The 109,232-nt window shown below is 71.7% G+C and carries 117 protein-coding genes and 3 tRNA genes (2 of these 120 only partly in view); 68 read left to right on the top strand and 52 right to left on the bottom strand.

All coding sequences use genetic code 11. The features are described from left to right. From U5911_RS06310 to phnD, 3 genes are all read right to left on the bottom strand, one after another. Positions 1–360 carry the start of a PhnE/PtxC family ABC transporter permease gene (locus tag U5911_RS06310; RefSeq protein WP_336036106.1) on the bottom strand. The gene continues 660 nt to the left of window position 1, outside the view, so 360 of the gene's 1,020 nt are visible here — the first part of the coding sequence; the start codon lies at positions 358–360; the stop codon falls past the left edge of the window. Beyond that, the gene (gene phnC, locus U5911_RS06305; RefSeq protein WP_336036105.1) at positions 357–1,178 is read right to left on the bottom strand and encodes a phosphonate ABC transporter ATP-binding protein; all 822 of its coding nucleotides are present in this window, start codon (positions 1,176–1,178) and stop codon (positions 357–359) included. The genes U5911_RS06310 and phnC overlap by 4 nt, the downstream gene beginning before the upstream one ends. A 78-nt stretch (positions 1,179–1,256) precedes the next feature. Beyond that, a complete protein-coding gene (phnD, locus tag U5911_RS06300) occupies positions 1,257–2,321 on the bottom strand; it encodes a phosphate/phosphite/phosphonate ABC transporter substrate-binding protein (RefSeq protein ID WP_336036104.1) in 1,065 nt (354 codons plus the stop codon). Between the two features lie 128 nt (positions 2,322–2,449). On the opposite strand from phnD, the gene hisH reads away from it, so the two are divergent. The 3 genes from hisH (at position 2,450) to U5911_RS06285 (ending at position 4,223) form a co-directional block, all read left to right on the top strand. Further along, entirely contained in the window at positions 2,450–3,106 is a 657-nt protein-coding gene (gene hisH / locus U5911_RS06295; RefSeq protein ID WP_336036103.1) for an imidazole glycerol phosphate synthase subunit HisH, read from the top strand. 69 nt (positions 3,107–3,175) lie between these two features. Beyond that, positions 3,176–3,607, top strand: coding sequence for a GNAT family N-acetyltransferase (locus U5911_RS06290; RefSeq protein ID WP_336036102.1), 432 nt, complete (start codon positions 3,176–3,178; stop codon positions 3,605–3,607). A gap of 268 nt (positions 3,608–3,875) precedes the next feature. Then, positions 3,876–4,223, top strand: coding sequence for a hypothetical protein (locus U5911_RS06285; RefSeq protein WP_336036101.1), 348 nt, complete (start codon positions 3,876–3,878; stop codon positions 4,221–4,223). 58 nt (positions 4,224–4,281) lie between these two features. Here U5911_RS06285 and U5911_RS06280 read toward each other — a convergent pair whose 3' ends face one another. Then, complete coding sequence (locus U5911_RS06280) at positions 4,282–4,620, bottom strand: hypothetical protein (protein WP_336036100.1); 339 nt, start codon at positions 4,618–4,620, stop codon at positions 4,282–4,284. A 229-nt stretch (positions 4,621–4,849) separates the two neighbouring features. On the opposite strand from U5911_RS06280, the gene U5911_RS06275 reads away from it, so the two are divergent. The 6 genes from U5911_RS06275 (at position 4,850) to U5911_RS06250 (ending at position 10,790) form a co-directional block, all read left to right on the top strand. Beyond that, positions 4,850–5,035 (top strand): hypothetical protein, encoded by a 186-nt coding sequence (locus U5911_RS06275; RefSeq protein WP_336036099.1) that lies wholly within the window; start codon positions 4,850–4,852, stop codon positions 5,033–5,035. Beyond that, positions 5,028–6,083: an isocitrate lyase/PEP mutase family protein gene (locus tag U5911_RS06270; protein WP_336036098.1), complete on the top strand. Its 1,056-nt coding sequence runs from the start codon at positions 5,028–5,030 to the stop codon at positions 6,081–6,083. The genes U5911_RS06275 and U5911_RS06270 overlap by 8 nt, the downstream gene beginning before the upstream one ends. Beyond that, a complete protein-coding gene (aceB, locus tag U5911_RS06265; RefSeq protein ID WP_336036097.1) occupies positions 6,073–7,386 on the top strand; it encodes a malate synthase AceB in 1,314 nt (437 codons plus the stop codon). The genes U5911_RS06270 and aceB overlap by 11 nt, the downstream gene beginning before the upstream one ends. 203 nt (positions 7,387–7,589) lie before the next feature. Beyond that, positions 7,590–8,708 carry a tRNA (guanine(26)-N(2))-dimethyltransferase gene (locus tag U5911_RS06260; RefSeq protein WP_336036096.1) on the top strand — a complete coding sequence of 373 codons (1,119 nt, stop codon included), beginning with the start codon at positions 7,590–7,592 and terminating at the stop codon, positions 8,706–8,708. Positions 8,709–8,763: 55 nt separating this feature from the next. Continuing rightward, positions 8,764–9,939 carry a YihY/virulence factor BrkB family protein gene (locus U5911_RS06255; protein ID WP_336036095.1) on the top strand — a complete coding sequence of 392 codons (1,176 nt, stop codon included), beginning with the start codon at positions 8,764–8,766 and terminating at the stop codon, positions 9,937–9,939. Beyond that, on the top strand, positions 9,936–10,790 hold the full coding sequence (locus U5911_RS06250; protein ID WP_336036094.1) for a phosphatase PAP2 family protein: 855 nt from the start codon (positions 9,936–9,938) through the stop codon (positions 10,788–10,790). The genes U5911_RS06255 and U5911_RS06250 overlap by 4 nt, the downstream gene beginning before the upstream one ends. Here the strand turns inward: U5911_RS06250 and glnA are convergent. Then, positions 10,772–12,133, bottom strand: a complete 1,362-nt coding sequence (gene glnA / locus U5911_RS06245; RefSeq protein ID WP_336036712.1) for a type I glutamate--ammonia ligase — start codon at positions 12,131–12,133, stop codon at positions 10,772–10,774. The two genes, U5911_RS06250 and glnA, sit on opposite strands and share 19 nt — an antisense overlap. A 124-nt stretch (positions 12,134–12,257) precedes the next feature. Here glnA and lrp point away from each other — a divergent pair, with 124 nt between their 5' ends. Both lrp and U5911_RS06235 read left to right on the top strand, forming a co-directional pair. Beyond that, positions 12,258–12,719, top strand: coding sequence for an HTH-type transcriptional regulator Lrp (gene lrp / locus U5911_RS06240; protein WP_336036093.1), 462 nt, complete (start codon positions 12,258–12,260; stop codon positions 12,717–12,719). A 47-nt stretch (positions 12,720–12,766) separates the two neighbouring features. Beyond that, positions 12,767–12,952 carry a hypothetical protein gene (locus tag U5911_RS06235; protein WP_336036092.1) on the top strand — a complete coding sequence of 62 codons (186 nt, stop codon included), beginning with the start codon at positions 12,767–12,769 and terminating at the stop codon, positions 12,950–12,952. A gap of 96 nt (positions 12,953–13,048) precedes the next feature. Here the strand turns inward: U5911_RS06235 and thsB are convergent, their stop codons facing one another. The 6 genes from thsB to ilvA form a co-directional block, all read right to left on the bottom strand. Next, on the bottom strand, positions 13,049–14,719 hold the full coding sequence (thsB, locus tag U5911_RS06230; RefSeq protein ID WP_336036091.1) for a thermosome subunit beta: 1,671 nt from the start codon (positions 14,717–14,719) through the stop codon (positions 13,049–13,051). 276 nt (positions 14,720–14,995) lie between these two features. After that, the gene (locus tag U5911_RS06225; protein ID WP_336036090.1) at positions 14,996–15,289 is read right to left on the bottom strand and encodes a hypothetical protein; all 294 of its coding nucleotides are present in this window, start codon (positions 15,287–15,289) and stop codon (positions 14,996–14,998) included. 332 nt (positions 15,290–15,621) lie between these two features. Continuing rightward, positions 15,622–15,703, bottom strand: a tRNA-Ser gene (locus tag U5911_RS06220). Between the two features lie 46 nt (positions 15,704–15,749). Beyond that, a complete protein-coding gene (locus U5911_RS06215; RefSeq protein ID WP_336036089.1) occupies positions 15,750–15,938 on the bottom strand; it encodes a DUF7981 family protein in 189 nt (62 codons plus the stop codon). Further along, the gene (locus U5911_RS06210; protein WP_336036088.1) at positions 15,939–16,322 is read right to left on the bottom strand and encodes a RidA family protein; all 384 of its coding nucleotides are present in this window, start codon (positions 16,320–16,322) and stop codon (positions 15,939–15,941) included. It lies immediately after the preceding gene. A gap of 53 nt (positions 16,323–16,375) precedes the next feature. Further along, positions 16,376–17,611 (bottom strand): threonine ammonia-lyase, encoded by a 1,236-nt coding sequence (ilvA, locus tag U5911_RS06205; RefSeq protein WP_336036087.1) that lies wholly within the window; start codon positions 17,609–17,611, stop codon positions 16,376–16,378. A gap of 295 nt (positions 17,612–17,906) precedes the next feature. On the opposite strand from ilvA, the gene U5911_RS06200 reads away from it, so the two are divergent. Then, complete coding sequence (locus U5911_RS06200; RefSeq protein WP_418771526.1) at positions 17,907–19,208, top strand: MATE family efflux transporter; 1,302 nt, start codon at positions 17,907–17,909, stop codon at positions 19,206–19,208. Positions 19,209–19,256: 48 nt separating this feature from the next. On the opposite strand, the gene citZ is transcribed toward U5911_RS06200, so the two are convergent. Further along, on the bottom strand, positions 19,257–20,393 hold the full coding sequence (gene citZ / locus U5911_RS06195) for a citrate synthase (RefSeq protein WP_336036085.1): 1,137 nt from the start codon (positions 20,391–20,393) through the stop codon (positions 19,257–19,259). A 161-nt stretch (positions 20,394–20,554) separates the two neighbouring features. Between citZ and U5911_RS06190 the strand changes: the two genes are divergently transcribed. After that, positions 20,555–21,748 carry a potassium channel family protein gene (locus tag U5911_RS06190; RefSeq protein ID WP_336036084.1) on the top strand — a complete coding sequence of 398 codons (1,194 nt, stop codon included), beginning with the start codon at positions 20,555–20,557 and terminating at the stop codon, positions 21,746–21,748. Between the two features lie 91 nt (positions 21,749–21,839). Here the strand turns inward: U5911_RS06190 and U5911_RS06185 are convergent, their stop codons facing one another. Beyond that, on the bottom strand, positions 21,840–22,436 hold the full coding sequence (locus U5911_RS06185) for a hypothetical protein (protein ID WP_336036083.1): 597 nt from the start codon (positions 22,434–22,436) through the stop codon (positions 21,840–21,842). 50 nt (positions 22,437–22,486) lie between these two features. Further along, the gene (locus U5911_RS06180) at positions 22,487–22,786 is read right to left on the bottom strand and encodes a DUF7536 family protein (RefSeq protein WP_336036082.1); all 300 of its coding nucleotides are present in this window, start codon (positions 22,784–22,786) and stop codon (positions 22,487–22,489) included. 171 nt (positions 22,787–22,957) lie between these two features. Between U5911_RS06180 and U5911_RS06175 the strand changes: the two genes are divergently transcribed. Genes U5911_RS06175 through U5911_RS06165 form a run of 3 tightly spaced genes read left to right on the top strand, consistent with a single transcriptional unit; the run spans position 22,958 to position 25,508 of the window. Beyond that, positions 22,958–23,914 carry a succinylglutamate desuccinylase/aspartoacylase family protein gene (locus tag U5911_RS06175; protein WP_336036081.1) on the top strand — a complete coding sequence of 319 codons (957 nt, stop codon included), beginning with the start codon at positions 22,958–22,960 and terminating at the stop codon, positions 23,912–23,914. Then, positions 23,914–24,996, top strand: coding sequence for a pyridoxal-phosphate dependent enzyme (locus tag U5911_RS06170; RefSeq protein ID WP_336036080.1), 1,083 nt, complete (start codon positions 23,914–23,916; stop codon positions 24,994–24,996). Before U5911_RS06175 ends, U5911_RS06170 begins: the two co-directional genes overlap by 1 nt. Then, positions 24,993–25,508: an NUDIX hydrolase gene (locus U5911_RS06165; protein WP_336036079.1), complete on the top strand. Its 516-nt coding sequence runs from the start codon at positions 24,993–24,995 to the stop codon at positions 25,506–25,508. Before U5911_RS06170 ends, U5911_RS06165 begins: the two co-directional genes overlap by 4 nt. On the opposite strand, the gene U5911_RS06160 is transcribed toward U5911_RS06165, so the two are convergent. After that, entirely contained in the window at positions 25,505–25,714 is a 210-nt protein-coding gene (locus U5911_RS06160) for a DUF7511 domain-containing protein (protein WP_336036078.1), read from the bottom strand. The genes U5911_RS06165 and U5911_RS06160 overlap by 4 nt on opposite strands. A 76-nt stretch (positions 25,715–25,790) precedes the next feature. Next, on the bottom strand, positions 25,791–27,053 hold the full coding sequence (locus U5911_RS06155) for a tRNA(Ile)(2)-agmatinylcytidine synthase (RefSeq protein ID WP_336036077.1): 1,263 nt from the start codon (positions 27,051–27,053) through the stop codon (positions 25,791–25,793). A 206-nt stretch (positions 27,054–27,259) separates the two neighbouring features. On the opposite strand from U5911_RS06155, the gene U5911_RS06150 reads away from it, so the two are divergent. Further along, the gene (locus U5911_RS06150) at positions 27,260–28,222 is read left to right on the top strand and encodes a transcriptional regulator (RefSeq protein ID WP_336036076.1); all 963 of its coding nucleotides are present in this window, start codon (positions 27,260–27,262) and stop codon (positions 28,220–28,222) included. Between the two features lie 16 nt (positions 28,223–28,238). Here the strand turns inward: U5911_RS06150 and U5911_RS06145 are convergent, their stop codons facing one another. The 7 genes from U5911_RS06145 to U5911_RS06115 all read right to left on the bottom strand — a co-directional run bounded on the left by U5911_RS06145 (position 28,239) and on the right by U5911_RS06115 (position 33,630). Next, positions 28,239–28,829: a GNAT family N-acetyltransferase gene (locus tag U5911_RS06145; protein ID WP_336036075.1), complete on the bottom strand. Its 591-nt coding sequence runs from the start codon at positions 28,827–28,829 to the stop codon at positions 28,239–28,241. A gap of 53 nt (positions 28,830–28,882) precedes the next feature. Beyond that, complete coding sequence (locus tag U5911_RS06140) at positions 28,883–29,128, bottom strand: glutaredoxin family protein (RefSeq protein WP_336036074.1); 246 nt, start codon at positions 29,126–29,128, stop codon at positions 28,883–28,885. A 75-nt stretch (positions 29,129–29,203) separates the two neighbouring features. After that, on the bottom strand, positions 29,204–30,640 hold the full coding sequence (locus tag U5911_RS06135) for an NCS2 family permease (protein WP_336036073.1): 1,437 nt from the start codon (positions 30,638–30,640) through the stop codon (positions 29,204–29,206). Positions 30,641–30,799: 159 nt separating this feature from the next. Further along, a complete protein-coding gene (locus tag U5911_RS06130; RefSeq protein ID WP_336036072.1) occupies positions 30,800–31,513 on the bottom strand; it encodes a phosphoribosyltransferase family protein in 714 nt (237 codons plus the stop codon). Between the two features lie 180 nt (positions 31,514–31,693). After that, the gene (pyrE, locus tag U5911_RS06125; protein WP_336036071.1) at positions 31,694–32,218 is read right to left on the bottom strand and encodes an orotate phosphoribosyltransferase; all 525 of its coding nucleotides are present in this window, start codon (positions 32,216–32,218) and stop codon (positions 31,694–31,696) included. 77 nt (positions 32,219–32,295) lie between these two features. Then, positions 32,296–32,991, bottom strand: a complete 696-nt coding sequence (locus U5911_RS06120; RefSeq protein WP_336036070.1) for a GIDE domain-containing protein — start codon at positions 32,989–32,991, stop codon at positions 32,296–32,298. Between the two features lie 93 nt (positions 32,992–33,084). Beyond that, positions 33,085–33,630: a CDP-2,3-bis-(O-geranylgeranyl)-sn-glycerol synthase gene (locus U5911_RS06115; RefSeq protein ID WP_336036069.1), complete on the bottom strand. Its 546-nt coding sequence runs from the start codon at positions 33,628–33,630 to the stop codon at positions 33,085–33,087. A 111-nt stretch (positions 33,631–33,741) separates the two neighbouring features. Between U5911_RS06115 and U5911_RS06110 the strand changes: the two genes are divergently transcribed. After that, on the top strand, positions 33,742–34,581 hold the full coding sequence (locus U5911_RS06110; RefSeq protein WP_336036068.1) for a proline dehydrogenase family protein: 840 nt from the start codon (positions 33,742–33,744) through the stop codon (positions 34,579–34,581). Between the two features lie 172 nt (positions 34,582–34,753). Beyond that, positions 34,754–35,476, top strand: coding sequence for a DUF502 domain-containing protein (locus tag U5911_RS06105; protein ID WP_336036067.1), 723 nt, complete (start codon positions 34,754–34,756; stop codon positions 35,474–35,476). A gap of 18 nt (positions 35,477–35,494) precedes the next feature. On the opposite strand, the gene U5911_RS06100 is transcribed toward U5911_RS06105, so the two are convergent. Continuing rightward, positions 35,495–36,421: a branched-chain amino acid transaminase gene (locus U5911_RS06100; RefSeq protein WP_336036066.1), complete on the bottom strand. Its 927-nt coding sequence runs from the start codon at positions 36,419–36,421 to the stop codon at positions 35,495–35,497. Positions 36,422–36,516: 95 nt separating this feature from the next. On the opposite strand from U5911_RS06100, the gene U5911_RS06095 reads away from it, so the two are divergent. Continuing rightward, a complete protein-coding gene (locus tag U5911_RS06095; protein WP_336036065.1) occupies positions 36,517–36,942 on the top strand; it encodes an OsmC family protein in 426 nt (141 codons plus the stop codon). A 249-nt stretch (positions 36,943–37,191) separates the two neighbouring features. After that, positions 37,192–38,646 (top strand): arginine/ornithine antiporter ArcD, encoded by a 1,455-nt coding sequence (arcD, locus tag U5911_RS06090; RefSeq protein WP_336036064.1) that lies wholly within the window; start codon positions 37,192–37,194, stop codon positions 38,644–38,646. A gap of 43 nt (positions 38,647–38,689) precedes the next feature. Here the strand turns inward: arcD and ribB are convergent, their stop codons facing one another. From ribB to twy1, 3 genes are all read right to left on the bottom strand, one after another. Further along, positions 38,690–39,352 carry a 3,4-dihydroxy-2-butanone-4-phosphate synthase gene (ribB, locus tag U5911_RS06085; RefSeq protein ID WP_336036063.1) on the bottom strand — a complete coding sequence of 221 codons (663 nt, stop codon included), beginning with the start codon at positions 39,350–39,352 and terminating at the stop codon, positions 38,690–38,692. Then, a complete protein-coding gene (locus U5911_RS06080) occupies positions 39,336–40,040 on the bottom strand; it encodes a DUF120 domain-containing protein (protein ID WP_336036062.1) in 705 nt (234 codons plus the stop codon). Before U5911_RS06080 ends, ribB begins: the two co-directional genes overlap by 17 nt. Positions 40,041–40,176: 136 nt before the next feature. Next, positions 40,177–41,139 (bottom strand): 4-demethylwyosine synthase TYW1, encoded by a 963-nt coding sequence (twy1, locus tag U5911_RS06075; protein WP_336036061.1) that lies wholly within the window; start codon positions 41,137–41,139, stop codon positions 40,177–40,179. Between the two features lie 152 nt (positions 41,140–41,291). Between twy1 and U5911_RS06070 the strand changes: the two genes are divergently transcribed. The 8 genes from U5911_RS06070 (at position 41,292) to argS (ending at position 50,532) form a co-directional block, all read left to right on the top strand. Beyond that, a complete protein-coding gene (locus U5911_RS06070; protein ID WP_336036060.1) occupies positions 41,292–42,761 on the top strand; it encodes an aldehyde dehydrogenase family protein in 1,470 nt (489 codons plus the stop codon). A gap of 212 nt (positions 42,762–42,973) precedes the next feature. Further along, positions 42,974–43,723 (top strand): SDR family NAD(P)-dependent oxidoreductase, encoded by a 750-nt coding sequence (locus tag U5911_RS06065; RefSeq protein ID WP_336036059.1) that lies wholly within the window; start codon positions 42,974–42,976, stop codon positions 43,721–43,723. 117 nt (positions 43,724–43,840) lie between these two features. Then, positions 43,841–45,193 (top strand): ABC transporter substrate-binding protein, encoded by a 1,353-nt coding sequence (locus U5911_RS06060; protein WP_336036058.1) that lies wholly within the window; start codon positions 43,841–43,843, stop codon positions 45,191–45,193. A gap of 19 nt (positions 45,194–45,212) precedes the next feature. Then, a complete protein-coding gene (locus tag U5911_RS06055) occupies positions 45,213–46,094 on the top strand; it encodes a branched-chain amino acid ABC transporter permease (RefSeq protein ID WP_336036057.1) in 882 nt (293 codons plus the stop codon). Further along, entirely contained in the window at positions 46,094–47,146 is a 1,053-nt protein-coding gene (locus tag U5911_RS06050) for a branched-chain amino acid ABC transporter permease (RefSeq protein WP_336036056.1), read from the top strand. Before U5911_RS06055 ends, U5911_RS06050 begins: the two co-directional genes overlap by 1 nt. Then, positions 47,146–47,961, top strand: coding sequence for an ABC transporter ATP-binding protein (locus U5911_RS06045; protein ID WP_336036055.1), 816 nt, complete (start codon positions 47,146–47,148; stop codon positions 47,959–47,961). Before U5911_RS06050 ends, U5911_RS06045 begins: the two co-directional genes overlap by 1 nt. Then, on the top strand, positions 47,958–48,704 hold the full coding sequence (locus U5911_RS06040) for an ABC transporter ATP-binding protein (RefSeq protein ID WP_336036054.1): 747 nt from the start codon (positions 47,958–47,960) through the stop codon (positions 48,702–48,704). The genes U5911_RS06045 and U5911_RS06040 overlap by 4 nt, the downstream gene beginning before the upstream one ends. A 73-nt stretch (positions 48,705–48,777) precedes the next feature. After that, positions 48,778–50,532, top strand: coding sequence for an arginine--tRNA ligase (gene argS / locus U5911_RS06035; protein WP_336036053.1), 1,755 nt, complete (start codon positions 48,778–48,780; stop codon positions 50,530–50,532). 205 nt (positions 50,533–50,737) lie between these two features. On the opposite strand, the gene U5911_RS06030 is transcribed toward argS, so the two are convergent. Next, positions 50,738–51,580, bottom strand: a complete 843-nt coding sequence (locus U5911_RS06030) for a MinD/ParA family protein (RefSeq protein ID WP_336036052.1) — start codon at positions 51,578–51,580, stop codon at positions 50,738–50,740. A gap of 232 nt (positions 51,581–51,812) precedes the next feature. Here U5911_RS06030 and prf1 point away from each other — a divergent pair, with 232 nt between their 5' ends. Continuing rightward, the gene (prf1, locus tag U5911_RS06025; RefSeq protein WP_336036051.1) at positions 51,813–53,063 is read left to right on the top strand and encodes a peptide chain release factor aRF-1; all 1,251 of its coding nucleotides are present in this window, start codon (positions 51,813–51,815) and stop codon (positions 53,061–53,063) included. A 120-nt stretch (positions 53,064–53,183) separates the two neighbouring features. After that, positions 53,184–53,483, top strand: coding sequence for a HalOD1 output domain-containing protein (locus U5911_RS06020; RefSeq protein ID WP_336036050.1), 300 nt, complete (start codon positions 53,184–53,186; stop codon positions 53,481–53,483). A 97-nt stretch (positions 53,484–53,580) separates the two neighbouring features. Here U5911_RS06020 and U5911_RS06015 read toward each other — a convergent pair whose 3' ends face one another. Next, the gene (locus U5911_RS06015) at positions 53,581–54,300 is read right to left on the bottom strand and encodes a helix-turn-helix domain-containing protein (RefSeq protein ID WP_336036049.1); all 720 of its coding nucleotides are present in this window, start codon (positions 54,298–54,300) and stop codon (positions 53,581–53,583) included. Positions 54,301–54,367: 67 nt separating this feature from the next. Continuing rightward, a complete protein-coding gene (locus U5911_RS06010; protein WP_336036048.1) occupies positions 54,368–55,363 on the bottom strand; it encodes a radical SAM protein in 996 nt (331 codons plus the stop codon). Between the two features lie 99 nt (positions 55,364–55,462). On the opposite strand from U5911_RS06010, the gene U5911_RS06005 reads away from it, so the two are divergent. Together U5911_RS06005 and U5911_RS06000 are read left to right on the top strand one after the other, a co-directional pair. After that, a complete protein-coding gene (locus U5911_RS06005) occupies positions 55,463–56,773 on the top strand; it encodes an MFS transporter (RefSeq protein ID WP_336036047.1) in 1,311 nt (436 codons plus the stop codon). 59 nt (positions 56,774–56,832) lie between these two features. Then, the gene (locus U5911_RS06000) at positions 56,833–57,930 is read left to right on the top strand and encodes a DUF373 family protein (protein WP_336036046.1); all 1,098 of its coding nucleotides are present in this window, start codon (positions 56,833–56,835) and stop codon (positions 57,928–57,930) included. An 18-nt stretch (positions 57,931–57,948) separates the two neighbouring features. Here the strand turns inward: U5911_RS06000 and U5911_RS05995 are convergent, their stop codons facing one another. Continuing rightward, on the bottom strand, positions 57,949–58,791 hold the full coding sequence (locus U5911_RS05995; RefSeq protein WP_336036045.1) for a polyprenyl synthetase family protein: 843 nt from the start codon (positions 58,789–58,791) through the stop codon (positions 57,949–57,951). Between the two features lie 375 nt (positions 58,792–59,166). On the opposite strand from U5911_RS05995, the gene U5911_RS05990 reads away from it, so the two are divergent. Continuing rightward, positions 59,167–60,387: an acyl-CoA thioester hydrolase/BAAT C-terminal domain-containing protein gene (locus U5911_RS05990; RefSeq protein ID WP_336036044.1), complete on the top strand. Its 1,221-nt coding sequence runs from the start codon at positions 59,167–59,169 to the stop codon at positions 60,385–60,387. 204 nt (positions 60,388–60,591) lie between these two features. Here the strand turns inward: U5911_RS05990 and U5911_RS05985 are convergent, their stop codons facing one another. From U5911_RS05985 to U5911_RS05975, 3 genes are all read right to left on the bottom strand, one after another. Then, positions 60,592–61,563, bottom strand: coding sequence for an electron transfer flavoprotein subunit alpha/FixB family protein (locus tag U5911_RS05985; protein ID WP_336036043.1), 972 nt, complete (start codon positions 61,561–61,563; stop codon positions 60,592–60,594). Next, on the bottom strand, positions 61,560–62,360 hold the full coding sequence (locus tag U5911_RS05980) for an electron transfer flavoprotein subunit beta/FixA family protein (protein WP_336036042.1): 801 nt from the start codon (positions 62,358–62,360) through the stop codon (positions 61,560–61,562). The genes U5911_RS05985 and U5911_RS05980 overlap by 4 nt, the downstream gene beginning before the upstream one ends. Before the next feature lie 182 nt (positions 62,361–62,542). After that, complete coding sequence (locus U5911_RS05975; RefSeq protein ID WP_336036041.1) at positions 62,543–63,730, bottom strand: helix-turn-helix transcriptional regulator; 1,188 nt, start codon at positions 63,728–63,730, stop codon at positions 62,543–62,545. A gap of 188 nt (positions 63,731–63,918) precedes the next feature. Here U5911_RS05975 and U5911_RS05970 point away from each other — a divergent pair, with 188 nt between their 5' ends. Together U5911_RS05970 and U5911_RS05965 are read left to right on the top strand one after the other, a co-directional pair. Then, on the top strand, positions 63,919–65,130 hold the full coding sequence (locus U5911_RS05970) for a DUF7096 domain-containing protein (RefSeq protein WP_336036040.1): 1,212 nt from the start codon (positions 63,919–63,921) through the stop codon (positions 65,128–65,130). 139 nt (positions 65,131–65,269) lie between these two features. After that, on the top strand, positions 65,270–65,734 hold the full coding sequence (locus tag U5911_RS05965) for a type IV pilin domain-containing protein (RefSeq protein ID WP_336036039.1): 465 nt from the start codon (positions 65,270–65,272) through the stop codon (positions 65,732–65,734). Positions 65,735–65,810: 76 nt separating this feature from the next. On the opposite strand, the gene U5911_RS05960 is transcribed toward U5911_RS05965, so the two are convergent. After that, positions 65,811–66,431 carry a methyltransferase domain-containing protein gene (locus U5911_RS05960; protein ID WP_336036038.1) on the bottom strand — a complete coding sequence of 207 codons (621 nt, stop codon included), beginning with the start codon at positions 66,429–66,431 and terminating at the stop codon, positions 65,811–65,813. Positions 66,432–66,534: 103 nt separating this feature from the next. Between U5911_RS05960 and ahaH the strand changes: the two genes are divergently transcribed. From ahaH to U5911_RS05905, 11 genes are all read left to right on the top strand, one after another. Beyond that, positions 66,535–66,867, top strand: a complete 333-nt coding sequence (ahaH, locus tag U5911_RS05955; RefSeq protein ID WP_336036037.1) for an ATP synthase archaeal subunit H — start codon at positions 66,535–66,537, stop codon at positions 66,865–66,867. Continuing rightward, entirely contained in the window at positions 66,854–69,028 is a 2,175-nt protein-coding gene (locus U5911_RS05950) for a V-type ATP synthase subunit I (RefSeq protein WP_336036036.1), read from the top strand. Before ahaH ends, U5911_RS05950 begins: the two co-directional genes overlap by 14 nt. A gap of 5 nt (positions 69,029–69,033) precedes the next feature. Then, positions 69,034–69,276 (top strand): F0F1 ATP synthase subunit C, encoded by a 243-nt coding sequence (locus tag U5911_RS05945; protein WP_336036035.1) that lies wholly within the window; start codon positions 69,034–69,036, stop codon positions 69,274–69,276. A gap of 21 nt (positions 69,277–69,297) precedes the next feature. After that, positions 69,298–69,885 (top strand): V-type ATP synthase subunit E, encoded by a 588-nt coding sequence (locus U5911_RS05940; RefSeq protein ID WP_336036034.1) that lies wholly within the window; start codon positions 69,298–69,300, stop codon positions 69,883–69,885. Beyond that, on the top strand, positions 69,882–70,931 hold the full coding sequence (locus U5911_RS05935; protein ID WP_336036033.1) for a V-type ATP synthase subunit C: 1,050 nt from the start codon (positions 69,882–69,884) through the stop codon (positions 70,929–70,931). The genes U5911_RS05940 and U5911_RS05935 overlap by 4 nt, the downstream gene beginning before the upstream one ends. Continuing rightward, positions 70,928–71,275: a V-type ATP synthase subunit F gene (locus tag U5911_RS05930; RefSeq protein ID WP_336036032.1), complete on the top strand. Its 348-nt coding sequence runs from the start codon at positions 70,928–70,930 to the stop codon at positions 71,273–71,275. Before U5911_RS05935 ends, U5911_RS05930 begins: the two co-directional genes overlap by 4 nt. Further along, positions 71,272–73,023: an ATP synthase subunit A gene (locus tag U5911_RS05925; protein WP_336036031.1), complete on the top strand. Its 1,752-nt coding sequence runs from the start codon at positions 71,272–71,274 to the stop codon at positions 73,021–73,023. The genes U5911_RS05930 and U5911_RS05925 overlap by 4 nt, the downstream gene beginning before the upstream one ends. Next, positions 73,023–74,441 carry an ATP synthase subunit B gene (locus U5911_RS05920; protein ID WP_336036030.1) on the top strand — a complete coding sequence of 473 codons (1,419 nt, stop codon included), beginning with the start codon at positions 73,023–73,025 and terminating at the stop codon, positions 74,439–74,441. Before U5911_RS05925 ends, U5911_RS05920 begins: the two co-directional genes overlap by 1 nt. A 188-nt stretch (positions 74,442–74,629) precedes the next feature. Beyond that, a complete protein-coding gene (locus U5911_RS05915) occupies positions 74,630–75,316 on the top strand; it encodes a V-type ATP synthase subunit D (protein ID WP_336036029.1) in 687 nt (228 codons plus the stop codon). 189 nt (positions 75,317–75,505) lie between these two features. Beyond that, entirely contained in the window at positions 75,506–75,898 is a 393-nt protein-coding gene (locus U5911_RS05910) for a DUF6276 family protein (RefSeq protein ID WP_336036028.1), read from the top strand. Between the two features lie 78 nt (positions 75,899–75,976). Continuing rightward, on the top strand, positions 75,977–76,435 hold the full coding sequence (locus U5911_RS05905; RefSeq protein ID WP_336036027.1) for a TRAM domain-containing protein: 459 nt from the start codon (positions 75,977–75,979) through the stop codon (positions 76,433–76,435). Here U5911_RS05905 and U5911_RS05900 read toward each other — a convergent pair. Together U5911_RS05900 and U5911_RS05895 are read right to left on the bottom strand one after the other, a co-directional pair. Beyond that, positions 76,432–78,501, bottom strand: a complete 2,070-nt coding sequence (locus U5911_RS05900) for a hypothetical protein (RefSeq protein ID WP_336036026.1) — start codon at positions 78,499–78,501, stop codon at positions 76,432–76,434. The genes U5911_RS05905 and U5911_RS05900 overlap by 4 nt on opposite strands. 81 nt (positions 78,502–78,582) lie before the next feature. Continuing rightward, entirely contained in the window at positions 78,583–80,625 is a 2,043-nt protein-coding gene (locus tag U5911_RS05895; RefSeq protein WP_336036025.1) for a hypothetical protein, read from the bottom strand. Positions 80,626–80,745: 120 nt separating this feature from the next. Here U5911_RS05895 and U5911_RS05890 point away from each other — a divergent pair, with 120 nt between their 5' ends. After that, positions 80,746–81,231: a Tfx family DNA-binding protein gene (locus U5911_RS05890; RefSeq protein ID WP_336036024.1), complete on the top strand. Its 486-nt coding sequence runs from the start codon at positions 80,746–80,748 to the stop codon at positions 81,229–81,231. 52 nt (positions 81,232–81,283) lie between these two features. On the opposite strand, the gene U5911_RS05885 is transcribed toward U5911_RS05890, so the two are convergent. Then, positions 81,284–82,285: a mannose-1-phosphate guanylyltransferase gene (locus U5911_RS05885; RefSeq protein ID WP_336036023.1), complete on the bottom strand. Its 1,002-nt coding sequence runs from the start codon at positions 82,283–82,285 to the stop codon at positions 81,284–81,286. Between the two features lie 133 nt (positions 82,286–82,418). On the opposite strand from U5911_RS05885, the gene U5911_RS05880 reads away from it, so the two are divergent. From U5911_RS05880 to U5911_RS05865, 4 genes are all read left to right on the top strand, one after another. Then, a complete protein-coding gene (locus U5911_RS05880) occupies positions 82,419–83,078 on the top strand; it encodes a LysE family translocator (protein ID WP_336036022.1) in 660 nt (219 codons plus the stop codon). A gap of 64 nt (positions 83,079–83,142) precedes the next feature. Next, positions 83,143–84,072 carry a replication factor A gene (locus U5911_RS05875; RefSeq protein WP_336036021.1) on the top strand — a complete coding sequence of 310 codons (930 nt, stop codon included), beginning with the start codon at positions 83,143–83,145 and terminating at the stop codon, positions 84,070–84,072. 1 nt (position 84,073) lies between these two features. Next, positions 84,074–84,664: an RPA family protein gene (locus U5911_RS05870; RefSeq protein ID WP_336036020.1), complete on the top strand. Its 591-nt coding sequence runs from the start codon at positions 84,074–84,076 to the stop codon at positions 84,662–84,664. Positions 84,665–84,764: 100 nt separating this feature from the next. Further along, complete coding sequence (locus U5911_RS05865; RefSeq protein ID WP_336036019.1) at positions 84,765–85,169, top strand: DUF8146 domain-containing protein; 405 nt, start codon at positions 84,765–84,767, stop codon at positions 85,167–85,169. Between the two features lie 30 nt (positions 85,170–85,199). Here U5911_RS05865 and U5911_RS05860 read toward each other — a convergent pair whose 3' ends face one another. The 5 genes from U5911_RS05860 to U5911_RS05840 all read right to left on the bottom strand — a co-directional run bounded on the left by U5911_RS05860 (position 85,200) and on the right by U5911_RS05840 (position 87,955). Further along, a complete protein-coding gene (locus U5911_RS05860) occupies positions 85,200–85,652 on the bottom strand; it encodes a DUF5814 domain-containing protein (protein ID WP_336036018.1) in 453 nt (150 codons plus the stop codon). Positions 85,653–85,719: 67 nt separating this feature from the next. Beyond that, complete coding sequence (locus U5911_RS05855; RefSeq protein WP_336036017.1) at positions 85,720–85,959, bottom strand: MarR family transcriptional regulator; 240 nt, start codon at positions 85,957–85,959, stop codon at positions 85,720–85,722. 3 nt (positions 85,960–85,962) lie between these two features. Then, positions 85,963–86,418, bottom strand: coding sequence for an arsenate-mycothiol transferase ArsC (locus U5911_RS05850; protein WP_336036016.1), 456 nt, complete (start codon positions 86,416–86,418; stop codon positions 85,963–85,965). A gap of 3 nt (positions 86,419–86,421) precedes the next feature. Further along, positions 86,422–87,576: an ACR3 family arsenite efflux transporter gene (gene arsB, locus U5911_RS05845; RefSeq protein WP_336036015.1), complete on the bottom strand. Its 1,155-nt coding sequence runs from the start codon at positions 87,574–87,576 to the stop codon at positions 86,422–86,424. Beyond that, positions 87,569–87,955 carry an ArsR/SmtB family transcription factor gene (locus U5911_RS05840; protein WP_336036014.1) on the bottom strand — a complete coding sequence of 129 codons (387 nt, stop codon included), beginning with the start codon at positions 87,953–87,955 and terminating at the stop codon, positions 87,569–87,571. The genes arsB and U5911_RS05840 overlap by 8 nt, the downstream gene beginning before the upstream one ends. A gap of 130 nt (positions 87,956–88,085) precedes the next feature. Between U5911_RS05840 and U5911_RS05835 the strand changes: the two genes are divergently transcribed. Together U5911_RS05835 and U5911_RS05830 are read left to right on the top strand one after the other, a co-directional pair. Then, positions 88,086–88,158: transfer RNA gene (locus tag U5911_RS05835), tRNA-His, on the top strand. A 149-nt stretch (positions 88,159–88,307) separates the two neighbouring features. Further along, a complete protein-coding gene (locus tag U5911_RS05830) occupies positions 88,308–89,054 on the top strand; it encodes a DUF4097 family beta strand repeat-containing protein (protein ID WP_336036013.1) in 747 nt (248 codons plus the stop codon). A gap of 18 nt (positions 89,055–89,072) precedes the next feature. On the opposite strand, the gene U5911_RS05825 is transcribed toward U5911_RS05830, so the two are convergent. The 3 genes from U5911_RS05825 to U5911_RS05815 all read right to left on the bottom strand — a co-directional run bounded on the left by U5911_RS05825 (position 89,073) and on the right by U5911_RS05815 (position 92,692). Further along, complete coding sequence (locus U5911_RS05825) at positions 89,073–90,245, bottom strand: M50 family metallopeptidase (protein ID WP_336036012.1); 1,173 nt, start codon at positions 90,243–90,245, stop codon at positions 89,073–89,075. Positions 90,246–90,394: 149 nt separating this feature from the next. Beyond that, positions 90,395–91,615, bottom strand: a complete 1,221-nt coding sequence (locus tag U5911_RS05820) for an iron-containing alcohol dehydrogenase family protein (RefSeq protein ID WP_336036011.1) — start codon at positions 91,613–91,615, stop codon at positions 90,395–90,397. Positions 91,616–91,672: 57 nt separating this feature from the next. After that, complete coding sequence (locus U5911_RS05815; protein WP_336036010.1) at positions 91,673–92,692, bottom strand: ring-cleaving dioxygenase; 1,020 nt, start codon at positions 92,690–92,692, stop codon at positions 91,673–91,675. A 125-nt stretch (positions 92,693–92,817) separates the two neighbouring features. On the opposite strand from U5911_RS05815, the gene U5911_RS05810 reads away from it, so the two are divergent. The 3 genes from U5911_RS05810 to U5911_RS05800 all read left to right on the top strand — a co-directional run bounded on the left by U5911_RS05810 (position 92,818) and on the right by U5911_RS05800 (position 94,367). Beyond that, positions 92,818–93,036 carry a hypothetical protein gene (locus U5911_RS05810; RefSeq protein ID WP_336036009.1) on the top strand — a complete coding sequence of 73 codons (219 nt, stop codon included), beginning with the start codon at positions 92,818–92,820 and terminating at the stop codon, positions 93,034–93,036. Then, positions 93,033–93,875 carry a beta-keto acid cleavage family enzyme gene (locus U5911_RS05805; RefSeq protein WP_336036008.1) on the top strand — a complete coding sequence of 281 codons (843 nt, stop codon included), beginning with the start codon at positions 93,033–93,035 and terminating at the stop codon, positions 93,873–93,875. The genes U5911_RS05810 and U5911_RS05805 overlap by 4 nt, the downstream gene beginning before the upstream one ends. Positions 93,876–93,986: 111 nt before the next feature. Continuing rightward, positions 93,987–94,367, top strand: a complete 381-nt coding sequence (locus U5911_RS05800) for a cupin domain-containing protein (protein WP_336036007.1) — start codon at positions 93,987–93,989, stop codon at positions 94,365–94,367. A 3-nt stretch (positions 94,368–94,370) separates the two neighbouring features. Here U5911_RS05800 and U5911_RS05795 read toward each other — a convergent pair whose 3' ends face one another. Continuing rightward, positions 94,371–95,633 (bottom strand): erythromycin esterase family protein, encoded by a 1,263-nt coding sequence (locus U5911_RS05795; RefSeq protein ID WP_336036006.1) that lies wholly within the window; start codon positions 95,631–95,633, stop codon positions 94,371–94,373. A 179-nt stretch (positions 95,634–95,812) separates the two neighbouring features. On the opposite strand from U5911_RS05795, the gene U5911_RS05790 reads away from it, so the two are divergent. Continuing rightward, on the top strand, positions 95,813–97,864 hold the full coding sequence (locus tag U5911_RS05790; RefSeq protein ID WP_336036005.1) for a DEAD/DEAH box helicase: 2,052 nt from the start codon (positions 95,813–95,815) through the stop codon (positions 97,862–97,864). A gap of 84 nt (positions 97,865–97,948) precedes the next feature. Then, positions 97,949–99,817 carry a cbb3-type cytochrome c oxidase subunit I gene (locus U5911_RS05785; protein WP_336036004.1) on the top strand — a complete coding sequence of 623 codons (1,869 nt, stop codon included), beginning with the start codon at positions 97,949–97,951 and terminating at the stop codon, positions 99,815–99,817. On the opposite strand, the gene U5911_RS05780 is transcribed toward U5911_RS05785, so the two are convergent. Next, a complete protein-coding gene (locus U5911_RS05780; RefSeq protein WP_336036003.1) occupies positions 99,818–100,240 on the bottom strand; it encodes a DUF6789 family protein in 423 nt (140 codons plus the stop codon). A 13-nt stretch (positions 100,241–100,253) separates the two neighbouring features. After that, positions 100,254–100,529, bottom strand: a complete 276-nt coding sequence (locus U5911_RS05775; protein ID WP_336036002.1) for a pro-sigmaK processing inhibitor BofA family protein — start codon at positions 100,527–100,529, stop codon at positions 100,254–100,256. A 198-nt stretch (positions 100,530–100,727) separates the two neighbouring features. Between U5911_RS05775 and U5911_RS05770 the strand changes: the two genes are divergently transcribed. Beyond that, positions 100,728–100,800 (top strand) — tRNA-Pro (locus tag U5911_RS05770). Between the two features lie 101 nt (positions 100,801–100,901). Here U5911_RS05770 and U5911_RS05765 read toward each other — a convergent pair. Then, positions 100,902–101,330, bottom strand: a complete 429-nt coding sequence (locus tag U5911_RS05765; protein ID WP_336036001.1) for a type IV pilin domain-containing protein — start codon at positions 101,328–101,330, stop codon at positions 100,902–100,904. A 193-nt stretch (positions 101,331–101,523) separates the two neighbouring features. Between U5911_RS05765 and U5911_RS05760 the strand changes: the two genes are divergently transcribed. Then, the gene (locus U5911_RS05760; RefSeq protein WP_336036000.1) at positions 101,524–101,817 is read left to right on the top strand and encodes a hypothetical protein; all 294 of its coding nucleotides are present in this window, start codon (positions 101,524–101,526) and stop codon (positions 101,815–101,817) included. Positions 101,818–101,820: 3 nt separating this feature from the next. Here U5911_RS05760 and U5911_RS05755 read toward each other — a convergent pair whose 3' ends face one another. Continuing rightward, positions 101,821–102,111: a DUF7526 family protein gene (locus U5911_RS05755; protein ID WP_336035999.1), complete on the bottom strand. Its 291-nt coding sequence runs from the start codon at positions 102,109–102,111 to the stop codon at positions 101,821–101,823. Between the two features lie 78 nt (positions 102,112–102,189). Here U5911_RS05755 and U5911_RS05750 point away from each other — a divergent pair, with 78 nt between their 5' ends. Beyond that, entirely contained in the window at positions 102,190–102,603 is a 414-nt protein-coding gene (locus U5911_RS05750; protein WP_336035998.1) for an EamA family transporter, read from the top strand. Between the two features lie 39 nt (positions 102,604–102,642). Here the strand turns inward: U5911_RS05750 and U5911_RS05745 are convergent, their stop codons facing one another. Next, positions 102,643–104,286 (bottom strand): sensor histidine kinase, encoded by a 1,644-nt coding sequence (locus U5911_RS05745; protein WP_336035997.1) that lies wholly within the window; start codon positions 104,284–104,286, stop codon positions 102,643–102,645. Positions 104,287–104,485: 199 nt separating this feature from the next. Between U5911_RS05745 and U5911_RS05740 the strand changes: the two genes are divergently transcribed. The 6 genes in view from U5911_RS05740 to U5911_RS05715 are tightly spaced (at most 48 nt apart) and all read left to right on the top strand, a layout consistent with a single transcriptional unit that may run on beyond the window. Next, entirely contained in the window at positions 104,486–106,579 is a 2,094-nt protein-coding gene (locus U5911_RS05740) for a minichromosome maintenance protein MCM (RefSeq protein WP_336035996.1), read from the top strand. Beyond that, the gene (locus U5911_RS05735) at positions 106,579–106,860 is read left to right on the top strand and encodes a DUF7854 family protein (RefSeq protein WP_336035995.1); all 282 of its coding nucleotides are present in this window, start codon (positions 106,579–106,581) and stop codon (positions 106,858–106,860) included. The genes U5911_RS05740 and U5911_RS05735 overlap by 1 nt, the downstream gene beginning before the upstream one ends. A 48-nt stretch (positions 106,861–106,908) precedes the next feature. After that, positions 106,909–107,247 (top strand): DUF7855 family protein, encoded by a 339-nt coding sequence (locus U5911_RS05730; RefSeq protein ID WP_336035994.1) that lies wholly within the window; start codon positions 106,909–106,911, stop codon positions 107,245–107,247. After that, a complete protein-coding gene (locus U5911_RS05725) occupies positions 107,244–108,128 on the top strand; it encodes a DUF7856 family protein (protein WP_336035993.1) in 885 nt (294 codons plus the stop codon). Before U5911_RS05730 ends, U5911_RS05725 begins: the two co-directional genes overlap by 4 nt. Positions 108,129–108,154: 26 nt before the next feature. Then, entirely contained in the window at positions 108,155–108,655 is a 501-nt protein-coding gene (locus tag U5911_RS05720) for a DUF7857 domain-containing protein (protein WP_336035992.1), read from the top strand. After that, positions 108,652–109,232: the 5' portion of an AAA family ATPase gene (locus U5911_RS05715; RefSeq protein ID WP_336035991.1), read on the top strand. It continues 76 nt past the right edge of the window; only the first 581 of its 657 coding nucleotides appear in the window; its start codon is at positions 108,652–108,654; its stop codon lies off the right edge, out of view. The genes U5911_RS05720 and U5911_RS05715 overlap by 4 nt, the downstream gene beginning before the upstream one ends.

The raw sequence follows: 109,232 nt of genomic DNA, 5'->3' as shown, positions 1-109,232 counted from the left end.
CGTCACGAGGCTGGCCTTCACGAGGGACTGCCGGGAGGACTGGAAGCTGTCGAGGATGTGGGCGCCGCCGTCCCGGAAGCTCGCCGGGAGGGCTTGCAGCCCGGAGATGCCCTCGTCTTTCGTGTAGATGGTGAAGTTCTGGAAGTCCGGCGGGAAGAAGCCGGTCGAGATGAACTTGTACATCTCGGACGCCCGGTCGGCGACGACGTAGGCCTGGAAGCCGACAAAGCCCAGCCCCCAGTACGTGACGCCGACGACGGCGCCGACCACCGTCAGGTACAGCAGGTACCGGAGGCGGCGGAGCCGGTCGAGGGCCGCGAGCTTCTGGCGGACCGCGGAGTCGGCGGACTCGGAGCTCACGCGTCGTCACCCCCGTCGGCGGTGGCGTTCGGTTCGCCGGCCTCGGACGGCACGGCGTCCGTGCCGGTCGGGTCGGTGGACAGCGATTCGTCGCCGCTCCCGTCGCCGTAGTAGATGCGGTCCATCTCGTCCATCGTGAGGTCGTCGGCGTCGCCGTCGAAGATGACGTTCCCGTCGCGGATGCCGAGGAAGCGGTCGCCGAACTCGCGGGCGATGTTCACCTGGTGGAGGCTGGTGACCGTGGTGAGGTCCTGTTCGGTCGCGGCCTTCTTCAGGTAGCGCATCACGTCGCGGGCGGCCTTCGGGTCGAGGCTCGCGACGGGCTCGTCGGCGAGCAGGATCTCGGGGCCCTGGACGAGCGCGCGGGCGATGCCGACGCGTTGCTTCTGGCCGCCGCTCATCGACTCGGCGCGCTGGCCGGCCTCGTCGAGGAGGCCGACGGTCTGCAGGGCCTCGAGGGCGTCGACCTTGTCGTCGTCGTCGTGCATGCCGAGCGCGCTCCGGACGAGGCCGTTCCGGGAGAGCGCGCCCGTGAGCGCGTTCCCGAACGCGCTCTTGCTCTCGATGAGGTAGTGCTCCTGGAACACCATGCCGACGTCGCTGCGGTTGCCCGTGCGGTCCTCGCCGTCGATGAGGACGTTGCCCTCGGTCGGCTCGGTGAGGCCGTTCAGCACTCGCAGCATCGTGGACTTCCCGGCGCCGGAGGGCCCGAGCAGGATGACGAACTCGCCCTCCTGGACGGTGAACGACACGTCGTCGAGCGCGACGGTGTCCTCACCGTACACTTTGGTGACGTTCTCGAATTCGATTGTGGGCATCTGTTGTCCTCTCGTGGTGGCGAACGGCCGACCGCCAGAAAAACGGTCCGAACTCTGGTGACTGGCGGGCGTCCGCGGTTACTGGTCGAAGATGTCGGTGCCGATGTCGAGTTCCTCCGCGACGTCGATGACCGACTGGTACTCCTCGCGTCCGGCCTCCCGGACGTCGCCGAACCAGAGGTCGTCGTCCGTGCCTTCCTCGCCGTCCGCGCCGTAGTAGATGCTGTCCGGGCCCTCGAGGAACGCGGTCTGGATGGCCTCCTTGGCCTCCTCACTGAGCTCCGGGGACACGACGATGGGCGCGCGCGGCAGGCCCTCGTCCTCGTGGAGCGTCGTCGCGACGTCCTGCCACTCGTCGGGGGACGGACCAGTCTTCGTGTCGCGCACGAAGCCGCCCATCGCGGCGGCGTCGACCTGGCCCTGTTCGAGGAGCGTGTACGACTGGACGTGGCCGCCCGCGAAGCGCGCGTCGAACTCCGCCTGCGAGCCGTTGCCCTCGGGGAGTTCGCCGACGTCGAGGTCGCCCTCCGAGGACATGCTGAACAGGGGGTACAGCGCGCCGCTGGTCGAGAGGCGGTCGGAGAACGCGACCGTCTTCCCGGAGAGGTCCGACAGGGACTCGATGTCGCTGTCGTTGGGCACCGCGATGATGCTCTTGTACGTCCAGCCGCCGTAGCCGTAGCGCTGGAGGATGATCTCCGCGTTCTCGGTCATGACGCCGAGGCCGGCCGCGAACGGCCCGGTCTCGGCGATGTCGAGGGTTCCCTGGCCCAGCGACTGGATGATGGCGCTGTAGTTGCTGCCGATGGTCCCCTCGACCTCGAGGCCGCTGGGGACGTCGTAGTTCTCGCGGAGGTAGCTGCCGATGTGGTCCTCCAGCGGCGAGTACTGGACCTCGAGGTCCTCCTGGGGAACGGACGGCGAGATGCCGAAGTCGACGGTGTTGTCGCCGCCGAAGGTCATCGACGGGCCGGACTCCGTGGTGTCGGCCGCGGTCGTGCCGTCGCCGCCGTCGTCTTCCGTGTCGGGACTCTCGGTGGTGCCGTCGCCGTCACCGCCGCCGCCCGTACAGCCGGCGAGGCCGCTGAGCCCTGCGATGCCTGTCGCGCCTGCGAGCTTGATGAATTTGCGTCGTCCCGCCATGGGGAATTCGTTTGTGAATATGAGAGCCAGTTGAAAAGGTTTGCCCTTCGACGATATCTACCGGTATACAGGCCTATTGAGCCGACTGTGGGGAAACCCACTTTGCCTCGGGGGGCGAACGGACGGCCATGAGTACGACGGCCAGCGAGCAGACGGCGGCCTCCGTCGTCGTCGTGGACTACGGCCTCGGGAATCTCCGGAGCGTCACCAGGGGCCTGGAGCGCGCGAACGCGTCGGTGACCGTCTCCGACGACCCGGGGGCGCTGGACGACGCCGACGGCATCGTGTTGCCGGGCGTCGGCGCGTTCGGCGACGGCATGGAGAACGCGGGGCCGTTCCGGGACGCCCTCGCGGACGCCGCCGCCGAGGGGCGGCCGCTGTTCGGCATCTGCCTGGGGATGCAGATGCTGTTGACGTCCAGCGAGGAGGCAGACCGGGAGGGGCAGGGCGACGTGACGGGACTGGACCTGGTTCCGGGCCGGAACCGCCGGTTCACGGGCGACGTGAAGGTCCCGCACATGGGCTGGAACGAACTCGACGTGACCCGCGACCACCCCCTCGTCGAGGGCGTCGACGGCCAGTACGCGTACTTCGTGCACTCCTACTACGCGGACCCGGACAGCGACGACCACGTCGTCGCCGAGACGGACTACGGGACGACGTTCCCCTCGGTCGTCGCGAACGACGCGGGCAACGTCTTCGGCACGCAGTTCCACCCGGAGAAGTCCGGCGAGACCGGGCTCCGGATCCTCCGGAACTTCGTGGACGTCTGCGCCGACCAGTAGTCCGGGGGCGTCTGCGAGCGAGTGACGGACCCGGGCAACGCTTTTCGCGCCCTGCGGCGACGAGTCGGCATGGCGACCGTGGAGTACGGCGCGACCGCCGACGAACTGTGTTCGCTGTACGCGACCTACGGCTGGTGGGCGGACCGCGAGGAGGACGACGTCCGGGACGCGCTCCGGCACACGGACGAGGTCGTGGTCCTGCGCGACGACGAGACCGGGGCGCCGGTCGCGTCCGCGCGCGTGCTGACCGACTACGGCTACTACGCGATGGTGTACGACGTGGTCGTCGACGCCGACCGCCGCGGCGAGGGCCTCGGCGCGGACCTGGTGGCGGCGGTCCGCGACCACCCGCGCCTCCAGGACGTCGCGCCCGCGCTCCTCGCGCGCGAGGGCCTGGTCCCGTTCTACGAGTCCTGCGGCTTCGAGGTGATGGACGAGGACGTCGCCCACCCCGACGGCGACCCGGAGCCGCTGTCGTGGATGGTGCACCGCCGCGAGTGACGGGGCACACGGCCGCGAGCGGAAGTGGTACACCGCCGCGAGTGACGACGGTGGGTCCCCGCGCGTGACCCGGTTCGGGTTCCGGTGCCGCTGGCCCGTGGTCCGACGCGACACTCGCATTGAGGGTCGGAGACGGCCGATTCCCGACCACAAGAGCTATTCGTGGAACGTCGAAGGGTAAACAGAACGAGCAATGAGCGGGGGAACGGGAGCAGCGGACGAGGGAGTCGTGCACGGGACGGACAGCGGGACCGACGGAGAGAGAGGCGTGAACGGGACCGAGAGCGGAGTGGAGAGCGGCGAGCGAGCCGCGTCCGGGGCCGACGGAGCGACCGAAAGCGGCGAGCGAGCCGCGTCCGGGACCGACGGAGCGACCGAAAGCGGCGAGCGAGCCGCGCCCGGGACCGAGAGTGGAGTAGAGAGCCCCGAGGGCGACGCGGCGGCGCCGCGGACGATCTGTTTCGTCTGCCAGCGGCCCATCGGCGACGCCGTCCACCAGTTGCCGTGCGGCGAGCCGGCGCACCCGGACTGCGCGGCCGAGCGCCGGATCGCGCTGACCCAGCGGGATTCCGGCGACGGGACGGCGCTCTCCCAGCGGACGCCCGGCGTCGAGTGACGCCGCGGCGGGCCCGACTGCAACACGGCGGCGGGGCGGACGGCGCGGCACGCTCCGCCTAGAGGAAGTCCCGGACTTCGCTGTAGAACATGTCGTGGTGGTCGACGGCGTCGACGCGTTCGGCGACGTCGACGGCGATGGCGTGCCAGCAGGACTCCGCTGGGCCGAGGTTGTAGCGGGCGTCCTGGCAGTTACAGGAGCCGGCTTCGACGACGTACTCGTCCTCGTGGCCGACGACGACGGTGAAGTCGTTGTACTGTTTGACGCGGCCCTCGCTGGCGGCCTGGATGGCGCGCTGGCCGCGGTCGCCGTGGTCGGCGAGGATGCGTTCGGTGATGGGGGCGGTGAGTTCGCCGGCGTCGGCGAGCGCGCGCCGCCAGTCCTCTACCTCGGGCACGGGGTGGTGTTGGGTGCCGGGTGGTATAGGGGTTCGGTCGGCGACCGTGGTACGTCTTGACGTACCAAATCCATTATTTAATGATTGTTAATGCAGTTCCCAGTCATTGTACATGATAATTCATTAACTTTATGCGGCTGTCCGTCGCCGTCCCAGTCGCGATGCACGTAGCACACCACCGCGGCCAGACCCGCACCGCCCCACAGCCACCCGATCGCGCCCCCACACCATGGCGACAGACCCCGACATGAACGCGACCGCTCGACGCCGAACCGACCGCACGCGACCGACGTACACCGACGCCGACTGCACCGGCGCCCCCGTCGTCCCCGACCTCAGCGGGGACGCCAGCGAACGCGACTCGATGGCCGAGACCGTCTGGAGCCACCGCACCACGGAGCCCACCGATGAGTGACGAGTACCCCGACTACACGCACCGCGACCTCGACAACCCCGCCGGCAGGGAGTTCCGCGACCTGCTCGACGACGAACCGTACGTGTTCGCGCCCGGCCTCTACCACGCCCTCGACGCCCGGCTCGCCGAGCGCGCCGGCCACGACGCCGTCTACATGAGCGGCTACTCCACCGTCCTCGGGCAGTTCGGCTTCCCCGACCTCGAGATGGTGTCGATGACCGAGATGGTCGAGAACGCCAAGCGCATCGTCGACGCCACGAGCCTCCCCGTGGTCGCGGACTGCGACACCGGCTACGGCGGCGTGCACAACGTCCGGCGGGCCGTCCGCGAGTACGAGAAGGCCGGCGTCGCCGCCGTCCACATCGAGGACCAGACCACGCCGAAGCGCTGCGGCCACATCGCCGGCAAGCAGATCGTCCCCCGGGAGAAGGCACGCGCGCGATTCGAGGGCGCCGTCGACGCCAGGCAGAGCGAGGACACCGTCGTCATCGCGCGGACCGACGCGTACGGCTCCGCGAACGGCGACTGGGAGGAACACCTCGAGCGCGGTCGCATCTACGCGGACGCCGGCGTCGACCTCGTCTGGCCCGAGATGCCCGACCCCTCCCGGGAGGACGCCGTCGAGTACGCCGAGACCATCCACGAGACCCACCCGGACCTCGACCTGGCGTTCAACTACTCGTCGTCGTTCGCGTGGAGCGAGCAGGACGACCCGCTGACCTTCGAGGAGCTCGGCGACCTCGGGTACAGGTACGTCTTCATCACGCTGTACGGCCTGCACTCGGGCGCACACGCCGTCTACGAGGACATGGTGAACATCCGGGAGAACGCCGAGCAGGCGCAGTTCGACCTCGAGGAGTGCTACCTCGGCCACGAGACCGAGAGCCACCACGACCTCTCGCTGGTCAGCCGCTACCAGGACATCGAGACGCAGTTCGACCCCGAGGCCAGGCGCCGCATCGAGGACTCGGAGGGGTACAGCGGGGACGAGAGCGACCCCATCACGGCCGACGAGGCGGCCGCCACGGAAGCCAGCGATGACGACTGACCCGACCGACCGCCACTACGACCGCGCGTTCGTGCGGACGTTTTTCACCTCCCCGACCGCGGTCGAGGGCGAGGACGACTCCGCGAAGATGCTGCGGCGCGCCGCCCGGCTCCGCGGCATGGAGGCCCCGGACGTCTGGGTGCCCGACAACGAGGACGCCACCGCGCCGTCGATGCGCGAGGAGGGCGCGGAGAACGTCGCGGACGTCGTCGCCGAACACGGCGCCGACTTCCCCGGCGAGATCCACCCGCGAGTGGTCTGGCACCGCGACCGACCGAGCGCGCGACGCGACGGGTTCGAGCAGATGCACACCATCGCGGACCCCGACCGGGGCGCCGTCGACCACGTCGACGGGTTCGTCGTCCCCGAGGTCGGCGACGTCGACGACTGGAAGAAGGCCGACGAGGCGATGACGGTCGTCGAGGCCGAACACGGCCTCGAGCCCGGCAGCCTCTCGATGTCCGTCATCGTCGAGTCCGGCGAGGCCGAGCTCGCGATGGGCGACCTCCGCGCGGAGATGGGGAAGCCGTCGAACAACCTCGAGCGGCTGTTCCTCCTCGTCGACGGCGAGGTCGACTACACGAAGGACATGCGCGCGATGACGCCCACGGGCGAGCTCCCCGAGTGGCCGGAGCTCCGGCACAACACGTCCCGGGGCGCCAGCGCCGCCGGCCTGGTAGCCGTCGACGGCCCCTACGACGACATCCGGGACGTCGACGGCTACCGCGAGCGGATGCGCGAGAACCGCGCGCGGGGGATGACCGGAATCTGGTCGCTGACCCCCACGCAGGTCGAGGTGGCGAACACCGCGCCGCTCCCGCCCGTCGAGGGGTCGTGGCTGTTCGACGCGGGCGGCCGCGAGGTGGAACTCGACCGCGAGGACGGCCGCTTCGTCTACGACGGCGACGCCGTCGACCTCGACCGCGAGGACGGCGAGTACGTCCTCGAAGCCGAGGGGACCGAGCGACACCTCGACGAGGACGGCCTCCGAGAGGCAATCCTCGACCGCGCGTCCTACGTCCCGAGCCTCGACGACGTCGTCGACTCCATGGAGGAGTTCGAGGCCGCGAAGGCGGCGGGACGGGGCGCCATCGCGATGACCCGCGAGGCGACGCTCGTCGTCGACGGCGTCGCGGTCGACGTCAGCACCGACCGCATGTGGGACGAGGCGACCTACCAGGCCGCACGGACCCCGATCGCGCTGTTCCAGGACGTCCACGAGCACCGCCCCGACCAGCACGACGCCCTCGAGGACCGCTACGGCCCGGCGGTCGTCGAGCGCGCGCTCGCGGTCGGCGACTGACCCGAACGCGGGCGGCCGCGTCCCGGCGTGGCGGCCGGTCCGCAGACCGCGGGCGTCACCACCCGGACTGGCTCTCCGAGTGGCGCTCGCGGGCGGACCGCGCCGCCACCCGGTGCCGCCGCGCGCCGCGTCTTGGCGGACGTGTCCGGCGCGCGGCGGCCGCGGACCGCGGCGCTTTTTTCGCGTCCCGACCGAGTAGCGGTATGCTCGTCGAGGAGGGCGGCGTCACGGTCGAGGTCCCCGGGGAGTCCGGCGGCGGCGAGGGCGCCGCGGACGACGTGTTCTTCAACCCGACCCAGGAGCTCAACCGGGACGTCACGGTCGCGGCGCTGTCGGCGTACCGGGAGCGCGAGCCGCGCGCGGAGACCTACCTCGACGCGATGGCGGCCAGCGGCGTCCGCGGCGTCCGGGCCGCCGCGAACGGCTGGGCGGCGACGCTCGCCGACCTCGACCCGGACGCGGTCGAACTGGCGCGCGAGAACCTCGCGCGCAACGGCCTCGACGGCACGGTCGTCGAGCGGAACGTCAACAGCCTCCTGCACGACGACGGCCGGTACTTCGACGTCGTCGACCTCGACCCGTTCGGGTCGCCGGTCCCGTTCGCGGACGCCGCGTTCGCGAACGCCCGGAACCTCGTCTGCGTCACCGCGACCGACACCGCGCCGCTCTGTGGCGCGCACTTCGAGTCCGGCGTCCGGAAGTACGGCGCGGTCCCGCGGAACACCGACTACCACGCCGAGATGGGGCTGCGCGTGCTGCTGTCGGCGCTCGCGCGCACCGCCGCGCGCTACGACGTCGGCGTCACCCCGGTGCTCAGCCACGTCAGCGACCACTACGTCCGCACGTACCTCGACCTCTCCCACCGCGCGACCGACGCCGACGCCGCGCTCGACGAACTCGGCTACGTCTACCACTGCCAGGAGTGCCTGCACCGCGAGCGCGAGTACGGCCTGGTCGCCCACCCGCCGGAGGCGTGCGCGCACTGCGGCGGCCGGCAGGTCCTGCCGGCCGGCCCCATCTGGCTCGGGCCCGCCCACGACCGCGAGTTCGTCGCGCGCGTCCGCGAGCACGTCACCGACGACATGGGGACCGCCGAGCGCGCGCGCCGCCTGCTCGACGCCGTCGCGGGCGAACTCCACGAGCCCACGCACTTCGACCAGCACCGCCTCTACAAGCAGTGGTCCGAGCCCGCCATCGCGATGGACGACTTCCTCGCGGCGCTGCGCGACGCGGGCCTCGCGGCGTCGCGGACCCACTTCGGCGGCACGACGTTCAAGACCGACGGCGCGCTCGCCGACGTCGAGGCCGCGGTGCTGGACTGAGCGGCGGCCGGTCCCAAGAGCCCGATTTATCACGGCGGCCGTCGAAGGCGGTGACGTGACTCGAATCGGCACCGCCGCGTCGGTCGCTCGCGCGATGGCCGCTCGCGCGCGCGACGAGCAGGTGACGTTCCTCGCGGCCGCCGTGGCGTACTACGCGTTCGTCTCGCTGATCCCGTTGCTGACCCTCGCCGTCGTCGCGGTGACGGCGCTCGACGGAGTCGAACTCGTCGACGCGTTCGTCGGCTCGCTCGACCAGTACCTCACGCCGAGCGGCGAGGCGGCGGCCCGGGAGGCGCTCACGAGCGCGCGCGGCCGCACCGGCGCGACCGCGGTCAGCCTCCTCTTCCTGACGTGGTCCGGGCTCAAACTGTTCCGCGGGCTCGACGTCGCGTTCGCCCAGATCTACGGCGCCGACGACGCCAAGCCGCTCCCCGAGCAGGTCGTCGACGCGGTCGTCGTGCTCGCGACCCTGCCGCTGGCCATCGCCGCCGCGGTCGCGGTGACGGTCGCGGTGCCGTACCTCGACGTCCTGCCGGTCGTCGACGTCGCGAGCGTGCTCGCGCTCCCCGTCGCGCTGACGGTCGTCTTCCTGCCGGCGTACTACGTCTTCCCGGACGTCGAGACGACCGTCGGCGACGCGCTCCCGGGCGCAGTGGTCGCGGCGGTTGGCTGGACGCTGCTCGCGCAGGGGTTCCGCGTGTACGTGGCGTCGGTCGGCGGCGGCGAAGTGTACGGCATCCTCGGGGGCGCGCTCCTGGTCGTGACGTGGCTGTACTTCGGCGGCATCGTTATCACGCTCGGCGCGGTAGCCAACGCCGTGCTGTCGGGACGACCTGACGACGACGAGGACGCGGAGTCGCGGCCGGAGCCGCCAGAGGAGGCGCCCGACGTCGCCGAACTCGGCGCCGAGGTCGCGGCGCTCCGCGAGGAGCTGGACGCGAAGACCGTCAGCCGCTCGGACCTGGAACGCGACCTCAAGCAGTACGTCCGCCAGCGCCTGCGCCGCGGGAAGGCCCGCGGCTGGGGGCCGTACCTCGTGTTGCTGTACGGCACGCTGATGACCGTCGGCGCGTTCGTCTACCTCTCCGGCGGCTGGGCGATTCTCGCGATGGTCGTGGTGTGGCTGTCGACGCTCGGCCTGTACACGCTGATGGTGCTGTTCGGCGTCGGCGTCAGCGCCGTCGGGCTGCCGGGACGCGTCGCCGACCGGGTGAGTTCGTGGCGACGATGACGGGCGGCAGTCCACTCGCGCCCGCGACGGCCCGCGGCGTCGGCGTCACGGAGACGCTGGCCGGCGCCGTCCCGGAGTCCCTCGTGGTGGTCGTGGCCGCGTTGACGTTCCTCGGGAGCACGTGGTTCGTGACGACCGTCGGCCCCGCCGTCTACCTCTTCGGGCCGCGGCGCGGCTGGCTGACGCGGCGGGACGGCGCGCGCCTGCTCGCGGTGAGCATCGGCGCGCTCGCCGTCGTCGTCCTCCTGAAGGGCGCGTTCGCGGAGCCGCGGCCGCCCGAGTCGGTGATGCGCGTCGCCCAGGACGGCAACGGCTTCCCGAGCGGCCACACCACGGGCGCCGCGGCGTTCTACGGCGGGCTCGCGGTCCTGCTGGACGCCGGCGACCGCGCGCGCCGGTACGCCGCCGCGGCGGGACTGATCGCGCTGGTCGCGGCGACGCGGCTGTTCCTGGGCGTCCACTACCTCGTGGACGTCGTCGCGGGCGCGGCCGTCGGCGCCGCGTTCGTCGCCGGGATGGTCGCGCTCACGCGCCGCCGCGTCGGTTACGGGTTCGCCGTCGGCGTCGCCACGGCCGCCGCGGCCGTCCTGGTCGTCGGGCCGACGCTGGACCCGGTCGCGGCGCTCGGCGGCACGAGCGGCGCGCTCGCGGGCTGGCTCGCGGTCACGCGCCTGGACGCGCTCGAGGCGCCGGTGGACGCGCGCACGGCGCTGCCGGCGCTCGTGGTGCTCGGCGGTGCGGCCGCGTACACGCTCGCTGCAGAAGCGGCGTTGCCGGTTGTGTGGGCGGCCCACGCCGCCGCGGGCGTGGCGTTCGTCGCGCTGCCCGCCGCTCAGAACTTCTCGAGGTAGCGGTCGGTCTCCCACGCCGAGACGAACGTCTTGTACTCCGCGACCTCCTGGCGTTTGGCCTCCGCGAACTTCTCGGAGACGTGGTCGCCGAGCGCGTCCCGGACGACCTCGTCGTTCTCCAGGGCGGTGACTGCCTCGCCGAGGCTGCCGGGGAGGGTGTCGATGCCGTACTCCGCGCGCTTCTCCTCGTCGAACTCGTAGATGTCCTCGCGGACCGCGTCGCCGGGGTCGGCGTCGGACGCGATGCCGTCGAGGCCGGCGGCGATGACCGCGGCGAGCGCGAGGTAGGGGTTACAGGACGGGTCCGGCGACCGGATCTCGAAGCGCGCGGAGACGCCCGCGGCGTCGGGCACGCGGATGAGCGCGGAGCGGTTGACGTCGCTCCACGCGATGTAGACGGGGGCCTCGTAGCCGGGGACGAGGCGCTTGTAGGAGTTCACGGTCGGGTTGGTGACGGCGGTGAACGCGGGCGCGTGCTCGAGGACGCCGCCCATGAACTTGTACGCGGTCTCCGAGAGGTTGAACTCGTCGTCGTCGTCCGCGAACGCGTTGTTGCCGTCGTCGTCGAACAGCGAGATGTGGCTGTGCATGCCCGAGCCGTTGATCTCGCCGATGGGTTTGGGCATGAACGTGGCGTGGACGTCGTTCTGCTCGGCGACCGCGCGGACGACCGCGCGGAACGTCGCGATGTTGTCAGCGGTGGTGAGCGCGTCGTCGTACTTGAAGTTGATCTCGTGCTGGCCGCGAGCGACCTCGTGGTGGCTGGCCTCGATCTCGAAGCCCATCTGTTCGAGCGTGAAGATGATGTCGCGGCGGATGTCGGACGCGAGGTCCTTGGGCGCGAGGTCGAAGTAGCCGCCGTTGTCGTGGGCGACCGTGGTCGCGTTGCCGTCGTCGTCCTTCTCGAAGAGGAAGAACTCGGGTTCGGGGCCGATGCTTACGGAGTACCCCATGTCGTCGGCCTTCGCGAGGACGGACTGCAGCACCTGGCGCGGGCCGCCCTCGAAGGGGGCGCCCGTGCGGTCGACGACGTCGCAGATGAGGCGGGCGCTGGCCCCCTCGCCGTTCGAGCGCCACGGCAGCACGGCGAACGTCTCCGGGTCGGGGTCGAGGCGCATGTCCGACTCCTGGATGCGGACGAACCCCTCGATGCTGGAGCCGTCGAAGTAGATGCCCTCAGTGAACGCCTTCTCGGCCTGGTGGGCGGGGACGGAGACGTTCTTCACGGTGCCGAGGATGTCCGTGAACTGGAGGCGGAGGAAGTCGATGTTCTGTTCGTCGATCTTCTCGAGGGCGGCCTGCTCGTTCGGGCTGAGGTCGCTCGATGAGTTCCCGTTCGTCATCTGTATGGACACCTTTGACGTGTACATCCACCACTAAAGCAGTATCGCTTGGTGTAATTTTGAGCTGTCCGAGAATAACTGAACATTCGTAAACTTCTATAGGGTGGGAACGGTAGGGCGGTGTATGACGTACGAAAACCTCGACGCGAACCTCGTGAACGAACTCCTCGACGACGGCCGCGCGAGCCTCCGCAGCCTCGCGGACGAGCTCGACGTCTCCGTCACCACGGTCTCGAACCACCTCAAGGACCTCGAGAGCGAGGGCGTCATCGAGGGGTACACGCCCGTCGTCGACTACGACCAGGTCGGCTACGACGTCACCGCCATCATCCAGCTCAAGGTCGAGGGCGGCGCGCTCCCCGACATCACCGACCAGTTCCGCGACCACAAGCAGATGATCTCCGTCTACGAAGTCACCGGCGACTACGACGTCGTCGCGGTCGGCAAGTTCACCGACACCGACGACATGAACGACCTCATCAAGGAACTGCTCGCAGACGCCGACATCAAGGAGTCCAACACCAGCGTCGTCCTCAACGCCGCCGCCGAGAACGAGCAATTCACGCTCGACGTCGACGACGAGTAACCCCGACCGGACCGCGGTTCTTTGTCCCGCCGCGTCGACGACAGCGTGTGCTCCGCGCAGACCTGCGCCCGCGACCGGGCGCGCTCACCGTCGCGACCGTCGTCGCCGTGCTCGCGTGGTCCCAGGCGGACGTCACCGGCGTCAGCCGCGCGTTCACGGCGTTCGCGACGTTCGCGCTGGCGTACCTCGTCTTCGACGCCACGGCGGCGGCTATCGAGTGGGTCGGACAGTAGCCGAAAAATCGCAGGGAGGTACCGCGGGTCGGTGAGCGAGCGGTGCGGAGCGAGCGGCGCGTCAGTCGGCCGTCGTGGAGTCGGTCCGGGCCGACGTCACATCGCGCCGCCCATGCCGCCCATGCCGCCCATGCCGCCGCCGGGGCCGCCGGCGCCCTCGTCGTCGCCCTTGTCGGTCGAGAGGTCGCCCGCGGAGATGATGTCGTCGATCTTGAGCACGAGGTTCGCGGCCTCGCTGGCGGACGTCACGGCCTGCTCTTTGGCGTGGGCCGGTTCGACGACGCCGGCCTCGAAGGTGTCCTCGAGGTCGCCGGAGAGGACGTTCAGGCCGACGCGCTCGTCGCCGGACTCGTGGGCCGAGCGCAGGTCGACGAGGGTGTCGATGGAGTCGAGGCCGGCGTTCTCCGCGAGGACGCGCGGGACGAGTTCGAGCGCGTCCGCGAACGCCTCGACGGCGAGCTGCTCGCGGCCGGAGACGGAGTCCGCGTAGTCGCGGAGGCGGTCGGCGAGTTCGACCTCGATGGCGCCGCCGCCGGGCAGGACGCGACCGTCGCTGAGGGTCTGCGCGGAGACGTCGAGCGCGTCGTTGACGCCGCGTTCGAGCTCGTCGACGACGTGCTCGGTGGAGCCGCGCAGGAGGATTGTGACGCCGTGGGCCTCGTCGCTGTCGCTCTCGACGTAGAACAGCTCGTCCTCGGCGTCCCGGGAGACGGAGCCGGACGCGACGTCGGCCTCGGTGGCGGCGTCGAGGTCCGTCACGACGCCCGCGTTGAGGACGTTCGTGAGGAACTCGATGTCGGACTTCTTGGTGCGGCGGACGGCGAGGATGCCCTCCTTCGCGAGGTAGTGCTGGGCCATGTCGTCGATGCCCTTCTGGCAGAAGACGACGTTGGCGCCCGTGTCCTTGATCTGCTGGACCTTCTCCTTGAGCTGCTCTTCCTCCTGGTCGAGGAACGACTGCAGCTGGTCGGGGCTCTCGATGTTGACGGAGGTGTCGGCCTCGGCCTCCTCGACCTCGATGGCCTCGTTCAGCAGGAGGATGCGGGCGTCCTCGACCTCGCTGGGCATCTCGTCGTGGACGGGGTCCTTGCTGATAGCGGCGCCGACGAGCAGTTCGGAGTTACCGACGCTTTGGCCCTGCTGGGTCTCGATGTTGATGTTGGCGGCGTCCACGACGATGTCGCCGTCCTCGGTCTCGACGGCGACCTGGTTGATGGCGTCGTAGATGATGCCGGAGAGCAGTTCCTTGTCGAGCTCGGCGCCCTTGCCGGTCATCGACGTCTCGGCGACGCTCCGGATGAGGTCCTCGTCGTCGGGGTCGACGTCGATGGCGACGTTGTCGACCTCCTCGCGGGCCCGCTCGGCGGCGAGGTTGTACCCCTTGATGATGGCGGTGGGGTGGATGTCCTGCTCGAGGAGGTCCTCGGCGTTCTTGAGGAGTTCGCCCGCGATGGCGACCGCGGTCGTGGTGCCGTCGCCGGCCTCGTCCTCCTGGGTCTCGGCGACTTCCACGATCATCTCCGCGGTGGGGTTGTCGATGTCCATCTCCTGGAGGATGGTGACGCCGTCGTTCGTGACGGTGACGTCACCCATCGAGGAGACGAGCATCTTGTCCATCCCCTTCGGGCCGAGCGTGGAGCGGACGGCGTCCGCGACCGCTCGCGCCGCGGAGATGTTGTGCTCCTGGGCGTCCTTGTCTTTCACGCGCTGGGCGTCGTCGCCCATGATGATCATGGGCTGTCCCTGCATCCGCTGCTGCTGTGCCATAGTCACTCGAAGGATTGAATGTGATTCTATATAAGAGTTTCTATCTTCGCTCGGAGATGACGTGGCCGAGTCGCGGCGCCACGGGCCTGAGACGGCCGGAAACTGACTGAACCCCCGGATTACTGTGTCAGGCGTTCACACGAACCGGGGATTCGCGGACGGGTTTTAAGTTACGCGACGGCGGCCTCGACGGGTACTGACGCCAGTCTCGACGGGTACTGGCCACCCACGCCTGCGACGACGGCGCGCCCGGCGGAGAACCGCCCGGCGGAAAACCTACGGGCCGTCCGCGTCGACCAGCTCCAGCTCCGCCGCCGTCCCCACCGGCTGCACGCGGTCGTCGGCCACGTACTCGTCCACGAGCGGGTCCAGCCACCCCTGCACCCACTCGGACGTGATGCGGAACACGTGGTCGTCGCCCGTCTCGACGACCGCGCGCACGCGGTCGCCCGCGACGGTCTTCCGGCGGGCCGTGCCCTCGAACTGACGGTCGCCGACCGCCAGCCGCACGCGCTCCTCGGTCCGCAGGTCCGCGAGCGTCTCCCCCGGTGACTCCTCGCTGGTGCTCATACCGCGAGTCCAGCAGTCCCGCAGTATTGGCTATGCGGCACCTAAACGAGCGTTACGCGCGTACTATCGCGGATAGGCTCGGCCTGAAGCCGCCGCTCCGCGGTCGGCGCAGCCCGAGGCCGCCGCTCCGCGGCCGACGCGGCCCGAAGCCGCCGCTCCGGGCGGAGTACCGCGAGAAGACGCCGGGACTGGGATTTGAACCCGGAACCAGACGGTCGCTCACGCCGTTCACGCTGCGTCTGGTAGGGGTCCGAATCCCGGCGACGGCCACACCACGGTCCGCCACGCGGCGCGACGAGCCGCGCCGCTCCGGGCGGAGTACCGCGAGAAGACGCCGGGACTGGGATTTGAACCCAGAACCCCGTAAGGGGACACGCTTTCCAGGCGTGCGCTTTGCCATTCGGCCATCCCGGCCCGACGTAACCTACCGGAGTCGCGCGTTTAAACCCTTCTTTTCGCGTCAGGCGAGGCGTCCAGCGAGCCGGTGGGACGCCGCGGCGGCGACCGCGAACACGACGGCCGCGACGCCGAGCAGGGGCAGGAACCCGACGGCCGCGTCCGCGACGAACCGGTAGGCCTGCGCGAGCACGAGGAACGCGAGCGCGCCGGTCGCGCCCCACGCGAGCGCGTCCTTCGTCGCCCGCTCCATCTAGTCGCGCTGGGCGGCGATGGCCTCCACCTCGACGCCGACGCCCTTCGGGAGGCTCCCGACCTCGATGGCCGACCGCGCCGGCGGGTTGTCCTGGAAGTACTCCCCGTAGGCGTCGTTCATCGCCTCGAAGTCCTGGATGTCGTCGAGGAACACGGAGACCTTCAGGACGTCCTGCATCGTCAGCCCCTCCGCCTCGAGGATGGCCTTGACGTTCTCGAGGCTCTGTCGCGTCTGGGTCGCGATCGGTTCGTCGTCGAGGATGTCGCCGTCCGGCGTCATCGGGATCTGGCCGGCCGTGAACACGATGTTGCCGTCGGTCGTCGCCTGGCTGTACGCGCCGACCGCGGCGGGGGCGTCGGGCGTCTCGATGGTCCGTTTCATGTTCGGTGGGTCGCGTGCCCGCGTAATAAAGACTCGCCGTCTCGGCGCGGCGCTCAGCCCTTGCCCGGCGGGCGCGGGCCGTTCAGGACGGTGACGTCGAAGCCCTCCTCGCGGATGCGCGAGAGGAGCGCGTCGACGTGCTCGGGGCCGCGGGTCTCGAGGTCGAGTTCGACCTCGGCGGCGTTCATCGCGATGTCGCGGTTCGTGCGGTCGTGCTGGACGGCGTAGATGTTCGCTCGCGCGTCCGCGACGACGTCGATGAGGTCGTTGAGCGCGCCCGGCCGGTCCTTCAGGACGGTGCGGAGTTTCACGTACCGGCCCTGGTCGACGAGGCCGCGCATCACCACGGTCGTGAGGAGGTTGAGGTCGATGTTCCCGCCGCTGAGCACGGGCACGACCGCCTCGTCGGGCGCGTAGTCGAACGCCTCCCCGAGGAGGGCGGCGAGCGGGGTGGCGCCGGCGCCCTCGACGAGCGTCTTCCCGCGTTCGAGCAGCAACACGAGCGCGGTCGCGATCTCGTCGTCGGAGACGGTGACGACCTCGTCGACGCGCTCCCGGATGACGGGGAACGTCGTCTCGCCGACGCGCCGCACCGCGATGCCGTCCGCGATGGTGTCCACGGCGTCGACGCGCTCCGGGTCACCCTTCTGGAGGGACTGCGCGACCGTCGACGCGCCCTCGGCCTGCACGCCGACGACCCGCACGTCCGGGTCGTGGGCCTTCGCCGCGGTGGCGACCCCGGAGATGAGGCCGCCGCCGCCGATGGGCACGACGACCGTGTCCAGCTCCGGGAGGTCGTCGACGACTTCGAGGCCGAGCGTCCCCTGGCCGGCCATGACGTACTCGTCGTCGAACGCGTGGACGTACGTCCGCCCCTCCCGTTCCTCGAGGTCGTGGGCGTGCGCCTGCGCCTCGTCGTAGTCGACGCCGTGGAGGACGACCTCGGCGCCGTAGCTCTCCGTCGCCCTGACCTTCGAGATGGGCGCGGCCTCCGGCATCACGACCTTCGCGTCGACGCCCGACCGGCTCGCCGCGAGCGCGACGCCCTGCGCGTGGTTGCCGGCGGACGCCGTGACCACGCCCGCGTCCCGTTCGGCCGCGGAGAGCGTGCGGATGCGGTTGGCGGCGCCGCGGATCTTGAACGAGCCCGTGCGCTGGAAGCACTCGAGTTTCAGGTGGACCTCCGCCCCGGTCATCGTGGAGAACGTGTTCGAGTAGTCGAGGGGCGTGTGTCGGGCGACGTCCGCCACGCGCTCGCGGGCGGCCAGCACGTCGTCGAGGTCGATCATACCGCCGGCTACGGCGGAGCCGCTGTTAACGGTTGGTGATGCCGTCGCCCCGAGAAACCGTGGGGAACGAGCGTGTGACACTCCCACCGAGGCCCCGCGTGGTCATAAAACCGACCAAAGCGCGGTGAAAGTGAAAGTGGCGGCGGGCGCGGCGACGCCGCCGCCGGCCGCCCGCGCGGTCACGGCAACCCGCACGCGGTACCGACACGCCCTTTCGGTGCCGCTGCGAGCGTCACGTGTGCGCTCCCGACTCCGCGCGGTCTGGCGGCGGGTGTTCGCGCTCGCGTGGCCGGTGATGGCCGAGCAGACGCTGCGCACGCTGATGCGCACCGTCGACGTCGTCGTCACCGCCGCCATCTCGCCGGCGGCCGTCGTCGCGGTCGGCCTCGCGGACCTCTTCGCGCGCTTCCCGCTCCGGGTCGGCCTCGGTCTCGGCGGCGGCGCCATCAGCCTCTCCAGCCAGGACACCGGCCGCGGCGCCACCGCCACCCGGAACGAGGCCAGCGCGCAGGCGGTCCTCCTCGCCGCGCTCGGCGGCGTCCCGTTCGCCGTCCTCGGGGTCCTCTACGGGCCCGCGGCCATCCGCCTGCTCGGCGCCGACCCGGAGGTGGTCGCGCTCGGCGGCGCCTACCTCGGCGTCGTCCTGCTCACGGCGCCCGGGCGCATGGTCGCGCTCGTCGCCGCGCGCGTCCTCCAGGGCACCGGCGACACCCGCACGCCGATGTACGTCAACGCCGTCGCGAACACGGGGAACATCCTCGGGAGCGTCGGCCTCGGCCTCGGCTACTTCGGCCTCCCCGAGCTCGGCGTCGTCGGCGTCGGCGCCGCCACCGCCGCCGCCAACCTCTTCACGGGCGTCGCGCTCGCCGCCGCCGTCGCTTCCCCGTACACGGACGCCGGCTACGCGCGCCCGCAGTCCGCGGTGGTCGCGAAGCAGCTGCTCGTCGTCAGCGGCCCGAAAGTCGCGGAGGGCGGCGTCTCCGAGCTCGCGGAGTTCCCGTTCAACGCCATCCTGCTGTCGTTCGGCACGACCGTCAACGCCGCCTTCCAGATCGGCCGCCGCGCCTACCAGCAGGTCACCGGCCCCCTGTCCAGGGGGTACAGCGTCGCCGCGAACGTCGTCGTCGGGCAGGCGCTCGGCGACGGCGACCCCGGGACCGCGCGCTTCGAGGGGTGGGCGGTCGCCGCGCTCGGCGTGCTGTCCGTCGGCGCCGTCGGCGTGCTGCTCGCGGCGTTCGCGCGCCCGCTCGTCGCCTTGCTCACCGACGACCCGGAGACGGTCCGCCACGGCGTCGGGTTCGCGCGCGCCTACGGCCTCAGCGCGCCGTTCCTCGCCGCGTTCGTCGCGCTCTCCGGCGCGCTCCAGGGCGCCAGCGAGACCAGGGTGCCGTTCGCCGCGCGCGCCACCGGCATGCTCGGCGTCCTCGTCGGGTTCTCGTACGTCGCCGGCGTCGCGCTCGGCTGGGGCGCCACCGCCGCGTACTGGGCGGTCGCGCTGTCGAACGTCTGGATGGCCGGCGTGGTCGCCGCGGGCTTCCGGCGCAGCGACTGGGCCGGCCGCGCCGCCGGCATGATGGCCGAACGCGCCGACGCCTGAGAACCGAAACCCCCGCCGACGGCCGGGCGCCGAGAAGGAACGACCCGTCTACCGCTCGTCCAGCGGCACGAACTCGCGGTCTTCCTCGCCGACGTACCGCGCCCGCGGCCGGATGAGCCGGTTGTCCCCGTACTGTTCGAGGACGTGGGCGATCCAGCCGCCGACGCGGCTCATCGCGAAGATGGGCGTGTAGACGTCGACGGGGATGCCCATCTGGTAGTACGTCGACGCCGAGTAGAAGTCGACGTTCGGCGCGAGGCCCTTCTCGTCGGCCATGAACTCCTCGATGGCGACGCTCATCTCGTACCACTTCGTGTCGCCGGCGGCCTCCCCGAGGTCCTCGCTCTGCTCGCCGAGGATCTTCGCGCGCGGGTCCTTGACGTTGTAGACGCGGTGGCCGAACCCGGCGACGCGCTCGCCCTCGTCGAGGGCGTGCCGGACCCACTCGACGGGGTCGCGGTCGCTGTCGTCGATCTCCTGGAGCATCCGCATGACGTTCGCGTTCGCGCCGCCGTGCAGGCTCCCCGAGAGGGTGCCGACCGCGGACGTGACGGCGGCGTGGAGGTCCGCGAGCGTCGAGGCGGTGACCATCGCGGAGAACGTCGACGCGTTCAGGCCGTGGTCGGCGTGGAGCACGAGCGCCTGGTCGAAGACGTCGGCGAGCACGTCGTCGGGCTCCTCGCCGTTCAGCATGTAGAGGAAGTTCGCGGCGTGGTCGAGGTCCTCGCGCGGCTCGACGGGGTCGTCGCCCTCCCGGAGGCGCGCGAACGCCGCGACGATGGTCGGGACCTTCGCGGTGATGCGCTTGCCCTTCCGGAGGTTCGCCTCGCGGTCCGTGGGGTCGGCGTCCCCGTCGCCGTCGAACGCGGACAGCTCCGAGACCGCGGTGCGGACGGCCGCCATCGGGTCCTCGTCGGCGGCGGCGAGGTCGGCGACGAGGGCGGAGACGTCGTCGTGGAGCTCGCGGTGGCCGGCCATGTCGTCGCGGAACGCCGCCAGCTCCTCGCGGTCCGGGAGGCGGCCGTGCCACAGCAGGTAGAGGACCTCCTCGTAGCTCGCACCGCGCGCGAGGTCCTCGATAGTGTACCCGCGGTAGACGAGCTTGCCGGCGTCGCCGTCGATGTAGCTCAGTTCGGACTCGGCGACGAGCACGCCCTCGAGCCCCTTCTTGAGTTCGTCGGCCATACCCGACGATTCACCACGGTTCCACCTAATGGGTGTCGGTTTCCTTCACGGTCGACCGTCCGTTTCACGCCGACGGAGCGGATTCGGCGACGATCAGTCGCCGCCGCGGCGAGCGCGGGGCGACGCGAACGTTTTTCGGCACCGGGAGCGAACGCCGAGCCATGAGCGGCCGCGTGGAGTACGAGCCCGCGAGCGTCAAGGACCTCCTCGCGGAGATGAAAGACACCGCCGAGCTCCTCATCGACCTCTCGTACTCGGCGGTCCTCCACGGCAGCGACGACGTGGCCGCGGAGGTCCTGGCGCTCGAGGAGCGCATGGACGTCCTCCAGCTCCGGGCGCGCATGAGCCTCCTGCTGGCGGCGCGCAGCCCGGAGGACGCGGAGGCGCTGGCGCCCGTCCTGGGGGTCGTCGGCGCCGCCGAGAAGATCAGCGACGCGGCCGGCGACATCGCGAAGGTCGTCCTCGAGGACATCGGCGTGCCGGACGCCGTCCGGGGCGCGCTCCCGGACGCCGTCGAGTCGCTGGTGCGCGCGGAGCTCGCCGCCGACTCCGCGTACGCCGGCCGCACGCTCCTCGACGTCAACCTCGAGACCGAGACGGGCGTGCGCGTGCTCGCGGTGCGCCGCGGCGGCGACTGGCTCCTCAACCCCGACCGCGACACCGACCTCCGCGCGGGCGACGTCCTCCTGCTGCGCGGCCCCGAGGAGCACATCGGCGACGTCTACGAGGCCGCGACCGGCGACGCCTACGAGCCGCCGGACGTCCCGGAGTCGACCATCGACGACCTGGAGCGCGCGGTCGACTCGGTCGTGACGATGAAGAACATGAGCGAGCTGTCCGTCGACCTCGCGTACGGGTCCGTGCTGTTCGACTCCGCGGACCTCGCCGCTGAGGTCGTCGAACTGGAGGCGGAGGTCGACGCCCTGAAGTCCCGCTTCGAGGCGTGGACGCTGCGCGCGGCGGGCCGCGTCGCCGACCCCGTCTCGCTGCGCGGCCTCGTCCACATCGCGACCGCGACGGAGGTCATCAGCGACGCCGCCGTCGAGATCAGCGAGGGCGTGCTGCGCGGCCTCGACACCCACGTCGTCGTGCAGGCGGCCGTCGAGGAGTCCGACGAGGTCATCGTCCGCGAGACCGTCGAGGCGGGGAGCGCCCTCGACGGCGCCACCCTCGGCGGCCGCGAGGTGGCGACCGAGACGGGGATGCGCGTCATCGCGGTGCGGCGGCCGGACGCGGACGCCGACGAGTGGGTCGTCCAGCCCGGCCCGGCGACCGCCGTCGCGGCCGGCGACGTGCTGCTCGCGAAGGGGACGCGCGCGAGCGCCGACCGGCTGCGCGCCCTGCTCGCCGCCTGACCGCGCCGCGCGTCCGCGCGCACTCCTCGCCGCCCGACCGCGCCGCGGGCCACCCGGGCTGCCGCAGACGCCGTCTCGCGTGCTCGCGGCCCTACCGGAGCGCGTCGCGTTCCGCGGCAACCGCGCGCAGCGCGAGGTCGGGCAGCGGCACCTGGAGGTAGTCGCGGCCGCTCCCGTAGCCGGAGACCGTGAGCACGGCGGTCTCGGCGGTCTCCAGCCGGAGCTCGAACCCGACCGGGTCGTCGGTCAGCCGCGCCGTCACCACCCGGGAGTCCACTCCGTCGGCGACGACGCGGCGCCGCCGCTCGGCGAGCCGCGACGCGCGGTCGGCGTCGACGTCCAGCGCCGCGTACCCGGCGGGCGCGCCGCGGACCCGCGACAGCAGTCCGCCGCGGTCCGGCGGCAGGACGGCGTGGCGGGCGTACACGTAGCCGTCCTCGCGGCGGACGTCGAGGCGGGCAGTGCAGTCCGCGCCAGCGAACGAGACCGGCGCCGCGAACGCGTACCGCTTCGCGGCGTGGTCGGTGTCGGCGACCTCGAAGCGCCCGCCGCCCCGGGACTGGTCGGCGCCCCGCAGCGGAGCGAGCACGCCCGCGACCACGGCGCCCGGCGACGGCAGTCCGGCCGCGTCGCCGTCGTCGTCCCCGGTGAACGCGGCGAGGCGCGTCGGGAACTCGTCGTCGGCCATCCCCCTGAGCGAGCACGCCCGCCCCCAAGAGGGTTTCTTCGGGAATCCAACTACTCGAGGTCGCGGGACAGCCGGTAGGCCGCGACCACCGTCAACACGAGCGTCGCCAGCAGCCCCGTGGTGAACGCCAGCACCAGCGCCAGCGCGACCAGGTACGGCGTGGAGTATGGCGACCCGCCCGACGCCACGACGAAGAAGTAGTACGTCCCCGCGGCGGCCAGCAGGCCGACGAGGAACCCGCGCCTGGCCTGCCTCGGCACGTCGAGGGCCGCGACGAGCGCGTCGACGCCCGACCGGTCGCTGGACGCGTCGGCGGCGCCGTCTGCCGGCCGCCCGGACGACTCTGACATGCCCGGGGCTTCGGCGGCCCGGCCCAAAGCGGCGTCGGTTCGTCCCGCCCGGGCCGACTGCTCGCCGTCTCCCCCCACCTGTCGGCCCCCCTGCCGTCCCGGTCGGACCGACTGCTCGCCGTCTCTCCCGGACCGAACCGCTCAAGGCGTCGCGTGCGTGCCCTACTGGTAATGACCACGCTCGGCACCGCGTCCGCCGCGCCCGGGGAGTTCGACACGGGCCGGCTCACCGTCGGCGAGACGCGGGACGGTACCGCAGTCGGTCTCCCCGTCGCCGTGGTGAACGGCCAGCGGGACGGGAAGACGCTGTACGTGCAGGCCGCAAGCGACGGCGACGAGCTCAACGGCGTCGGCGTCCTCCGCCGCGTCGTCCCCCAGCTCGACCCCGCCGAACTCGCCGGCGAGGTGCTCGTCGTCGGCGTCACGAACTTCCACGCGTTCCAGGTCGCCGAACACCGCAACCCCATCGACGACACGAAGCTCAACCGCGCGTACCCGGGGAGCGCGAACGGGTCGTCCTCGGAGCGCATCGCGCACGCGACGTTCTCCGCCGCGAAGGACGCCGACCTCGTCCTCGACCTCCACCAGGGGTCGACGTCCCGGATGCTCAACGAGGTGCGCGTGCGCTGCGGCCGCCACCACCGCCTGCACGACGACTGCCTCGAGCTCGCGAAGGTGTTCGGCTGCGGGCACGTCCTCGACCAGAAGGGGCCGGAGGGCCAGCTCGCGCGCGCCGGCCCGGACGAGGGCGTCCCCACCGTCGACCCCGAGCTCGGCGGCAGCGTCGGGTTCGACGAGGAGTCCATCCGGTACGGCGTCGACGGCGTCTTCAACGTCCTCCGGTACTACGGCTTCCTCGACGGCGACGTGGAGACCGAGCGGCAGACGCGCGCGAAGGACTTCGACCGCTACGGCTCCCCCGTCGGCGGCCTCGTGAAGTTCCAGCGCGACCTCGGCGACGAGGTCTCGGCCGGCGAGACCCTCTTCGAGGTGACCGACGTCTTCGGCACGCTGAAGGCCACCGTCACCGCGGACAACGACGGCGTCTTCTGGCGGACGCGCCGCCTGCCGCAGGTCGCGACCGGCGAGTACGTCTGCTCGGTGGGCACGGACGTCGACTCGTACTGATGCCGACGGACCTCGAGTGCCGTTCCTGCGGCCGCACGTACGAGGCCGGCCCGGACGAGCCGTGGCGCTGCGAGTGCGGGCACGCGCTGGACTTCGCCGAGCGGCCGCTCCCCGAGTCGAGCGAGCCGGCCGCGGACCGCGGCGCGGGCCTGTGGGCGTTCGCGGCGTTCCTGCCGGTCGGCCGCGAGGTGACCCTCGGCGAGGGGTGGACGCCGCTGACCGACGCGCCGCACTGGGACGCCGCGTTCAAACTCGACTACGTGTTCCCGTCCGGGAGCTACAAGGACCGCGGCGCCGCGCTGACGCTCTCGCGGGCGGCGGAACTGGGCGTCGACCGCGTCGTCGAGGACTCCTCGGGGAACGCCGGCGCGGCCATCGCGCAGTACGCGGCGCGAGCGGGCGTCGACGCCGAGATCTACGTGCCGGCGGACGCCAAGCAGTCGAAGCTCGACGCCATCGAGGCGGCGGGCGCGACGCCCGTCCGCGTCGCGGGCAGCAGACGGGACGTCACGGACGCCTGCGTCGCCGAGGCCGTGGGCGGGGACGCGTGGTACGCGAGCCACGCGTGGAACCCCGCGTTCTACGCCGGCACGTCGACGTTCGCGTTCGAGGTGGCCGCCCAGCGCGGCTGGACGGCGCCCGACGCGGTGGTGCTGCCGCTCGGCCACGGCACGCTGTTCCTCGGCGCGTACCGCGGCTTCCGCGCGCTCGAGGCGGCCGGCTGGACGGACGCGGTGCCGCGGCTGTACGGCGTGCAGGCCGCCGGCGTCGCGCCGGTCGTCGCGGAACTCCACGACGCCGACGCGGCGGGCACGAACGACGTCGCCGACGGCATCCAGATCCGCGAGCCAGCCCGACTGGACCAGCTCCTGGACGCGGTCGCGGCGACGGACGGCGACGCGGTCGCCGTCGGGGCCGACGCGACCGAGGCGGCGCTCGGCGACCTCCACGAGCGCGGCTTCTACGTGGAGCCGACGAGCGCGGTGGCCGCCGCCGGCCTCGACGCGTACCGCGAGCGCGGCGCAATCGACCCCGGCGAGGACGTGGTCGTCGCGCTCACGGGCAGCGGGCTGAAGCGATGATCCCCGAGTTCTGTCCGCGCTGCGGCACCGAGCTCGGCGAGCGTCGCGTCGACGGCCGCCGGCGGAAGTGGTGTCCGGCCTGCGAGCGACCGGAGTTCCGGAATCCGGTCCCGGTCGCGGGAGTGTCCGTGGTCGACGGGACCGGGCGCGTGCTGCTCGTGCGGCGCGGCGTCGAGCCCTGGCGGGGCGAGTGGTCGACGCCGGCCGGCCACCTCGAGGTCGAGGAGGAGCCCCGCGTCGCCGCGGCGCGCGAGCTCCGCGAGGAGACCGGGCTGGCCGTCGACCCCGCCGACCTCGTGCTCCTAGAGGTGACCCAGCTCGAACCGGTCGGCGAGAAGCACGCGCTCTCGGTGGGGTACGCGGCGGCCGCCGCGGACGCGACGGGGACGCCGGTCGCGGGGTCGGACGCGGCGGCCGTGGAGTGGGTCGACCGCGAGGCGGTAGAGGAGCGAGCGGTGCGGCCGCACGTCCCGCGGCGCGTCGACGCCGCGGTCGCTGCGCTGCTGGACTAGCGGCAGTCCGCCAGCGACACCGCGTCGTCGGCGTCGGCGGTCATCCAGTGCGTGACGAGGTCCGCGGCGTCGGCGCCGGCCGGGAAGAGGGTGACCGTGGCGCCGTCGTCGCCGTCCTCGACGCGACAGGCGAGGCGTCCGACGGCGTCGCTGCTCGTGGTCGGCTCGCGGGCACCGTCGTCGCGGCTGCGGCTGTCGCGGCGCATAGGTGCGCGTATGCGGATTCGCGAAGAAAGTCTTGTGGCTGATTGCCAGCCCGTGACAATCACCGGAAGTCCGGCCTCACCGCTCCGGGTGGACGGGCGCGTCCCAGTCGCCGCGCACCAGCGGCTTCGCGACGTGGCGGCGGGCGCGCGGCGGGACCTCGTACCAGCCGCGTTCGAGGTCCCTGTCGAGGTCGCGCTCGACCTTCCCGGGTTCGGTGGTGTCGCAGTCCCGGCAGCGGTAGCCCTGGCCGGCGCCCGCGCTCTCCATGGACGTCCCGCAGTCGGGACACGTCGGCACGACGCGCTCGGTGGTGTCGAGGTCGCGGACCGCGAACTTCTCCAGTTTCAGGGTGCCGTCGGCGACCTCGCCGCAGACGGTCACGCGGTCGCCCGGCCGGAGCGCCCGCACGCGGTCGCGGAAGCGCTTGGTCGGCTCGAACGCCGCACAGCGGAGGCGCTCGCCGCCGTCCGCGACCGCGAGGAAGACGTGGCCGCCGCGCCGCGTCTCCGGGCCGGTGGCGACCGTCGCGTCCACGCGGTACGCGCGGCCGTCCTCGACGTCGGCGAGCGCCGCGTCCGCGAGGTGGGCGTCCGTCCCCTGGTTCGTCACGAACAGTTCGCTCGCGTGGACGGGTTCGCTGTCGATGGCGTCCGCGACGCGCGCGACCGCGTCCGGGTCGTCGCCGCGGACGCCGTAGAGGATCGGCCCGGGCGTGTGCGGCACGCAGACGAGTTCGCCGGCCGCCCGGTCGACGGTGTCCCAGACCACGGGGTACTCGGCGTCCGCCGCCGCGAACACGCTGTCGGCGTCGACGACGCGGTCGGTCCCCCAGCGGTCGGGCTCGCGGTAGTCGATGCGCTCGAACGTCCAGTCCTCGAAGGCCGCCCACGCGCCGACCGCCGCGAGCGCGCCGACGACGCCGCGGCCGTTCCCCCACGCCGCCGTCTCGTAGCCGTGGGCGGCCGCCAGCGACTCGGCCTCGCCGCGGTCGAGGTGCTCGCGGAGCGCGCGCCGCGCGAAGTCCGCGACCACGGGCGGGACCTCGGAGTCGGGTGCGACGACCACGCCGGGGTTCGTGCGCGGGTCCGCCGTCTCCGCGGCGTCCCCGACCACCCGGGTGGCGACTTCGAGGGCGACCAGCGGGTCGACGTCCGCGTGCACCGCCAGCGCGGCGTTCCCGCGCGTCTTGTACTCAACGGCGGGGTTGAGGCGGACGAGCAGCACGCGCTCGACGGCCGCGCCGCGGTCGCGCAGCTCCTCGGCGACCAGGCGGGCGGCGTACGTCGTGCACATCCCGCGCTCGCGGGAGTCGGTGTCGTCGACGGCGACGACCGTCATCGGTGGCGGCGGCTACGAGTGCGGCGCTTTTCGCGCTTCCGGTCCGCCGCGTCGCCGGCCCGTCTCTCGGACCGCCTCCCGAATCCGGCCCGTCTCCCTGCCGAGCCGCGGCGACGCGGAACGGCGCCGCCGAAGGACCGAAACCGCGGGGCAGCGGCCGGCTACCGGCACAACGCATATATGTCGTCGTCGGCTACACTCGTCGTATGTCACGGTCGGCTCTCATCGAGAACGTCACCGCGATGCTCGCGGACGCGGGGTTCACGGTGAGCGACCGGTGTGCGACGCGGCCGAAGAGCTTCGACGTGGCCGCGCGCCGCGAGGCGGACGTCCTCCTCGTGAAGATCCTGGGGAACATCGACGCGTTCGACGCGCCGACCGGCGCGGAGATGCGCCGCCTCGGCACGTACCTCGACGCCACCCCCATCGTCATCGGGCTGCGCACGCGCGACGAGGAACTGAAGCCGGGCGTCGTGTACTTCCGGCACGGCGTCCCCGTGCTCAGCCCGGACACCGCCATGGAGTTCTTCGTGGACGGCGTCCCGCCGCTCATCTACGCGGCGCCGGGCGGCCTCTACGTGAACATCGACGGCGACGTGCTCGCGGACCGCCGCCAGGAGGAGGACCTGAGCCTCGGCCAGCTCGCCAGCGAGCTCGGGGTCAGCCGGCGCACCGTCTCGAAGTACGAGGACGGGATGAACGCCAGCATCGAGGTCGCGATGGAGCTCGAGGAGCTGTTCGGCGGCGACCTCACGTCGCCGGTCGCCGTGATGGACGGCGCGGAGGAGGTCCGGGACGCCGACCCGACGCCCGAGGACCCCGAGGCCGACCCCGAGGACGTGCCCGTGCTCTCGGTGCTCGCGCGCGTCGGCTTCGAGGTCCACCCGACGGTGCGCGCGCCGTTCAAGGCCGTCGGCGAGGACGCCGCGCGCGCCGACCGCCTGCTGACCGGCCACTCGTCGTTCACGGACGCCGCCGTCAAGCGAGCCCGCATCATGAGCTCGCTCGGCGAGATCACGCACACGAGCGCCGTCTACGTCGTCGACGAGGCGAGCCGGGAGTCCGTCGACGACACCGCCATCGTCGAGCGCGGGGAGCTGGAGGACGTCGAGGACTCCGAGGACCTCCGGGACCTCCTCACCGAGCGCGGCACCGTCCAGGAAGCCTGACCGTCTGTTCTCCGCGTCAGTCCCCACCGCCCAGGTCGTCGACCGGAGCCGACAGCGTCCGCCGCAGCGCGTCGAACCCGAGTTTCTCGTAGAAGGCGAGCGCGCGGTCGTTGTCCACGTCGACGTCGAGAGCGATTTCGCGGCAGTCGCGCTCGCGGGCGAACGCGGCGACGCGGTCGACGAGGTCGACGGCGAGCCCGGTGCCGCGGTCGGCCCCGCGCACGTAGACGTCGCCGAGGTGGACGCGGTCGGGGTGGTCGAAGACGGACGGCGACTCGGCGACCTCCGCGCTCGCGAAGCCGGCGAGCGTCCCGTCGCCGGCGGCGATGTCGACGTCGACCGACGCAGCATCGCCGTCGCCGGACGCAGCATCGCCGTCGGCTGGCGAGCCGTCGGCGTCCGCGCCGTCGACGGCGACCCAGAGCCGGTAGTCCGCGGACGCCAGTCGGTCGACGCGGAACGGCACCTCCTCGGCGACCAGGTCGGCGTCGTCGGCGAGGCCGTGCGCGTCGACGACGGCCTCGAGTTCGCGGTGGTACGGCAGCCAGAGGTCCTCGACGAACCGGCGGACCGCGGCCTCGTCGGCGGGGAGTCGCTGGAGGTGCATCGGTGTCGGCGGATGGCCCCCGACGGACTTAGCAGTACGCCTCCGGGCGCGGCCTACCCGCCGTACGTCTCCTCGAGGTACGCGACGATGTTGTCGCTCTCGGCCATCCCGTCGACGCCGTGCTCGGTGTCGACGAGCACGGGGACGCCGGTCTGGCCGCTGACCTCGCGGACGTCCTCGCGCTGGCTGTGCGCGCCCGGGACCACGTGTTCGACGTACTCGAGGCCGAGGTCGTCGAGTTTCGCCTCGACTTTCGCGCAGTACGGACAGCCCGGGAGCGTGTACAGTTCGAGAGACATACCTTCGCGTAGGGTCGCGGCGCGGCAAAAGGGTGGGGATGCAGGGGGACGCGACGAGGATACAGGGGACGGCCGCTACACCGCCCCGGAGAGGACGCCGCCGGTGCGCACGAAGAAGTAGAGGACGAACAGCGCGGCGAGCACCCACTGGCCGGCGTGGACCTCGTCGGCTTCGCCGACGGCGGCCTTCACGAGCGGGTAGGAGACGATGCCGGCGGCGAGGCCGTACGCGATGCTGAACGTGAACGGCATCACGAGGATGGTCATCGCGGCGGGCACCGTGTACGTGATGTCGTCCCACGCGACCTCGGCGACGTTCGCGAGCATGATGACGCCGACGACGACGAGCACGAGGTGGCTGGCGTACGTCGGGACGGCGACCGCCAGCGGCACGACGGCGAGGCTCGCGAGGAACAGCACGGCGACGACCAGCGCGGTGAGGCCCGTGCGGCCGCCCTCCTCGACGCCGGTCGCGGACTCGATGTACGTGGTGACCGTCGACGTGCCGAGCATGCCGCCGACGGTGGTGCCGATCGCGTCGGCCATCAGCGGCTTGTCGATGTCGGGGAGGTTGCCGTCCTCGTCGAGGAAGCCGGCGACCTGGCCGACGCCGGTGAGGGTGCCGGCGGTGTCGAAGAAGTCGACGAAGAAGAACGTGAACACGATGAGCGCGAACGACGCGGCCTCGACGTTCTGGAGGCCGGTGACGAACGACCCAGCCAGCGGCGCGATGTTGTAGCTGGCGGCGTCGTACGTGATGGGGGCGTTCGGCGCCAGCGACATCGGCGCCGCGAGCGTGACGCCGTACAGCTCGGACGCCGTCTCCGCGGGGTAGGCGGTGTAGCCGAGCGCGTCGGCGGCGTAGCCGGCGAGGCTGGTGAGGACGATGCCGACGACGATGCTGCCGGGGACGTTCCGGGCGTAGAGCGCGAGCGTGAGGAACAGACCGAGAACGCTGAGGACCGCGACGGGGTCGCTGGCGAACACCGGACTGAACGTGACGAAGGTGGCGGGGTCGCCGACGACGACGCGCATCTCCTCGAGGCCGATGATGGCGAGGAACAGGCCGATGCCGGCGCCGACGGAGAGTTTGACGGGTTCGGGGAACAGCTTGATGATGTACTCGCGGGCGCCGACGGCGGTCAGGAGGATGAAGACGACGCCCTCCACGACGACGGCGGCGAGTGCGGTCTGCCAGGGGATGCCGAGACCGAGGACGACGGTGAACGCGAAGAACGCGTTCAGGCCGAGGCCGGGCGCTTGCGCGAACGGTCGGTTGGCGTAGACGGCCATCACGAACGTGGCCACCGCGGCGCTCAGCAGCGTCACGACGGCGATCATCTGGAAGGTCCGGTTCGGCCCGACGCCATCGATCTGGATTGCCTCCGAGAGGATGGCGGGGTTGACGACGACGATGTAGGACATCGTGAGGAACGTCGTCACGCCGGCGAGCACTTCGGTGCGGACGTCTGTGCCGTGGTCGTCGAGTGCGAAGTAGTCAGCGAGCCCCATCTTGATGCACGTTCGAGCATAAAAACAGGTCTGGCTTAAGCGTTGTTATGCACGTTGGGCGTTCGTGCTTGAGAGAAGACACGCCAGCGAGAAGCGTTACACGTTCGTGCACAGAATCCGGGCCGTCGGCGCCCTCGACGGGCGGTCCGGCGGCCGGAGTCAGTCGAGGTCCGCGAGCGCGCCGACGGGGGCGTCCGTGAGCTCGCGGGCGCGCTCGACGCCGTCGTCGCCGACCGCGATGAGCGTGAACACGCCGGTGACGTCGGCGTCCGCGGCGTCCGCGATGTCGAGGAGGATCTCCTGGGTCTCGCCCGAGCGGATGAGGTCGTCGACGACGAGCACCGTCTCGCCGGCGTCGACGGCGGACTCGGGGAGGTAGTACGTGAGCTCGATGCCGGACTCGAAGCGCTTGCGGGCCTCGATGAACTCCTCGACGGCGGTCTCCTTGGACTTCTTGGCGTACGCGCAGCGGGCGCCGTAGTACGAGGCGAGCGCGGCGGCGAGCGTGATGCCGTCGGTGGCGGCGGTGAGCACGACGTCCGGGCGGTCGAACGCGAACGTCTCGGCGGCGACCGGCGCGACGAGGTCGAGGAACGACTGGTCGAAGACGACGCCGGAGTTGTCGACGTAGCCCTCGTCGTCGCGGCGGACCCGGGAGTGCAGTTCGTCCCGCAGGAGGTCCGCGCCGGCGTCCCGCACGACCTCGCGGGCGCGCTCCGCGCTCGGGAGGACGTGGCCGTTCACGTAGCGGTTCAGGTCGCCGGCCGGCAGCCCCGTCTCCGCGGAGAGCTCGTCGTACGTCCGGGTCTCCTTCAGCGTGCGCAGGACGTCGACCGCCTGCAGCTGGAGGGCGGCCTTCTCTGCTCGGTTCATACCGATACGCACGTTTCCACAAACTTGAATACCTCGAAACGTTCCGGGGCCGAACAAACCACGAACGCGCGTACCGGCGCGGCCGGCAGTGGGTCGTCGACCGACCGACGGTCCGCCACCGACCGACGGTCCGCCACCGACCGACCGGCTGTACACCGTCGACCGAGCGGCGACGCGCGCTTACTCGGCGTCCAGGAGGTCGCTGGCTGTCACCAGCGCCTCCATCTCGACGCCGTGCTCGGCGAGCAGCTCGCGGCCGCCCTCCTCGCGGTCCACCACGAGCAGCGCGCGGTCCACCACCGCGCCCGCCTCGCGGAGCGCCTCGACGGCGTCCACGGCGGACTGGCCGGTCGTGGCGACGTCCTCGACGACGACGACCTCCTCGCCGTCGGCGAGCGGCCCCTCGATGCGGTTCGCGGTGCCGTACTCCTTGGCCGCCTTGCGCGCGATGACGTACGGCACGTCCGCCTGGACGGCCGTCGCGGCGGCCAGCGGCACGCCGCCGAGCGCGACGCCGGCGAGCTTGTCGTCGGCGTCCAGGCGCTCGGCGAACGCCGCGGCGATGGCGCGCAGGCAGTCCGGGTCCGTCTCGAAGCGGTACTTGTCCACGTAGTAGTTCGAGGTGCCGCCGTGCGAGAGCTCGAACTCGCCGTACCGGACGGCGTCGGCGTCCCGCAGCAACTGCACGAGGTCGTCGGACGTCATTGCCTGCTACGGCGGGCCGCCCGGCAAAAAGGCGTGCGGTCTGCCCGTCCCCGCGGCCGGCACCGACCGGCGTCGAGTCACGCGGCGCCGGTGGCGACGAGGCCGGCGATGCCGAAGCAGACGACGCCGGCGACCAGGGCGACCGCGCCCTTCGCGAGCAGGCGCCCCACGGCGCGGCCGGCGGTGGTGTCCGCGATGCGGAAGTTCACCGCGTCGCCGTCCCCGACGTAGACGGGCTCGTCGCCGAGGCCGTCGTCGCGCCGGTGGCCGTAGACGTGGACCGTCTCGTCGACGTCGAGGCGCCGCTCGGTGCGGCGGCGGTTCGGCCCGTCATCGAGGTCCTCGTCGTCCATCGAGAGTTCGGCGCCCGACGGGTCGACCGCGACGCTGCCGGAGTCGTCGGTGACCACGAACGGCACCTCGTCGCTGCCCCGTTCGACGGTCCGCCACTCCGTGCCGCCGTCCTCGTCGCCGTGGTCGCGTTCCTCCACCTGCGTCCTGTACTCGTGGGCGAGACACTCGGTGTTCGTGTACGGCGCGACGACCGTCTCGTCCAGCGGTCTCGCGGTCCCCGTCACCTCCACGACGCCGGCGGCGTCCGCGACCGCGGCGGCGTCGACGGGGTCGTGCGACCAGATCTCGTAGCCGTCGGTGAACGTCCGCACCCCCCACCAGGTGGCGACCACGCCGCCGACCCCGAACAGCGCCACCGCGATCAGTTCTCCCTCCGTCAGGCCGGCCGCGACCGCCGGCGTCGCGTCAATCGTCGACATTCGACAGCGTCCTCGCGGCCGGACGTGATAAGATTGAGTCGCCAGCGGCGTCTTAGCGACCCGCTATCGGCTCGGATCGACTGTCTCGGCGCCCTACCAGGGCTCGTTCTTCAGCCCGAGGACGTACGCGATGCCGTTCGTGGCGACGTGGAGGACGGGCGTGAGCACGAGCACGGCGGCGAGCACGTCGAGCGTGAAGACGTCGCCGAACCACGCGGGAGCGGCGACGGCGGCCAGCGCCAGGGACACGACGACGAAGTCGAGCTGGTCGACGAGCGGGAACGCGGCGCCGCGCTCGCGGCCGGTGCGGCGCTTCAGGAACGACGCGAGGACGTCCCCCAGCATCGCGCCGAACGGGAGCGCGACCATCGCGGCCGGCGGGAACGTCGGCAGCGGCACGCCGACCGCGCCGCTGACCGCGGGCTCGCCGGCGTTCAGGGCGGCGGCGAGCGCGGCGCCGGCGAGCGTGCCGGCCGCGGTGCCGCGCCAGGTCTTCCCGTCGCCGAGGACGCGACGCCCGCCCCACGTGCGGCCGCCGTCGATGGGCCGACCGCCGCCCGCGAGCACCGCGACGTTGTTCGGGACGTACGCGGGCAGCATCGCCCAGACCGCGGTTGCGACCGTCGCTACCAGACTCATGGCTTGGCGTGGTCGCGGCCCGGGCAAAAACCCGTGGGTTCCCGGCGACGGCGGCCGGCGGAGACCATGGAAGGCGACCCGTTTAAGGGAGGCGCAGCCACAGTCGTGGGTATGATACCGCCGATCGCGAGCAACTTCGTCGCGGGCGAGTCCCCGGCGGAGGCGCTCGAACACGTCGAGACCCTCAACGACCGCGGGGTCAACGCCATCCTGAACCTGCTCGGCGAGCACTACGACGAGCGGGCGCCCGCGGACGAGGACGCGGCGGCCTACGAGGGGCTCGTGCGTGACATCGACGAGAGCGACCTGGACGCGTGCGTCTCCGTGAAGCCCTCGCAGATCGGGCTGGACGTCGGCGAGGACGCGTTCAGGGAGAACGTCGCGGCCATCGCCGAGGTGGCCGACGAGCACGGCGTGTTCACGTGGATCGACATGGAGGACCACGAGACGACGGACGCGACGCTGGACGCCTACGAGGCGCTGGCGACGGAGTACGGCGGCGGCGTCGGCGTCTGCGTGCAGGCGAACCTCAAGCGCACCGAGGACGACCTCGAGCGGCTCGCGGACCTCCCGGGGAAGGTGCGCCTCGTGAAGGGCGCGTACGACGAGCCGAAGGAGCTGGCGTACAAGGACAAGGCGCGCGTGAACGAGGCGTACCGCGACTACCTGGAGTACATGTTCGCGGAGTTCGACGGCGGCGTCGCGGTGGGGAGCCACGACCCCGAGATGGTCTCGCTGGCCCGCGACCTCCACGAGGAGTACGGCACCGACTACGAGGTCCAGATGCTGATGGGGGTACGCGACGACGCCCAGTACGAACTGGCGGCAGACGGCGTCGAGGTCTGGCAGTACGTGCCGTACGGCGACAAGTGGTTCTCGTACTTCTACCGGCGCGCGATGGAGCGCAAGGAGAACATGCTGTTCGCGCTCCGCGCGGTCCTCGGGCGGTGAGCGACCGGCGGCGCGGCCGGTCGGCAGCGAGCGACCGGCGGCGCGGCCGGTCGGCAGCGAACGGCCGGCGGCACGGCCGGTGGGCAGCGAACGGCCGGCGGCACGGCCAGTCGGCGGCGAGCGGCGCCCTAACCTCGAAATCCCTATACGTCGCCGCTGGGATGGTAGCGGTATGACCTCGTGGAAGCGGGACTTCGGCAGCGGGCTCATCGTGCTCGTGCCGATTCTGGTCACGTTCTACGTGATCTACTGGCTGTTCAACTTCCTCGCGCAGTTCGCGCTGCTCACGACGAACGTCGACGACCCGTTGCTCGCGGTGGCGCTGGCGCTGGTGGTGTTCGTGCTGCTGGTGTTCTCCGTGGGCTACCTGATGCGGACGGCCGTCGGCGGCATCGTCGAGGCCCTGATCGACGACGCGATGAACCGCGTGCCCCTGCTCCGCGTGGTGTACAACGCCTCGAAGATGGCCGTCGAGACGGTGCTCTCGGGGCGGAGCGACGAGTTCCAGGAGCCCGTGAAGGTCGAGCCCTGGGAGGGGATGCGGCTGACGGCGTTCAAGACCGGGAAGACCGCCGAGGACGGCCGCGAGGTCGTGTTCATGCCGACGGCGCCGAACATCACCTCGGGGTTCGTGATGGAGGTGGAGTCCGGGGACATCATCAAGACCTCCGAGAGCACGGAGGACGCGCTGACGCGCGTGCTGTCCGCCGGGTTCGGCGAGAACCGCCGCGACGTCCCCGACCAGCTCCTGGACGCCGGCGACCGGTCGAGCGAGGAGGAGTCCAGCGACGGCGGCCAGTCGAGCGAGAGCGAACCCGGCGACGGCGACGAATCGACTCGGACCGTCGACGGCGACCAACCGGGCCGGGCGGCCGACGAAACGAAGCGGGAGTGAGGCGGCGAGCGGGCGGCCTCAGACGTAGTGGAACCACTCCTCGCGCTCGCCGGCCTCGACGAGGTCGAAGAACGCGGACTGGAGCTCCTCGGTGACGGGGCCGCGGTCGCCGTCGCCGATCACGACGTTGTCGACCTTGCGGATGGGCGTGACCTCGGCGGCGCTGCCGGTGAAGAACAGCTCGTCGGCGGTGTTGAGTTCGCCCCGGGAGATGGAGACGTTGTCGTGGACGGTGTAGCCGCGCTCCTCGGCGAGGGTGATGACGGTGTCGCGCGTGATGCCGTCGAGGATGCTCTCGGAGAGGCCGGGCGTGTACAGTTCGCCGTCGCGGACGAGGAAGAGGTTCTCGCCGGGGCCCTCGGCGACGTCGCCCTCCTTGTTGAGGACGATGGCCTCGCGGAAGCCGTTCCGGCGGGCCTCCTCGCCGGCGAGCATGCTGTTGACGTAGAGGCCGGTGGTCTTGGCGTTCGTGGGGATCTGGCTGGAGGCGTGCTTGCGCCACGAGGACACCATCACCTCGATGCCGTTCTCGAGGGCGTCCTCGCCGAGGTACGCGCCCCACGGCCACGCGGCGATGGTGACGTCGGTCGGGCAGTCGCCCGGGGAGACGCCGAGGGAGTCGTAGCCGTAGTACGCGATGGGGCGGATGTAACACGAGGCGAGGTCCTGTCGGTCGAGGAGTTCGACGGTGGCGTCGGTGAGTTCCTCGCGGGAGTACTCGATGTCGAGGTCGTAGGGCTTGCAGGACTCGTAGAGGCGGTCGAGGTGTTCGTCCCACCGGAAGATGGCGGGGCCGTTGTCGGTGTCGTAGGCGCGGACGCCCTCGAAGACGCCGCTGCCGTAGTGGAGCGCGTGCGTGAGGACGTGGGTCTGGGCGTCCGCCCAGTCGACGAACTCCCCGTTCATCCAGATGGTGTCGACGTCCATCTCGTCGAAGCTAGCCATACGCGGGGCAACGGAGGCCCTACTAATCAGTTTTCCCAGTCCGACCCGAACACCGATGTGGTTAGGAGCCCAACACGTACCCGGTGCGTTCACCCATGGTCGAACGAACGGCGCGGGCCACGTGGAACGGCACGCTGCCGCGCGGGAACGGGAGTCTCTCGCTGGGCAGCGGCGCGTTCGAGGGTCCCTACGACTTCCGGTCGCGGTTCGAGGACGGCGCGGAGACAAACCCCGAGGAGCTCGTCGGCGCGGCGCACGCGGGCTGTTTCTCGATGGCGCTGGCGGCGGAACTGGACCGCGCGGGCTACGACCCGGAGGCCGTCGAGACGGCGGCGACGGTCCACCTCGAGGAGGGCGACGACGGCTGGACGATCACGCGCAGCCACCTCGACACGGAGGTGGCGGTCGCGGACGTCGAGGACGAGGAGTTCCAGGCGATCGCCGAGACGGCCAAGGAGAACTGTCCGGTGTCGCGGGCGCTCGGCGGCGTGGAGAAGACCCTGGACGCGGCGCTGCGCTGACGGGACGGCCTTCGACGGCCCGACGCGCCAGTCGGCGTCTCCGGCCCCGAAGTCGGCGCCCGGTGACGCCGGCAGCTACCAGCGTCGTGGAGAGCCCGGTGGCCGCCAGCGGCCGTCGAGTACAGCGTCGCGCGAGCACGCGAGTGGCCGGAGGCGGCGAGCGTCGCCGGCGTCGCCGACAACCGGCACGAATGTCCTACGATAATTTAATCGAGATGCTTAATTACCGTAGAGTATTACACTGGCCCGATGAGCGACTACGCACCCCTCACCTACGAGGACCTCGACGAGGAGCGGCGGCCGAGCCTCCGCGAGGCGCTCGTGCCGGTGCTCGCCGTCGTCGCCGCGCTCGGCGTCGGCTCCGGCTACCTCGGCCTCGCGCCGCACGCCCCCCTCCTCTGGAGTATCGCGTTCACCGGCCTGTTCGCGCGCTACCGCCTCGGCTACGACTGGGACGGCGTCTACGACGCCGCCGCGGCCGGCCTCCGCATGGGCCTGCAGGCCATCCTCATCCTCTTCGTCATCTACGGCCTCATCGCCACGTGGACCAGCGCCGGCACCATCCCGGGGCTGATGTACTACGGCCTCGGCGTCCTCTCGCCGACGGTGTTCCTGCCGGCGACCGCCGTCCTCTCCGCGGTCGTCGCGTTCGCCATCGGCTCCTCGTGGACCACCGTCGGCACGCTCGGCGTCGCCTTCGTCGGCATCGGCAGCGGTCTCGGCGTCTCCGCGCCGATGACCGCCGGCGCCATCGTCTCCGGCGCGTACGCCGGCGACAAGCAGAGCCCGCTCTCGGACACCACGAACCTCGCCGCCGCCGTCACCAACAGCGGCCTCTACGACCACATCAGTGCGATGCGCGCCGGCACCGCACTCGCGTTCGGCCTCGCCGTCCTCGCGTACGCCGTCCTCGGCGTCGTCGCCGTCTCCGACTCCGGCGCGAGCGTCGCCGCCATCAGCGATCCCCTCGCCGAGGCGTACGCGCTCGGCCCCGTCGTCTTCCTGCCGCTGGTCGTCACGTTCGGCCTCGCGATCCGCGGCTACCCGCCGCTGCCCGCCCTGGTCGCCGGCGTCTTCGCCGGCGCGCTCGTCACTGTCGCCGCGCAGGGCGTCTCCTTCACCGCTGCGTGGGACGTCTTCCTGAACGGCACCAGCCCCGAGACCGGCAGCGACCTCGTGAACGGCCTGCTGTCGACGGGCGGCATCTCGGGGTCCGCGTGGACCATCGCCGTCGTCGTCGCCGCGCTCGCGCTCGGCGGCCTGCTCGAACGCACGGGCGTGCTCGCGACGCTCGCCCACCACCTCACCGCCGCCGTCTGGTCGCCCGGCAGCCTCGTCGCCGGCACCGGCCTCGCCGCGATGGCGACGAACGCGTTCTCCGCCCAACAGTACGTGAGCATCGTCGTCCCCGGGATGAGCCTCCGGAGCCTCTACGAGGAGTACGGCCTCGACGAGACCGACCTCTCGCGGGCCGTCGAGGCCGCCGGCACGCCCACGGGACCGCTGTTCCCCTGGCACGCCGGCGCCGTCTACATGACCGGCGTGCTGTTCCCGAACACCGCCGGCGCCACCTCGTGGCTGTGGCTGCCGTTCTACTTCTTCGGGTTCCTCTCGCCGCTCGTGCTGTTCGCGATGGCGGCCACGGGCCACGGCTACGACCGGACCCGCCAGGAGGCCGGCGCCGCCGCGGTCGCCGACGACTAATCGGAGTGGAGACGGCGCCGAGGGGCCCGATTGTCGCTCCCGCCTACTCCGCGAGCGCGTCCAGCAGGTCGCTGCCCTCGACGTAGACGAAGCCGTGGCGCTCGGCGTACGCCTTCGCGTCCTGGACGGAGAGCGCGCCGCCCGTCTCGCCGTCCAGCATCTCGCAGACCACCGCGGCGGGCGGCAGCCCCGCCGCGACGGCGAGCGCGACCGCGAGTTCGGTGTGGCCCTGGCGGTCCGCCAGCGTGGGGGCGGCCCGCAGCAGGTGGACGTGCCCGGGCGCGCGGAACTCCGCCGCGAAGTCCGTGATCTCGGGCTGCTCGGCGGCGCGCGCGAGCTCGGTGATGGTGCGCGAGCGGTCGTCGTCCGTGATGCCGGTGTACGTCTCGCGGTGGTTGACGGGCAGCGAGAACGACGACCGGTCGTCGTACCCGAGGTGGCCGTGGTCGGCGACCGGGTGGTCGATGACGTCGCCGAGGAACGGCAGGTCGAAGGCGTCCGCGACGTCGGCGCCGAGCGCCGCGCAGACGAGGCCGCCCGCGTCGTTGCGCATGCGGGCGACGGCGTCCGGCGTCACCGCGCCCGCCGGGTAGACGAGGTCGACCTCACCCTCGCGGTCCGCGGCGTCGTGGACGAGCACGGGGTCGCCGTCGCGGAACGCCTCGACGGCGGCGTCCGCGCGCGCTGCGCTACTGCTCCTCGACACGGATTGTCACCTCGTCGCCGTCCAGGAGGCCGAGTTCCTCGCGGAGCTTCTCGGGCGCGACGAGTTCCGCCTGGCTCTCGTCGTGGTGGGTGCGGTCGGGCACGATGACGTGCGCGGGCGAGAACGACGCGTCCTCGCTCTCGACGGTCGCCGGGTAGCAGGTCGCCGGCCCGTACGTGCGCTCCTCGTCCTCCCAGCCGTCGATGCGGACGCCGTCCATCGCCTCCAGCGCGGAGCGGGCGCGCCGGCTCTCCTGGTCGAGGTCGACGTTCAGCGTGCCGAGGTACGGCTCGTAGCCGAGTCGCTCCTCGAACTGGCGCATGTAGCCCGGGAGGCTGATGTAGTGGCGGCCCTCGCCCATGCCGCTGGTGACCGTCCCGACGAGGTCGAGTTCGCCGGCGTCCTCGAAGATGCGGCGGTAGTCCTCGTACTCGCGTTCGAGCGTGCGCTCGCCGGCGGCCGTGATGGCGACCCACTGGCCGTCGTTGACGAGGTCGCGCTCCACGAGGCCGGCGTCCTCCAGCGCCTGGAGGCGCCGCGACGCGGTCTGGTTGGAGGCGTCGAGGCGGTCCGCGAGGTCCCCGCAGGAGACCTTGACCTCGCCGCGGCGCGCGCCGTCGAGCGCGAGCAGTTTCAGCACGGCGAGCTCGTCGAACCCGACCTCGCGCGTGCCCGTGGCTGTCGACATGTGTGGGGAGTACTCGAGCGCGCCGCATAAGAATACCGGAAGTGGAACGCGTCTCGAAACTGAGGGCGCGGGTGGGGCGCAGTCGGTCACCCCCCGCTCGCACAGCGACCGGCCGGTCAGCGCCCGCCGCGACCGGTCAGTCCGCGCTCGCCGGCTCGCCGTCCCAGAAGGCGGAGTCCGCGCGGAGCTCCGGCACCCACGTGTCCGCGTCGCGCGCCAGCAGCGCCACGCGCGAGACCGCCTGGTCTTTCAGCACCGTGTGCTCGGGCAGGTGCTCCTGTACCGTCTCCGCGAACGCGAGGACGTCCTCGTGGTCCGGCATCGCCGACCGGTCGAGTCGGTCCCGCGAGTCCCCGACGTGCATGTACGCCTTCAGCTCCACGAAGTCCGGGTCCGCGCGCCGGTAGAACCCGGCGTACCAGTCCGGGTTCGCCGTGTTCTCGCCGCCGACGAGCGTCGTCCGCAGGACGGTCCGCGTGTCGTCTTTCTCGTGGAGGACGTCCATCGTGTCCACGAGCTTCTCCCAGGCGTCGTCCTCCTGGGCGCCGACCACGTCGTCGAACGTCGCGCGCTCCGGCGCGTCCACCGAGACGTACAGCTGCGTCGGGTCGCACTCCGCCAGCACCTCGGGACGGGTGCCGTTCGACACGAGGAACGTCGTCAGGCCGCGGTCGTGGAACGCCTCCAGGAGCTCCGGCAGGTGGGGGTACAGCGTGGGCTCGCCGTCCAGCGAGATGGCGACGTGCCGGGGCTCCATCGCCTCCTCGAAGCGCTCCCTGGGCACCTCGTCGTTCCCGCCGAACCCGCTCAGCAGCTTCCGCTGCAGGCGGATCGAGGCGTCCACGACGGCCTCCGGGTCGTCCCACTCCACGCCGTCGAGTTCGTACGTGTGGCCGGCGTGGTCCCGCCAGCAGAACACGCAGCGCTCGTTGCACCGCACCACGGGCGTCATCTGGATGCAGCGGTGCGAGCGGATGCCGTAAAACGCGTGCTTGTAGCAGGTGCCCTCGCCGCGCATCGCGTTCGCCGTCCAGCCACACGTCTGCGCGGCCGTGTGGTTCTCGTGGTGGTAGTCCGGGTCGTCCACCTGCTTCGGCATACCATCGGCTTCGGCGAGCGCGAGGAAAAGCGTGGCGCTACCGCGGCCGCGCGGACGGCTCGCCGGTGCCCGCTGGGTCGTCGGTCGCCGACTCGCCGGTGACCTTTTCCTCGTTGAGAGGTACCAAGTAACTCGGCGTGATTGGCTCCGGCATGAGCGACACCCAGCACGGACAGCGACACGACCTGCTCGTCGGCGGCGACCGCGTCGCCCCGGCCGGCGGCGAGTACGCAGAGACCGTCGACCCGGCGACGGGCGAGGCGTTCGCCGAGGTCGCCGTCGCGGACGAGGCCGACGTCGACCGCGCCGTCCGCGCCGCCGCGGACGCGTTCCCGGACTGGCGGGACACCGACCCCGCCGAGCGCGGCCGCACGCTCTACCGGGTCGGCCAGCGCATCCGCGAGCACGCCGACGAACTCGCCGAACTCGAGTCCCGCGACCAGGGCAAGCCGGTCTCGCAGGCGCGCTCGGACATCGTGAGCGCGGCGCGGTACTTCGAGTACTACGCCGGCGCCGCCGACAAGCTCGAGGGCATCTCCGTGCCGGTCGGCACCGGACAGGTCGACTACACCGTCCGCGAGCCGTACGGCGTCTCCGCGCAGATCGTCCCCTGGAACTTCCCCGGGAACCTGTTCGCGCGCGGCGTCGCGCCCGCGCTCGCCGCCGGCAACACCGCGGTCGTGAAGCCGGCGCCGACGACGCCGCTGTCGGCGTACCGGCTCGCGGAACTGTGCTTCGAGGCGGGCGTCCCCGAGTCCGCGGTCAACGTCGTCTCCGGCGCCGGCGAGACGGGCGCGGCGCTCACGAGCCACGAGGGCGTCGACACCATCACGTTCACCGGGAGCGTCGTCACCGGCCAGCACGTCATGAAGGCCGCGGCGGACAACGTCACGCCGGTGACCCTGGAGCTCGGCGGGAAGAACCCCGCCATCGTCTACCCGGACGCGGACGTCGAGGAGGCGGCGTCGTGGGTGGAGCGCGGCATCTTCACGAACGCCGGCCAGGTGTGTTCCGCCGCCGACCGCGCCGTCGTCCACGAGTCCGTCTACGAGGAGTTCGTCGAGGAAGTCGTCGAGCGCGCGAGGGCCTACGACCTCGGGTCGGGCCGCGAGGACCCCGACATGGGGCCGCTGAACAGCGCCGAGCACTTCGAGCGCGTCCGCGAGTACGTCGACGTCGGCCTCGAGGAGGGCGCGACGCTCGCGACCGGCGGCGAGGCGCTCGACCGCGAGGGCTACTTCCTCGAGCCGACCGTGCTCGTCGACGTCGACAACGGCATGCGGGTCGCCCAGGAGGAGATCTTCGGACCGGTGCTGGCGGTCATCCCGTACGGCGACGGCGAGGACCCCGTCGAGATCGGGAACGACGTCCAGTACGGTCTCGTGTCGGGCGTGTTCACGAACGACGTGCGGCGCGCGCACCGCGCGGCGCGCCGCCTCGAAGCCGGGAACGTCTACGTGAACAAGTGGTTCGGGGACACGAACCAGACGCCGTTCGGCGGGTACAAGAAGTCCGGTATCGGCCGCGAGAAGGGGCTGGCGGCGCTGGACTCCTACCTCCAGTCGAAGAACGTCGCCGTGAACCTCGAGTCCGGCGAGGGCGGCGACCTGCCCGGCGCCTGACCGCCGCCGCTGTGAGCGTGTGGGTCGACCGACTGACGCGACATGCAGAGATCGACCGGTGACGCGACGCGCGGCGGTCGACCGGTGACGCGACGGCCGGTCGACACTGAACGCAACGCGCGGCGGTCGACGCGTGAACGCGACCACCGGACTCGGCGTCAAGCCTGCCGGTGCTCCCTGTCTTTTTGGTGGTCGACCGCCTCCCCTCCGGCATGACAGTACGTGACAAAGTAGTGGCCGTGACCGGCGCGGGCGCGGGCATGGGCCGGGCGACCGCGGAACTGTTCGCCGAGCGCGGCGCGCGCGTCGCGGTCGTCGACCTCGACGCCGACGCCGCAGCCGAGACGGTCGACCGCATCGAGGCCGACGGCGGCGACGCGATAGCGGCGGAAGCCGACGTCTCCGACGCCGGCGACGTCGCGGCGTTCGTCGAACGCACCGTCGACGAGTACGGGCGCATCGACGTCCTCCACAACAACGCCGGCATCCCCCAGGAGTCGACGCCCGTCGAGGACGTCACCGAGGAGACGTGGGACGCGATCCAGGACGTGAACCTCAAGAGCGCGTTCCTCGGCGCGAAGTACGCGGTCCCCCACATGCGCGAGCAGGGCGGCGGCGTCATCCTCAACACCGCCTCCACCGCGGGCATCCGGCCGCGGACGGGCCTGTCGGCGTACTGCGCGTCCAAGGGCGGGATGATCACGCTCACGAAGCAGCTCGCACACGAACTCGCGGGCGACGACATCCGCGTGAACGCCATCTGCCCGGTCGCCACCGACACCGACATGCTCCCCGACTTCACGAGCGACGAGCTCACCGTCGAGGACATGGCCGAGACGATCCCGCTCGGCCGGCTCGCGGAACCCGACGACATCGCGCAGGCGGCGGCGTTCCTCGCGTCGGACGACGCCGACATGATCACGGGGACGGCGCTGGAAGTCGACGGCGGCCGCGACGTGTAGCGGGCGGTCCGGACGCCTCAGTTCTGTTGTGTCACGGACCGCGGCCGCGTCCGGCGGTTCTGGCAGACGTTACCACTGGCCGAATGCTTTTACCCCCTTATTGTGTGAAAACGTATCATGGGGATAGACAGGCGGACGTTCCTGCGACGAACCGGAGGCGTAGCGGCCGTCACGGCAATCGCCGGCTGCACCGGCGGCGGTGACGGCGACGGAGAGAGCGGCGACGACACGACGACCGACAGCGGCGGTGGCGGCGGCGCGACCACCACGAGCGGCGGCGGTGGCGGCGGCGACAGCGACGACCTGAAGGTCGGCGTCCTGCTGCCGTTCTCCGGCGACTACGCGTGGGTCGGCGCCAACGTGCTCCCGGTCGTGAACATGCTCGTCGAGGACATCAACGACCAGGGCGGCATCGACGGCCGCCAGCTGTCGGTCGTCCAGGGCGACACGGAAGCGTCGCCGGACGCCTCGGTGTCCGCGACCGACCGCCTCGTCAACGTCGAGGACGTCGACGGCGTCATCGGCCCGACGAGCATCACCATGTCGGCGGTCATCGACAGGCTCGTCGAAAACGAGGTGCCGGTCGTCACGCCGACCGCCGGGACCACGTCCCTCGACGACCGCGGCGGCGACTACGTCTTCCGGACGGTGTCCTCGGACTCCCTCGGCGGCCGCGCCATCGCGCGAGCGGCCCGCGACCAGGAGTACAACTCCCTCCAGGACTACGAGCGCATGGCGCTCATGGTCGGGAACAAGGAGGTCTTCCAGTCGTTCAAAGAGCCCGTGCGGTCGTCGTTCGAGGAGTTCGGCGGCACCGTCACCACCGCGATGGACATCCGCACCGGGAAGGCCTCCTACTCCTCGGAGGTCCAGCAGATGATGGACTCCGACCCCGAGATCTGCGTGCTCATCGCGTCCGTCGAGGACAGCGTCAAGATCACGGAAGCCGGCTTCCAGGCCGGCTACGAGGGCAACTGGTTCGCCACCCAGGACCAGACGAACCAGGACTTCCTCTCCCAGAGCGACAACCGGGTCACGAACGACATGCTCGGGCTGAACGCCGCCAGCTACCAGCCCGCACAGGAGGCCGGCCGCCTCGAGGAGTTCTTCTCGGCCATCACCGAGTACGCCGGCTGGGACGAGGGGTCGAAGACGTTCGCGACGAACACCTACGACGCGATGAACGTGCTCGCGCTCGCGTTGAAGCAGGTCGCCGCGAACGACGAGGACTTCACCGGCCCGAACATCGCCGGGGCCGTCCCGACGGTCGCGAAGCCGCCCGAGGAGAAGGTCACCAGCTACGCCGAGGGCGCCGAGGCCATCGAGGCGGGCACCGACGTCGACTACGAGGGGCTGGTCGGCCCCATCAACTTCGACGACGACGGCGACATCGTCGCGCCGTTCTCCATCAAGATCGCGTCGGACGGCGAGTGGACCGAAGCCGGCCGACTGCCGCCAGAGGCGCTGTAAACCCCCACCCCGCTCCAGTATGGTCTTCGACACCTTCCTACAGACTGTCGTATTCGGCCTCGTCGAGGGCAGCGTCATCGCCGTCGGCGCCGTCGGTCTCACGCTGTCCTACGGCGTCACGCGGTTCATCAACTTCGCGTACGGCGAGTTCCTCACGTACGGCGCCTACCTCACGGTGTTCCTCGCGGGCGGCCTCTTCGGGCTGTCGCTCCCGCTGCCCGCGGCCGCCGTCGTCGCCGTCCTCGTCGTCGGCGCGCTCGGCGTCGCCGTCTCCAGGACGTTCTTCGAACCGATCGCAGACCGCGGCGCGCTCCCGCTGCTCATCACCTCGATCGGCGTGTCGTTCGTCCTCCGGAACCTCCTCCAGGGGTGGGTCGGCGTCACCGCGCGCCAGCTCCCCATCCCCCTGATGCGGCGCAAGGACTACTTCGGGCTGTTCCGGCTGACGGACCTCGAGGTCGGCGTCCTCCTCGCCGGCGTCGTGACGATGCTCGCCATCCACGTGTTGCTCACGCGGACGATGCTCGGCAAGCGCATGCGCGCCACCAGCGGCAACCGCTCGCTCGCGGAGGTCGCGGGCATCGACACCACGGGCGTCGTCCGCCAGACGTGGTTCCTCTCCGCGGCCGCCGGCGCGCTCTCCGGCGTGCTGTACGCCGTGCTGTTCTCGCCGTTCCGGCCGGTCGTCGGCTTCGAGTACCTCATCGTCGTCTTCGCGGCGACGCTGCTCGGCGGCATCGGCCGGCCGTACGGCGCGATGCTCGGCGCGTTCTGCATCGGGCTCGCGATGAACTTCGGGTCGACGTACCTCTCGGCGAACTACACGCGAGCGTACGCCTTCCTCATCCTCGTCGGCGTCCTGCTCGTGAAACCGGAGGGCATCCGGGGAGGTGAGTTCTGATGGCGCTGCTGACCGGGTGGGCGGCGTTCCTCGTCGGCGTCGCCACCATCGCCGCCATCTACGGGCTGCTCGCGCTCGGCCTGAACGTCCACTACGGCTACACGGGGCTGTTGAACTTCGGTCACGTCGCGTTCTTCGCGGCGGGCGCGTACGCGTCGGCCATCGTGACGATGCCGCCGCCGTCGACCGTGACGAACGCCAGCTACACCATCTGGTTCAACCTCCCGATGCCGTGGGGGTTCCCCGTCAGCCTCGCCGCCGCGACGCTCGTCGGCGGCCTCCTCGCCGCCCTCATCGGGTCGACGAGCGTCCGCCTCGGCACCCACTACCTCGCCATCGCGACGTTCGCGCTCGCGGGCGTGTTCAGCGACGTGCTCGTCAACGAGGCGTGGCTGACGAACGGCTCGTTCGGCATGAACGCGGTCCCGCGGCCGGGGCAGGCCGCGCTCGGGCCGGACGTCTGGCAGCTCGCGTACCTCGCGTTCGCGCTCGCCAGCCTGCTCGCGGTCTACCTGCTCGTCGAGCGCGTGCTCGACGCGCCGTTCGGCCGCCTGCTGAAGGGCGTCCGCGAGAGCGAGGACGCCGCGAAGATGCTCGGGAAGAACACCACCGCCGTGAAGCTGAAGTCGTTCGTCATCGGCGGCATGATCGCCGGGTTCGCGGGCGGCGTCTACGCCCACTACGTCGGCAGCGTCGTCACCGCGCAGTTCGTCCCCCACGTCACGTTCACGGTGTGGGCGGCGATGCTGCTCGGCGGCGCCGCGTCGAACACGGGCGCCGTCGCCGGCGCCGCGATGGTGATGGCCTTCGAGGAGTCGACGCGGTTCATCACCACCGCCTACGACTGGCTCCTGGAGGCGCTCCCGGGGCCGCTGGCGGGCGTGCTCCCCGCCGTCTTCGGACCGCTCCCGAACAACCCCTCGTTCATCCCGAGCATGCGGTTCGTGGTCATCGGACTGCTGTTCGTGCTGGTCGTCCGGTTCCGGCCGGAGGGCCTGCTCGGCGACCCCGCCGAGATCGAGGCGCTCGGCGAAGAGGAGGGGGGTGAGTGATGAGCGCCGACGACACCGCCGCCGCGGCCGGCGCGGCGACGACCGGCGGCGACGCGCTGCTGGAGGTCGACGACGTCGTGAAGACGTTCGGCGGCCTCGTCGCCGTCGACGGCGCGACCTTCGACGTCGAGCGCGCGTCCATCACCGGCCTCATCGGGCCGAACGGCGCCGGGAAGTCGACGCTGTTCAACTGCATCACGGGCGTCCACCGCCCGGACAGCGGCGCCGTCCGCCTGAACGGCGACGAGATCCAGGGGCTGTCCCCGACGGCGGTCGCGCGCCGCGGCGTCGGCCGGACGTTCCAGACGCCGAAGACGTTCCGCGGGATGACCGTCCGCGAGAACCTCGCGTTCGCCGCGAAAGGCCAGACCGGCGAGCGCGCGCTCGCGCCGCTGCTGCGGGCCGGGACGGTGCGCAGCGAGGAGCGGGACCTCCAGGAGCGCGTCGACGAGACGCTGGCGTTCCTCGAGCTCGACCACCTCGCCGACGAGTACGGCAGCGCGCTCTCGGGCGGCCAGCGGAAGCTCCTCGAGCTCGGGCGCGTGCTCATGATGGACCCCGAGATCATCATGCTCGACGAGCCCGTCGCGGGCGTCAACCCCTCGCTGACCGACGATCTCCTCGACCGCCTCGAGGAGCTGAACGACCGCGGCCGCACCATCCTCTTCATCGAGCACGACATGGACGTCGTCATGGGGCACTGCGACCGCGTCGTCGTCATGCACAACGGGAAGACGCTGGCGTCCGGGCCGCCCGAGATCGTCCAGGAGGACGAACGCGTCGTCGAGGCCTACCTCGGGGGGTACGACGAATGAGCGACGCCGAGACCGACATCGAGACCGTCCGCCGGTACGAGGACGCGGTGTTCTCCGCGCGCGGCGTCGAGACCGGCTACGGCGACCTGCAGGTCCTGTACGGCGTCGACATCGACGTGCGGGACGACGAGATCGTGCTCGTGTTCGGGCCGAACGGCGCCGGGAAGTCGACGCTGATGCGCGCGCTGTTCAAGCAGCTGCCGCTGTGGGACGGCACCATCGAGATCGACGGCGAGGACTACTCGCACCTCGAGTCCAACGAGATGGTGCCACACGGCGTCGCGTACGTCCCGCAGACGGCGAACGTCTTCCCGAACCTCACGGTCGCGGAGAACCTCGACATCGGGTCGCTCCACGCCGCCGACCCAGCGAGCCGCCGCGAGGACCTCTTCGAGCTGTTCCCGCGGCTCGAGGAGCGGCAGTCCCAGGACGCCGCGACGCTGTCCGGCGGCGAGCGGCAGATGCTCGCGATGGCGCGCGCGCTCATGCCGGACCCGGACGTCCTGCTCATCGACGAGCCGTCGGCGGGCCTGGCCCCACAGCTAATCGAGCGGACGTTCGAGCACGTCGACCAGATCCGCCAGGCGGGGACGGCGGTGCTGATGGTCGAGCAGAACGTCTCCGCGGCGCTGGAGGTCACCGACCGCGCGTACGCCCTCGACATGGGCGAGAACAAGTTCGAGGCGGACGCCGAGACCATCCGGGACTCCCAGCGCGTCCGCGACCTCTACCTCGGCCAGTAGGCGGCGCCGCTTCTCGGCGCCGCGTCGAACGTCGTTCAGAACACCTTTTGCGGACGGCCGCCACTGCTGGCGTATGTTCATCGCTTTCCGCCGGGAGGTCGAGGCGGCGCTGGAGGCGGCGCTGGCCGACCTCGACTACCCGACCGGGGACCTCGGCATCGAGGAGCCGCCAGCGGACGTGCCCGCCGTGCTCGCGTCCAGCGTGGCGTTCCGGCTCGCGGGCGAGGCGGGCGCGCCGCCGCCGCAGGTCGCCGCCGAGATCGCCGACGCAATCGACCTCGCCGACGCCGACCTGGTCGCCGAGGCGTCCACGCAGGGCCCGTACGTGAACTTCGCGCCGAGCGACGCGTACTTCCAGGGGGCCCTCGAGGACGCACAGGCCGAGGACTGGGGGCGGCTGCCGGACACCGGCGAGTCCGTCGTCGTCGAGCACACGAGCGCGAACCCCACGGGGCCGGTGCACGTCGGCCGCGCCCGCAACCCCATCCTGGGGGACGCGCTGGCGCGCATCCTCGCGTTCGCCGGCCACGACGTCACCAGCGAGTACTACGTCAACGACGCCGGCCGCCAGATGGCCGTGTTCACGTGGGCGTACGAGACCTTCGACGAGTCCGACCTGCCCGAGCCAGGCCGCGAGAAGCCAGACTACGACCTCGTGCGGTACTACCGGAAGGGCAACGAGTTCCTCGAGGAGGGCGACCCCGAGGCCGTCGAGGCGGCCGAAGCGGAGATCGCGGCCATCATCGAGGGGCTCGACGAGGGCGACGAGGAGACCCTCGAGCGCGTCGAGACGGTCGTCGACACCGTCCTCGGCGGGATGCGGGAGACTCTCGGCCGGCTGCCCGCCGAGTTCGACGAGTTCGTCAAGGAGACGCGGTTCCTCCGCGACGGCTCCACGCACGAGGTCGTCGACCGCCTCCGGGACGCCGAGCACGCGTTCAAGGAGGAGGGCGCGTGGCAGCTCGACCTCGAGGACTGGGGCATCGAGCAGTCGTTCGTGTTCCTGCGCTCGGACGACACCACGCTGTACACGACCCGGGACATCGCCCACCACGAGTGGAAGTTCGAGACGTTCGACCACGCCATCACGGTGCTCGGCGAGGACCAGGAGCTGCACGCGAACAAGCTCCGGGCCGCCCTCGAGGTGCTCGGCAACGACACGAGCCGGCTCGAGGAGGTGTTCTACGCGTGGGTGAACCTCCCGGGCGGCGAGTCGATGAGCACGCGCCAGGGCACGGGCGTCGACATGGACGACCTGCTCGACGAGGCCGTCGCGCGCGCCGAGGACGCCGTCCGCTCCCGGGTGGACGACCGCATCCGCGACGACGACCTCACCGACGAGGACGTCGAACGCATCGCCGAACAGGTCGGCATCGGCGCGGTGCGCTACGACGTCGTCTCCAAGCAGCCCACGAAGGCGATCACGTTCGAGTGGGAGGACGCCCTCGACTTCGAGGGCCAGAGCGCGCCCTACGTCCAGTACGCCCACGCCAGGGCATGCGGCATCCTCGGCGAGGCCGACGGCCTCGAGCCGGCTCTCGACGCCGACGCGCTCGCCGGCGAGGACGAGCGCGCGCTCCTGCAGGCGGTCGCACGCTTCCCCGCGGTCGTCGAGGCGGCCGCGGCGGAGCGCGAACCCCACCAGGTCGCGACGTACGCCCGCGAGTTCGTGGACACGTTCAACGCCTTCTACCGGTCGTGTCCCGTGCTCGCCGAGGACGTCGACGACGACGTCGCGGCCGCGCGCCTCGCGCTCGTCGAGGCGTCCCGGCAGACGCTCGCGAACGCGCTCGGCGTGCTCGGCATCGCCGCGCCCGAGTCGATGTAAGCGGCCGGCGCCGCAGAACGAGCCCGCTCCGTCAGAGGCCGCCGACGTACGCGACGGCGCCGTACATGACGAGTAACGCGATGACGACGTACAGGAGCAGCCAGCCCGTGGAGACCGAGTTGTCGTTTGCCATGTGCGTGTGTCCGACGGCGTGATTGCTTAATGGTTCCCGTTTCGGCGCACGCTCCCCCCGCCTGGGCGCCGTTCAGCCGAGCAGGCCGCCCGTGAGCTTCGAGAGCAGCGACCGCCGCTCGGGCTCGTCGTCGTCGGCCACGTCCGCGAACGCGGCGCCCGCCGACGCCGGCGCGGCCTCCTCGTCGCCGTCCCGGAACGAGACCGGCGGGGACTCGCCGAGGAGCTCGTAGCCGAGTTCGCGGTACGACTGCGCCGCCGGGCTCTCCGGCGCGAACGCCACCAGGGGCTCGCGGGCGTCCTCGCTGTCCGCGACCGCGCCGTCCTCCGGAACCGTCCCGAGCAGCGACGCCCCGAGGTCGTCGGCCGCGTCGGCTCCCTCGCCGTCCCGGCTGCCGACGCGCGTCAGGATCACGCCGGTGACGTCGCCGCCGACGCGCGCGGCGAGGTCCCGCGTCTTCGCCGTGTTCTCCACGGCGGCGACCTGCGGCGTCGACACCAGCAGGACGTCGTCGGCCAGCCCCAGGGGGACGGTCGTGTCGTGGCTGAGGCCGCCGCCCGTGTCCACGATAGTGACGTCGTACTCCCCGCGCAGGACGTCCACGACGTCGCGGAGCTTCGAGGGGTCCGCGCGCCCGAAGTCCTCGATGTCCGTCCCGCCGACCATCGCGTCGAACCCGCCGGGCGCGGCCGCCACCGCGTCCAGCGGGTCCGCGTCCCCCGCGAGCACGTCGTGCAGCGTCGCGTCCGCCGCCTCGATGTCGAGGACGGCGCCGACGTTCGCCATCCCGAGGTCGTAGTCCACGAGCACCACCGACCGGTCGGCCTCCGCCGTGGCCGCCGCCAGGTTCACGGCCGTCGTCGTCTTCCCGACGCCGCCCTTGCCGCTGGCGACGGCGAACACGCGCCCAGTCATTGTGGGCGCCTACGCAGACTGGGGCTTAAAGCGTTGGGCGGGACGCGCCGCCGCAGCGAACCGCCTCGCCGCCGAGCACCACCGCCGACGCACCGAACACCGCCACCGTCGGAGCGAACGCCACCGACGCACCGAACACCGCCACCGTCGAATCGCCCAGTCCGCCCCGGACGACCCACCGAGACCGCCCAGGTCAAAGGTTACTTACGCGCACGCCGGCTATCTCAGCGCAATGAGCGAGCAGGAGGGCGCACCGTCCGAGGACCGCCGGAAGTACGAGTTCCAGCGGGTCATCGAGGACCTCAAGGAGTACACCGGCTCCGGCACCCAGCTGGTCACCATCTACATCCCCCCGGACAAGCAGGTCTCGGACGTCGTCGCCCACGTCACGCAGGAGCACTCGGAAGCCTCGAACATCAAGTCCAAGCAGACGCGCACGAACGTCCAGGACGCCCTCAAGTCCATCAAGGACCGCCTCCGCTACTACGACACCTACCCGCCGGACAACGGCATGGTCATCTTCTCCGGCGCCGTCGACGCCGGCGGCGGCCAGACCGACATGGTCACGGAGGTCCTGGAGTCCCCGCCCCAGCCCGTCGAGTCGTTCCGCTACCACTGCGACGCGGAGTTCCTCACCGAGCCCCTCGAGGAGATGCTCGGCGACAAGGGCCTCTACGGGCTCATCGTCCTCGACCGGCGGGAGGCGAACGTCGGCTGGCTGAAGGGCAAACGCATCGAGGCGGTCAAGTCCGCGTCCAGTCTCGTCCCCGGCAAACAGCGCAAGGGCGGCCAGTCCGCCCAGCGGTTCGCCCGCCTCCGCCTCGAGGCCATCGACAACTTCTACCAGGAGGTCGCGGAGATGGCCAACGACCTCTTCGTCCCCGAGCGCCACGACCTCGACGGCGTCCTCGTCGGCGGCCCGTCGCCCACCAAAGACGAGTTCCTCGACGGCGACTACCTCCACCACGAGCTCCAGGACAAGGTCCTCGGGAAGTTCGACGTCTCCTACACCGACGAGTCCGGCCTGAAGGAGCTCGTCGACCGCGCCCAGGACACGCTCGCGGAAGCCGACCTGATGGACGACAAGTCCGACATGGAGGAGTTCTTCGGCGAGCTCAACGGCGGCGACCTCGCCACGTACGGCTTCGAGCCGACGCGGAAGAACCTCGTCATGGGGTCCGTCGAGACGCTGCTCATCTCCGAGGACCTCCGGCAGGACGTCGTCACCTACGAGTGCCCGAACGGCCACGAGGACCGCGAGCTCGTCGACCAGCGCGCCGACACGCCCGACCACGAGTGCTCGGAGTGCGGCGAGCCCGCCGAAGCCGTCGAGCGCGAGGACGCCATCGACCACCTCATGGAGATCGCCGAGCAGCGCGGCACGGACACCCACTTCATCTCCACGGACTTCGAGAAGGGCGAGCAGCTCCTCACCGCCTTCGGCGGCATCGCCGGCATCCTCCGGTACGGCACCGGCGTGTAGGACCGGCGGCGCTCGCGGACGCGTTCGACCTCGGCCGGTCGCGGACGCGGCCTTGAGGTGTAGGGAGTCGAACTATCCCGGGCCGCGCCGTTACGTGTCCACACGAGTTTGCGTGGTTCGATGCACGGACGAAACGACCAGCCGACGGCGACCGGTCAGGGCGTCGACGGCGACGTCGACGCGAGGGTACAGGCCGACCGACTGTCCGAGGGCGTCGTCGAAGCCGTCGCCGCGGCGACCGGCGAGGACCCGGCGAGCATGCCGTCGCTCTACGAGGTCCTCGACCCGGACGCGCTCGACGCCCTCTTCCGTCCGGGCTCGGCGCCGTCCCCGCCCGGGACCGGCCGCGTCTCCTTCCGGTACAACGGGTGTGACGTGACGGTGCACGCGGACGGCCGGGTCCTCGTGGCCCGCGACTGAGCGCGCGACCGACGCGCTGTCGGGTCCGTCACGATACCTGGTCCGTCGCGGGAGCGATGCCGTGCCGGTCACGAGTCGGCGGCGGTTCCGTGACCCGTCACGAGTCGTCGCCGTCCGCGGTCTCCGCGCCGCCGAACAGCACGCTCAGGAGTTTCCGTTCGGCCGCGTGCACGTGCTCGGAGAACGTCGCGGAGGTGATGCCGAGCTCCGAGGCGACCTCCGACCCCGTGCTCTCGCGGGGCCAGTCGTAGTACCCCGCCTCGAAGGCGGCGCGCAGGACCTCGCGCTGGCGCTCGGTGAGGTGCGTCCGGAGCACCTGCCGGAACGACGAGTCGGCGAACAGCGGGTTGACGCCGTCCTTCTCGCGCTTGGCGGCGAGTTCGGCGTCGGGATTCTCCGCCAGGAACGACTCGACGACGACCGACGGGTCGCGTCCCGGCGGGATCTCGGCGACGATGCGGCCGCGGCCGTCGACGCCCTCGACCTCGCGCGGCAGCGCGCCGAGCTCCCCGAGTTCGACGGCCGGACACCGCCCGGAGACGACGAACTCGAAGAGCCCGCCGTCCTCGTACTCGGTGACGAGGGTGGCGTCCACGGTGTCCCGGTCGGCCACGAGCGCCGCGACGCGCTCCGGACTGACGCCCGTCACGTCGAAGAACTCCGCGTACTCGCCGTCGGCCCGGGGGACCATCTCCGCGAGTTCGAACCGGCTGTCGGTCTCCGCGGAGGCGGCGACGAACGGGTACCCAGAGTCGTGGAGGTGGAACTCCACCTCCCAGACGCGCTCCGAGGAGTCAGCCGGCGTGTGTTCCTCCATCGACTGTCTACAGGGATACAACACGGTCGATAATCAACGTTTGCCCGCGCCGTCGGCGCGAACGCTCCTACGCCAGCGGCGTCCGCTCGACGACCTGTCCGTCGTACGTCGGGTACTGCTCGACGATCTCGCCGTCGTCGACGTCGCCGTCGTCGACCATCTCCTCGAGGAGCCACCACGCGACCTCGACGTGGTCGGCCTTCACGGTGTAGAACTCCTCGGGGACGCCGAGCGCCTCGAACGACTCGGGGTCGGCGTACGTCTTCCCGTAGACGAGCGTGCCGTCCTCGGTGACGTCGTCGAACTCGCGGCGGACGTTCCGCGCCATGCGCTTCAGCCGCGAGCGGTGCTGGGCGGCGTCCTTGAACACGCTCGTGCAGAAGTACACGCGCTCGTGGTCGGCCATCGCCTCCAGGATGAGCTCCTTGGAGCCGTCGACGGCGCTCATGTGGTCGTCCTGGAGCTCGAAGCCCTCCTGCTGCATGCGCTCGTAGTTCCCCTGGCTCATCTCGAACTCGTTGACGTTGCAGAACTCCGCGGCGCCCTCGTCGAGGAACTCCAGGAACTCCGGTTCGGCGCGGATGCCCGGAATCTCGAACGCCGGCGTCAGTCCCTCCTCGCGCGCCGTGTAGAGGATGTCCTCCCACTCCGTGCCGTGGAGGTCGCCCCACTGCTCGTAGGGCGGGTGGAAGCGGATCTCGTCGAGGCCGGCCTCGCTCAGGCGTCGCATGTTCTCGCGGCCGCCCGTGATGCCCGTGTAGAGGTGCGTGTGGTGGTCCTCGCCGAACTCGTCTTTGAGGAGGCTGAGGTACCGGCACGTCCGGTCCATCACCTCCTGGGGTTCGCCGCCCGTGATGGACGTGCCGAGGGCGTCCATCAGCTTCGCCTCCGCCAGCACGTCCTCGTCGCTCTCGACGGGGCGCTCGTTGGCGTACACCTGGTGGACGTTCTTCCGGTTCTCGCCGAGCGGGCAGTAGAAGCAGTCGCGCTGGTCGCAGTAGCCGTAGACGAACAGCACCATCTTGCCTCCCCTGGCGCACTGCTCACAGCCCTTCGAGATCATTCGTTGGCGACCGACTACTCCCCGCAGGCTCAAAAACCGTGCGAAACGGCGTCCGCGGCCGGCCAGGGGTTTATCGTGGCGGGCGCCGACGTCGCCAGTATGGCCGCCGAGCCGGAGCGCCGCCGCGCACTCGTCTCGGTGCTCGCGGTCGTGTTCGTCGACCTGGCCGGGTTCGGCATCGTGATCCCGGTGCTGCCGTTCTACACGCGCTTCTTCGGCGGCGACGAGCTCGTCATCGGTCTGCTCGCGGCGTCGTACTCGCTGCTGCAGTTCCTCGGGGCGCCCGTGCTCGGCGCGCTGTCCGACCGCCACGGCCGCCGCCCGGTCATCCTCGCGTCCGTCGCCGGTAGCGCCGTCGCGTGGACCGTCTTCGGGTTCGCGACGAGCCTCGCGTGGCTGTTCGCGTCCCGCCTGCTCGCCGGCGCGATGGGCGGGAACGTCGCCGCCGCGCAGGCGTACGTCGCCGACATCACGCCCGAGGCCGACCGGACGAAGGCGCTGGGGCTCGTCGGCGCGGCGCTCGGCCTCGGGTTCATCGTCGGGCCGTCGCTCGGCGCGGTGCTCTCGTTCGACCCCGTGGTCGCCGCCGTCGGCGGCGTCGCGCCCGCGTGGCTGCCGGTGACGCGGTTCTCGCTGCCCGCGTTCGGCGCGGCCGCGCTCGCCGCCGCGAACCTCGCGCTCACGTACCGCTACCTCCCCGAGTCCAGGCGGGTCGCCTCGGCCGTGCCCGCGAGCAGCGTCTCCCCGGTGGCGTCGCTGCGGGACGCGCTCCTCGCGCCGTCGCTGCGCGGGCTCCTCGTGGCGTTCTTCGCGCTCTCGTTCGCGTTCTCGGGCGTCCAGATCATGTTCATCCCGTTCGTCGCGGACGTCTACGACTACGGCACGACCCGGAGCGCGCTCCTCCTGGCGTACATCGGCGTGCTCTCCGTGCTCGTGCAGGGCGTGTTCGTCGGCCGGCTCACCGACCGCGTCGGCGAACCGCGCGCGACCGTCGCGGGCGTCGCGGTGCTGCTGGCGGCCATCGGCGCGCTCCCCGCGGCGCCCGAACTCGGCCGCGCCCTCCTGCCGTTCGCGACCGCCGGCTGGCTCGACCCCGAGCTCGCGGCGCTGCTCGTCGTGCTCGCCGCGCTCGCGACCGGGAACGGCGTCGTGAACGTCTCGCTGGTGGCGCTCGTCTCCAGGCGCGCGAGCGCCGAGGTCCAGGGGTCGGCGTTCGGCGTCACCCAGTCCGCGGGCAGCCTCGCGCGCACCGTCGGCCCCGTCGTCATGGGCGCCGCGTACGCCGCGGTCGGGTACTGGGCGCCGTTCGCGCTCGGCGCGGTCGTGCTCGTCCCCGTCGTCGGCATCGCCGTCGGCCTCGCGCGCACCGACGCGGCCGCGCGGCTCACCGACCCCGGCCACGTCCGGTGACGGCGAGGCGTGACAGACTCCCGAAAGCAGTTATACCGCGCTCCCGTACCGTCCAGCGAATGCTGCTCGTGCTCTGCGTGGACCTCGACGACGACCTCGGCCGGAAGACCGGCGTGCCGACGCCGGTCGTCGGCCGGAACGAGGTCGAGCACGCCGCGGTGTCGCTGGCGGAGGCCGACCCCGAGGACAGCGACGTGAACGTCCTCTTCGAGGGCGTCCACCTCCACGACCAGTACAGCACCGACGAGGCGGTCGAGGTCGCCGCGGTCACCGGCCTCGAGCGCGGCGGCGTCGAGGCGAACCGGAAGGTCGGCCGCGAGGTCGACGAGGTGCTCGCCGCCATCCGCAGCGACGAGCCCGTGCGCGCGGTGGTCGTCACGGACGGCGCGCAGGACGAGTCCGTCGTCCCCGTCATCCGGTCGCGGGTCCCCATCGACGCCGTCAAGCGCGTGGTCGTCCGGCAGGCCCAGGACCTCGAGTCGATGTACTACACGCTCAAGCAGGTGATGAACGACCCCGAGACGCGCGGGACGATCCTCGTGCCGCTGGGCGTCCTGTTGCTCATCTACCCGCTGGCGGTGCTCGCGGACGTCCTCGGGCTGCCGGGCGCGGTGCTGGGCGTGTCCTCCGCGGCGGTCGGCCTGTACGCGCTGTTCCGCGGCCTGGGCCTGGAGTCCACCGTCGACGACGCGGTCGACCGCGTTCGCTCGGGCCTCTACACGGGGCGCGTGACGCTCATCACGTACGTCGTCGCGGCCGCACTCCTCGTCATCGGCGGCGTCGAGGGGACGAACGAGCTCGCGACCGTCCGCGAGCGCACCGGCGGCACGCTCGCGCCGTCGACCGTCGTCGCGGCGCTGACGTTCGGCGCAGTGCGGTGGTTCGCGGCGGCCGGCCTCACGACGAGCCTCGGGCAGGTGACCGACGAGTACCTCGCCGACCGGTTCCGCTGGCGGTACCTGAACGCGCCGTTCTACGTGCTCTCGATCGCCGCCGTGCTCCACACGCTGTCGGCGTTCTTCCTCGGGTACGTGACACTCCCCGAACTCGCTGCGGTGCTGACGGTCGGGACGCTGGTGAGCGTGCTGTCGACGCTGACGTTCGCCGTCGTGGAGTCCTGGCGCGGCGACCCCGAGGCGGACCCCGACGCCGCCTGAGGCGGCCGACTCCCGCCGTCAGGTCTCCCGGGAGACGACGAACTCCGCGAGGTACTCCAGGTAGTCGTAGGCCTCGCCCGCCGGCAGGTCGAGGCTGTCGAGGGCGTCCATCGCGCGCTCGCTCTCCCGCTCGGCGAGCGCGTTCAGCTCCTCGGGCGACCGGTCGGTGACGCGCACGATGCTCGGGCGGTCCATCTCCTCGTCGACGCCCGCTGGCTTCCCGAGGTCGGCGCTCTCGGCGGTGGCGTCGAGGACGTCGTCGCGGATCTGGAACGCGACGCCGACGCGTTCGGCGTACTCGCCGAGCGCCTCCACCGACCGGCCGTCGGCGTCAGCCGCGATGGCGCCGAGCTCCGCGGCGGCGCGGAACAGCGCGCCCGTCTTGCGGCGCGCGAGCTCCATGTACTCGGCCTCGGTCGCCGGCCGGTCGACGAGCTCGATGGCCTCGCCCTCGCCGAGCTCGACGAGCGCGTCCGTGACACACTCCATGGCGCGCGGGTCGCGGGAGAACAGCGCGAACGCCTCGCCGAGCAGGCCGTTCGACGCGACCAGAGCGGGGCCGTAGTCGTACTCCGCCCACGCGCTGGCTTTCCCGCGGCGGACGTCGGACTGGTCGATGATGTCGTCGACGACCAGCGACGCGTTGTGCACGAGTTCGACCCCGACCGCGAAGTCCATCGCGTCCTCGCCGTCGCCGCCCGCGGCCTCGCAGACGAGCACGGTGAGCGTCGGCCGCACGCGCTTGCCGCCCGCGAGTACGACGTGTTCGAGTTCGTCGCCGAGCTCGGCGGGCTCGACGGACCCGACGGTGTCCGCGAGCCGCTGCTCGATGGTGGCGCGGCGCGCCTCCACGTACTCCATTACCCGCCACTCGGGGACTCTCGCGGAAATACGTGACGGGATTCCGCGGGCGGCAGCCCCGCACGCGTCGCTGCGCGTGGGACGCGACCGTCGGGGTGGGCGGAGCGAGCGCGGCGCGGACACAGTCGTCGACCGGTCCCGCGGACGTGTGCGTCGCGCCGACGCCACCTAGTCCCGCGCCACCAACCCGCACAGAAGTGTAACCGGAGTCGGGAAAATCTATTTCAGCCCGCGCCGCGAATTTGTAAGTGAAGAAGAAATTCAATTTCTTCCACAAGTCTTTTTGCGGGCTCCGTTGTACCCACAGCAGTCACCACAGCACCACTGATAGCCACGTTCCCGGCACCGGCCACCGACCGCCCCTCCCACGACACCATGACAGCAGACAGACAACCAGCCGCAGGTCCCGACGACCAGTCACTCGCCATCCACGCTCGCGACGCCTCCCCCAACACGGACCCGATCGAGGTCCGCGTGACCGGCGCCGACCCCGGCGCGGCCGTCGAGTTCTCGTCGTCCCTCGAGGACGCCGACGGCGACGAGTTCACCGCGCGAGCGACGTTCACCGCCGACGACGACGGCGTCGCCGACCTCACCGAACACGCTCCCGACGACGGCGACTGGGACGACGCCCACCCGATGGCGTGGCTGTGGGCGATGACGTCCGACGGCGACGCGCCGTTCGCGCGCCTGAGCGGCGTGCAGCGCCTCGAGGTCACCCTCCGCGCCGAAACCGACGACGCCGAAACGGACCGGACCATCACGCGCGTCCTCCACGACGACGATATCGAGCGCCGCGACGTCGACGCCGACGGCGTCGTCGGCACGCTCTACCTCCCCGCCGGCGACGGCCCCCACCCCGGCGTCCTCGAGCTCCACGGCTCGGGCGGCCGCCGCTCCGACGGCACCGCCAGGCTGCTCGCGTCCCAGGGCTACGCCGCGCTCGCGCTCACGTACTTCGACGAGGCCCACGACGGCCTCCCGGACGAACTCGAACGCGTCCCCCTGTCGTACTTCGACGACGCCGCCGCCTGGCTCCGCGACCGGCCCGAGGTCCGCGACGGCCGCGTCGGCGTCGTCGGCGCCTCCCGCGGCGCCGAAGCCGCGCTCCTGCTCGGCGCGCACTACGGCTGGCCCGGCGCCGTCGTCTCCTACTCGGGCAGCGTCCCCTGGGACACGCCCAGCGACGAACCGGCGTGGCTCCGCGACGGCGACCCCGTCCCCCACATTACGGCCGAGGAAGCGCCGCGCTTCGCGGACCTCGACGAGAAACCGGTCGCCGACGTCGTCCCGCCCGTCGAGACGACCAACGGCCCCGTCCTCTTGCTCTCCGGCGGCGACGACCGGGTCTGGGACTCGTGGCGGCTCTCCGAGGCAATCGCGGAGCGCCTCCGCGAGCGCGACTTCGAGCACCGCTTCGACCACCGGACCTACGAGGACTGCGGCCACCTCGTCGGCACGCCGTACGCCCCCCTCGGCGGCCTCGACGAGACCGACCGCGCCGGCGGCACCGCGCGCGGTACCGTCCGCGCCAGCGAAGACGCCTGGCCCGCCGTCCTGAACGCGCTCGAGGACGGACTGCAAACGAAGCGCTGACCCGCGGCCTGCGGCCGCGGACCCTCCCCCTCAGACGCTCGGCGGACTGCCGCCGAACTCGTCACGACCACTTTTTCCTGCTCGGGTGCGCTGCGCGCACCCGCACAGCAAAAACGTGGTGAAAAAAACCCTCGCGTGCTCGCTCACACGAGGGTTCGCGTCGCACGCGATCGAACCGCGGCCTGCGGCCGCGGACCCTCCCCCTCAGACGCTCGGCGGACTGCCGCCGAACTCCTCGATGAGTTCGGGCACGACCTCGAAGAGGTCGCCGACGACGCCGTAGTCGGCGATGTCGAAGATGGGCGCGTTCGGGTCGGTGTTGACCGCGATGATGGTGTCGGCGCCCTTCATGCCGGCGACGTGCTGGACCGCGCCGGAGATGCCGATCGCGAGGTAGACGTCCGGCGTCACCTGCTTGCCGGACTGGCCGACCTGCCGGTTCTTCGGCAGCCAGCCGTTGTCCACGATGGGGCGCGACGAGGACAGCGTCGCGCCCGTCACCTCGACGAGTTCCTCGACGAGCGCGAGGTTCTCCTCCTCCTCGATGCCGCGGCCGATCGAGACCAGGAAGTCCGCGTCGCTGATGTCGACGTCGCCGCCGCCGACCTCCTCGAAGCCCTTCACCGTCGAGCCGACGGCGTCCTCGTCGACCGCGAAGTCGAACGGCGAGACGTCGGCGTCGCCGACGCCCTCCGCGGCCGGCCACTCCGCGCCGCGGACGGAGACGACGAACGGTCCCTCGGCGACCTCGACGGTCGTCTCGACCTTCGACCCGTACATCTCGCGCGTGACCTCCAGTGTCCCCTCGCTGTAGTCCAGGCCGACCGCGTCCGAGACGTACGGCCGGCCGAGCCGCGACGCCACGGCGGGCGCGTAGTCCAGGCCGTTGACGCTGTTCGGCACGACGAGGAACTCCGCGTCCAGGTCCTCGGCGAGCGCCGTCGCCGCCTGCGCGTACACGTCGTGGTTGAACTCCTCGCCGTACTCGACGGTGTGGACCTCGTCGACGCCCTCGCGGTTCAGCTGGTCCGCGAACGACTCGACGTTCCCGGAGACGACCGCCGCGTGCAGCTCCGTGCCCGCGGCGTCGGCGAGCTCGCGGCCCGCCGTCAGCAGCTCGAGGGAGACGTCGCGCAGCTCGCCGCGCCGGTGGTCGGCGACGGTCAGCACGGTCATTCGCCGACCACCCCCTTCTCGCGGAGCACGTCCGCCAGTTTCGCGGCCTGCTCGTCGGCGTCGCCCTCGAAGTACTCGGCGTCGCTCTCCGTCTCGGGCTCGTACATCGCGGTGACGTCGAGGCTGGACTCGACGACCGACGCCTCGAGGCCGAGGTCGTCGAGGGTCTTCGGCGCGATCTCCTTGGACTGGGCCTGCCGGATGCCGCGCAGGCTCGCGTACCGCGGCTCGTTGATGCCCGTCTGGATGGTGAGGACGGCCGGCAGCTCGACGTCGGTCAGCTCCTCGACGCCGCCCTCCAGTTCGCGGCGCACGCTCGCGACGCCCTCCTCGAGCACTCCCTCGGTGTCGAGGGCGTTCACGACGGCCGCCCACTGGAAGCCAAGTTCCTCGGCGAGCGCGACGCCGGTCGCGCCGAAGCTGTCGTCGTTGGCCTGCACGCCGGAGAGCACGAGGTCGGGGTCCTCCTCGGCGACGACGGCGGCCAGCAGCTGGGCCTTCGTCTCGACGTCGAGCAGTTCGACGGCCTCGATGGCGTCGTCCCAGACGCGCACCGCGCGGTCCGCGCCCTTCGCGAGCGCCATCCGGATCGTCTCCTCGCTGCGCTCCGGCCCGATGGTGACCGCCACGACCTCCACGTCGTCGCCGGCCTCGGCCAGCTGGACGCCCTCCTCGACGGCGTAGTCGTCCCACTCGTTGAGATCGTAGTCGAGGTACGTCTCCTCGATCTCGGTCCCGGAGATCTCGAAGTCGTCCTCGACGGTGGCCACCTCCTTGACGGTGACGAGAACCTTCATCGTCACATCGTCGCTCGGCGCGGAGGTAAACGTTTTCGGAACCGCAGGGAGCGCACGCGGAGTTTCCGGCCGACGGCGCCACCGGTCCGTCCGGCCGTTCGAGCCGCCGCGACTCAGCGCGCCACCACTACCCCACGCACCACCACTACCCCACGCACCACCACTACCCGGCGAGCCGCTGGCTACTCCTCGCCGACGTCCTCGTCCGGCAGCGAGATGAGGTTCTCGCGGCCGATGCGGAGCTTCTCCACGCGGTCCTCGTCGTCCATCGAAGACAGCAGCTGGGAGACCTTCGCGGTCGACCACCGCGTCTCCTCGACGATCCGGGACTGCTTCATGCGGCCGCCGTGCTCACGCAGCAGCCGTTCGACGCGCTCCTCGTCGCTCAACAGTTCGAGGTCGACGTCGTCCGACTCGGCGGGCTCGTCACCCGCGGCCGCGACCGGTTCGGCGCCCGCGTCCGCTGGCTCGCTCGCCGCGCCGCCGTCCGGCTCGCCGCTCGCCGCGGCCGCGCCGTCCGAGGGCGCTCCGCCGTCGCCGCCGTCGAACCACGACGAGACGCTCGGCAGGCCGGCCGGGAAGCCGGACTCCCGGTCGCGGTAGTACGCCCACGCGAGCACCGCGCCGAGCAGCAGCGCGAGGCCGCCGACGCCGCCGACGATCAGCAGCGAGACGCCGGACGTCGGACCGGACGGGTCGTCCTCACTGAACACCGCCCTCGGCTCTCCCGGCGCGAACGCCTGGGGGCCCGTCCACACGTACGCGCCCTCCGAGATGCTCGTCGCCGGCTGCACCTGGTCGGTGTCGTAGCCCTCGGGCGGGCGGACGGTCAGCCGCTGGCCGTCCCGCAGGTCGCCGAACCAGCCGCCCGCGAACGAGTCCACGACCAGCGTCTCGTTGCCGACCCGGGAGAAGTTCGTCCACGTGAACTCCACGGAGAGCACGCCGACCGACGTGTTGTTCCCGGCGGGGACGACCGCCGAGGTCCGCTCGGGATTCCGGATCTCCATCGACCGGCCGACCGAGTCGCTGACGTCCGGCACGACCGCGCGGAACACGTCCACGGAGAACTCGCTGTTCGTCTCGTAGGCCTCGAACTCCTGGCGCAACTCCTCGAAGGCGGCCGTGTCGTTGGCGTCCTCGAGGGCGTACTTCGCGGAGACGTTCCACTCCGCGGCGCCGTCGGACTGGATCTGGACCGTGACGTCGACGCCCTCCCTCGCCGGCGTCTCCTCGTCCTGGAGGGCCTGCTGGCCGTGCTGGCCGGCCTGGAGCAGCGGCTGCTCGGCCGGCCCGGCGACGCCCGCCGAACCGGCGACTGGCACGGCGAGAACGCAGACGAGGGCGACGAGGAGGGCGGCCTGCCGCATACCCGTTCCGTCCACCCCGCTCGTGCAAAGTATTTTCTATCCGGAGGACACTCGCCGGTCGCCCGGAATCCGGCGCGTCAGCCCCCAGCGCTCAGTTCAGTCGGCTGTCACGAGCTCCGTGGGTCCGCCGCGGTGACCGCGGCCGCGTCTCCGCATCGCTTTTGTCGGATGGCTCCGAACGCGACTCCATGCCCCGCGTTCGCCCCGTCCTCGCCGCAGTCCTCCTTGTGGTCGCGTCGGCGACCGCGGTCGTCGCCGTCAGCGGGGACGCCGCCGCACCCGTCGAGCCCGCCGACGACCCCGTCGTCGGCACGTCGGAGAACTCGACGCGCGTCCTCCTGCTGACCGAAGCCGACGCCGCCAGCTTCCACGAGCCGGACGCCAACGTCGCGTCGACGCTCTCGACCGGCCACGAGACGCTGTCCGTCGAACAGAAGCTGAAGGGCGTCAGGGCGCGACTCGACGCCGCCGAGAGCGACGAGCAGCGCCGCGAGGTCGTCGCGAACGCCACCGACTGGGCGCGGGACCGCCTCCGCACGCTCCAGGACCGCGAGCGCACGGCACGCGAGCAGTTCGCCGACGGCGAGCTCACCGCCACCGAGTTCGCCCTCGAACTGGCGCGCATCCACAGCAACGCGAGCAAGCTCATCGAGGTCGTCGGGTCCGGAACGACGTCCGGCGGCGGGACGCTCTACCAGCTGGCCTTCGAGTACGGCCTCGACACCGAGGAGCTGAGCCGCGTCCGCGTCCAGCTCGTCGCGCTCGAGGGCCCCGTCCGGGAGCGGATCGCCGAAGTCGTCCACGGGGAGCGCGACGCCGTCCGCGTCCACGTCACCACCGGGAATGGCCTGATGCTGTCGACCATGGACGGCGAGGAGTACCTCCGGGAGACGTACCGGTCGGACAACCTCGTCAGCGAGGTCGCCGGCTACGGCGACCCGACCGAGAACGTGGCGACGGCGTACCCGTGGGTCGCCAACAACTCCCGGAACGACCAGTACACACTCGCCGGACAGCTCGCCGTCATCTACTCGACGAACACGCCCCACAGCCAGCTCGACGTCTGGATCAACACCGCGACGAAGCGCGTCTACCTCGAACGCCAGGCGGTCGAGCTCGCCGGCCTGCCCACGGAGGTGGAGGCGTCGGCGTCCGCGAACAACACGACGCTGCAGGCGTCCCGGACGTACGCGGGCGGCCCGCTGCTCGTGCGCGTCGAGAACGCGACCGGCGTGGGCGTCGGCGCGCCCGTCTCCCTGAACGGGACCGTCGTCGGCGACACGGGGGCCGACGGCGAGCTGTGGCTGCTGAGTCCGTCCGGCGAGTACACGGTGTCGACGGAGACGGCGGCCGGGACGCCCCTCGAGGTGAACGTGACCGCGCGGCCGGCGCCGGCGTAGCCGGGAGACTGGCGCCGCGGTCGGCACCACCACAGCCCGGGACGGTCGGCGCGGTCGGTACCACACGGCCGGTCAGCCCGGACACCGACGCGGCCGGTCCGGCGAAGGTTCTTGTACGGGGGCGCGACCAGTCCGGGGCGTGTCCCGCGGGTACGCTCCGGTCGCGGTCGTGCTGTTGCTCGCGGTGACGGTGCTCGCAGCGGGTGTGGTGGCCGTCTCCCTCCCGTCGCCCGGCGGCGAGCCGCCGGCGCCGCGCGCCGTCGCCGCCGACGCCACGAGCGACGGCCGCGTCGCGCTCACGCTGCTGTCGGGGCCGGCGGTCGACGTCGACGCCGCGGCGCTGCGGCTGTCGGTGAACGGCGACGCGCTGCGCCACCAGCCGCCAGTCCCGTACTTCGCGGCTCGCGGCTTCTACGGTACGCCCGGCGGCCCGTTCAACGTCGCCGCGGACCCCGAGTGGGCGGTCGGGGAGACGGCGTCGCTGCGGATCGCCGGGACGAACGCGCCGCGGCCGCGCGTCGGCGACACCGTCACCGTCCGCGTCGTCGTCGACGGCCGGACGGTCGCCACCGAGCAGACCACCGTCGAGGCGCCGGAGAAGTGACGGTCGTCGCGACCGCTCGGTCGTCGCCCACGCTGTGCTCTGGCGCTCGACCGCGCGGGTCACTCGAACGTGGGGTTCACTCGGGCGCTCGAGCGAGGGTGACGATCGCCCGCGGGCTCCCGGGCTTGGCCTGCATCACCGTGTGCTCGACGTCCACGAACCCCGCCTCGGCGAACATCCGGTCGGCCTCCGCCTCGTCGTAGAACAGCATGATGGCGTCGGCGACCTTCTGGAGCACCGTCGAGTTCGGGTAGTCCGGCCCGACGACGACCGTCCGCTCGCCGGGCTTCAGGACGCGGCGGATCTCCCGCAGGCCCTCCACGGGGTTGGGCCAGTACTCGATGGAGCCCGACGACCACACCGCGTCGAAGCTGTCGTCCTTGAACGGGAGGCGTTCGGCGTCCCCGTAGTGGAACGCCACGGGGTCGTGCTTGCCGAGCTTCGCGAACGCCTTCTCGAGCTGGTGGGGGCTCTGGTCGAGCCCGTAGACGTCCTCGGTGTGCTGGAGGATGCCCGCCGTGCCGAAGCCGGTCCCGCAGCCCACGTCGAGGACGCGGTCGCCGGGCTCGAGGGACAGCATCGCGAGTGCCTCGTCGCGCATCGCCTCGTTCCAGACGAAGGGGTTGATGCGGTCGTACACCTTCGAGAGGTACCGGTAGAAGGTGCGGGCGCGAGCCTTGTCTTCGAGAACTCCCATCGGCCCGGAATTACCGGGCAGGAGCCATAAGCGCTTGCGTTGCGCCCGACTACTTCGCAACTACCATATAGGCCGTGGCCAAAGTTCCGCCCGGTAAGAGTGTATGCCAAGGCCAGAGGTTCTCGAAGACATCAAATCGGCTGAATCGGACGCCGACGACATCGTGGCCGAGGCCGAGGAGGACCGAGAGCAGCGGTTGTCCGAAGCCCGGCAGCGAGCCGATGAGATCCGCAGCGAGGCGGAGGAGGAGGCTCGCGAGCTGAAAGAAGAGAAACTGGAGGAAGCGCGGACGGAGATCGAGGCGGAGCGCGACCGCATCCTCGAGGAGGGCGAGGCCGAACGGGAGGCGCTCGTCGCCCTCGCCGAGGACAACGAGGAGGAGGCGGTCGCGTACGCCGTCGAACGGTTCACGGAGGCGGTACATGCTCAGACCTGAGCAGATGAGCAAGGTCTCGGTGGTCGGCTCCCAGCGCGTGCTGGGGGACGTCATCGAGACGATCCACGACCTGAACCTCGTCCACCTCTCGGACTACGACGGCGACATCGGGGGGTTCGACAACGGCGACCCCCTCGAGGGCGCCGACGACGCCTCCGAGAAGCTCGTGACCGTGCGCTCCCTGGAGACGATGCTCGACGTCTCCGAGGCGGACGCGGGACCGACCCGCATCGTCACCGAGGAGGCCCTCGAGACGGAGCTCGAGGAGATCCGCACGGAGGTCAACGAGCTCGACGACCGCCGCAGCGATCTGGAGGACGAACTCCGGTCGCTGGACGAGCGCATCGACGCCGTCGAACCGTTCGCCGACCTCGGCATCGACCTGGACCTGCTCGGCGGCTACGACAGCCTCCAGGTCGCGGTCGGCGAGGGGGACGCCGACGGCGTCCGCGACGCGCTCCGCACCGACGAGGCCATCCAGGCCTACGAGGTGTTCGAGGGCGAGCAGACGAACACCGCCGCGGCGTTCGCGTACCCCCGCCACGACGACCCCGACGCGCTCGACGACGCGCTCGTCGGCGTCGAGTTCGGGCGCCTCGACGTCCCCGACGCCGAGGGCGGCCCCGAGGAGTACGTCGAGCAGCTCCGGAGCGAGCGCGAGACCGTCGAGTCGAAGCTCGAGAGCGTCGAGAACGAGCTCGCGGAGCTGCGCGTCGAGCACGCCGGCTTCCTGCTCGCCGCCGAGGAGAAGCTCACCATCGACGTCCAGAAGGCTGAGGTGCCGCTGCAGTTCGCGACCACCGACCACGCGTTCGTCGCCGAGGGCTGGATCCCAAGCGACGAGTACGCGGACCTCGTCGAGGCGGTCCAGGACGCGGTCGGCGAGCACGCCGCCGTCGAGGAACTGGAGCGCGCCGACTACGAGCCCTCGGGCCACGGCCACCACGCGCCCGTCGACGAGGACGACACGGAGGCGGTCGCCACGGACGGCGGCACCGCGGAGTTCGACGCCGACGACAGCCCGCCGGTCATCCAGGACAACCCGGGCGTCGTGCGGCCGTTCGAGGCGCTCACGGAGGTCATCAACCGCCCGAAGTACACGGAGCTCGACCCGACGGTAATCCTGTTCGCGACGTTCCCCGTCTTCTACGGGTTCATGATCGGGGACCTCGCGTACGGCTTCCTGTACGCCGGCATCGGCTACTGGCTGTACCGGAGCTTCGACAGCGAGATGGTCACGAAGCTCGGCGGCGTCGCCATCTGGGCCGGCGTCTGGACGGGCGTCTTCGGCGTGCTGTACGGCGAGATCTTCGGCCTGCACCTCATCACCGAGTACGTCTGGAAGGGCGCGCTCGGACTGGCGAACCCGCCGCTGAAGAAGGGGCTGCACGTCGGCTCGTTCGCCGAGCTGTGGCTGACCATCAGCCTCGTCGCCGGCGCGCTCCACCTCGCGGTGGCGTACGCGTTCGGCTTCGTGAACGAGAGCCGCTCGCACGACCTGAAGACGGCGCTCACCGAGTCCGGCGCGAAGTTCATGCTGATGGGCGGCGTCACCGTCTGGCTGTTCAGCACGCACATCCAGAGCGGCGGCGGGCCGCGCCCCGCGTTCATCTACCGGGTCGCGGAGTTCTCGCCGACGGTCGGGATGGCGGCGCTGGTCGTCGCGCTCGCCGGCCTCGTGTTGCTGGTCATCGGCGAGGGCGCGGTCGGCCTCGTGGAGAGCCCGACGTACGCGCTCGTCCACACGGTCTCGTACACGCGGATCGCGGCGGTGCTGCTCGCGAAGGGCGCGATGGCGTACGTCGTCAACCTCCTCGTGTTCGGCGCCTACGAGACCACCATCGAGCCCGGCTCGGAGGCGTTCTTCTTCGGGCTGTTCGAGCTGCCGGTGGGCGCACACGAGGTCCACTTCATGCTCAACGGCGTCCCGCACGGCGAGGTGCTGTTCCCCGGCCTGCTCTGGCAGGGGCCGGCGGGCATCCTGGGCGGCATCGTGGTACTGATCGCAGGCCACGCCCTCGTACTCGGGCTCGGCGTCACTTCCGCCGGCTTACAGGCTCTACGCCTCGAATACGTCGAGTTCTTTAACAAGTTTTATGAGGGCGGTGGCGCGAAGTACAACCCGTTCGGTTACACGCGAAACTACACCACAGAGGACTAAGTAAAATGTTCGACACACTCACTGAACTCAGTACGATTCTCGCAGAACCGGCGATCCCGCAAGGCGCAGCAGCAGCTCTCGCAGTCGGTCTCGCGGCCCTCGGCGCGGGCTACGCGGAGCGCGGCATCGGCAGCGCGGCGGTCGGCGCCATCGCGGAGGACCGCGACCTCTTCGGTACGGGCCTGATCCTGACGGTCCTGCCGGAGACGCTCGTCATCCTCGCGCTGGTCGTCGTCTTCGCGGCGTAACTCCCCCCTTCTAGCAATTCCATGAGTCTGGACACAGTAGTTGAGGACATCCGAGACGAGGCCCGCGAGCGCGCGAAGGAGATTCGCGACGACGCGGAACAGCGCGCCGACGACATCGTCGCGGAGGCGGAGGCCGACGCCGACGACATCGTCGCCGAGGCCGAAGCCGAGGCCGAGCGCGAGATCGAGCGCGAGCGCGAGCAGCAGCTGTCCAGCGCGAAGCTGGAGGCCAAGCAGATGCGCCTCGAAGCGCGCCGCGACGCCCTCGAAGACGTCCGCGACACCGTCGAGGACCGCGTCGCCGCCATCGACGGCGAGGAGCGCGAGGAGCTCACTCGCGTGCTCGTCGACGCGGCGGCCGACGAGTTCGACGACGGCGCGGACGTCAGCGTCTACGGGCGGGCCGACGACGAGGCGCTCATCTCGGACGTCCTCGACGACTACGACGGCTTCGAGTACGCCGGCGAGCACGACTGCCTCGGCGGCGTGGTGGTCGAGAGCGAGACCTCCCGGGTCCGCGTGAACAACACGTTCGACTCGGTCCTCGAGGAGGTCTGGGAGGACGAACTGAAGGAGATCAGCGCTCGCCTCTTCGACGAGGAACAATGAGCGCGGCAGGGGCGGCAAACTACGAGTACGTGGTCGCCCGCGTCCGCCACCGGCGAGCCAGCCTGTTCAGCGACGACGAGTACCGGAAGCTCCTCCGCATGGGCACGGGCGAGATCGCCCGGTTCATGGAGGAGACCGAGTACGAGGAGGCCGTGAACGCCCTGGGCTCGCGGTTCAGCGGCGTCGACCTCGTCGAGCACGCGCTGAACCAGACGCTCGCCGGCGACTTCCAGGACCTCCTGCGGTGGAGCGAGGGCCGCCTCTACGAGCAGGTCGCCCGGTACCTGCGGAAGTTCGACGCGTGGAACGTGAAGACGGTGCTGCGCGGCCTGTACTCCGAGGCGTCCGAGGCGGAGGTCCGGTCGGACCTCATCGACGCCGGCGAGTTCGACGACGACTTCCTCGACCGGCTGGTCGCCGCGGACTCCATCGAGTCCGTCGTCGAGCTGCTGGACGGCACGCTGTTCGACGCGTACATCGAGGAGGCGTTCGCCGCCTACGAGGACTCGGGGACGCTCGTCCCGCTGGAGAACGCGGTCGACCGCGCGTACTACGAGAACCTCGTGCCGCCGTCGACGGGCGGCGGCGAGGCCGCCGAGCTGTACCGCGAGTTCCTGGAGGCCGAGATCGACTTCCGGAACGTGCGCAACGCCCTGCGGCTGGCGCGGTCGGGCGCCGACGTCGACCCCGCCGAGTACTTCATCGACGGCGGCGCGCTGTTCGACCGCGACGAGGTCGGCCAGCTCGTCGAGAGCCGCACCGAACTGGTCTCCCGCATCCGGGAGAGCCGGTACGGCGACGAGCTCTCGGACGCGCTCGACGAACTCGAGGACGCGGACAGCCTCATCGGGTTCGAGCACGCCCTCGACCGCGCGCTCCTGGAGTACTCCGACCACCTGTCGTACGTCTACCCGCTGTCGGTCTGTCCGGTGCTGGCGTACGTGCTCGCGAAAGAACGGGAAGTGGACAACATCCGCGCCATCGCTCGCGGCCGCGAGGCCGGCCTGAGCGAGGACGAGATCGAGGAGGAACTCGTCATCCTATGAGCCAGGAGATCGCAGTCATCGGCAGCCCGGAGTTCACGACCGGGTTCCGGCTGGCGGGCGTCCGGAAGTTCGAGAACGTCCCCCAGGACGAGAAGGGCGAGGACCTCGACGACGCGGTCGAGTCGGTGCTCGCCGACGACGACGTCGGCATCGCGGTGATGCACGACGAGGACCTCGACCATCTCTCCCGGCAGGTCCGGGAGTCCGTCGAGACGAGCGTAGAGCCGACGTTCGTGACCATCGGCGGCGGCGCCGCCGGCGGGAGCGGACTGCGCGACCAGATCAAGCGCGCCATCGGGATCGACCTGATGGCCGAGGAAGACGGCGAGAGTGACAACGAATGAGCCAAGCAGAGACAATCACTAGCTCCGGCGAAATCGAGAGCGTGAGCGGTCCGGTCGTGACCGCCACGGGCCTCGACGCCCAGATGAACGACGTCGTCTACGTGGGCGACGAAGGGCTGATGGGCGAGGTCATCGAGATCGAAGGCGAGGTAACGACGATCCAGGTGTACGAGGAGACGTCCGGCGTCGGGCCGGGCGAACCCGTCGACAACACGGGCGAACCCCTCACCGTGGACCTGGGTCCCGGGATGCTCGACTCCATCTACGACGGCGTCCAGCGCCCGCTGGACGTCCTCGAGGAGGAGATGGGGTCGTTCCTGGACCGCGGGGTCGACGCGCCCGGCATCGACCTCGAAGAGGAGTGGGACTTCCAGCCCACCGTCGAGGAGGGCGACGAGGTCGCGGCGGGCGACGTCCTCGGCACCGTCGAGGAGACCATCAGCATCGAGCACAAGGTCCTCGTGCCGCCGCGGTCCGACGGCGGCGAGGTCACCGAAGTGAACGCCGGCGAGCACACGGTCGACGACCCCGTCGTCGTGCTGGACTCCGGCGAGGAGATCGCGATGCGCCAGGAGTGGCCGGTCCGGCGTGCGCGGCCGACCGAGGACAAGCACACGCCGCGGACGCCGCTCGTGACGGGCCAGCGCATCCAGGACGGCCTGTTCCCGCTGGCGAAAGGCGGGACGGCCGCGATTCCGGGGCCGTTCGGCTCCGGGAAGACGGTCACCCAGCAGCAGCTGGCGAAGTGGTCCGACGCGGACATCGTCGTCTACATCGGCTGCGGCGAGCGCGGCAACGAGATGACCGAGGTCATCGAGGACTTCCCGGAGCTCGAGGACCCCCAGACCGGGAACCCGCTGATGGCGCGGACGTGTCTCATCGCGAACACGTCTAACATGCCGGTGGCGGCCCGCGAGTCCTGCATCTACACGGGCATCACCATCGCGGAGTACTACCGCGACATGGGCTACGACGTCGCGCTGATGGCCGACTCCACCTCGCGGTGGGCGGAGGCGATGCGCGAGATCTCCTCGCGCCTCGAGGAGATGCCCGGCGAGGAGGGCTACCCCGCGTACCTCGCCGCGCGACTCGCGCAGTTCTACGAGCGCGCCGGCCTGTACACGACGCTGAACGACGAGGAGGGGTCGGTGTCCGTGGTGGGCGCGGTCAGCCCGCCGGGCGGCGACTTCTCCGAGCCGGTGACCCAGAACACGCTGCGCATCGTGAAGACGTTCTGGGCGCTGGACGCGGACCTCGCCGAGCGCCGCCACTTCCCCGCCATCAACTGGAACGAGTCCTACAGCCTGTACAAAGACCAGCTCGACCCGTGGTGGCGCGAGAACGTCGCCGAGGACTTCCCGGAGGTCCGGCAGTGGGCCGTCGACGTCCTCGACGAGGAGACAGAGCTCCAGGAGATCGTCCAGCTCGTCGGGAAGGACGCGCTGCCGGAGGACCAGCAGCTCACCCTCGAGGTGGCGCGGTACCTCCGGGAGGCGTGGCTCCAGCAGAACGCGCTCCACGACGTCGACACGAACTGCGAGCCCGAGAAGACCTACGAGATGCTGACGGCCATCAAGACGTTCAACGACGAGGCCTTCGAGGCGCTGGACGCCGGCGTGCCGGTCGAGGAGATCCAGACCGTCGACGCCGCGCCGCGGCTGAACCGCATGGGCGTCCAGGCTGACTACGAGGAGTACATCGAGGAACTGAAAGACGACCTCACCGAGCAACTGCGGGACCTCTACTAATGAAAGAGTACAAGACAATCACCGAAGTCAGCGGCCCGCTGGTGTACGTCGACGTCGACGAGCCGGTCGCCTACGACGAGATGGTGGAGATCGAGACGCCCGACGGCGACGTGAAGCGCGGGCAGGTCCTCGAATCCAGCGAGAAGTTCGTCGCGATCCAGGTGTTCGAGGGCACGGAGGGCATCGGACAGGACGCGTCCGTCCGGTTCCTGGGCGAGACGCTGAAGATGCCGGTCACCGAGGACCTCCTCGGTCGCGTGCTGGACGGCTCCGGCGAACCCATCGACGGCGGCCCGGACATCGTGCCGGACGAGCGCCGCGACATCGTCGGCGAAGCCATCAACCCCCACGCCCGCGAGTACCCCGAGGAGTTCATCCAGACCGGCGTCTCCGCCATCGACGGCATGAACACGCTCGTGCGCGGCCAGAAGCTGCCGATCTTCTCGGCCTCGGGCCTGCCGCACAACGACCTCGCGCTCCAGATCGCGCGGCAGGCGTCCGTGCCCGAGGAGGAGGGCGACGGCGAGGGCAGCGAGTTCGCCGTCGTGTTCGGCGCGATGGGCATCACGGCCGAGGAGGCCAACGAGTTCATGGAGGACTTCGAGCGCACCGGCGCCCTGGAGCGCTCCGTGGTCTTCATGAACCTCGCGGACGACCCGGCCGTCGAGCGGACGGTGACGCCGCGGATGGCGCTGACGACCGCCGAGTACCTCGCGTTCGACCGGGGCTACCACGTCCTCGTCATCCTGACGGACATGACGAACTACTGCGAGGCGCTGCGCGAGATCGGCGCGGCCCGCGAGGAGGTGCCCGGTCGCCGTGGCTACCCCGGGTACATGTACACGGACCTGGCGCAGCTCTACGAGCGCGCCGGCCGCATCGAGGGCGTCGAGGGGTCGGTCACCCAGATCCCCATCCTGACGATGCCGGGCGACGACGACACCCACCCGATCCCCGACCTCACGGGGTACATCACCGAGGGCCAGATCATGCTGGACCGCGACCTGAACAGCCAGGGCGTGACGCCGCCCGTGAACGTGCTGCCGAGCCTGTCGCGGCTGATGGACGACGGCATCGGCGAGGGCCTCACGCGCGAGGACCACGGCGACGTCTCCGACCAGCTGTACGCGGCGTACGCGGAGGGCGAGGACCTCCGGGACCTCGTGAACATCGTCGGCCGCGAGGCGCTGTCCGAGCGCGACAACCTCTACCTGGACTTCGCGGACCGCTTCGAGGACGAGTTCGTCGACCAGGGCTTCGACACGGACCGCGACGTCGAGGCGACGCTGGACCTCGGCTGGGAGCTCCTGTCGCTGTTCCCGAAAGAGGAGCTGAACCGCGTCGACGAGGAGCTCATCGAGCAGTACTACGTCGAGGACGAGGCCGCGGCGGCCGAGGAAGCGGCCGCAGCCGACTGACGGCCGCGTCGCTCTCGGCGTTCTTCCGCCTTCGCCGTTCTTCCGCTCTCGGGACTCCCCGAGCGGCGGCGCCGGGCGACCGCTGCGCGCGCCGGCGTCGACGGGAGTCGCGCCGACAGCGGCCGACGCACCGGGCGAGACTGAAAACGTTTACCACCCTCCGCGAGCAACGTCCACCAAGAGAGTACATGGCCCAGGACATCAAGCCGACCCGGAAGAACCTCATGGAGATCGAGGACCGCATCGAGCTCTCCGAGCGGGGCCACGACACGCTCGAGCAGAAGCGCGACGGCCTCATCATGGAGTTCATGGACATCCTCGACCAGGCCCAGGACGTCCGCGACGACCTCGAGGCCAACTACGAGACCGCCCAGAAGAAGATCAACATGGCGCGCGCGATGGAGGGCGACGTCGCGGTCCGGGGCGCCGCCGCGGCCCTCGAGGAGCACCCCGAGATCACGGTGGAGTCGAAGAACATCATGGGCGTCGTCGTCCCCCAGATCGAGTCCTCGAAGGTGAAAAAGAGCCTCGACGAGCGCGGCTACGGCATCCTCGGCACGAGCGCGCGCATCGACGAGGCCGCCGAAGCCTACGAGGACCTCCTGGCGTCCGTCGTGCTCGCCGCGGAGGTCGAGACCGCGATGAAGAAGATGCTCTCGGAGATCGAGACGACCAAGCGCCGCGTGAACGCCCTGGAGTTCAAGCTCCTGCCCGAGCTCTACGAGGGCCAGGAGTACATCGAGCAGAAGCTCGAGGAGCAGGAGCGCGAGGAGATCTTCCGCATGAAGAAGGTGAAAGCGAAAAAAGAGGAGGAAGAAGACGAAGAAGACGAGCACGCGGCCGCGTTCGCGGAGGACGTCGTCGCCGACGACTGACCGCAGTCGACCCGCCGCAGTCGCGGTCGACGGGCCTGGTTCCGGGTCGCCCGTCCCGTTCTGTCGCCGTTTTCAACGTCCCGTCTCGTTCGGTCTCTCGCGTCCCGTCGCGTTCGACCACCACGCTCCCTCGGCGTTCCGTCGAGCAGTGTCCGCGTCGTTAAGTGCCGTCGCCGCGACCGGCCACGCATGGCGTGTCCGAACTGCGGCGGCGACGAGGTGGCGTTCCCGGTGCCCGAGGACGTCCGCGGGGCGCTGCCGGACGACCGGCCCGCGGCGGCGCTCTGCACGAGCTGCCTGTACGTGTCGCCGCTCGACGAGGCGCCCGAGGACTACCCCGACTTCGCGCGCGTGAGCGACGCGTTCCCGACGGACGGCGAGACCGCCGCCGTGGTGGCGTGCCTGCTCGCGCTGCTCGACCGCCTGGTCGTCCACCGCGGGGACGCCGAGCGCGTCGCGGGCGCGGCCGAACGCCGCGGCGTCGACGTCCTGCTCGTGCTCGACCGGCTCGCCGCCGACCCCGGCCTCGACCCCCACCTCGACCTCCGGCGGCGCCGCGGACAGCTCGAACAGCTCATCTAGTCCGGTCGGCTCGCGGCGGCGTTCGGGCGAACGCCGCCGTGCCGCAAGTGTTTAGCCCGCTGGCCAGCTATCGCCTGTATGGCCGACTGTCCACTCGCCGACGACTGCCCCAGTTTCCAGGAGCAGATCGAGGGAATGGGGTGCCAGCACTACGGCGACCGCGGTGGGATGGAGTGGTGCAACCACTACAGCCAGCCCATCGAGGACCTGAAGACCGCGCCCGTGGTGCCCGGCGAGGAGGTCGTCATCGAGATCGACGACATGCACGAGAGCGGCGCGGGCGTCGGCCGGCAGGCGGACAGCGGCTTCATCATCATGGTCGACGGCGTGCTGCCGCCGGCGCGCGTGAAAGCCGAGGTCTCGAAGGTAAAGCCGAACTACGCTCGCGCGGACCTCCTCGAGAAGCTCCCCGAGGAGCCCGACGACGAGGAGGACGACGAGGCCGGCGCCGAGGCCGAAGCCGACGAGGACGAAGACGAGGACGAGGAGGGCGGCATGGAGCGGCTGGGCAGCCGCGAGAACTTCTGGGGCAACTAGCGGAAGTCCGCGACCGAGAGGTCGTCGGTGAGGCGGATGTCGCCGTCGAGGAGTGTCGGAATCCCCGAGTCGTCGAGGTAGGCTGCCAGTTCGGCCCACTCGACGGTCGTCTCGGTGACTGATGCTGACTGCACTCTCGACGCTGCGTCGATGTACGTGTACGTGGTCACCGCGCCGACGGAGTTCTGCTCGCTGGGGTACCGGTAGATCGACAACGGGAGCCTGTCGGCGTCTGGGTCGATTTTCGCCGTCTCGAACTCGAAGAGAATCGGGCTACTGGAGACCGTCTTCCGGGCCGCGAATCTACCGTCTCCGAGGACCGTATAGCGTTCCGCGTCCAGGCCCGTCCGTTCGAGCGTCTCGAGGGTCGCGTACAGCGAGTAGCCGGCGTCGAGGAGCGTCGCGACGGTCCGGCCGACCTGGCACGCGTTCACGTCCGCGACGTCGTCGACGGTGACGACGCCGCCGACCGCTCCCGCCGTCAGCAGGGCGCGCCCCTGCTCGTACGACCGACAGCCGTTCAGGAAGAACGCTGCCACACCGGTCCGCGCGAGCGTTCGCGCGTCCAGCACCCCGTCCCGGCACACCATCCCCGCCTCGGTGACGTGCCCCACGAAGTGCAGGAAGTCCGCGTCGTCGTACAGTACTTCCCGGAGTTCCGCGGTGCCGAGATTCCGCCACGTCGTCACCTCGGTCTCCTGGTAGGGGTGGGTGTCGTAGGCGGACTCGTCACTGCCGTCGAGGCGCGCGTCGTTGTAGACGACGTGGACGTCCAGCGGCCCGTCGCCGTCCTCGGGGTACTCCAGCGCGCGTCGGTAGGAGCCGACCGTGGGGTTCGCGGCGCGGACGGCGTCGCCGGGGCCGACCCACGAGTGACCGGGCGTGTCGGCGTCCGCCGGGTCCACGACCTCGACCGGGGACGTCGACGCCGCGGTCGACCGCGCGACCGCGGCGTCCGCGTCCGTGAGGGCGTCCGGCCGCGGCGAGAGGGTGACCGGTTCGGGCGCGGGCGGCGGGCTCCTGACCAGCGCGAGGTCGTCGGCGAGGTACGGGAGCGCCGGCGCGTACCGGGGCTCGGGCGCGACGTCGGCGGTGTAGTGCCAGTCCAGCAGCCCCGCCGTCGCCGACCGCGGCACCTCGAGGTAGGCCGCCGTCCGCTCCGCGAGCGGCACCTCGAACAGCGCCTCGTAGTCCAGGTCGACGCGCTCGTCGAGGTCGTCGGCGGTCGCGGTGCGGAACGGGTGGAGGCCGGCCGCGCGGACGACGCAGTCGAGCGTGAAGACGTGCTCGAGGGCGTCCCGGACGCCCGCCGCGAGGCCCGCCGCGTCGAACTCGTGGACCGCGTCGGCGGCCAGCAGGCGCGGCTCCGTGCCCGGTTCGACCGACGCCCCGAGGTAGAACGCCAGCGGTGCGACCGTGAATATCGGGCCGTACTCCGGGGGCACCTCGAGGGTGACGCCCGTCTCCGGAGGCTCGACCGCCTCGGGAACGTCCAGGCCGTCCCCGAACTCCAACGCCGGCGGGTGCCCCCGCAGCGTCGGCCACGACCGGTCCGGCGACAGCGTCTTCAGCGCCGACCCGAACGCCGACACCCCCGCCATCACGTCCCGCGGGTCCTCGCTGACGGTGACGGTCCCGGCGGGCGTCTCGTGGTGCGACCGCACCCCGAGCACGAACCGGGTGCGCCGGTCGGCTTCGAGCGCGGTCCGTCCGTCGTCGAACCGCGCGGTGACCGCGGCGTCGCGGACGCGCACGTAGAGCTTCGAGCCCGGCTGGGTGAGCCCAACCTCGTACGTGTCGCGGGCGAGCCACTCCGCGGTCTCCGGGCCGTCGGCGTGGTGGACGACCTCGCCGTCGCGCCAGAAGACCGCGTCCCCGTACACCGCGAGGCGGAGCTCGCGGGCGTCGACGGCGACGGCGGCGTCGACGGGCATCGCGAAGTCGGCGGTCGCCGCCGGCGTCGGGTCGACCGGCCGGTCGGTGTAGAGGGGGAACTGCTCGCCCTCGCTGGCGTCGCGGACGCGAACGCCGCAGTCGTCCTCGAGCGCGTCGAACGAGATCGTCACGCGGGACGACGCCCGGTCGTCACCGAGTCCATGCGCGGACCTCCGGGACGACGAGTAAAAGGGGTTCTGACCGCCGCCGCGTCACTCGAAGTCGGCCAGCGACAGCTCCGGCGTGCGGTGCAGTTCGCCGTCGACGACGACCGGCGTCGACGCGCCCGCCAGCCAGCGTTCGAGTGCCGCGCGCTGCACGCGCTCCTCGCGGACGTAGGCGCTGACGATGGTGCTGTCGGCGTCCGGGTGCATCGGCGTGAACAGCGACCCCATGCCGTGCTCGCCGTACGGGTAGTAGCGTGCGGTCGCGGTCGTCTCGCCGTCGTCGAAGCCGTCGCCGTCGAAGGCGTACAGCACGGGGACGGCGCTTGCCGACCGGCGGAACGCGAGCGTGCCGCTGCCGAGAATCGCGTACCGGTCGCCGGGCGGCCGCGTGGCGCGGAGCGCGTCGAGGACGCCGTACAGCGGGAAGCCGTCGTCGAGCAGCAGGGAGACGGTGCGTCCGACGCGTCGCTCGCCCGCGTCCGCGGCGTCGTCGACGGTGACTAGGCCCCCCACCGCTCCCGCCGTCAGCAGGGCGCGCCCCTGCTCGTGGGACCGGCAGCCGTCCAGGAAGAACGCCTTCACGCCAGTCCGCGCCAGCGTCCGCACGTCCAGCACCCCGTCCCGGCACACCATCCCCGCCTCGGTGACGTCTCCGGCGAAGTGCAGGAAGTCCACGTCGTCGTACAGCACGTCCCGGAGTTCGCTCGTCGTGAGGTCCCGGGACGTCCGGACCGCGGTCTCCTGGTAGGCGTGGGTCCCGTACGTCGCCGCGTCGGCGGCGTCGGGGCGGTCGCCGCAGGAGACCACGTGCACCGTCAGCGGGTCGGTTCCCCGCGGCCAGTCGAGGGCGCGCCGGTAGGAGCCGACCGTGGGGTTCGACGCGCCGGCCGCGAACCCGCCGTCGACCCAGCAGTGGCCTGGCGTGCCGGCGTCCGCCGGGGTGACGACCGACGGCGGCGAGGGGGGCGACGCGGCCGCGTCGGCTGGCGCGACGGCGGCGTCCGCCGACGCCGAATCGGCGCTGCGGGGCGGACTGCGGACGACCGCGAGTTCGTCCGCGAGGTACGGGAGCACGAGAGCGGTCCGCGGGCGCGCCGCGACGTCGGCGGCGTAGTGCCAGTCCAGCAGCCCCGCCGTCGCCGACCGCGGCACCCCGAGGTAGGCCGCCGTCCGCTCCGCGAGCGGCACCTCGAACAGCGCCTCGTAGTCCAGGTCGCCGTCCACGGCGGCGTCGACGGCGTCCGACAGCGGCGTCCGGTACGGGTAGACGCCGGCCTCCCGGACGACGCAGTCGAGCGTGAAGACGTGCTCGAGGACGTCCCGGACGCCCGCCGCGAGGCCCGCCGCGTCGAACTCGTGGACGACGCCGTCCGCCACGAGACGCGGCTCCGTGCCCGGTTCGACCGACGCCCCGAGGTAGAACGCCAGCGGCGCCGCGGTGTAGATGGCGTGGTACTCCGGGGGTACCTCGAGGGTGACGCCCGTCTCCGGGGGCTCGACCGCCTCGGGAACGTCCAGGCCGTCCCCGAACTCCAACGCCGGCGGGTGCCCCCGCAGCGTCGGCCACGACCGGTCCGGCGACAGCGTCTTCAGCGCCGACCCGAACGCCGACACCCCCGCCATCAGGTCCCGGGGGTCCTCCGTCACCCGCACCGTCCCGGCGGGCGTCTCGTGGTGCGACCGCGCCCCGAGCACGAACCGGCAGGGGTCCGCGACGGCGATGCGCGTCTCGCCGTCGACGAACGACGCGGTCGGCGCGCAGTCCGGCGCGCGCACGTAGAGTTTCACGTTCGGCAGCGAGAGGTCGAGTTCGTACGTGCCGGTCGGCAGGTCGACCGGGTCGCCGCCGTCGACGGTCTGGTGGACGACCTCGCCGTCCCGCCGGACGAGCACGTGGACGACCACGGGCAGCCGGAGCTCCGTCGCGGTGACCGCGGCGGCGGCGTCGACCGGTCCGTCGAGGACGGCCGGCGGGACCGCGACCGGGTCGACCGGCCGGTCGGTCCGGACGTCGACCGTCTCGCCCTCGCTGGCGTCGCGGATGCGGACCCCGGGTTCGCCGTCCAGGGGGTCGAACGAGAGCGTCACCGGACGCGCCTCCCGTCGAACGCCCGACTCGGCGTCATACCTACCCGCACGCGGCCGGGGTAAATGGGTGCTGTGGTGGCTTCCACGGGGTTTTTGCGGGCTCGCGGCGTGCACACCCGCATGGACGACGACCTCCCGGACGCCGACGTGGTGCTGGCGCGCGCGGGGTTCGACGCCGACGAGAGCGTGCTGACGCGCCGACAGGCGGAGGTGCTGGCGCTGCGCGAGCGCGGCGCGTCCCAGGCCGCCATCGCCGACCGGCTGGGGACCTCGCGCGCGAACATCTCGAAGGTGGAGGCCAGCGCCCGCGACAACGTCCGGAAGGCCCGGGAGACGGTGGCGTTCGCGGCGGCGCTGCAGGCGCCGGTGCGCGTCGAGATCGAGGCGGGGACGGACCTCTACGACGTCCCCGACATGGTGTACGCGGCCTGCGACGAGGCGGACGTGAAGGTGTCGCTGTCCGCGCCCGAGGTGATGAAGCAGGTCAGCGACGCCAGCGAGGGCGCGGTCAGCGGCCGCGCGGTGCACGCGCCGCTGCTCGTGACGGTGACCAGCGACGGCGACCTCCAGGTGCGGACGGGACACGACGACGCGGACGTCGCGTAACCGACCCCGAGGCCACACCGCGAGCGCGTCGCCAGTGCCGCGCCGTCACGTGTCAGAACAGGTCGTCCTCGCGGAGTTCGGCGACGACCTCGCGGACGCGCTGGGCGTCCTCGGCGGGCGCGACGAGCACGCGGTCGTCGAACGCGGCGACCACCAGGTCGTCGGCGCCGACGACGGCGACGTGCTTGTCGTCGCTCGCGAGGACGTTCCCCGAGGCGTCGACGGTGAGCGCGTCGCCGAGCACGGCGTTCTCGCCGTCGAGGAGGCGGAGCAGCGCGTCCCACGCGCCGACGTCGTCCCAGTCGAAGGCCGCGGGGACGACCCGGACGTCGTCCGCTCGCTCCATGACCGCGTAGTCGACGCTGACGGGGTCGACGGCGTCGAACGCGGCGGCGACTGCGTCCTCGTCGCCCGTCTCGAGTGAGGCGACGACGTCGCCGAGGGGGCCTCTGCGCGCGGCGTCGAGGAAGGCCGCTGGCGTCCACGCGAACATGCCGGCGTTCCAGAAGCAGCCCCGGGCGAGGAACTCGCGGGCGGTCGCCTCGTCGGGCTTCTCGCGGAACTGCGCGACCGCGTAGTGGTCGCCGCGGTCGGCGCCCGGCTCGACGTAGCCGTAGCCCGTCGCGGGCCGGTCGGGTTCGACGCCGAGCGCGACGAGCGCGCCCGTCTCCGCGGCGACCGAGACGGCGGTTTCGGCCGTCTCGCGGAAGCCGTCGCCGACCACGTGGTCGCTCGGGAGACAGAGCATCGCCGCGTCCGGCGCTCGCTCGCGGACCTCGCTGGCGGCGTACGCGAGCGCGGGGCCGGTGTCGCGGCCGGCCGGCTCGACGAGCACGGTCGCCTCGGGCACCTCCTCGCGGACGCGGTCGGCGTACTCGGCGCGCGTCACGGCGAAGAGGTCGTCCGCGAAGCCGGCGCGGTCGGCGGTCCGCCGGAGGAGGCTGCGGTCGTCGTCGCCGAGCGCGAGGAACTGCTTCGGGCGGTGGCTGCGGCTCGCCGGGTACAGCCGCGTGCCGGTGCCGCCCGCCAGCAGGACGGCCGCGGTCCTCACCACGGCGCGACCCTCCGAGTGGCGTCAGTCATCGCGGGTGGCTTCGCGGGGACGCGGTAAAGACCTGTCCGGTGGTGGTTCGTGGCGTCGCTGGTGGGGCATCGCGGCGGCGTCCGGCGGGAGGGTTGCGGCGACCGTGCCGCTTACGCGTGGCTGGCTCGTCGACCGGGACGTGTTCGACGCTGGCTTCCCGGCGTTCCTCGCCGCGGCGGTGGCGCTCGTGCTCGCGCCCGGTCCCGACACCGTGCTCGTGCTGTCGGCGGGCGCGGCGGACGGCCGGCGGGCGGGCGTCACCGCGGCGCTCGGCGTCAGCGCGGGCGTCCTCGTCCACACGGCGCTGGTCGCGGTGGGGCTGGCGGCCGTGCTCGCGGCGTCGCCGGCGGCGTTCGCGGCGCTGAAGGTCGCGGGCGGCGCGTACCTCTGCTGGCTGGGCGCGCGGACGCTCGCGGACGGGGGCGGGCCGACCGCGGACCGCGACGTGCCGCGGCCGTTCGTCTCGGGGTTCGCGACGAACGTCCTGAACCCGAAGGTCGCGGTGTTCTTCCTCGCGTTCCTCCCCCAGTTCGTCGACGGCTCGGCGGCGGCGAGCGTGCCGGCGCTCGGCGCGACGTACGCGGCGCTGTCGGCGGTCTACCTCGGCGCCGTCGGCGCGACGGCCGGCCACGCGCGGTCGGTGCTGGCGCGGCGGGCGGACCTGCTGCGGCTGGCGTCCGGCGTCGCGCTGCTCGCGCTCGGCGTCGGCGTGCTCGCCGCCGCCCTCCCGGGCTCCACTTTCACCGCGCTCCCGGAGATTTAAAGGTGATCGGGAACCAACGTCGATGCGTCTCCCACCGAAACACACGCGGAGACGGAATCCGACCATGAGCGACCTTTCAGACACCGCTACGGAGATCCACGACGAGTTCTCCGAGCACGTCGACGCGTCAGTCGACGACGTAGAGGAACGGCTGCAGCGACTGGTAACCGAGTACAAGGTCCCGCTGGACGAGGCCCGCCGCAGCGTCGAGAACCACTACCTCGACGAGGCCGGCCTCGACCGCGACGACCTGGGCGGCCGCGGCAACGAGACCGTCCAGGTCGAGGACGTCGACGAACCCGAGCAGTGGGTGGACATCACCGCGAAGGTCGTCGAACTCTGGGAGCCCCGGTCCGACTCGGTCGGGCAGGTCGGCCTGCTCGGCGACCCGACCGGCACCATCAAGTTCACGAAGTGGGCGAAATCCGACCTCGCGGACCTCCAGGAGGGCCAGACCTACCGCCTCGGGAACGTCGTCACCGACGAGTACCAGGGCCGGTACAGCGTGAAGCTCAACAAGACGACCACCATCGAGGAGGTCGACGAGGAGTTCGACGTCGGCGACAACGAGGACACCGTCGAGGGCGCGCTCGTGGACATCCAGTCCGGGAGCGGCCTCATCAAGCGCTGCCCCGAGGAGGACTGCACGCGCGTCCTCCAGAACGGCCGGTGCAGCGAGCACGGCGAGGTGGAGGGCGAGTTCGACCTCCGCATCAAGGGCGTGCTCGACGACGGCCGCGACGTCCACGAGGTCATCTTCGACGAGGACGCCACCGAGGACCTCACCGGCGTCGGCCTCGAGGAGGCCAAGCAGATGGCCAAGGACGCCCTCGACACCACCGTCGTCGCCGACGAGATGCGCGCGACGGTGCTGGGGAACTACTACCGCGTGACCGGCCCGACGCTCGGCCGGTACGTGCTCGCGAACGACACCGAACGGCTGGACGCCCCCGCGGACCCGGAGGCCGTCCTCATCAAGGCGAGGTCGATCTGAGATGAGCAACGCACCCACGCGCGAGGTCGCACGCCGCGCCTTCGCCGCCGAGTTCAACGACGCCACGTTCACGTTCAAGGAGTCCGACGACGAGCGCGCGCCGCTGTACGCGCTGCTGCCGACCGGCGAGCAGGCGAACCGCGTGTTCGTCGTCGGCACGCTCACCGAGACCGAGGACATCGGCGAGGACTCCGAGTACTGGCGGGGCCGCGTCGTCGACCCCACCGGGACGTTCTTCGTGTACGCGGGCCAGTACCAGCCGGACGCCGCGTCGGCGCTCCGGGACGCGGAGACGCCGACGTACGTCGCCGTGGTCGGGAAGCCGCGGACGTTCGAGACGGACGACGGCTCCGTGAACGTCTCCCTGCGGCCGGAGTCCATCACGCACGTCGAGGAGGCCACCCGCGACCGCTGGGTCGTGGAGACCGCCGAGCGCACGCTCGACCGCCTCGACGCCTTCGACGACGAGGGCAACGAGTACGCCGAGCGCGCGAAGGCCGAGTACGGCGAGGACGTCTCCGCGTACCGGCGGGCGGTCCTCGAGGCGCTCGAGGACTTCGACGTGGAGGACGAAGTGCCGGCGGACGCGTAACCGCCCGCCGGCGACCGGCCGCCGTTCTTTCGCCGCGAGCCGGTGCGTGAGCGTCTGACAAACCCTTAATACGCTCGCTGCTCGTAGCCACGGGTAATCGATGGGGAACAAGAACAAGACCATCTCGTTCCGCGTGAACGAGGACAAGTTCGACGCGCTCCGGGACATCGCGGAGGAGCGGGACCTCTCGCTGTCCGCTGTCTTCCGGGACTACGTCGACTCGCTGGTGGCCCACGACGGCCGCGTGCGGGTCGTCCCCGAGAACCAGGCCGAGGACAGCGAGGGCGACGAGTTCCCGCCGAAGGTCGAGGTGCCCAAGAGCTTCGTGCGCGAGCACGAGCGCCTCGAACTCGAGGCGAAACACCTCCGCGACCAGCTCGACGAGCACAAGGAGTACATCAACCACCTGCGCGAGCGGGTCGAGGACGACGGCGACGTCGAGGAGGTCATCCACCTCGAGGAGCTGGACGACGAGGAAGAAGACGAACCCTACCAGCTCGGGTGACGGCCGCCGGCCCTCGCCGACGGCGCCGCGCTACCGCGTGAGCTCGCGTTTCTTCCGGCCGGCGCGGTCGGCCTGCTCGGGGCGGCCGTCGACCGCCGCGAGGTCCTCGACGGCCTCGAGAGTCCGGACGGCGTCGTCGAGGAACGAGTAGAGGTCGCCGGGGTAGGCGTACACCATGTAGTCGTCGGTCATCACGTCCACCATCGACTCCGGGTCGAGGCCCTGCGCGCGCAACTCGAGGAGGTACTGCACGAACTTCTCCTCGGGGTGCCCGCAGTAGGGGTTCGACTCGCAGGCGCAGTCCAGGAAGTCCTCGGAGAACTCCAGGACCTTCTCGCGGGTGGCGTCGTCGAGCTCGGAGAGGTCGCCCGTGAAGAGGACGTCGAGGGTCGCGCCGCTGAACGCGCTCTTCGGGAATCGCGTGTCCAGCTGGGACGCGATCTGCCGGTGGTTCTTCACGTAGATCTTGTCCGTGACGGCCACAGTCACGTCGTGGTAGGCCGGGTTCGCGGAAAAGCGTATCGTCCGGTCGCGGTCGCGGACGTTCGGTTCAGGCCTCGTCGCGGAGACGGTACGTGTTCCGGCGCGCGTCACCCGGCACGGGCCGGACGGCGACGAGGCCACAGTCGGTTAGCGCCCGGACGCCGTCGCGGACGGTGTCCGGGTGGAGTCGCGTCTCCGCGATGAGTTCGCGCCGCCCGAGCGGGCCGTCGCGTTCCAGCACCGCGAACACGAGTTTCGCGCTCGGGGGCGCGTCCAGCAGACACGAGTTCGGTCGGTCCACCGGCACGCGTCAGTCCCCGCGGTCCAGTTCGTCGAACAGCGCGGCGACCCGTGCCTCGATGTCGTCGCGAATCGCGGCGACCTCGCTCTGGGGCCGGCCGTCGGGGTCGTCGAGGGCCCAGTCGCGGTTCTCGCCCGCCCAGCCCGCCGGACAGACGTCCTCGGCCGCACAGCCCATCGTGACGACGTAGTCGGCGTCCCGGAGCTCCTCGAACGTGACCTCGCGGGGCGTGCGGTCGGAGACGTCGACGCCGAGGTCGGCCATCGCGTCGACGACCTCGCTGTGGACGTGGTCGGCTGGGTCGGTGCCGCCCGTGAGGATCGCGACGTCGCCGCGGCCGCGGCGGGCGCGCTCGCGCTCCGCGAACGCGGTCGCCATCTGGGAGCGGCCGGCATTCTGCACGCAGACGAACGCGAGGGTGGTGGTCGGTCGGTCGGCGTCGTCGGAGGTGGTGTCCCGGGACATGGGTCAGTCGTCGGTGGCCGCGAGGCTGCCGGCGGTCCGGCCGGTCCAGTCGAGGCGGCGCTGGAAGTACAGCGCGACGTTGACGAGCGCGAGGAGGACGGGCACCTCGATGAGCGGGCCGACGACGGTGGCGAACGCGACGCCGGAGCCGACGCCGAAGACGGCGACGGCGACCGCGATGGCGAGCTCGAAGTTGTTCGACGCGGCGGTGAACCCGATGGCGGTCGTGGTCTCGTAGTCGGCGCCGACGCCCCGCCCCATCGCGAAGCTGACGAGGAACATCGCGACGAAGTAGACGGTCAGCGGCACCGCGACGAGGAGGACGTCCCCGGGCGCGGCGACGATGGCGGCGCCCTGGGTCGCGAACATCACGACGACGGTGAACAGCAACGCGACGAGCGTGAGCGGGTCGATCTTCGGGACGACGACCGCCTCGTACCAGTCGGCGCTCCGGGCGCGCGTGCCGGCGAAGCGCGTGAGGACGCCGGCGGCGAACGGCACGCCGAGGAACACCGCGATGGCCTCGAACACCTGCGTCGGCGAGACGTCGAAGGCGGTGATGCCGGCCGCCAGCGACTGGAGGCCGAGCAGGTCGGGCGCGACGAGCGCGAACAGCCAGACGTAGACGCCGTACGTGAGAACCTGGAAGAGGCTGTTGAACGCCACGAGGCCGGTGACGTACTCCGTGGAGCCGTCGGCGAGTTCGTTCCACACGAGCACCATCGCGACGCAGCGCGCCATCCCGATGAACACCAGCCCGAGGAAGTACTCGGGGCGGGCGGGCAGTCCGGGGACGACCCCGCCGAAGAAGACGACCGCGAGCGCGAACATCAGCGTCGGCCCGATGAGCCAGTTCTGGGCGAGGCTCAGCCCGAGCACGCGCCAGTTCCGGAAGACGGCGGGCAGCCGCGCGTAGTCGGCCTTCGCGAGCGGCGGGTACATCATCAGGACGAGACCGACCTCGACGAGGTGGAGCTCGCGGATCGGCGGCGTGACCGACGGCGCGACGGAGCCGAGCGCGACGCCGACGGCCATCGCGCCGAGGATCCAGACGGTGAGGTAGCGGTCGAGGACGCCCATCGACCGCGGGTCGCCGCAGGACTCGCAGCCGCAGTCGGGGCCGTGCTCGTGGGCGTCCGCGGAGGCTGCCTCACGCATCGTCGCTGTCGCGGTCCGCGGCGGCGAGCAGACCGGCCGCGTAGTCGGTGGCGTCGTAGTACCGCCAGTTGCCGTCCTTCCGGCGCGTCGCGAGGCCGGCGTCGACGAGGTCCGCGAGCGCGTGGCTGACCGCGCTGTCGCTGACGTCGACGAGCGCTTCGAGTTCGCAGACGCAGAGGTCGCCGTCGGCGGCGGCCAGCGCCGCGGCGAGCCGGTACCGCGTGTCGTTCCCGAGTGCGGCGAACGCCGCCTGCGCGTCGCCGTCGGTGCCGTCGGCGAGCGCGTCGAGTTCGTCGAGGCGGTCCTCGACGTCGGCGTCGCAGCAGTCGCCGAGTTCGTCCGCGAGGTGCCGTCGCAGCCGGTCCGTAGTCCGAGCCATGGGAGTACCTGAACGAGCGTTCAGATAGCTGTTTCGGTCTGAACGCTCGTTCAGGTAGTCCGCCCTGGCGCTCGAACCGCCGCGTGTCGTAACGTATTTGAACGCCAGACTGCTACGATTGGCTGCAGTGTCCGGGGTAGGGTAGTGGACTATCCTTCAGCCTTGTGGAGGCTGAGACGCGGGTTCGATTCTCGCCCCTGGACCTTCTCGCGACGATAGCCGACGAGCACCTCGTACGCCCGTCGCCATCGCAACCAGACGTGGACCGACAGCAGCGAATTGACCCCCGTGAGTCCCAACAGCCGAGCGACGAGTCCCCCCAGTATTTGTGCGTCCGGCGTCGAGAGCGGGTATGCGACGGAGAGCCCTCCTCTCGACGGCAGCGACCGGCGCGGCCGCCCTGGCCGGCTGCCTGTCCGCCTTCGAGGACGCGGTCAGCGAGTCCCGCGAGTACGAGTTCGACCTGCCGGACGGCGCGCGGTTCCGGACGGCCATCGACGACGGCGACGTGGACGTGTCGACGCACGGCGGAGACCGCGTGCTCGTGGACGCGGTCGTGTCCGTGCCGAACGAGTCCCGCCTCGGGGACGTGACCGTCGAGGCCGTCCGCGAGGACGACCTCCTCGTCGACGTGCGCGTCGACGGCGCCGAGCGCCGCGTGAGCGTCGACCTCGACGTCCGCCTGCCGGCCGGCACCGAGGTCGCGGTCGCGCGCAGCTGGAACGGCGACGTCTCCGTCCGGGACGTGGCGGCCGCCCACGGCGTCGGCTCGGCGAACGGCGACGTCGTCGTGCGGGACGCCGGCCCGGTGGCGCGAGCGGAGACGACCAACGGCGACGTGACCGCCGACGTCCCGGCGCTCGTGGACGGGGAGGCGGTGGTCCGCACGGAGAACGGCGACGCCGACGCGGCGCTGTCGGCGACCGTGGACGCGGCGCTGTCGGCGCGCACGCAGAACGGCGACGTCTCGGTCTCCGGCCTCGAGCTCGCCGACCGCGAGGCGTCGCGGACGCGCGTGAGCGGCGTGCTCGGCGACGGCGCCGGCGAGGTGACGGTCGCGTCCGTGAACGGCGACGTGACCGTGACTGCGCTGGAGTGACCGGGGGCGTCCGCGGCGCTACGCGGACCGGCCGGCCCCCGAGAGCGCGGCGCCGGCGCCCTGCTGGAGGCCGGTCGACTGGATGATGTTGAACGCGGTCATGAGGTCGGTGCGGGAGACGATGCCGACCATCTCGCCGGCGGCGTCGGTGACGACGAGCCGGCCGACGCCGTGTTCCTGCATGGCGTCGAGGGCGTCCATCGCGTTGCTGGTCTCGCCGATGGAGTAGACGTCGTCGTTCATCACCTCCTCGACGAGGATGGCGTCGCGCTCGACCTGCTTGACGTCCCGGGCGTCGTCGAGGGTCACCATGCCGACGACGTCGCCGTCGCGCGTGACCGGGTAGCCGGTGTGGCGTTCGTCGAACATGCGCTCCATCAGTTCGGCGACCGAGGCGTCGGCGTCGACGGTGTGGACCTCGTCGGTCATCACCTCCGCGACGCTGACGTCCTCGAAGGCGGCGTTCATCACGGTGCGCTGGGCTTCGCCGGACGCGCCGACGTAGATGAAGAAGGCGATGGCGATGAGGATGAGGTTGAACCCGAGGATGCCGACGATGCCGAGCAGGAGCGCGAACAGCTTCCCGACCTCGGCGGCGATCTGGGTCGCGCGCGCGAACGAGCGCCGGCGAGCGAGGAGCGCACGGAGGACGCGTCCGCCGTCCATCGGGAAGCCCGGCAGGAGGTTGAACGCCGCGAGCGCGAAGTTCATGAGCGCGAGGTAGCCGACGACGAACCGCAGGGCGTCCAGCGACGCGGGGAGGGCCTGGAGCGCGACGAACGACAGCACGCCGAGGAGGACGCTGACGACGGGGCCGGCGATGGCGATGAACAGCTCCTGTCGCCACTCCTCGGGCTGGTCGGAGAGGCTGGCGATGCCGCCGAGGATCCACAGCGTGATGGAGTCGATGGGGAAGCCGTACCGCATCGCGACGACGCTGTGCCCGAGTTCGTGGAGGACGACCCCGGCGAACAGGCCGACGGCGGCGGCGACGCCGAGGTACCACCGCATCGGTTCGGCGGTGAGGGGGTCGGCCGCCAGCTGGGCGTCGAACGGCGCGGCGTTCAACGTCGACACCCAGACGTCGACCTGCGTCCCGATGAGGTACGCGAACACCGGGAGGATGATGAGGAAGGTGACGTCGAGCTTGATCGGGATGCCGAACGCGCTCCCGACTCTGAAGCTTCGCATGCGCGAGGATACCGGTGCAGTCCGCATAAATCCGGGGGCGAGCGGCGGACGCGGTCCCAGGAGCGGAGAGCGCAGTCGAGAGAACGAGGAGCGCATCCGGGGGAGCGAGAAGCGCAGTCGGCGAGTGCGCCGACCCGGCCGGCGCGGCGTCAGTACGCGGCCTCGAGGACGGCCTCGACGTCCGCCGCGGTCAGGTCGAGGTCGGCGGGCGCGTTCGCCATGAAGGAGTCCTTGACGACGCTGCGCGCGACGCGCTCGAAGTCCCCGGGTTCCGGGCCGTCGACGTCGCGGAGGCGGCTGGGGAGGCCGAGCGCGTCCCGGACGTCGGCGACGGCGTCGACGACGGCGCTCGCAGGGTCGGCGGCGCCGCCCACGCCGAGCGCGTCCGCGAGCAGGTCGCGGCGGCCGTCCACCTCCGCGAAGAGGTGCTCAAGGACGTGGGGGGCGACGACTGCGTGCGCGGCGCCCTGCTGCACCGAGAAGCCCCGCGTGAGGCCGTGGCCGAACGAGTGGACGACCGACAGCGTGGTCCCGTCGGGTCGTGACGCGCCGTACTGGACGAGAATCAGCCCCTCCAGGACGGGTTCGAGGACGTCCGGGTCGGCGCCGCGCTCGCCGAGGGCGCGGAGGCCGTCGGCGAGCAGACCGAGGCCCCGGGCGGCGGTGGCGTCCGTGACCGGTGTGGCGTTGGCCGCGTACAGCGTCTCGACGCCCTTGTCGAAGCCGTTCATCGCGGAGCCGGCGAGCACGGATTCGGGCGTGGTGGCGACGAGCTCGGGGTCGTAGAACGCCGCGGTCGGCAGCAGGCGGCGGTCCGAGAGGCCGCCGCTCGTGGGCTTCTCGACGAGCGCCGAGTCGGGGAGCGCGGAGAGGCCGGCGACCTGCGAGAGGTCCGCGCCGGCGAGCGTGGTGGGGACGGCCACGACGGGCGGGAGGTCGCCGTCGGGCATCGGGAGCGTGTGCGTCTCCGCGAACGTCTCGCCCGCCTCCGCCGGGTCGTGGCCGCCGGCGGCGAGCACGCTGACCGCCCTCGCGACGTCGAGGCTGCTGCCGCCGCCGAGCGCGACGACGGCGTCGGCGTCGTGCTCGCGGACGGCGGCCCGCCCGTCGAACGCGGTGTCGAGGCGCTTCTCGGGCGTCGTCTCCGCGAACACGCCCGCGAGCCGGTCGCCGAGGCCCGCCTCCACCGGGTCCATCACTGCCGGCGTGCTGCCGACGGTGGCCCCGCAGACGACGAGCGCGCGGTCGAGGCCGTGGCGCGCGAGCTCGTCGCCGAGGGCCGCGACGCTGCCGCGGCCGAACCGGAGCACCGGCGGGTCGTAGTCGAAGCGGAACGGCTCGCCGACGCGGTCAGAGCCCGGAACCGTCATGGGTGGAGTGGCGTCGTCGGACGGCAAGTGTGTGGTGGTGGGTGGGGCGTGAGTGCGTTACTCGCCGGCCGGGGCCGGCCGCGGCGGGTCGAACGCCGGCAGCGCCGCCTCGATTCGTTCCCGTTCGTCCTCGAGCCACTCCGGGAGGACGAGCGAGGCGCCGAGTTCGGCGGGCGGTTCGTCGACGTCGAAGCCGGGGCCGTCGGTCGCGAGTTCGAAGAGGACGCCGCCGGGCTCGCGGCAGTACAGCGACTGGAAGTACGTGCGGTCGACGGGGCCGCTCGCGGAGAGGCCGCGGTCGGCGTAGGCGTCCTTCCACGCCCGGAGGTCCGCGACGCTGTCGGCGGTGAACGCGACGTGGTGGACCGTGCCGACGCCCGTCCGGCCGCGCGGCGCGTCCGTCTCCACGAGGTCCAGCACCGAGTGCGGGCCGCCCGAGGGAGTCTGGAACCGCCTGCGGTCGCCGTCGTCGGCGACGCGCTCGTAGCCGAGCACGTCCGTGAGGACCGCCTCGGTGGGCCCGTACTCGGCGACGGCGAGCGTGACGCTGTGGAAGCCGCGGAGCTGGTGGTCGGCCGGCACCGGGCTGTCGGGCCAGGGCGCGGCGTCCGCGTCGGCGGCGCGGTCGCCGCGGGCTCGCGGCCCGTCGCCGCCCGCCGGGTCCGCGGAACGACGGTCCGTGCTCGCGACGAGTTCCAGACCGACGCCGTCCGGGTCCTCGAAGCGCAGGACGGGGTCGCCGAAGCGCTCGGTCTCGGTGACGTCGACGCCCCGGGCTCCGAGGCGGTCGCGCCAGTAGCCGACGGAGTCCGGCCGGATCAGGTACGCGGTGGCGCGCGTCTGGCCGGCGCCGAACTCGCCGTCGCGGCCGGCGTCCGTCCACGGGAAGAACGTGACGTTCGTCCCGGGCGTCCCCTCGCCGTCGCCGAAGTAGAAGTGGTACGTCTGCGGGTCGTCGTGGTTCACCGTGCGCTTGACGAACCGCAGGCCGAGGGTCTCGACGTAGAAGTCCGCGTTCGCCTGCGGGTCGCCCGCGATGGCGGTGACGTGGTGGAGCCCGCGCGTGGTCGGTGACATACCACCCAGTAAGGCGCGGAGCCACCTATACGCTCGTAGACGGCAGCGTCACCGGGTGACGCGGCCGTCACCACGGGACGACCGGGTGAGCGAATCGTTAACACGCCGGCGGGCGAACGCGCCCCATGGGCTGCCCCCACCTCGAGTACCGCAGCGAGGGCGACACCCGGACGTTCGACGCCGAGCGCGCGTTCTGCACGGTCACCGGGTCGTTCGTCCAGCCGATGCGCGCGGACGTCTGCAACGACCGCTACGACCTCCACCACGCCGACCACTGCGAGATCTACCGGGACCACGCGCACGGCGACGGGAGCGGCGACGCCGGCGCGGAGGGCGACCCGTGACCTACGAGGGCTTCCTCGCCGGCGACCCCGTGATCGTGACGGCCGCGCTGACCGGCGGCGTGCACGGCAAGGAGGCGAACCCGAACCTCCCGGAGACGCCCGAGGAGATCGGGCGGGCGGCGGCCGAAGCCGAGCGAGCGGGCGCGGCCGTCGTGCACGTCCACGCGCGCGAGCCGAGCGGCGAGCGGTCGTTCGACGTCGCTGACTTCCAGGCCGTCGACGACGAGATTCGGGCGCGCGCGGACGACGTGATACTCCAGCACTCCACGGGCGGCACGGGCGCGCCCGGCGACGTCCGCCACCAGCCGCTGCGCACGGACCCGGCGCCGGAGATGGCGAGCCTCGACATGGGGCCGCTGAACCGCTACCGCCACCTCACCAGCGAGAACACGCGCGGCCTCGTCGACTCCCTGCACGAGGAGATGCGCGAGCGCGGCATCAAACCCGAACTGGAGGTGTTCAACGACGGCCACCTGAACGAAGTCCACCAGTTCCTCGACAGACGGGAGGTCGCGGACCCGCCGTACGCCACGCTCATCCTCGGGCCGGGGACGCTCACGCCGGCGAGCCCCCGGAACCTCCAGCACCTCGTCGACGCTCTGCCCGCGGGCGCCGAGTTCAACACGCTCGGGTTCGGCCGCCACCAGCTCCCGATGGCGACACAGGGCGTCCTGCTCGGCGGGCACGTCCGCGTCGGCCTCGAGGACAACGTCTACTACGAGCGCGGCGAACTCGCCGAGAGCAACGCCCAGCTCGTCGAGCGCGTCGTCCGCGTCGCCGAAGAACTCGGGCGCGAGGTCGCGTCGCCCGCGCAGGCCCGCGAGATTCTCGGGCTGTGACCGCTTCGAGTTCGCGCGTACCCGTATTCGGGCGCTCTCTCGCCCGGCGTTCGAGCACGCTCGACGTCGCGGACGGCTACGCCTAAGGCGCGCGCCGCCGAACGACTCGGTATGAGCGAGACCGAGCCAGCCAGTCACGTGGTGAAACGCGCCGGCGACGCGGAGTACGAGGCCGTCGGCGCCGCCGACGGCATGCGGAAGGGCGTGCTGGTCGACGAGTCCGACGGAGCGCCCAACTTCGCGATGCGGCGGTTCGTCCTCGAACCCGGCGCGCGCGTCCCCGAGCACACCAACGAGGTCGAACACGAGCAGTACGTCCTGAGCGGCGAGTACACGGTCGGCATCGAGGGCGAGGAGTACACGGTCGGCGCCGGCGACAGCCTCCTGATTCCCGCAGGCGCCGTCCACTGGTACGAGAACGACGGCGACGAGGAAGGATCGTTCATCTGCGTCGTGCCGAACGGCGACGACGACATCCGGCTGGTGGAGTAGCGGTCAGCGCGGTTCCGTCGGCGTCGCGTCCCGGACGAAGTACGCGCCGTCGAAGGCGTCGAGCGCGCCGTACTGCCTGGAGAACGGCCGGTCCTCGTCGGGGTCGACGACGCCGGCGACGAAGCGGTGCCGTCGTTCGGGAGCGAGCCAGTCCGCGAGCGGCGAGCCGTCGGCCAGCGACCGGTAGTCCGCGACCGCGGCGGGCGCGTCGAGGCCGTCGAAGAGCCCGGGGACCGACGTCCCCGGCGGTTCCGGGACCCACAGTTCGGTCATCGCGTACGCGCCGTCGGCTGTTTCGACGTCCGCGTCGTCGCCGTCAGTCGGCGCGTAGGCGCGCACCGCGCCGCGAGAGAACTGGCCGCCGAGCGCGTAGTAGGCGTCGCCGTACCGCTCGCCGAGGCGGTCACCCATCGTGCGAGCGGGGTGGCCCGGACCCGTCATGCGACCGCGCTTGACGTGGTTGTCGTGCGCCCAGACGGCGACCGGGCCGCCGGCGTGGTCGCTGATCCACGCGACCTGTGCGGCCATGCACTCGTCGCGGAACCCCCACTGCGTCGGGCGGTCCTCGGCGGCGAGACGAGCGAACTCGCAGGCGCGCCGCAGCGTCCAGAGGTGACGTCGGGCGGCCGGCGCCGCGGCGTCGCAGTCGGCGAACCGCGCGGTGAGGCGGTCGGCCGCTCGCTCGGCGGTCTGGAGGCAGTCGGCGTCGACGTCCGCGCCCTCGAATACGCCGTCGGCGGCAGCGTCGAGCGCCTCACAGAGGCCCTCGGGAGCGACCCCGGTGTCGGCGACGTGGTCGCGCAGCGCCGCCGCGGCGCCGGCAGCCGACTGCACGTCGACGCCGTAGACGGCGACGCGGTCCTCGGGCGGCCGGCCGTCGTTGAACGCGCGCAGCCACCGGACGAGGGCGGCGAACGACTCGACGGCGTACATCGAGAGGCCGAGGGCCGCGAGGACCGCGGCGAGGTCGCCGTCGCCGCGTCGGACGTAGTCGTCGAGGGCGACAGTCTCAGCGTACGGCGCTTCGAGTGCGAGCGCGCGACAGCCGTGTTCGGCGACGAGACGGCGGAGCAGGCGGCGCTTGCACTGCACGAACTCGCGTGTCCGGTGTGTCGCCTCGCCGAGGCCGACGACGGCGGCGTCCGCGACGGCGTCGTCGAAGGCCGGCAGCGGCGCGCCGTCGACTGTCGGGTCGGTCGACTCGAACTCGGTGCTGATTGCGCGGAGGCGGTCCACCAGTTCGGGTGCGGTGTCGATGCGGATCATGGGAGCGCCGCGTCCGTGCGGCGGCCGGCCGCAGGCGCGGCACAGTGCCGCGGCTGCGGCCAGCGAGGAGACGACCCGAACTGCGACGCCCTCGCGCATAAATTCCGCGGTTGGACACGCGGCGACCGGCGACGCCACGAGTCGAACCCCTGAAATACCGCGCTCGCCTACCACGATTCGTGTCTGAGCAGGTCCAGCGCGTCGACACGCTGTTCCTCCACGAGGTCGGCGACGAGTACCTCGTCGCGGCCCGCCGGGGCGACCAGCGGCTGTTCCGCGCGAAGCTCGAACTGACCGAGCGCGACGCCGGGCCCCGTCCCGGCCGGTTCCGCGTGCGGACGGGCGGCGGCGAGGAGCCGCGCAGCCCCGACCAGTTCGTGGACGTCGCGCGGCGCGCGGACCGCATCCGCATCAGCGAGCAGACCTCCCGGGCGGGCCGCGAGGAGCTCACCGAGATGCTGGACGCCTACCAGCAGGACGCGAAGGCCGTGCGGACGTGCCGGTACTGCGCGGGACAGGGCCGGTACTCCCCCATCACGTCGGAGACGGCCATCGAGGCCGACGGCGAGTACATCTGCCAGGACTGCGCGATCCGGGAACTGGAGCGCGAGCTCTCGTTCAACGGCGGCATGACGGGCGCGGCCCAGGACCGCCTCGAGGAGCTACTGCTGGAAGAACAGGACCTCGACCGCATCACGGGCCTCCTGCAGGGGAACCTCGACCCCGACCTCACGAAGTTCGACGAGGTGTCCGCGACCACCGACGAGGTCGACCCGGTGCCCGTCGCGGACCTCGACCTCCACCCGGGCGTGAAGGACCTCCTGCTGGACCGCTTCGAGGAGCTGTTGCCCGTGCAGAGTCTGAGCGTGGAGAACGGCCTGCTCGACGGCGAGGACCAGCTGGTGGTGTCCGCGACGGCGACCGGGAAGACGCTGGTCGGCGAGATGGCGGGCCTCCACCGGCTGCTCTCCGGGAAGGGGAAGCTGCTGTTCCTGGTGCCGCTGGTGGCGCTCGCGAACCAGAAGTACGGGGACTTCCGCGAGGAGTACGGCGGCCTCGCGGAGGTCACGCTGCGCGTCGGGTCGTCGCGGATTCGCGACGACGGCAACGCCTTCGACCCGTCGGCGGACGTCATCGTCGGCACCTACGAGGGCATCGACCACGCGCTCCGCACCGGGAAGGACCTCGGGGACGTCGGGACCGTGGTCATCGACGAGGTGCACACGCTCAAGGAGGACGAACGCGGCCACCGGCTGGACGGCCTCGTCTCGCGACTGAAACACTACTGCGAGCGGCGCAGCGAGCGCCGCGAGGACTACCACGGCGCGCAGTGGGTGTACCTCTCGGCGACCGTCGGCAACCCCGGGGAGCTCGCGCGCGGACTCGACGCGAACCTCGTGGAGTTCGAGGAGCGCCCGATCCCCATCGAGCGCCACGTCACGTTCGCCGAGAGCGCGGAGAAGCCCGACATCGAGAACAAGCTCGTGCGCCGCGAGTTCGACCGGGAGTCCTCGAAGGGGTACAAGGGCCAGACCATCGTCTTCACTAACTCACGGCGGCGCTGCCACGAGATCTCGCGGAAGCTCGACTACCCGTCGGCCGCCTACCACGCCGGCCTCGACCAGGGCGAGCGGCAGTCCGTCGAGCGCCGGTTCGGGAACCAGGACCTCGCGGCGGTCGTGACCACGGCGGCGCTCGCGGCGGGCGTGGACTTCCCCGCCAGCCAGGTCGTCTTCGACCGGCTCGCGATGGGCATCGAGTGGCTCTCCGTCCAGGAGTTCGAGCAGATGCTCGGCCGCGCTGGCCGACCGGACTACCACGACCGCGGGAAGGTGTACATGCTCGTCGAGCCGGACGCCGCCTACCACGCGTCGATGGAGGGCACCGAGGAGGAGGTCGCGTTCAAACTCCTCAAGGGCGAGATGGAGGACGTGGTCACGCACTACGACGAGACCGCCGCCGTCGAGGAGACGCTCGCGAACGTCGCGGTCGGCGGGAGGGCGGCCAAGCGCCTGAACGACCGGATGCTCGGCGAGGTGCCGACGAAGCACGCGCTCGGGAAGCTCCTCGAGTACGAGTTCATCGACGGCCTCGAGCCGACCGACCTGGGGCGCGCGGTGACGAGGCACTTCCTCGACCCGGCCGAGGCGTTCACGATCCTGGACGGCGTCCGGAAGGGGACGGACCCGTACGGCGTCGTCGCCGACATCGAGTTGCGCGACGAGGAGTGAGGCGGGGCGGCCACCGCCGGCAGGGGCCGCGCGCGAGCGAGTCCGCCGTTCGATTTTAACGGGAGGCGAGTGAATTGGTAGCACATGACCCTCGCGGTCGCGGCCGCGACGCTCGCGGCCTCCGTCGGCGGCGCCGCCGTCGTGCTCTGGCTGGCGTGGCGCGCACACCGGCCGCCGGACGCCGCGGCGGCGCGCGCGGACGGCGGCACGTCGACCGACGGCGAGCCGACCGCGGACGGCGGCGAACCCGCCGACGGTACGCCGACCGCGGACGGCGGCGCGCCCGCGTCGCCGGGGTGGCTGCTCGGCACGTCGCGCGCGCACAAGGCCGGCGGCGTCACGCGGTGGCTGACCACCGTCGACCACCGGGACATCGGCCTGCTGTACCTCGCGTTCGCCGCCGTCGCGTTCCTCTGGGGCGGCACCGACGCGATGATGATGCGCACCGAACTGTTCGGCCCGGAGGTCGCCGTCTGGGACGCCCACACGTACAACGCCCTGTTCACGATGCACGGCCTGACGATGCTGTTCCTGTTCGGCACGCCCGCGCTCGCCGGCCTCGGGAACTACCTGATTCCGCCGCTCGTGGGCGCCGACGACATGGCGTTCCCGCGCATCAACGCCATCGCGTTCTGGCTGCTCGTCCCCGCGCTCGCGCTCATGCGCGTCGGCCTGCTCACGGACGTCGTCGGCCACACCCTGATCGGCGGCGGTGTCCTCACCGGCCTCGGCGAACAGCTGCTCGCGCTCGCGCCGCCCGCCACCGGCTGGACGTTCTACACGCCGCTGTCCGTCCGGCTCGAACTCCCGACCGTGAGCGTCGTCCTGCTCGGCCTCCACCTCTCCGGGGTCGCCACCACCATGTCCGCCATCAACTTCATCGCGACCATCTTCGCCGAACGCGACGCCGCCTGGCACGACCTCGACATCTTCTCGTGGACGATGCTCACGCAGTCCGGGCTCGTCCTGTTCGCGTTCCCGCTGCTCGGGAGCGCGCTCGTCATGCTCCTGCTGGACCGCACCGTCGGCACCACGTTCTTCGCGCTCGGCGGCGGCACCCCCATCCTCTGGCAGCACCTCTTCTGGTTCTTCGGCCACCCCGAGGTGTACATCCTCGTCCTCCCGCCGATGGGCCTGGTCTCGTTCATCCTCCCGAAGTTCGCCGGCAGGCGGCTGTTCGGGTTCAAGTTCGTCGTCTACTCGACGCTCGCCATCGGCGTCCTGAGCTTCGGCGTCTGGGCCCACCACATGTTCGCTTCCGGCATCGACCCGCGGCTCAACGCGTCGTTCATGGCCGTCTCCATCGCCATCGCGGTCCCGTCGGCGGTGAAGGTGTTCAACTGGATCACCACGATGTGGAACGGCAACATCCGGCTGACGGCCCCGATGCTGTTCTGCATCGGCGGCGTCGGCACGTTCGTCGTCGGCGGCGTCACCGGCGTCTTCCTCGCCGCCATCCCCGTCGACCTGCTGTTGCACGACACCTACTACGTCGTCGGCCACTTCCACTTCATCATCATGGGGCTCATCTCCTACGCCGTCTTCGCCGCCGTCTACTACTGGTACCCCCTGGTCGTCGGCAAGCACACGAACTACGCGCTGTCGGTCGCGCACTTCGCGCTCACCACGGTCGGCGTCACGCTCGCGTTCGGCGCGATGATGGTCATGGGCAACGCCGGCCTCCCGAGGCGGTACGCCGCCTACCCCCCGGAGTTCGCCACCCTCCAGCAGGTCGCCACGGTCGGCTCCGTGCTCATCGCCGTCGGCACGGTCGTCTGGCTGTTCAACCTCGTGCAGTCCTACCGGATGGGCGACCCCGTCACCACCGACGACCCCTGGCGCCTCCGCGAGCACGGCGACCGCCGCACCGCCGAGTGGGACGCGCTGCCGTTCCCCGAACCGGCGTCCGAGTCCACGTCCGAGTCCGCGCCGGCGGCCGACGGCGAGGAGTAGTCAGACGTCCGCCAGCGAGTGGTAGACCGCGCCGAGCGTGAACCCGTACAGGAGGTGAGCGAACAGCGTGAACGCCACGTGGAGTGCGCCCTCCGCCGTCCCCAGGTCCGGCGACCCGATCGCGAGGAACAGCACCCACAGCGGCAGGCTGAACGCCATCCCGCGGATCGCGGGGTCGCCGCCGCCCGGCAGTCGCGCGAGGTAGCCGCCGACGGCCACGAACACCAGCGGGAAGACGACCATCCCCGCCACGAGGAACACCAGCAGCCCCAGCGCGGGCTGGTCCGGCAGTCCCGCGTACCGCGCGATGGCGCCGCCGACGCCGAGTTCGAACCGCGCTTCGACCTCCCCGATGACCAGCACCACGGTCATCGCGACGGTGCCCGCCACGCCGCCCGCGATCGCGCGCCGAACTGGGTCCACGCCTCACCACCTCCTACAGGGGGACCGCCAGCAGCGCCGGCGAGAACGCCACGCCCAGCACCGCCAGCAGGATGACCAGTATCGCGCCCGGCAGCCCGCCGACCGCGACGATCAGCAACACGAGCGGCGTCACCGCAACCTCCGCGCCGAGCGCGTCCGCGATCAGGATCACCACCAGGCCCACGACGGCGTTGACGATGAACGGCTTCACCGCGCGGATCACGCGGTACGCGCCGAACAGTGCCACCAGCACGACCACCGCGAGCGCGATCTCCAGGGTCGTCGCCATACCACCCCCATCGACACCGACGGCGAAAGTCGTTGTGGCGGTCGACGCCGAGCGAGGGCCCCGAGCGGGCCGAACCCGAACAGTGGCCCGCCAGCGCGCCGAACCCGAACAGTGGCCCGCCGCGCGACGAGTCGGAGCGACGGCTCCCAGCGCGCCGAACGAAACCCTTACGCACGGGACGCGAGTACGGAGACGTACGGGACCGTGGGGTAGCTTGGTAACCTTCGAGCCTTGGGTGCTCGTGCCTCCGGTTCAAATCCGGACGGTCCCACTTCGTTCTCACCGCCGCCGCGTCCACGCCGGTCTCACCGCCGCCGACCGAGAAGCGACGGCCGCGGCGCGGCCGAGCGTCGCGACCGGACGGGGAGTCGGTCAGTTCTCGACGGTGACCTCCTCCTGCGTGACGACGGCCTTCGTGCCGCTGGAGCCGACAGCCGTGACGGTGACCGTGATGGTCTCGCTGCCGGACCCGTCGTAGTGAAGTTCGACCGTCTCGCCGACGCTCGTGATGTTGTGCGTGCCGCCAGCGAATTTCACGTCGCCGGAGTCGTCGTCGTGGGTGACGTTGAGGTAGTCCGCGTTGCCTTCCGAGATCCACGAGACGGTGGCGTTGCCGTCCTCGGTCTCGGTGATGTCGGCGCCCGCGTTGACGTTCTCCTGGACGTTGCCGCCGAAGCCGAGCACGAAGCTCGCGATGACGGCGGCGAGGATGACCGTGATGGCCACCATCAGGATGACGCCGATGACGGGCGAGACGCCGCGCGAATCGGGGTCGGTGGTGTCTTGACTTGGTTCGAGCATGAGTGGTCAGGGTGCGTCGGGTTGCCGACGTCGCTCACTACCTGTCGACTGCGGACAATAAGTACCGGGGTCGCTCCCAGGGGGTGAAACCGCAGGACGGCTGACTGGCGTCCGACGGGCGTCGGCGGTCGGCGCGGAAGCAGCGCTCGCGACCGGGGGAAGACCCTTCCCGCGCGCGGCCGACGGTCCCACTGTGAGCGAACTCCACCCCGAGGACGTCGCGCCCCGGTGGGTGTGGCTGGCGACCGCCGCGAGCGCCGTGCTCGCGGTCGCCGCGCACCTCGCGGGCGGCGTCGCGGCCGCCGCAGTCGCCCCCCTCGCTGGCGTGACCGCGGTGGGCGTCACCGCCCTGCTGTACGGCTGGGGGCAGGTCAGAGACGAGTACGACGACGGCGAGGGCGGCGACGACGGCGACGGCACGGACCGCCGCGAGCGCGAACTGGAGGCGGAGGCCGGCGGGTACGGCGGGAGCCAGGGCGGCGGGTAGCGGTCACTCGAAGCGCGTGACGTCGTAGACGCCGACCATGTCGGTCTCCTCGACGCGCGCCGTGACGTCTGCGCCCTCCTCGGGCGCCGTGTCCGCGACGAGCGTCACCGCCTCGATGGGACGCCGCAGCACGAACGCCTTCACGCGCTCCAGCCGGGACGGCCGGCCGCCCTTCCGGCAGACGAGCACGTAGCGTTCCGCCGCGAGCTCCCGCAGCCCCGGCTGGAGCGCGTCCGCCTCGACGTCCGCCGGGTCGACGACCGCCAGCACCTGCGTGTCCAGCGTCTCGGGCACGCCTCCGTGCAGGCGCCGGACGGCAATATGTCTTCCCGGAGCGGGACGCTTTTCCGCGTCGGGGCGCGACGCCGGCGTATGGCCGCCGGGTCGGTGCTGCTCGCTGTCGCGGCGCTCGTCCTCTACGGCGCGTGGGCGGTCGCCTCGGGCGTCGCGACGCGGTCGCTGTCCGCGCTGAACGCCGTGTTCGTGTCGTACGTCGCCAGCCTCGTCGTCGTCGGCGGCGTCGTGGTCGCGGCGCGGCGGCCGATGACCGGCAGCCGCGTCGACGTCGCGTTCGCCGCCGTCTCCGGGGTCTGTCTCGCCGCCGCCACCGTCAGTTTCTACGCGGCGCTCGCGCGCGGCAACCTGGCCGTCGTCTCCGCCATCGTCGCGCTGTACTTCGTCGTGCCCGCCGTGGTCGGCGTCCTCTACTTCGACGCGCAGCTGTCAGCGGCGAACGTCGCGGGGCTCGCACTCGCCGTCGTCGCCGTCGTCCTCGTCGCGGCCTGACCGACGGGGTCGTCGCGACCCGACCGCGGCGTCGACCGGCTACGCGGCGAGTTCGACGTCCGCGAGGTCGACGCCCGTCACCTCGAAGCGCGCGCCCGTGTCGGCGGCCGCGGCGTCCGTCGCGGCCACCGACCAGCCGTGGGCCTCCGCGATGGTCCGGACGATGGCGAGCCCGAACCCGGTCCCGTCGGCGGTCGAGACGCCCATCCCGAAGACGCTCTCCCGGTCGGCCTCGGGAATCCCGGGACCGTCGTCCTCCACGTAGAACCCCCGGCCGTCGTCGAGGACGCCGACGCGCACGGTCACGTCGGCGCCGCCGTGCTCGGCCGCGTTCCGGAGGACGTTCTCGAGCAGCTGGACGACGCGGTCCGCGTCCGCCTCGAAGGCCGCGTCGTCGTCGACGACCAGCGTCGCGTCCGGCGCCGCGATGGACGCCCACGCGCGCTCCGCGAGCGCCGCCAGCGTGACGCGCTCGCGGTCGCCGATGTCCGCGCCCTCCCGCGCGAGCAACAGGAGGTCGTCGATGAGCGCCTCCATCCGGTCGAGCGCGCCCGCGACGGCGTCGAGGTCCTCGCTGTCGCGGCGCTCGCGCTCCATGTCCAGGCGGCCCGCCGCGACGTTCAGGGGGTTGCGGAGGTCGTGGCTGACGACGCTCGCGAACTCGGCGAGGCGCTCGTTCTGCCGTTCGAGCGCGCGCCGGTTCCGCTCCGCGCGCGTGACGTCCGCGACGACGACCATGCGGCCGACGCGCGTCCGCCCGAACGTGAACGGCGTCGCGGACACCTGGAAGAACCGCCGCTCGCCGTCCACCGTCAGCTCGAGGACGGGGGCGTCCCCGGGCAGTCGCTCGGCGAGGCCGGGCGCGACGTCCGCCAGCGGGGCGCCGGTCGCGTCCGCCAGCGCGGGGAACAGGTCGACGGCGCGCTGGTTCGCCTCGCGGACGGCGTCGTCGTCGGTCAGGAAGACGACGGCGTCGTCGACGTCCGCGGCGAGCCGGACCGCCTGGAAGCGCTCCTCGTAGACGAACAGCACGCCGACCGCGAACGCCGCGACGCCGAGCGGCTCGTAGGTGAGCGCCGCGAGGTGCGGCGTCGCGGTGCCGACCACGTCCGCGACCACCGGCAGCCCCGTGAGGCCGACGAGCGCGAGCAGCGGCCGCGTGTCGTAGCCCGTCTGGGTCAACAGCTCGAACAGCATGAACCCGCCGACCGCAGCGAGCGCGTACGACGCCCCCATCGCGAGCCAGTGTACGACGCCGTGCCGGACCGCGAGGTGGGGGAACGGCGCGGACACCCGCACGAGGTCGTAGTACGCGCCGTGGACCGGGTTCGTGAGCTTCGCGACGACGACGACGAGGAACACCGCGAGGGCGGCCCGTCGGACGGCCGGGTTGCGGTGGAGGGTCCGTCCCGTGTACGCCGAACAGAAGTACAGCCAGGCGCCGACGGTCGCGAACCCGGCGACCAGGCCGACGGTGTAGACGCCGACCTTCACCGGCTGCGTCGGCAGCGCGAGGAAGCCGGCCTGCGCGGCCGCCCAGCCGCCGCTGGTCGCCAGCAGGCCCGCGAGTCCGCGCCGCGTGTCCGGGTCCTCGACGTAGCGGACCCGCGACAGCCCCGCGAAGCACGCCAGGGCCGCCACGGCGAACGCCGCGACGTGGGCCGCGAACGCGACGCCGGTCATCGGTCAGTCATCGATTGCCGGCCGTTCGCCGCGGACCCCCTTACCAGTTCTGGGCCGGCGAGCCGCCGCGGCGGGTCGGGCGACGGCCGCGACGCCAGCACAGCCGCGCGTGCGCCGTCCACGGATCCGGCGCGGCCTGCGAGCGGTTCGGGCTTTGCGAACCTTCTTAGGCGAGCGCGCGCAACCTACCGTGGACAGAATGGCGCAGGCCGCCAACCAGGAACTCGTCGACCGCTTCGAGGAGTTCTACCGCCGGTACTACAGCGACGACGTCGCCGAACTCGCGCGCAAGTACCCCCGGGAGTCGAAGAGCCTCCACCTCGACTGGCGGGACCTCTACCAGATGGACCCCGACCTCGCGGACGACTTCATCAACCACCCCGACGACCTCCGCGAGGCCGCCGAGGAGGCGCTGCGGCTGTACGACCTCCCGGTCGACGTCTCGCTCGGCCAGGCGCACGTCCGCGTCCACGGCCTCGAGGAGTCGACGGAGATCCGGGAGATCCGCGCCGAACACCTCAACACGCTCGTCTCCGTGCAGGGGATGGTGCGGAAGGCGACCGACGTCCGCCCGAAGATCCAGCGCGCCGTCTTCGTCTGCCAGCGCTGCGGCGCCGAGACCGACGTCCCCCAGGGGGACGCGGGCTTCCAGGAGCCCTACCAGTGCGAGTCCTGCGAGCGCCAGGGGCCGTTCAAGCTCGACCCCGAGCGCTCGGAGTTCGTCGACTCCCAGAAGCTCCGCATCCAGGAGTCCCCCGAGGGGCTGGCGGGCGGCGAGACCCCCCAGAGCATCGACGTCCACGTCGTCGACGACGCCACCGGCGAGGTGACGCCCGGCGACCACGTCACCGTCACCGGCGTGCTGCGGCTCGACCAGAGCGAAAGCGGCGACGACTCGCCCGTCTTCGACCTCTACATGGAGGGGTCGTCGGTCGTCGTCGAGGACGAGGAGTTCGAGGAGATGGACATCACGGAGGCGGACAAACAGCAGATCGTCGAGATCTCCGACCGCGAGGACATCTACGAGCAGATGGTCGACTCGATGGCGCCGTCCATCTACGGCCACCGCCAGGCGAAGCTCGCGATGATCCTCCAGCTGTTCTCCGGCGTCTCGAAGGAGCTACCCGACGAGTCCCGGATCCGCGGCGACCTCCACATGCTCCTCATCGGGGACCCCGGTACGGGGAAGTCCCAGCTCATATCGTACATTCAACATATCGCGCCGCGGTCCGTCTACACGTCCGGGAAGGGGTCCAGTTCGGCCGGGCTGACGGCGGCGGCGGTCCGCGACGACTTCGGCGACGGCCAGCAGTGGACCCTGGAGGCGGGCGCGCTCGTGCTCGCCGACCAGGGCGTCGCCGCGGTCGACGAGCTCGACAAGATGGCCGCCGACGACCGGTCGGCGCTCCACGAGGCGCTCGAACAGCAGAAGATCAGCATCTCGAAGGCGGGCATCAACGCGACGCTGAAGGCGCGGTGTTCGCTGCTGGGCGCGGCGAACCCGAAGTACGGGCGGTTCGACCAGTACGAGCCCATCGGCGAGCAGATCGACCTCGAGCCCGCCCTGATCTCGCGGTTCGACCTCATCTTCACGGTGACCGACGAGCCCGACCCCGAGGCGGACGCCCAGCTCGCCCAGCACATCCTCCAGACGAACTACGCCGGCGAGCTGAACACGCAGCGCGAGCAGCTCGCGAACGCCAACCACAGCGCCGAGGAGGTGGCGTCCCAGACGGACACCGTCGCGCCGGCCATCGAGGCGCCGCTGCTCCGGAAGTACATCGCGTACGCCCGCCGGAACTGCTTCCCGACGATGACCGACGAGGCGAGGCAGGCCATCGAGGACTTCTACGTGGACCTGCGCGCGGAGGGCCAGGGCGAGGACGCGCCCGTGCCCGTGACGGCCCGCCAGCTCGAGGCGCTCGTGCGGCTCGCGGAGGCGTCCGCGCGCGTCCGGCTCTCGGACACGGTCGAGCGCGAGGACGCCGAGCGCGTCATCGACATCACGCGGTCGTGCCTGCAGGACATCGGCGTCGACCCCGAGACGGGCGAGTACGACGCGGACGTCGTGGAGACCGGCCGCTCGAAGACCCAGCGGGACCGCGTGAAGAACGTGAAGGCGATCATCAAGGAGATCGAAGACGAGTTCGACGAGGGCGCGCCCGTCGAGGAGGTCCTGGACCGCGCCGAGGAGGTCGGGATGGACGCGGAGAAGGCCCGCCACGAGATTGACAAGCTCAAGGAGAAAGGCGAACTCTACCAGCCGAACAAGGACCACCTGCGCTCGATCTGATGGACCGGATCTCCGCGTTACGGAACGTCGAGGACGCGCTCGCGGACTTCGAGGCGGGCGACGCCAGCCTCGAGGACGTGGAGGACCGCGTGCTCGGCGTGCTGCGGACGTACGCGACGGACTTCGAGAGCGAGGACGGCGACCGCGCGGCCTACCTGGCGACCGGGGACCCGGGCGTGGAGGGCGTGGTCGTGGTCGCGGCGTCCGCGGCGGCGGCCCGCGAGCGCGTCGCCGAGCGTGCGGACGCCCCCGGGGAGTTCCGCGTGGAGCGCCTGGATTGATTCCGCTGCTTCGAAAGTAATTTTTACGCCCGGGCGGAGTTCCGGGTAGTGCTGCTGGTGGTGACGTACTCGCGGGCCGCCCGCCAGACCATGCGGAACGTCTGCAGCGCCCACGACGACTGCGTCGTCCGGCGGTTCGGGCGCGCGGCGCTGCTCGCGGAGACCGAACTCGGGGCGTTCCACGCGCTCCGCCTCCGCGAGAAGCACGGCGGCGACGTCCAGGTCGAGCGCACCGAACCGCTCAACGAGTTCAGCGACGTCCCCGAGAGCGTTCGCGCGGCCGCGGCCGCCTACGAGGCCAGGGACGCCGCGAGCACGCCGTACGGGAAGTTCGCTGCCGGCACCGACCACCCCGCGGTGGACGCGATGCGCGACGCCGACCTATGAACGTCCGGTTCGCCGGCGTCGACCGCAGCGGGCCGGCCGTCGACCTCCGGGACGCCGACGTCGACGCGGAGACCGTGGTCCGCGCGGTTCGCGACCCCGATGACGACCGCGTGCGCGGCCCGGACCCGGAGACGGGCGCGCGCGCCCTCTTCGACCCCGCAGCGCTCCACGAGCGCGTCGGCTTCCTGCGCCGCGGCACGTCGGTCGCGGTCGTCCCGGCGGTGGCCGCGGCGGCGCGGTCGCGGGGCGCGAGCACCGAGTACGACGCGGCGCTGCGGGAGGTCCGCCGCGAGCTGGACGACGTTGACGCGCCCGCTGTGGACGTCGCGGCGGCCCGCGAGCGCGTCGCCGAGACGGCCGCGGACGTCGACCGGCTGCGGGAGGCCGTGTCGCGGGCGAGCGGCCGCGTCGAGGCGCTGCGCGACGCGGGCGGCGACGTCGACGCGGCCGAGGCCGACCTGGCGGCGGCGACCAGGGAGCTCGCCGAGCGGGAGACCGAGTACCACGCCGCGCGGGAGGCGCTGGCGGCGGCCGAGCGGCGGGCCCGCGAGGCGCGGGACGCCCGCGAGCGCCGCCTCGAGCTCGAGGACCGGTTCGACAACCGCCGCCGGGACGCCCGCCGCGCGCTCGCCGACGCGTTCTCGGGGTCGTTCCGGCGGGCCGTCGCGGCGCTGCCGGTGCCCGGCGAGCCGGCCCGGCCGGCCGAGTTCGCGGGGCCGGACTGGGCGGCCGCGTGTGCGGTCGCGCGGACCGCGCGGACGACGGCGCCCGTCGTCGTCGCGGCGGACCTCGTCGAGTCGGCGACCGGCGGGCGCCGGGTCGGCGACGCGTCGCGGTGGCGGGCCGCACTGGACGCGCCGGTCGTGCTGGTCGAAGTTTAAGCCGGAGCGCGCGACCACCCCCGGACATGGACCTGGAGACTGCGACGGAGCGGCGGCGCGGCGTCACGCTGGTGTCGGCGCGCCTCCACAACGACGCCGAGCACGCGGTCCGCGTCCGGGTCGCGGACCGCTGCGGCGGCAGCGTCTGGCCGCCCCGCGAGGACGGCCTGCCGGCGCCCGGCTGGGACGACGGCGGCTGGGAGGGCGTCCTCGGCGCCGGGGAGACGCACCCGCTCGGGTACGCGACGGCTGCCCGACCGCCGGCGCCGCCCGTCGAGGTGGCGTGGACGGAGCGCGCCGCCGAGGGCGAGCCGTCCCCGGCTGCGGCGCTCGCGGACCTCGGCGACCCGCGGCCGCCCCGCGACGCCGTCGCGCCGCCGACCGCGTCGCTCCCGTCTGGCGTCCGCGAGTGGCTGGACGGCGTCGCGGCGCGCGCCGACCGCGGCGAGACGACCGACGAGGACCGCGCCGGCGTCGCCGCGCTCGCGGCGCGAGCGAACCGCCTCCGGGGCGTGGTCGAGGAGTGATTCTCGCCGTCTGCGGCGGCAAGGGCGGCGTCGGGAAGACGACGACGGCGCTGAACCTCGCGGCCGAGCTGGACGCGGTGCTCGTCGACGCGGACCTCGGCATGGCGGACGTCCCGGCGGGGAGGGGGCCGGACCTCCACGACGTGCTCGCGGGGCGTGCGTGCGCGGTCGAGGCCGTCCGCGAGCGCGGCGACCCGGCAGTCCTCCCCTGCGGTCGGACGCTCGCCGGCGCTCGTGAGGCGGACCCGCGGCGGCTCGTGGACGCGCTCGCCGCCGTCGAGGCCGAGTACGAGCGCGTGGTGGTGGACTGTCCGGCGGGCCTGCGCGCGGACGTCGGCATCGGGCTGCTCGCGGCGGACGCGGCGGTGCTGGTGACGACGCCGGACCGCGCGGCGCTGGCGGACGCGCTGCGCGCGCGGTCGCTCGCCGTCGAGCTGGACGCGGGGCTGGCCGCCGTGGCGTACAACCGCGCCGACGAGGGCAGCGACGCGGTGCGGGACGCCCTCGGCGCGCCGGTCGTCGCGGTGCCACACGGGGAGCCGGCGGCGGCCGCGGTGGCGTCGGGCCGGCCGGCGTG

Origin of the sequence: Halobacterium yunchengense (genome assembly GCF_037031165.1) — an archaeon.
GTDB lineage: Archaea > Halobacteriota > Halobacteria > Halobacteriales > Halobacteriaceae > Halobacterium > Halobacterium yunchengense.
This window is presented reverse-complemented; position numbering and strand designations above follow the sequence as displayed.

Bases quoted from the DNA above. Each gene is read 5' to 3' on its own strand.
- U5911_RS06180 (WP_336036082.1), bottom strand. From the start codon at position 22,786: ATGTCAGAGTCGTCCGGGCGGCCGGCAGACGGCGCCGCCGACGCGTCC.
- phnD (WP_336036104.1), bottom strand. From the start codon at position 2,321: ATGGCGGGACGACGCAAATTCATCAAGCTCGCAGGCGCGACAGGCATC.
- U5911_RS05950 (WP_336036036.1), top strand. From the start codon at position 66,854: ATGCTCAGACCTGAGCAGATGAGCAAGGTCTCGGTGGTCGGCTCCCAG.
- U5911_RS05795 (WP_336036006.1), bottom strand. From the start codon at position 95,633: ATGATCCGCATCGACACCGCACCCGAACTGGTGGACCGCCTCCGCGCA.
- U5911_RS06080 (WP_336036062.1), bottom strand. From the start codon at position 40,040: ATGTCGACAGCCACGGGCACGCGCGAGGTCGGGTTCGACGAGCTCGCC.
- U5911_RS06270 (WP_336036098.1), top strand. From the start codon at position 5,028: ATGAGTGACGAGTACCCCGACTACACGCACCGCGACCTCGACAACCCC.
- aceB (WP_336036097.1), top strand. From the start codon at position 6,073: ATGACGACTGACCCGACCGACCGCCACTACGACCGCGCGTTCGTGCGG.
- U5911_RS05920 (WP_336036030.1), top strand. From the start codon at position 73,023: ATGAAAGAGTACAAGACAATCACCGAAGTCAGCGGCCCGCTGGTGTAC.
- U5911_RS06060 (WP_336036058.1), top strand. From the start codon at position 43,841: ATGGGGATAGACAGGCGGACGTTCCTGCGACGAACCGGAGGCGTAGCG.
- U5911_RS06015 (WP_336036049.1), bottom strand. From the start codon at position 54,300: ATGGAGGAACACACGCCGGCTGACTCCTCGGAGCGCGTCTGGGAGGTG.
- U5911_RS05995 (WP_336036045.1), bottom strand. From the start codon at position 58,791: ATGGAGTACGTGGAGGCGCGCCGCGCCACCATCGAGCAGCGGCTCGCG.
- U5911_RS06030 (WP_336036052.1), bottom strand. From the start codon at position 51,580: ATGACTGGGCGCGTGTTCGCCGTCGCCAGCGGCAAGGGCGGCGTCGGG.
- U5911_RS06070 (WP_336036060.1), top strand. From the start codon at position 41,292: ATGAGCGACACCCAGCACGGACAGCGACACGACCTGCTCGTCGGCGGC.
- U5911_RS06210 (WP_336036088.1), bottom strand. From the start codon at position 16,322: ATGAAACGGACCATCGAGACGCCCGACGCCCCCGCCGCGGTCGGCGCG.
- U5911_RS05820 (WP_336036011.1), bottom strand. From the start codon at position 91,615: ATGACGGTTCCGGGCTCTGACCGCGTCGGCGAGCCGTTCCGCTTCGAC.
- pyrE (WP_336036071.1), bottom strand. From the start codon at position 32,218: ATGACGTCCGACGACCTCGTGCAGTTGCTGCGGGACGCCGACGCCGTC.
- U5911_RS05960 (WP_336036038.1), bottom strand. From the start codon at position 66,431: ATGGGAGTTCTCGAAGACAAGGCTCGCGCCCGCACCTTCTACCGGTAC.
- U5911_RS06065 (WP_336036059.1), top strand. From the start codon at position 42,974: ATGACAGTACGTGACAAAGTAGTGGCCGTGACCGGCGCGGGCGCGGGC.
- U5911_RS05800 (WP_336036007.1), top strand. From the start codon at position 93,987: ATGAGCGAGACCGAGCCAGCCAGTCACGTGGTGAAACGCGCCGGCGAC.
- U5911_RS06115 (WP_336036069.1), bottom strand. From the start codon at position 33,630: ATGAGTCTGGTAGCGACGGTCGCAACCGCGGTCTGGGCGATGCTGCCC.
- hisH (WP_336036103.1), top strand. From the start codon at position 2,450: ATGAGTACGACGGCCAGCGAGCAGACGGCGGCCTCCGTCGTCGTCGTG.
- U5911_RS05720 (WP_336035992.1), top strand. From the start codon at position 108,155: ATGGACCTGGAGACTGCGACGGAGCGGCGGCGCGGCGTCACGCTGGTG.
- U5911_RS05850 (WP_336036016.1), bottom strand. From the start codon at position 86,418: ATGTCCCGGGACACCACCTCCGACGACGCCGACCGACCGACCACCACC.
- glnA (WP_336036712.1), bottom strand. From the start codon at position 12,133: ATGACGAACGGGAACTCATCGAGCGACCTCAGCCCGAACGAGCAGGCC.
- U5911_RS05810 (WP_336036009.1), top strand. From the start codon at position 92,818: ATGGGCTGCCCCCACCTCGAGTACCGCAGCGAGGGCGACACCCGGACG.
- phnC (WP_336036105.1), bottom strand. From the start codon at position 1,178: ATGCCCACAATCGAATTCGAGAACGTCACCAAAGTGTACGGTGAGGAC.
- U5911_RS06175 (WP_336036081.1), top strand. From the start codon at position 22,958: ATGACCACGCTCGGCACCGCGTCCGCCGCGCCCGGGGAGTTCGACACG.
- U5911_RS06200 (WP_418771526.1), top strand. From the start codon at position 17,907: ATGGCCGAGCAGACGCTGCGCACGCTGATGCGCACCGTCGACGTCGTC.
- U5911_RS06225 (WP_336036090.1), bottom strand. From the start codon at position 15,289: ATGAGCACCAGCGAGGAGTCACCGGGGGAGACGCTCGCGGACCTGCGG.
- U5911_RS05975 (WP_336036041.1), bottom strand. From the start codon at position 63,730: ATGCGGCAGGCCGCCCTCCTCGTCGCCCTCGTCTGCGTTCTCGCCGTG.
- argS (WP_336036053.1), top strand. From the start codon at position 48,778: ATGTTCATCGCTTTCCGCCGGGAGGTCGAGGCGGCGCTGGAGGCGGCG.
- arcD (WP_336036064.1), top strand. From the start codon at position 37,192: ATGAGCGACTACGCACCCCTCACCTACGAGGACCTCGACGAGGAGCGG.
- U5911_RS05985 (WP_336036043.1), bottom strand. From the start codon at position 61,563: ATGACCGTGCTGACCGTCGCCGACCACCGGCGCGGCGAGCTGCGCGAC.
- citZ (WP_336036085.1), bottom strand. From the start codon at position 20,393: ATGGCCGACGAACTCAAGAAGGGGCTCGAGGGCGTGCTCGTCGCCGAG.
- U5911_RS05915 (WP_336036029.1), top strand. From the start codon at position 74,630: ATGGCCCAGGACATCAAGCCGACCCGGAAGAACCTCATGGAGATCGAG.
- U5911_RS06050 (WP_336036056.1), top strand. From the start codon at position 46,094: ATGGCGCTGCTGACCGGGTGGGCGGCGTTCCTCGTCGGCGTCGCCACC.
- U5911_RS05890 (WP_336036024.1), top strand. From the start codon at position 80,746: ATGGACGACGACCTCCCGGACGCCGACGTGGTGCTGGCGCGCGCGGGG.
- U5911_RS05740 (WP_336035996.1), top strand. From the start codon at position 104,486: ATGGCGCAGGCCGCCAACCAGGAACTCGTCGACCGCTTCGAGGAGTTC.
- U5911_RS05745 (WP_336035997.1), bottom strand. From the start codon at position 104,286: ATGACCGGCGTCGCGTTCGCGGCCCACGTCGCGGCGTTCGCCGTGGCG.
- U5911_RS06135 (WP_336036073.1), bottom strand. From the start codon at position 30,640: ATGGGGCTCGCTGACTACTTCGCACTCGACGACCACGGCACAGACGTC.
- U5911_RS05945 (WP_336036035.1), top strand. From the start codon at position 69,034: ATGTTCGACACACTCACTGAACTCAGTACGATTCTCGCAGAACCGGCG.
- U5911_RS06290 (WP_336036102.1), top strand. From the start codon at position 3,176: ATGGCGACCGTGGAGTACGGCGCGACCGCCGACGAACTGTGTTCGCTG.
- U5911_RS05930 (WP_336036032.1), top strand. From the start codon at position 70,928: ATGAGCCAGGAGATCGCAGTCATCGGCAGCCCGGAGTTCACGACCGGG.
- U5911_RS06185 (WP_336036083.1), bottom strand. From the start codon at position 22,436: ATGGCCGACGACGAGTTCCCGACGCGCCTCGCCGCGTTCACCGGGGAC.
- U5911_RS06275 (WP_336036099.1), top strand. From the start codon at position 4,850: ATGGCGACAGACCCCGACATGAACGCGACCGCTCGACGCCGAACCGAC.
- U5911_RS05815 (WP_336036010.1), bottom strand. From the start codon at position 92,692: ATGTCACCGACCACGCGCGGGCTCCACCACGTCACCGCCATCGCGGGC.
- thsB (WP_336036091.1), bottom strand. From the start codon at position 14,719: ATGGCACAGCAGCAGCGGATGCAGGGACAGCCCATGATCATCATGGGC.
- U5911_RS06095 (WP_336036065.1), top strand. From the start codon at position 36,517: ATGGTCGAACGAACGGCGCGGGCCACGTGGAACGGCACGCTGCCGCGC.
- U5911_RS06250 (WP_336036094.1), top strand. From the start codon at position 9,936: ATGACGGGCGGCAGTCCACTCGCGCCCGCGACGGCCCGCGGCGTCGGC.
- U5911_RS05775 (WP_336036002.1), bottom strand. From the start codon at position 100,529: ATGGCGACGACCCTGGAGATCGCGCTCGCGGTGGTCGTGCTGGTGGCA.
- U5911_RS05725 (WP_336035993.1), top strand. From the start codon at position 107,244: ATGAACGTCCGGTTCGCCGGCGTCGACCGCAGCGGGCCGGCCGTCGAC.
- U5911_RS06130 (WP_336036072.1), bottom strand. From the start codon at position 31,513: ATGAACCGAGCAGAGAAGGCCGCCCTCCAGCTGCAGGCGGTCGACGTC.
- U5911_RS06100 (WP_336036066.1), bottom strand. From the start codon at position 36,421: ATGGCTAGCTTCGACGAGATGGACGTCGACACCATCTGGATGAACGGG.
- U5911_RS06040 (WP_336036054.1), top strand. From the start codon at position 47,958: ATGAGCGACGCCGAGACCGACATCGAGACCGTCCGCCGGTACGAGGAC.
- U5911_RS06150 (WP_336036076.1), top strand. From the start codon at position 27,260: ATGTCACGGTCGGCTCTCATCGAGAACGTCACCGCGATGCTCGCGGAC.
- U5911_RS05875 (WP_336036021.1), top strand. From the start codon at position 83,143: ATGAGCGACCTTTCAGACACCGCTACGGAGATCCACGACGAGTTCTCC.
- U5911_RS06160 (WP_336036078.1), bottom strand. From the start codon at position 25,714: ATGCGCCGCGACAGCCGCAGCCGCGACGACGGTGCCCGCGAGCCGACC.
- U5911_RS05750 (WP_336035998.1), top strand. From the start codon at position 102,190: ATGGCCGCCGGGTCGGTGCTGCTCGCTGTCGCGGCGCTCGTCCTCTAC.
- U5911_RS06110 (WP_336036068.1), top strand. From the start codon at position 33,742: ATGATACCGCCGATCGCGAGCAACTTCGTCGCGGGCGAGTCCCCGGCG.
- U5911_RS05990 (WP_336036044.1), top strand. From the start codon at position 59,167: ATGACAGCAGACAGACAACCAGCCGCAGGTCCCGACGACCAGTCACTC.
- U5911_RS06005 (WP_336036047.1), top strand. From the start codon at position 55,463: ATGGCCGCCGAGCCGGAGCGCCGCCGCGCACTCGTCTCGGTGCTCGCG.
- U5911_RS06190 (WP_336036084.1), top strand. From the start codon at position 20,555: ATGAGCGGCCGCGTGGAGTACGAGCCCGCGAGCGTCAAGGACCTCCTC.
- prf1 (WP_336036051.1), top strand. From the start codon at position 51,813: ATGAGCGAGCAGGAGGGCGCACCGTCCGAGGACCGCCGGAAGTACGAG.
- U5911_RS06010 (WP_336036048.1), bottom strand. From the start codon at position 55,363: ATGATCTCGAAGGGCTGTGAGCAGTGCGCCAGGGGAGGCAAGATGGTG.
- U5911_RS05940 (WP_336036034.1), top strand. From the start codon at position 69,298: ATGAGTCTGGACACAGTAGTTGAGGACATCCGAGACGAGGCCCGCGAG.
- arsB (WP_336036015.1), bottom strand. From the start codon at position 87,576: ATGCGTGAGGCAGCCTCCGCGGACGCCCACGAGCACGGCCCCGACTGC.
- U5911_RS05825 (WP_336036012.1), bottom strand. From the start codon at position 90,245: ATGCGAAGCTTCAGAGTCGGGAGCGCGTTCGGCATCCCGATCAAGCTC.
- U5911_RS05935 (WP_336036033.1), top strand. From the start codon at position 69,882: ATGAGCGCGGCAGGGGCGGCAAACTACGAGTACGTGGTCGCCCGCGTC.
- U5911_RS06120 (WP_336036070.1), bottom strand. From the start codon at position 32,991: ATGTCGACGATTGACGCGACGCCGGCGGTCGCGGCCGGCCTGACGGAG.
- U5911_RS06000 (WP_336036046.1), top strand. From the start codon at position 56,833: ATGCTGCTCGTGCTCTGCGTGGACCTCGACGACGACCTCGGCCGGAAG.
- U5911_RS06145 (WP_336036075.1), bottom strand. From the start codon at position 28,829: ATGCACCTCCAGCGACTCCCCGCCGACGAGGCCGCGGTCCGCCGGTTC.
- U5911_RS06260 (WP_336036096.1), top strand. From the start codon at position 7,590: ATGCTCGTCGAGGAGGGCGGCGTCACGGTCGAGGTCCCCGGGGAGTCC.
- U5911_RS05785 (WP_336036004.1), top strand. From the start codon at position 97,949: ATGACCCTCGCGGTCGCGGCCGCGACGCTCGCGGCCTCCGTCGGCGGC.
- U5911_RS05735 (WP_336035995.1), top strand. From the start codon at position 106,579: ATGGACCGGATCTCCGCGTTACGGAACGTCGAGGACGCGCTCGCGGAC.
- U5911_RS05970 (WP_336036040.1), top strand. From the start codon at position 63,919: ATGCCCCGCGTTCGCCCCGTCCTCGCCGCAGTCCTCCTTGTGGTCGCG.
- U5911_RS05870 (WP_336036020.1), top strand. From the start codon at position 84,074: ATGAGCAACGCACCCACGCGCGAGGTCGCACGCCGCGCCTTCGCCGCC.
- U5911_RS05925 (WP_336036031.1), top strand. From the start codon at position 71,272: ATGAGCCAAGCAGAGACAATCACTAGCTCCGGCGAAATCGAGAGCGTG.
- U5911_RS05980 (WP_336036042.1), bottom strand. From the start codon at position 62,360: ATGAAGGTTCTCGTCACCGTCAAGGAGGTGGCCACCGTCGAGGACGAC.
- lrp (WP_336036093.1), top strand. From the start codon at position 12,258: ATGACGTACGAAAACCTCGACGCGAACCTCGTGAACGAACTCCTCGAC.
- twy1 (WP_336036061.1), bottom strand. From the start codon at position 41,139: ATGCCGAAGCAGGTGGACGACCCGGACTACCACCACGAGAACCACACG.
- U5911_RS06155 (WP_336036077.1), bottom strand. From the start codon at position 27,053: ATGACGGTCGTCGCCGTCGACGACACCGACTCCCGCGAGCGCGGGATG.
- U5911_RS06045 (WP_336036055.1), top strand. From the start codon at position 47,146: ATGAGCGCCGACGACACCGCCGCCGCGGCCGGCGCGGCGACGACCGGC.
- U5911_RS05840 (WP_336036014.1), bottom strand. From the start codon at position 87,955: ATGGCTCGGACTACGGACCGGCTGCGACGGCACCTCGCGGACGAACTC.
- U5911_RS05905 (WP_336036027.1), top strand. From the start codon at position 75,977: ATGGCCGACTGTCCACTCGCCGACGACTGCCCCAGTTTCCAGGAGCAG.
- U5911_RS06215 (WP_336036089.1), bottom strand. From the start codon at position 15,938: ATGGAGCGGGCGACGAAGGACGCGCTCGCGTGGGGCGCGACCGGCGCG.
- ilvA (WP_336036087.1), bottom strand. From the start codon at position 17,611: ATGATCGACCTCGACGACGTGCTGGCCGCCCGCGAGCGCGTGGCGGAC.
- U5911_RS06055 (WP_336036057.1), top strand. From the start codon at position 45,213: ATGGTCTTCGACACCTTCCTACAGACTGTCGTATTCGGCCTCGTCGAG.
- U5911_RS06105 (WP_336036067.1), top strand. From the start codon at position 34,754: ATGACCTCGTGGAAGCGGGACTTCGGCAGCGGGCTCATCGTGCTCGTG.
- U5911_RS05865 (WP_336036019.1), top strand. From the start codon at position 84,765: ATGGGGAACAAGAACAAGACCATCTCGTTCCGCGTGAACGAGGACAAG.
- U5911_RS06020 (WP_336036050.1), top strand. From the start codon at position 53,184: ATGCACGGACGAAACGACCAGCCGACGGCGACCGGTCAGGGCGTCGAC.
- U5911_RS05830 (WP_336036013.1), top strand. From the start codon at position 88,308: ATGCGACGGAGAGCCCTCCTCTCGACGGCAGCGACCGGCGCGGCCGCC.
- U5911_RS06165 (WP_336036079.1), top strand. From the start codon at position 24,993: ATGATCCCCGAGTTCTGTCCGCGCTGCGGCACCGAGCTCGGCGAGCGT.
- U5911_RS06140 (WP_336036074.1), bottom strand. From the start codon at position 29,128: ATGTCTCTCGAACTGTACACGCTCCCGGGCTGTCCGTACTGCGCGAAA.
- U5911_RS05765 (WP_336036001.1), bottom strand. From the start codon at position 101,330: ATGCTCGAACCAAGTCAAGACACCACCGACCCCGATTCGCGCGGCGTC.
- U5911_RS06170 (WP_336036080.1), top strand. From the start codon at position 23,914: ATGCCGACGGACCTCGAGTGCCGTTCCTGCGGCCGCACGTACGAGGCC.
- U5911_RS05910 (WP_336036028.1), top strand. From the start codon at position 75,506: ATGGCGTGTCCGAACTGCGGCGGCGACGAGGTGGCGTTCCCGGTGCCC.
- ahaH (WP_336036037.1), top strand. From the start codon at position 66,535: ATGCCAAGGCCAGAGGTTCTCGAAGACATCAAATCGGCTGAATCGGAC.